Origin of the sequence: Glycomyces sp. TRM65418, from assembly GCF_019710475.1 — a bacterium.
GTDB lineage: Bacteria > Actinomycetota > Actinomycetes > Mycobacteriales > Micromonosporaceae > Glycomyces.
In genome coordinates, this window is the sequence record NZ_JAJFAX010000002.1 from 343,617 (window position 1) to 458,959 (window position 115,343).

Annotated in this window: 95 protein-coding genes and 1 pseudogene (1 of these 96 only partly in view); 63 read left to right on the plus strand and 33 right to left on the minus strand. The window is 71.1% G+C overall.

Annotation, left to right across the window (positions count from 1 at the left end; translation table 11 throughout):
- From K3N28_RS06625 to K3N28_RS06645, 5 genes are all read left to right on the plus strand, one after another.
- Positions 1-1,462, plus strand: the 3' portion of a protein-coding gene (locus K3N28_RS06625; protein WP_228091698.1) for a glycosyltransferase. It extends 1,016 nt beyond the left edge of the window; only the last 1,462 of its 2,478 coding nucleotides appear in the window; the start codon falls outside the window, past its left edge; its stop codon occupies positions 1,460-1,462.
- Complete coding sequence (locus K3N28_RS06630) at positions 1,462-1,794, plus strand: hypothetical protein (protein ID WP_228091699.1); 333 nt, start codon at positions 1,462-1,464, stop codon at positions 1,792-1,794. Before K3N28_RS06625 ends, K3N28_RS06630 begins: the two co-directional genes overlap by 1 nt.
- A 129-nt stretch (positions 1,795-1,923) precedes the next feature.
- Positions 1,924-2,778 (plus strand): ABC transporter ATP-binding protein, encoded by an 855-nt coding sequence (locus K3N28_RS06635; protein ID WP_228091700.1) that lies wholly within the window; start codon positions 1,924-1,926, stop codon positions 2,776-2,778.
- The gene (locus K3N28_RS06640) at positions 2,775-4,757 is read left to right on the plus strand and encodes a CDP-alcohol phosphatidyltransferase family protein (protein WP_228091701.1); all 1,983 of its coding nucleotides are present in this window, start codon (positions 2,775-2,777) and stop codon (positions 4,755-4,757) included. Before K3N28_RS06635 ends, K3N28_RS06640 begins: the two co-directional genes overlap by 4 nt.
- A gap of 117 nt (positions 4,758-4,874) precedes the next feature.
- Entirely contained in the window at positions 4,875-5,339 is a 465-nt protein-coding gene (locus K3N28_RS06645; RefSeq protein ID WP_228091702.1) for a hypothetical protein, read from the plus strand.
- Positions 5,340-5,353: 14 nt separating this feature from the next.
- On the opposite strand, the gene K3N28_RS06650 is transcribed toward K3N28_RS06645, so the two are convergent.
- On the minus strand, positions 5,354-6,238 hold the full coding sequence (locus tag K3N28_RS06650) for a polysaccharide deacetylase family protein (protein ID WP_228091703.1): 885 nt from the start codon (positions 6,236-6,238) through the stop codon (positions 5,354-5,356).
- 53 nt (positions 6,239-6,291) lie between these two features.
- Between K3N28_RS06650 and K3N28_RS06655 the strand changes: the two genes are divergently transcribed.
- Both K3N28_RS06655 and K3N28_RS06660 read left to right on the plus strand, forming a co-directional pair.
- Positions 6,292-6,918 (plus strand): non-oxidative hydroxyarylic acid decarboxylases subunit B, encoded by a 627-nt coding sequence (locus K3N28_RS06655; protein WP_228091704.1) that lies wholly within the window; start codon positions 6,292-6,294, stop codon positions 6,916-6,918.
- Between the two features lie 3 nt (positions 6,919-6,921).
- Positions 6,922-7,170, plus strand: a complete 249-nt coding sequence (locus tag K3N28_RS06660; protein ID WP_228091705.1) for a hypothetical protein — start codon at positions 6,922-6,924, stop codon at positions 7,168-7,170.
- A 275-nt stretch (positions 7,171-7,445) separates the two neighbouring features.
- On the opposite strand, the gene K3N28_RS06665 is transcribed toward K3N28_RS06660, so the two are convergent.
- On the minus strand, positions 7,446-8,840 hold the full coding sequence (locus K3N28_RS06665; RefSeq protein ID WP_228091706.1) for a UDP-glucose/GDP-mannose dehydrogenase family protein: 1,395 nt from the start codon (positions 8,838-8,840) through the stop codon (positions 7,446-7,448).
- A gap of 269 nt (positions 8,841-9,109) precedes the next feature.
- Between K3N28_RS06665 and K3N28_RS06670 the strand changes: the two genes are divergently transcribed.
- Both K3N28_RS06670 and K3N28_RS06675 read left to right on the plus strand, forming a co-directional pair.
- A complete protein-coding gene (locus tag K3N28_RS06670; protein WP_228091707.1) occupies positions 9,110-10,276 on the plus strand; it encodes an acyl-CoA dehydrogenase family protein in 1,167 nt (388 codons plus the stop codon).
- 104 nt (positions 10,277-10,380) lie between these two features.
- Positions 10,381-10,926 carry a hypothetical protein gene (locus K3N28_RS06675; RefSeq protein ID WP_228091708.1) on the plus strand — a complete coding sequence of 182 codons (546 nt, stop codon included), beginning with the start codon at positions 10,381-10,383 and terminating at the stop codon, positions 10,924-10,926.
- Positions 10,927-11,019: 93 nt separating this feature from the next.
- Here the strand turns inward: K3N28_RS06675 and K3N28_RS06680 are convergent, their stop codons facing one another.
- Positions 11,020-11,922, minus strand: a complete 903-nt coding sequence (locus K3N28_RS06680; protein ID WP_228091709.1) for a sulfite exporter TauE/SafE family protein — start codon at positions 11,920-11,922, stop codon at positions 11,020-11,022.
- Positions 11,923-12,330: 408 nt separating this feature from the next.
- On the opposite strand from K3N28_RS06680, the gene mdh reads away from it, so the two are divergent.
- From mdh to K3N28_RS06695, 3 genes are all read left to right on the plus strand, one after another.
- Positions 12,331-13,281, plus strand: a complete 951-nt coding sequence (mdh, locus tag K3N28_RS06685; RefSeq protein WP_228091710.1) for a malate dehydrogenase — start codon at positions 12,331-12,333, stop codon at positions 13,279-13,281.
- A gap of 128 nt (positions 13,282-13,409) precedes the next feature.
- Positions 13,410-14,156, plus strand: a complete 747-nt coding sequence (locus K3N28_RS06690) for a phosphatase PAP2 family protein (protein ID WP_228091711.1) — start codon at positions 13,410-13,412, stop codon at positions 14,154-14,156.
- A gap of 36 nt (positions 14,157-14,192) precedes the next feature.
- Positions 14,193-15,434 carry an APC family permease gene (locus K3N28_RS06695; RefSeq protein ID WP_228091712.1) on the plus strand — a complete coding sequence of 414 codons (1,242 nt, stop codon included), beginning with the start codon at positions 14,193-14,195 and terminating at the stop codon, positions 15,432-15,434.
- Between the two features lie 90 nt (positions 15,435-15,524).
- On the opposite strand, the gene K3N28_RS06700 is transcribed toward K3N28_RS06695, so the two are convergent.
- Together K3N28_RS06700 and K3N28_RS06705 are read right to left on the minus strand one after the other, a co-directional pair.
- The gene (locus K3N28_RS06700; RefSeq protein ID WP_228091713.1) at positions 15,525-15,854 is read right to left on the minus strand and encodes a DUF3263 domain-containing protein; all 330 of its coding nucleotides are present in this window, start codon (positions 15,852-15,854) and stop codon (positions 15,525-15,527) included.
- 75 nt (positions 15,855-15,929) lie between these two features.
- Complete coding sequence (locus K3N28_RS06705; RefSeq protein ID WP_228091714.1) at positions 15,930-16,715, minus strand: HAD-IIA family hydrolase; 786 nt, start codon at positions 16,713-16,715, stop codon at positions 15,930-15,932.
- Positions 16,716-16,866: 151 nt separating this feature from the next.
- On the opposite strand from K3N28_RS06705, the gene K3N28_RS06710 reads away from it, so the two are divergent.
- A complete protein-coding gene (locus tag K3N28_RS06710; protein ID WP_228091715.1) occupies positions 16,867-17,457 on the plus strand; it encodes an FABP family protein in 591 nt (196 codons plus the stop codon).
- A 427-nt stretch (positions 17,458-17,884) separates the two neighbouring features.
- Here the strand turns inward: K3N28_RS06710 and K3N28_RS06715 are convergent, their stop codons facing one another.
- Positions 17,885-20,233: a DEAD/DEAH box helicase gene (locus K3N28_RS06715; protein WP_228091716.1), complete on the minus strand. Its 2,349-nt coding sequence runs from the start codon at positions 20,231-20,233 to the stop codon at positions 17,885-17,887.
- A gap of 271 nt (positions 20,234-20,504) precedes the next feature.
- Here K3N28_RS06715 and K3N28_RS06720 point away from each other — a divergent pair, with 271 nt between their 5' ends.
- The 8 genes from K3N28_RS06720 (at position 20,505) to K3N28_RS06755 (ending at position 31,695) form a co-directional block, all read left to right on the plus strand.
- Complete coding sequence (locus tag K3N28_RS06720; protein ID WP_228091717.1) at positions 20,505-20,864, plus strand: STAS domain-containing protein; 360 nt, start codon at positions 20,505-20,507, stop codon at positions 20,862-20,864.
- Positions 20,861-21,379 (plus strand): ATP-binding protein, encoded by a 519-nt coding sequence (locus tag K3N28_RS06725; RefSeq protein ID WP_228091718.1) that lies wholly within the window; start codon positions 20,861-20,863, stop codon positions 21,377-21,379. The genes K3N28_RS06720 and K3N28_RS06725 overlap by 4 nt, the downstream gene beginning before the upstream one ends.
- Positions 21,380-21,572: 193 nt before the next feature.
- Positions 21,573-23,900 (plus strand): sodium-translocating pyrophosphatase, encoded by a 2,328-nt coding sequence (locus tag K3N28_RS06730; protein WP_228091719.1) that lies wholly within the window; start codon positions 21,573-21,575, stop codon positions 23,898-23,900.
- A 153-nt stretch (positions 23,901-24,053) separates the two neighbouring features.
- Positions 24,054-26,813 (plus strand): type I DNA topoisomerase, encoded by a 2,760-nt coding sequence (topA, locus tag K3N28_RS06735; protein WP_374209705.1) that lies wholly within the window; start codon positions 24,054-24,056, stop codon positions 26,811-26,813.
- Positions 26,814-27,072: 259 nt separating this feature from the next.
- Positions 27,073-28,242 carry a glycosyltransferase family 4 protein gene (locus K3N28_RS06740; protein ID WP_228091721.1) on the plus strand — a complete coding sequence of 390 codons (1,170 nt, stop codon included), beginning with the start codon at positions 27,073-27,075 and terminating at the stop codon, positions 28,240-28,242.
- 96 nt (positions 28,243-28,338) lie between these two features.
- Positions 28,339-29,046: a 2-C-methyl-D-erythritol 4-phosphate cytidylyltransferase gene (ispD, locus tag K3N28_RS06745; protein WP_228091722.1), complete on the plus strand. Its 708-nt coding sequence runs from the start codon at positions 28,339-28,341 to the stop codon at positions 29,044-29,046.
- Between the two features lie 156 nt (positions 29,047-29,202).
- Positions 29,203-29,898 carry an NTP transferase domain-containing protein gene (locus K3N28_RS06750; protein WP_228091723.1) on the plus strand — a complete coding sequence of 232 codons (696 nt, stop codon included), beginning with the start codon at positions 29,203-29,205 and terminating at the stop codon, positions 29,896-29,898.
- Positions 29,899-29,988: 90 nt separating this feature from the next.
- Complete coding sequence (locus K3N28_RS06755) at positions 29,989-31,695, plus strand: CDP-glycerol glycerophosphotransferase family protein (RefSeq protein ID WP_228091724.1); 1,707 nt, start codon at positions 29,989-29,991, stop codon at positions 31,693-31,695.
- Between the two features lie 3 nt (positions 31,696-31,698).
- On the opposite strand, the gene K3N28_RS06760 is transcribed toward K3N28_RS06755, so the two are convergent.
- Positions 31,699-32,529 (minus strand): hypothetical protein, encoded by an 831-nt coding sequence (locus K3N28_RS06760; protein WP_228091725.1) that lies wholly within the window; start codon positions 32,527-32,529, stop codon positions 31,699-31,701.
- 64 nt (positions 32,530-32,593) lie between these two features.
- Here K3N28_RS06760 and K3N28_RS06765 point away from each other — a divergent pair, with 64 nt between their 5' ends.
- The 6 genes from K3N28_RS06765 to galE all read left to right on the plus strand — a co-directional run bounded on the left by K3N28_RS06765 (position 32,594) and on the right by galE (position 39,522).
- A complete protein-coding gene (locus K3N28_RS06765; protein ID WP_228091726.1) occupies positions 32,594-33,391 on the plus strand; it encodes a sugar phosphate isomerase/epimerase in 798 nt (265 codons plus the stop codon).
- Between the two features lie 157 nt (positions 33,392-33,548).
- Complete coding sequence (locus tag K3N28_RS06770) at positions 33,549-34,646, plus strand: DegT/DnrJ/EryC1/StrS aminotransferase family protein (RefSeq protein ID WP_228091727.1); 1,098 nt, start codon at positions 33,549-33,551, stop codon at positions 34,644-34,646.
- 4 nt (positions 34,647-34,650) lie between these two features.
- Complete coding sequence (locus tag K3N28_RS06775; protein ID WP_228091728.1) at positions 34,651-35,673, plus strand: Gfo/Idh/MocA family protein; 1,023 nt, start codon at positions 34,651-34,653, stop codon at positions 35,671-35,673.
- Positions 35,670-37,247, plus strand: coding sequence for a glycosyltransferase family A protein (locus K3N28_RS06780; RefSeq protein ID WP_228091729.1), 1,578 nt, complete (start codon positions 35,670-35,672; stop codon positions 37,245-37,247). The genes K3N28_RS06775 and K3N28_RS06780 overlap by 4 nt, the downstream gene beginning before the upstream one ends.
- Positions 37,248-37,249: 2 nt before the next feature.
- Positions 37,250-38,542, plus strand: a complete 1,293-nt coding sequence (locus K3N28_RS06785) for a nucleotide sugar dehydrogenase (RefSeq protein ID WP_228091730.1) — start codon at positions 37,250-37,252, stop codon at positions 38,540-38,542.
- The gene (galE, locus tag K3N28_RS06790; protein WP_228091731.1) at positions 38,539-39,522 is read left to right on the plus strand and encodes a UDP-glucose 4-epimerase GalE; all 984 of its coding nucleotides are present in this window, start codon (positions 38,539-38,541) and stop codon (positions 39,520-39,522) included. Before K3N28_RS06785 ends, galE begins: the two co-directional genes overlap by 4 nt.
- Positions 39,523-39,593: 71 nt before the next feature.
- On the opposite strand, the gene K3N28_RS06795 is transcribed toward galE, so the two are convergent.
- The 4 genes from K3N28_RS06795 to K3N28_RS06810 form a co-directional block, all read right to left on the minus strand.
- Positions 39,594-41,705, minus strand: a complete 2,112-nt coding sequence (locus K3N28_RS06795; protein WP_228091732.1) for a hypothetical protein — start codon at positions 41,703-41,705, stop codon at positions 39,594-39,596.
- On the minus strand, positions 41,702-42,964 hold the full coding sequence (locus K3N28_RS06800; protein WP_374209712.1) for a glycosyltransferase: 1,263 nt from the start codon (positions 42,962-42,964) through the stop codon (positions 41,702-41,704). The genes K3N28_RS06795 and K3N28_RS06800 overlap by 4 nt, the downstream gene beginning before the upstream one ends.
- Positions 42,965-43,196: 232 nt before the next feature.
- The gene (locus K3N28_RS06805) at positions 43,197-43,802 is read right to left on the minus strand and encodes an acyltransferase (RefSeq protein ID WP_228091734.1); all 606 of its coding nucleotides are present in this window, start codon (positions 43,800-43,802) and stop codon (positions 43,197-43,199) included.
- A 59-nt stretch (positions 43,803-43,861) separates the two neighbouring features.
- A complete protein-coding gene (locus K3N28_RS06810) occupies positions 43,862-45,448 on the minus strand; it encodes a glycosyltransferase family 4 protein (RefSeq protein ID WP_228091735.1) in 1,587 nt (528 codons plus the stop codon).
- Positions 45,449-45,705: 257 nt separating this feature from the next.
- Here K3N28_RS06810 and K3N28_RS06815 point away from each other — a divergent pair, with 257 nt between their 5' ends.
- From K3N28_RS06815 to K3N28_RS06870, 12 genes are all read left to right on the plus strand, one after another.
- Positions 45,706-46,908 (plus strand): glycosyltransferase, encoded by a 1,203-nt coding sequence (locus K3N28_RS06815; protein ID WP_228091736.1) that lies wholly within the window; start codon positions 45,706-45,708, stop codon positions 46,906-46,908.
- On the plus strand, positions 46,905-47,534 hold the full coding sequence (locus tag K3N28_RS06820) for a hypothetical protein (protein WP_228091737.1): 630 nt from the start codon (positions 46,905-46,907) through the stop codon (positions 47,532-47,534). Before K3N28_RS06815 ends, K3N28_RS06820 begins: the two co-directional genes overlap by 4 nt.
- A gap of 73 nt (positions 47,535-47,607) precedes the next feature.
- Complete coding sequence (locus K3N28_RS06825) at positions 47,608-49,128, plus strand: glycosyltransferase (RefSeq protein ID WP_228091738.1); 1,521 nt, start codon at positions 47,608-47,610, stop codon at positions 49,126-49,128.
- Positions 49,125-50,333, plus strand: coding sequence for a glycosyltransferase (locus tag K3N28_RS06830; RefSeq protein WP_228091739.1), 1,209 nt, complete (start codon positions 49,125-49,127; stop codon positions 50,331-50,333). Before K3N28_RS06825 ends, K3N28_RS06830 begins: the two co-directional genes overlap by 4 nt.
- Positions 50,330-50,869 carry a hypothetical protein gene (locus K3N28_RS06835; RefSeq protein ID WP_228091740.1) on the plus strand — a complete coding sequence of 180 codons (540 nt, stop codon included), beginning with the start codon at positions 50,330-50,332 and terminating at the stop codon, positions 50,867-50,869. The genes K3N28_RS06830 and K3N28_RS06835 overlap by 4 nt, the downstream gene beginning before the upstream one ends.
- Positions 50,859-52,190: a glycosyltransferase gene (locus tag K3N28_RS06840; protein ID WP_228091741.1), complete on the plus strand. Its 1,332-nt coding sequence runs from the start codon at positions 50,859-50,861 to the stop codon at positions 52,188-52,190. Before K3N28_RS06835 ends, K3N28_RS06840 begins: the two co-directional genes overlap by 11 nt.
- Complete coding sequence (locus K3N28_RS06845; RefSeq protein ID WP_228091742.1) at positions 52,187-52,831, plus strand: hypothetical protein; 645 nt, start codon at positions 52,187-52,189, stop codon at positions 52,829-52,831. Before K3N28_RS06840 ends, K3N28_RS06845 begins: the two co-directional genes overlap by 4 nt.
- A 178-nt stretch (positions 52,832-53,009) precedes the next feature.
- Complete coding sequence (locus K3N28_RS06850) at positions 53,010-53,930, plus strand: proline dehydrogenase family protein (RefSeq protein ID WP_228091743.1); 921 nt, start codon at positions 53,010-53,012, stop codon at positions 53,928-53,930.
- A gap of 144 nt (positions 53,931-54,074) precedes the next feature.
- On the plus strand, positions 54,075-55,847 hold the full coding sequence (locus tag K3N28_RS06855; RefSeq protein WP_228091744.1) for a hypothetical protein: 1,773 nt from the start codon (positions 54,075-54,077) through the stop codon (positions 55,845-55,847).
- A gap of 197 nt (positions 55,848-56,044) precedes the next feature.
- Entirely contained in the window at positions 56,045-56,248 is a 204-nt protein-coding gene (locus K3N28_RS06860) for a helix-turn-helix domain-containing protein (protein WP_091031906.1), read from the plus strand.
- A gap of 144 nt (positions 56,249-56,392) precedes the next feature.
- Positions 56,393-56,494 (plus strand): 30S ribosomal protein bS22, encoded by a 102-nt coding sequence (locus K3N28_RS06865; RefSeq protein ID WP_081687713.1) that lies wholly within the window; start codon positions 56,393-56,395, stop codon positions 56,492-56,494.
- Between the two features lie 44 nt (positions 56,495-56,538).
- Positions 56,539-56,853, plus strand: a complete 315-nt coding sequence (locus K3N28_RS06870) for a DUF2516 family protein (protein ID WP_228091745.1) — start codon at positions 56,539-56,541, stop codon at positions 56,851-56,853.
- 514 nt (positions 56,854-57,367) lie between these two features.
- Here the strand turns inward: K3N28_RS06870 and htpX are convergent.
- The 6 genes from htpX to K3N28_RS06900 form a co-directional block, all read right to left on the minus strand.
- Positions 57,368-58,231: a zinc metalloprotease HtpX gene (htpX, locus tag K3N28_RS06875; RefSeq protein ID WP_228091746.1), complete on the minus strand. Its 864-nt coding sequence runs from the start codon at positions 58,229-58,231 to the stop codon at positions 57,368-57,370.
- 73 nt (positions 58,232-58,304) lie between these two features.
- Entirely contained in the window at positions 58,305-59,939 is a 1,635-nt protein-coding gene (locus tag K3N28_RS06880; RefSeq protein ID WP_228091747.1) for an NADH-quinone oxidoreductase subunit N, read from the minus strand.
- Between the two features lie 42 nt (positions 59,940-59,981).
- Entirely contained in the window at positions 59,982-61,550 is a 1,569-nt protein-coding gene (locus tag K3N28_RS06885; RefSeq protein ID WP_374209713.1) for a NuoM family protein, read from the minus strand.
- Positions 61,551-62,124: 574 nt separating this feature from the next.
- Complete coding sequence (locus K3N28_RS06890) at positions 62,125-64,047, minus strand: NADH-quinone oxidoreductase subunit L (RefSeq protein ID WP_228091749.1); 1,923 nt, start codon at positions 64,045-64,047, stop codon at positions 62,125-62,127.
- Positions 64,044-64,370, minus strand: a complete 327-nt coding sequence (gene nuoK / locus K3N28_RS06895) for an NADH-quinone oxidoreductase subunit NuoK (protein WP_228091750.1) — start codon at positions 64,368-64,370, stop codon at positions 64,044-64,046. The genes K3N28_RS06890 and nuoK overlap by 4 nt, the downstream gene beginning before the upstream one ends.
- A gap of 360 nt (positions 64,371-64,730) precedes the next feature.
- Positions 64,731-65,540, minus strand: a complete 810-nt coding sequence (locus K3N28_RS06900; protein WP_228091751.1) for an AraC family transcriptional regulator — start codon at positions 65,538-65,540, stop codon at positions 64,731-64,733.
- A gap of 116 nt (positions 65,541-65,656) precedes the next feature.
- On the opposite strand from K3N28_RS06900, the gene K3N28_RS06905 reads away from it, so the two are divergent.
- Complete coding sequence (locus K3N28_RS06905; RefSeq protein ID WP_228091752.1) at positions 65,657-66,013, plus strand: VOC family protein; 357 nt, start codon at positions 65,657-65,659, stop codon at positions 66,011-66,013.
- 150 nt (positions 66,014-66,163) lie between these two features.
- Here the strand turns inward: K3N28_RS06905 and K3N28_RS06910 are convergent, their stop codons facing one another.
- The 4 genes from K3N28_RS06910 to K3N28_RS06925 form a co-directional block, all read right to left on the minus strand.
- Entirely contained in the window at positions 66,164-66,571 is a 408-nt protein-coding gene (locus K3N28_RS06910; RefSeq protein ID WP_228091753.1) for a hypothetical protein, read from the minus strand.
- A 483-nt stretch (positions 66,572-67,054) separates the two neighbouring features.
- On the minus strand, positions 67,055-69,031 hold the full coding sequence (locus K3N28_RS06915) for an HNH endonuclease signature motif containing protein (RefSeq protein WP_228091754.1): 1,977 nt from the start codon (positions 69,029-69,031) through the stop codon (positions 67,055-67,057).
- 491 nt (positions 69,032-69,522) lie between these two features.
- The gene (gene mqnP / locus K3N28_RS06920) at positions 69,523-70,416 is read right to left on the minus strand and encodes a menaquinone biosynthesis prenyltransferase MqnP (protein ID WP_374209706.1); all 894 of its coding nucleotides are present in this window, start codon (positions 70,414-70,416) and stop codon (positions 69,523-69,525) included.
- A gap of 38 nt (positions 70,417-70,454) precedes the next feature.
- The gene (locus K3N28_RS06925) at positions 70,455-71,915 is read right to left on the minus strand and encodes a menaquinone biosynthesis decarboxylase (RefSeq protein WP_228091756.1); all 1,461 of its coding nucleotides are present in this window, start codon (positions 71,913-71,915) and stop codon (positions 70,455-70,457) included.
- Positions 71,916-72,286: 371 nt separating this feature from the next.
- Here K3N28_RS06925 and K3N28_RS06930 point away from each other — a divergent pair, with 371 nt between their 5' ends.
- Both K3N28_RS06930 and K3N28_RS06935 read left to right on the plus strand, forming a co-directional pair.
- Positions 72,287-73,891, plus strand: coding sequence for an MFS transporter (locus K3N28_RS06930; RefSeq protein ID WP_228091757.1), 1,605 nt, complete (start codon positions 72,287-72,289; stop codon positions 73,889-73,891).
- Positions 73,892-73,905: 14 nt separating this feature from the next.
- Complete coding sequence (locus tag K3N28_RS06935) at positions 73,906-74,547, plus strand: TetR/AcrR family transcriptional regulator (RefSeq protein WP_228091758.1); 642 nt, start codon at positions 73,906-73,908, stop codon at positions 74,545-74,547.
- Between the two features lie 173 nt (positions 74,548-74,720).
- On the opposite strand, the gene K3N28_RS06940 is transcribed toward K3N28_RS06935, so the two are convergent.
- From K3N28_RS06940 to K3N28_RS06950, 3 genes are all read right to left on the minus strand, one after another.
- Positions 74,721-76,487: a glycoside hydrolase family 6 protein gene (locus tag K3N28_RS06940; protein WP_304608695.1), complete on the minus strand. Its 1,767-nt coding sequence runs from the start codon at positions 76,485-76,487 to the stop codon at positions 74,721-74,723.
- 454 nt (positions 76,488-76,941) lie between these two features.
- On the minus strand, positions 76,942-78,366 hold the full coding sequence (locus tag K3N28_RS06945; RefSeq protein WP_304608696.1) for a glycoside hydrolase family 6 protein: 1,425 nt from the start codon (positions 78,364-78,366) through the stop codon (positions 76,942-76,944).
- Positions 78,367-78,890: 524 nt separating this feature from the next.
- Positions 78,891-79,106, minus strand: a complete 216-nt coding sequence (locus tag K3N28_RS06950; protein ID WP_228091759.1) for a BldC family transcriptional regulator — start codon at positions 79,104-79,106, stop codon at positions 78,891-78,893.
- Between the two features lie 226 nt (positions 79,107-79,332).
- On the opposite strand from K3N28_RS06950, the gene K3N28_RS06955 reads away from it, so the two are divergent.
- From K3N28_RS06955 to K3N28_RS06970, 4 genes and pseudogenes are all read left to right on the plus strand, one after another.
- Positions 79,333-79,791: an Lrp/AsnC family transcriptional regulator gene (locus K3N28_RS06955; RefSeq protein WP_228091760.1), complete on the plus strand. Its 459-nt coding sequence runs from the start codon at positions 79,333-79,335 to the stop codon at positions 79,789-79,791.
- A 32-nt stretch (positions 79,792-79,823) separates the two neighbouring features.
- A complete protein-coding gene (locus K3N28_RS06960) occupies positions 79,824-80,894 on the plus strand; it encodes a PLP-dependent cysteine synthase family protein (RefSeq protein ID WP_228091761.1) in 1,071 nt (356 codons plus the stop codon).
- Positions 80,895-81,062: 168 nt separating this feature from the next.
- A pseudogene (locus K3N28_RS06965) lies at positions 81,063-81,767 on the plus strand (GDSL-type esterase/lipase family protein); the annotation flags it as partial.
- Between the two features lie 134 nt (positions 81,768-81,901).
- Positions 81,902-85,633 (plus strand): cellulose binding domain-containing protein, encoded by a 3,732-nt coding sequence (locus K3N28_RS06970; protein ID WP_228091763.1) that lies wholly within the window; start codon positions 81,902-81,904, stop codon positions 85,631-85,633.
- Between the two features lie 57 nt (positions 85,634-85,690).
- Here the strand turns inward: K3N28_RS06970 and K3N28_RS06975 are convergent, their stop codons facing one another.
- From K3N28_RS06975 to K3N28_RS06985, 3 genes are all read right to left on the minus strand, one after another.
- Complete coding sequence (locus tag K3N28_RS06975; protein ID WP_228091764.1) at positions 85,691-86,611, minus strand: YihY/virulence factor BrkB family protein; 921 nt, start codon at positions 86,609-86,611, stop codon at positions 85,691-85,693.
- A 291-nt stretch (positions 86,612-86,902) separates the two neighbouring features.
- Positions 86,903-87,364: an Rrf2 family transcriptional regulator gene (locus tag K3N28_RS06980; protein WP_228091765.1), complete on the minus strand. Its 462-nt coding sequence runs from the start codon at positions 87,362-87,364 to the stop codon at positions 86,903-86,905.
- 127 nt (positions 87,365-87,491) lie between these two features.
- The gene (locus K3N28_RS06985) at positions 87,492-88,160 is read right to left on the minus strand and encodes a FadR/GntR family transcriptional regulator (protein WP_228091766.1); all 669 of its coding nucleotides are present in this window, start codon (positions 88,158-88,160) and stop codon (positions 87,492-87,494) included.
- Positions 88,161-88,415: 255 nt separating this feature from the next.
- On the opposite strand from K3N28_RS06985, the gene K3N28_RS06990 reads away from it, so the two are divergent.
- The 9 genes from K3N28_RS06990 (at position 88,416) to K3N28_RS07030 (ending at position 97,458) form a co-directional block, all read left to right on the plus strand.
- A complete protein-coding gene (locus K3N28_RS06990; protein WP_228091767.1) occupies positions 88,416-89,714 on the plus strand; it encodes an MFS transporter in 1,299 nt (432 codons plus the stop codon).
- A gap of 114 nt (positions 89,715-89,828) precedes the next feature.
- A complete protein-coding gene (locus K3N28_RS06995; protein ID WP_228091768.1) occupies positions 89,829-91,751 on the plus strand; it encodes an acetoacetate--CoA ligase in 1,923 nt (640 codons plus the stop codon).
- A gap of 346 nt (positions 91,752-92,097) precedes the next feature.
- Positions 92,098-92,763 (plus strand): RNA methyltransferase, encoded by a 666-nt coding sequence (locus K3N28_RS07000; protein ID WP_228091769.1) that lies wholly within the window; start codon positions 92,098-92,100, stop codon positions 92,761-92,763.
- A gap of 463 nt (positions 92,764-93,226) precedes the next feature.
- Positions 93,227-93,382 carry a hypothetical protein gene (locus K3N28_RS07005; RefSeq protein ID WP_228091770.1) on the plus strand — a complete coding sequence of 52 codons (156 nt, stop codon included), beginning with the start codon at positions 93,227-93,229 and terminating at the stop codon, positions 93,380-93,382.
- A 13-nt stretch (positions 93,383-93,395) separates the two neighbouring features.
- The gene (locus K3N28_RS07010) at positions 93,396-94,229 is read left to right on the plus strand and encodes a PH domain-containing protein (RefSeq protein WP_228091771.1); all 834 of its coding nucleotides are present in this window, start codon (positions 93,396-93,398) and stop codon (positions 94,227-94,229) included.
- Between the two features lie 247 nt (positions 94,230-94,476).
- Positions 94,477-95,022, plus strand: coding sequence for a SigE family RNA polymerase sigma factor (locus K3N28_RS07015; RefSeq protein WP_228091772.1), 546 nt, complete (start codon positions 94,477-94,479; stop codon positions 95,020-95,022).
- A complete protein-coding gene (locus K3N28_RS07020; RefSeq protein ID WP_228091773.1) occupies positions 95,019-96,200 on the plus strand; it encodes a hypothetical protein in 1,182 nt (393 codons plus the stop codon). Before K3N28_RS07015 ends, K3N28_RS07020 begins: the two co-directional genes overlap by 4 nt.
- Before the next feature lie 53 nt (positions 96,201-96,253).
- Entirely contained in the window at positions 96,254-96,895 is a 642-nt protein-coding gene (locus K3N28_RS07025; RefSeq protein ID WP_228091774.1) for a MarC family protein, read from the plus strand.
- A gap of 14 nt (positions 96,896-96,909) precedes the next feature.
- On the plus strand, positions 96,910-97,458 hold the full coding sequence (locus K3N28_RS07030; protein ID WP_228091775.1) for a hypothetical protein: 549 nt from the start codon (positions 96,910-96,912) through the stop codon (positions 97,456-97,458).
- 94 nt (positions 97,459-97,552) lie between these two features.
- Here the strand turns inward: K3N28_RS07030 and K3N28_RS07035 are convergent, their stop codons facing one another.
- Positions 97,553-97,789, minus strand: coding sequence for a hypothetical protein (locus K3N28_RS07035; RefSeq protein ID WP_228091776.1), 237 nt, complete (start codon positions 97,787-97,789; stop codon positions 97,553-97,555).
- Between the two features lie 346 nt (positions 97,790-98,135).
- Positions 98,136-99,773 carry a DEAD/DEAH box helicase gene (locus K3N28_RS07040; protein WP_228091777.1) on the minus strand — a complete coding sequence of 546 codons (1,638 nt, stop codon included), beginning with the start codon at positions 99,771-99,773 and terminating at the stop codon, positions 98,136-98,138.
- Positions 99,774-100,241: 468 nt separating this feature from the next.
- Between K3N28_RS07040 and K3N28_RS07045 the strand changes: the two genes are divergently transcribed.
- From K3N28_RS07045 to hpf, 5 genes are all read left to right on the plus strand, one after another.
- The gene (locus K3N28_RS07045) at positions 100,242-100,934 is read left to right on the plus strand and encodes a ferritin-like fold-containing protein (protein WP_228091778.1); all 693 of its coding nucleotides are present in this window, start codon (positions 100,242-100,244) and stop codon (positions 100,932-100,934) included.
- A gap of 96 nt (positions 100,935-101,030) precedes the next feature.
- A complete protein-coding gene (locus K3N28_RS07050; RefSeq protein WP_228091779.1) occupies positions 101,031-102,299 on the plus strand; it encodes a hypothetical protein in 1,269 nt (422 codons plus the stop codon).
- The gene (locus K3N28_RS07055; RefSeq protein WP_228091780.1) at positions 102,299-103,657 is read left to right on the plus strand and encodes an ABC transporter permease; all 1,359 of its coding nucleotides are present in this window, start codon (positions 102,299-102,301) and stop codon (positions 103,655-103,657) included. Before K3N28_RS07050 ends, K3N28_RS07055 begins: the two co-directional genes overlap by 1 nt.
- Positions 103,658-103,674: 17 nt before the next feature.
- The gene (locus K3N28_RS07060; protein ID WP_228091781.1) at positions 103,675-104,316 is read left to right on the plus strand and encodes a ComF family protein; all 642 of its coding nucleotides are present in this window, start codon (positions 103,675-103,677) and stop codon (positions 104,314-104,316) included.
- A gap of 410 nt (positions 104,317-104,726) precedes the next feature.
- On the plus strand, positions 104,727-105,398 hold the full coding sequence (gene hpf / locus K3N28_RS07065; protein WP_228091782.1) for a ribosome hibernation-promoting factor, HPF/YfiA family: 672 nt from the start codon (positions 104,727-104,729) through the stop codon (positions 105,396-105,398).
- A 131-nt stretch (positions 105,399-105,529) separates the two neighbouring features.
- Here hpf and K3N28_RS07070 read toward each other — a convergent pair whose 3' ends face one another.
- The 3 genes from K3N28_RS07070 to K3N28_RS07080 all read right to left on the minus strand — a co-directional run bounded on the left by K3N28_RS07070 (position 105,530) and on the right by K3N28_RS07080 (position 108,979).
- A complete protein-coding gene (locus K3N28_RS07070) occupies positions 105,530-106,675 on the minus strand; it encodes an Ig-like domain-containing protein (protein WP_228091951.1) in 1,146 nt (381 codons plus the stop codon).
- Positions 106,676-106,759: 84 nt separating this feature from the next.
- Entirely contained in the window at positions 106,760-107,749 is a 990-nt protein-coding gene (locus K3N28_RS07075) for a GNAT family N-acetyltransferase (RefSeq protein ID WP_228091783.1), read from the minus strand.
- Positions 107,750-107,860: 111 nt separating this feature from the next.
- The gene (locus tag K3N28_RS07080) at positions 107,861-108,979 is read right to left on the minus strand and encodes a GNAT family N-acetyltransferase (RefSeq protein WP_228091784.1); all 1,119 of its coding nucleotides are present in this window, start codon (positions 108,977-108,979) and stop codon (positions 107,861-107,863) included.
- A 118-nt stretch (positions 108,980-109,097) separates the two neighbouring features.
- Here K3N28_RS07080 and secA point away from each other — a divergent pair, with 118 nt between their 5' ends.
- Together secA and K3N28_RS07090 are read left to right on the plus strand one after the other, a co-directional pair.
- On the plus strand, positions 109,098-111,998 hold the full coding sequence (gene secA, locus K3N28_RS07085; protein WP_228091785.1) for a preprotein translocase subunit SecA: 2,901 nt from the start codon (positions 109,098-109,100) through the stop codon (positions 111,996-111,998).
- 4 nt (positions 111,999-112,002) lie between these two features.
- Positions 112,003-112,470: a hypothetical protein gene (locus K3N28_RS07090; protein WP_228091786.1), complete on the plus strand. Its 468-nt coding sequence runs from the start codon at positions 112,003-112,005 to the stop codon at positions 112,468-112,470.
- Here the strand turns inward: K3N28_RS07090 and K3N28_RS07095 are convergent.
- Positions 112,431-113,327 (minus strand): hypothetical protein, encoded by an 897-nt coding sequence (locus K3N28_RS07095; protein WP_228091787.1) that lies wholly within the window; start codon positions 113,325-113,327, stop codon positions 112,431-112,433. The two genes, K3N28_RS07090 and K3N28_RS07095, sit on opposite strands and share 40 nt — an antisense overlap.
- A gap of 178 nt (positions 113,328-113,505) precedes the next feature.
- Here K3N28_RS07095 and pruA point away from each other — a divergent pair, with 178 nt between their 5' ends.
- The gene (gene pruA, locus K3N28_RS07100) at positions 113,506-115,134 is read left to right on the plus strand and encodes an L-glutamate gamma-semialdehyde dehydrogenase (protein WP_228091788.1); all 1,629 of its coding nucleotides are present in this window, start codon (positions 113,506-113,508) and stop codon (positions 115,132-115,134) included.
- Positions 115,135-115,343 lie beyond the last annotated feature (209 nt).

Sequence of the window (115,343 nt, forward strand, 5' to 3'; positions counted from 1 at the left end):
CCCCGGCCGGGTCCTCACCACGACCTCGACGGCGTCGATGACGTTCCGCCGCAGCGCCCTCGACCGGATCGGCTACTACGACGAGGTCCGCAAGGGCGCCGACACCGAGTTCCTGCACCGCGTCGCGGCCGCCTTCGGCGACGACGCGGTCCTGCGGCTGCGGGGCGTGCGCGACACGCTCATGCGCCAGGCCCCCGGCTCGCTCTCGCGCGAGGAGTTCGGCCCCGGCTGGAAGCACCCCGCCCGCCGCGCCTACCAGTCCTCGTACCCCCTGTGGCACCGGCAGATCCGCGACGGCGCCGACCCGTACCTGCCGAAGGCCCCCCTGCGGCGCCCGTTCTGGGCCCCGCAGCACACCGCGCTCGCGCGCGCCGAGCAGCGGCAGCGCCGCTTCGACGTCGTGTTCTGCCTCGACTGGCGGCCCTTCGGCGGCCCCCAGAAGTCCACGATCGAGGAGATCAAGGCGCTCCGGGCCGAGGGCATGGCCGTCGCCGTCATGCACCTGGAGTCCTGGCGGCACATGACCGTCGAGGACCGGCCGATGTGCGAACCCGTCCAGCGGATGGTCAACGACGGCGTCGTGGAGCAGGTGCTCGTCACCGACGACGTCGTGTGCGACCTCCTGGTCCTGCGCTACCCGCCGATCCTCCAGTTCCGCTCCGGCGAGCGCTCCTCGGTGCGGCCCCGCCGCATGATCGTCCTCGCCAACCAGGCCCCGCACGAACGCGACGGCTCCGACAACCGCTACGTCCCCGACGCCTGCCACGCCAACGCGACCGACATGTTCGGGGTCGCCCCGCTGTGGGTCCCGCAGGGGCCGCAGGTCCGCGAGGCCCTCGCCGGCCTCACCGCGGGCCCCCTGGCCGACTTCGACATGCCCGGGATCCTCGACACCGCCGACATCGCCCCGGCCCGCACCGGCTTCCGGTCCGTGATGCCCGTGGTCGGGCGCCACTCCCGCGACGACTGGACCAAGTGGCCCACCCGCGAGGACCTGCCGCTGGTCTACCCCGGCGACGGCCGCTGGGACGTCCGGATCATGGGCGGCGCCAGGAGCGTGGCGCACATCACCGGCGAGGACCCGCCGGTGGCGTGGACCTGCTACGGCTTCAACGAGACCGACGTCGAGTCGTTCCTGTACCAGCTCGACTTCTGGATCTACTTCCCGCACCCGCAGCAGTACGAGGCGTTCGGCCGGGCGGTCCTGGAGGCGCTCGCGGCCGGGTGCGTGACGATCCTGCCGCCGCGCTTCGAGGCCACGTTCGGCGACGCCGCCCTGTACTGCGAACCCGCCGAAGTGGTCGACCTGGTGGAGGCGCACTACGCCGACCTCGACCGCTTCCTGGCCCGCAGCGCCCTCGCCCAGCAGCGGGTGCGCGAGCGGTTCAGCCACGACTCGTACCGCAAACTCGTGTCGGACCTGCTGGCCGACTCCCTCGCCGGAAAGGTCGCCCCCGACTGATGAAATCGAAGCTCAGAGCGGTCTACATCCGGCTCGGGCGGCCCTCGCCCCTGCGCGTGGCCCTCGTCGCCTGGGCCGTGGCGGGCCTCGCGCTGCTCGCCGTCGGCCTCTTCGGCGGCGAACGCCTCGTGTGGGTCGTCTCATCGCTGATGAGCCTGGTCACCCTGGGCGCGCTGGGCCTGGTGTGGCACGAGAGCCACCAGGCGCGGCTCGAGGCCCGCGCCTCGGCCGAGCGCGCCGAGGTCACCCTGCGGAGGATCCTGGCCGCGTTCGAGGTCGAGCGCCTGGCCGCGGAGCGCCGCCACGCCGCCGGAGGCGACCGGAACGCGTGAACGCGGGCCCCGCTCCCGCGGCCCGGAGGCGCCGCGGGGCGGCGGCCGATCGGCCGTCACCGGGCGGGCCCGGCCGAGCGGTACTATTGGCGCGCCGTGTCAACCACCTGTTCCGGGAGGGCCGCCCCCATGGAAGAGCCGATCATTCAGGCTCGTGACCTCGGGATCTGCTTCGCCAAAGGCAAGCAGAAGAAGGGCCGTGTCAAAGACCTGTTCGTGCGCCGCAGCGCCAACAAGCAGGGCGTGAACGCGAAGGACTTCTGGCCGCTGCGCCACGTCAACTTCGACATCTTCCCCGGTGACGCCGTCGGCATCATCGGCCGCAACGGCACCGGCAAGTCCACGCTGCTGCGCCTGATCACCGGGGTGCTCATCCCCGACGAGGGCTACGTGCGCCGCGAGGGCCGCGTGGCCCCGCTCATCGCGCTGTCCGCCGGGTTCTCCGGCGACCTCACCGGCCGCGAGAACGTCAACCTCGTCGGCGCGCTCCACGGCATGTCGAACAAGGAGATCAAGGCCAAGTACGACGAGATCGTCGAGTTCTCCGAGCTCGAGGACTTCATGGACACGCCCCTGAAGCACTACTCGTCCGGTATGAAGGTCCGCCTCGGCTTCGGGGTGATCACCCAGCTGCCGCACCCGATCCTCCTGGTCGACGAGGCCCTCGCGGTCGGCGACGCCGCGTTCAAGCGCAAATGCCAGGCGGTCATCGCCGGGCTCCTCGAAGAGGGCCGGACGCTCGTGTTCGTCTCCCACTCCGAGGGCGACCTGAAGAAGTACTGCAAGCGCGGCATCTTCCTCGACGCGGGCACGCTCGTCACCGACGGCACCGTCGAGGAGGCCCTCGACTCGTACAAGGCGGCCGAGAAGCGCGACGCCGACGCCAGGGCCGAGAAGAAGAAGGCCGCCGCGGAGGCCGCGAAGCGGGCCGCCGAGACCGCCGCGCCCGCTCTCGTCCCGGGAGCGGTCGAGGCGGCCAAGTGAGCCGAGCCGTCATCCTGCCGGCTCCGGGAGGCCACGCCGAGATCGACGACGACCGGACCGTCCTCGACCGGCTCGTCGCGCAGCTCCGCGAGGCCGGGTGCGACGACGTCACGGTGCTCACCCGGCCGGGGACGGACCGGCCCGTCAAGGCCGCCCAGATCGCGTCCGCCGACGCGCAGTCCGACCTGCGGCACCTCGGCGACCTCGCCTTCAGCGGCGGGGGCGCCCTCTTCGTCGCCTGCGCCGATCTCGTGGCCTCCCCGACCACCGTGGCCGCGGTCCTGTCCGACTCCTCGCGCCGTTCGGGCGTGCTCGTCGGCGCCGACGACCCGGCCGCCGCGCCCGTCACCGTCGAACGCGGCCTCGTCACCGGCCCCGGGCCCGGTCCGGCCCGCCTCGGCGGCCTCGCGAAGGTCTCCGCCGCGCACCTGGCCCGTCTCAAGCGGCACTGGCCGCGCCGCGCCGAAGGCGACGCCTTCGCGTCGCTCCTCGCGGCCCTCCACGCCCGCGCGATCCCCGTCAACGTCTACAAGACCCCCGGCCTGCCGCACCGCCAGGTCGGCACCGCCGAGGAGGCCCGCGAGGTCATCGCCGCGTTCGAGGCCGTCGACATGGACGCGTGGCGGCTCCGCAACGCCGTCAAGCACGACGACGACTTCTTCGCGACCTACGCCGTCTCCACCTGGTCCCCGAAGCTCGTCACACTCAGCGCGCGCCTGGGCTGGACCCCCACCCCCATCACCTGGGTCTCCATCGCCCTCGCCGTCGGCGCCGCCGCGGTCTTCGCCGCCGGCTGGTCCTGGTGGTACCTCGCCGCCGCGGCCCTCATGTACTTCAGCTTCGTGTTCGACTGCGTCGACGGGCAGCTCGCGCGCTACACCCAGCGCTTCTCCTCCTTCGGCGGCTGGCTCGACATGATGGCCGACCGCTCCAAGGAGTTCCTCATCTACGCCGGCCTCGCCGCCGGCGCCGTCGCCGACGGGACCCCCGCGCCCGCCGCCTGGGGCCTCGCCCTCGCCGCCATGGCCACCCAGACCGTCCGGCACACCGCCGACACCTGGTACGCGGTCCTCCTCGACACCGCCGTCGTCCGCCAGGCCCGCAAGCGCGAGTCCGCGCCGCCCGCCGGCCGCGCCGCCCACCTCGGCCAGCGCCTCGGCTCCGCCTCCGAACAGGTCATGGGCGCCCACCGCACCCCCCTGTACTGGATCAAGCGCACCATCGTCGCCCCCGTGGGCGAACGCTGGCTGCTCCTCGCCGTCGCCGCCGTCGCCTTCGGGCCCCGCACCGCGATCACCGCGCTGCTCGTCTGGCAGCTCCTCGCCCTCGGCTACACCACCGCCGGCCGGGCCCTCCGGTCCCTGGCCGCCCGCACCGCCGCGCTGCGCCGCCCCGACCGGTCCGCGCACCGCGACGACGGCCCCCTCGCCCGGCTCGTCCCGCGCAACCCCGTCGACGGCGACATGGCGCCGTTCGCCGCCACCGCGGCCGCCGTCCTCAGCGCCGGAGGGGCCGTGCTCGCCGCGGCCCTCGGCGCCGCCGTGTGGGTCCCGTTCGGGCTCGCCGCGCTCGCGATCGCGCTCGCCGCCTCCATGGCCCGCACCGACCACGAGGGCCTGTTCGACTGGTTCGTCCCCGCCGGGCTCCGCGCGGTCGAACTCGGCGCGATCGCCGCCGCCGGGATCGCCGCGGGCGTGTCCTGGCCGGTGCTGTACACGCTGCTCACCGTGATCAGCCTGTACTTCTACGACCTCGCCGCCGGACTCGACAAGGCCGCCTCCCCGGTGGCCCGCCGCGACCTCGGCCTCGGCTGGCCCGCACGGAGCCTCATCGCGATCGGCGCGGGCGCCGCCGCAGTGGCGACCGTTCCCGCAGTGGCCACTGTGGTCTACGGGGCGCTCGCCGTGTACGTCGCGTCGGTGTTCGTCGGCGCCGTCGTCGCCGGCACCGTCCGCGCCTCCCGCCCCGCCGCCGCCTGACCGAACGCCCCCGAATCCGTTCCCGGGCGCCGTCGTGCTTGACGCTCAAGCGAACTCGTTCGTGTCAGATGTCCCGACAGGCGCACGCCGCTGGTGCCTCGCGACTAAGGTGTACCTGTGCGCAAGTGTCGGCTCCGTCGTCTGGTGCTCGCCGCGACCGTGATCGGGGTGGCGGGGCTCCTCTCGCTGCCCGTGTTCCTCGAAAGGACCGCCGTCGAGAACACCGCCGACAACGACGCCGCGATTTCCCAAGTGGACTGGATCAACGCCGACGAGACCTACCCGATCCCGCCCGGATCGCCCACCCCCAGCCCCAGCTACGACGGTGACGGCACCTCCGACCCCGACGACCAGGACGGCGACGGCGGCGACGGCGGTGACGGCGACGGCGGCGACGGCCCGTCCGGTGACGGCGCCTCGCCCGGCTCCGGCCCGACGGACGGGGGCGGCAACGGCGGCAACGGATCCGGCGGCGTCCTCGGCCTGGGCCTCCCGGCCCAGATCGCCCTCAGCGTCGGGCTCCTCGCGCTCGCGTTCCTGGCGCTGCTGCCGGGCCGCACGATGCCCGCCGAACTGCGCTGACCCGGCCCCGTGCCTCAGAGCGCCGTGTACGCGTACCCGCGGCGCTCGAACTCCGCGAAGATCGACTCGAGCGCCCCGCACAGGTCCCGCTGGTTCGACGCGCCGTCGTGCAGCAGCACCACGGCGCCCGGCCCGGTGCGGTCGACCACCCGCTCCCGGATCTGCGCCTCCGTCGTCGCCTCGTCCCAGTCCGAGGGGTCCACCGCCCAGTGCAGCGACTCCATCCCCAGGTCCGCGGCGACCGCGATCGCCCGGTCGGTCCACTGCCCGCCGGGGTGCCGGAAGAACCCGATCTCCGCGCCCGGCACGGCCTTCGCGATCGCGTCGTTCGTCCGCTGCAGGTTCGCGCGGATCTCGCCCTCGCTGCGCGCGCCCAGGTCGAACTCGTGGAACCACGTGTGATTGCACAGCGTGTGCCCCTCGCGCGCGATGTCCGCGACCAGTTCCGGATGCGCCTCCGCGTACGCGCCGATCATGCAGAACGTGGCCTTGATCCCGCGTTCGCGCAGCATCGCGAGGATCGTCGGCGTCCACTCCGGCGAGGGCCCGTCGTCGAACGTCAACGCCACCGCGTCCGATCCGGTGCGGTTGCGCGTGCCCAGCGGCCCGCCGTACGCGCCGCCGGCCGGCTCGGACGCCGAGGCCGGGGGCGCCGCGGTCGTGGGCGCCGCCGAGGACGCGGGCGGCGACGCCGGCTCAGACGGCGCGCTCGAGGGCGCCGCAGGCGTGCCGGTGTCCTCGGCCTCGTCGCCGTCCTCGCTCGCGGGCGGGTCGGCCGCCGAGGCAGTAGGCTCGGTCGCGGTCGGGGTCCCCGCGGGCGGTCCGCCGCCGGGCCACAGCGAGGCGAGCGCCAGCAGCGCGGCGACTGCGGCGGCGATGCCCAGTTTGTGGCGTCCCATCCCGACATTGTAAGTGTCATAGGCCACAGAACACGGCAACCCAAGGAGGGGCCATGCGACTCGTCGTCGGCATGACCGGCGCGACCGGCGCGGTCTTCGGCGTCCGCCTGCTCGAGGCGCTGCGCGAGATCGACGGCGTCGAGACGCACCTGGTCATGAGCCGCTGGGCCCGGACCACGCTCCGGCTCGAGACGCCCTACACGCCCGCCGACGTGACCGCGCTGGCCGACCACAGCTGGGGGCCGGGGGAGCAGGCCGCGCCGATCTCCTCGGGGTCGTTCCGCACCGACGGGATGATCATCGCGCCGTGCTCGATGAAGACCGTCGCGGCGGTGCGCACCGGCTACACCGAGGGCCTCATCGGGCGGGCCGCCGACGTGACGCTGAAGGAGCGCCGCCGGCTGGTGCTGCTGGCGCGGGAGAGCCCGCTCTCGGAGATCCACCTGGAGAACCTGCTGGCGCTCTCGCGCATGGGCGCGGTCGTGCTGCCGCCGGTGCCGGCGTTCTACAACCGGCCCGAGACCATCGACGACATCGTCGACCACGTCGTCGCCCGGACGCTCGACCAGTTCGGCCTGGAGTCGGCGAAGGCGAAGCGCTGGAGCGGACTCGGCGGCGGGGCAGCCGAGACGGGCACAGTGGACTCTGGCACGCTGGAGCCCGGCACTGCGGAGGAGTAGCGGATGGACACGTTGATGTGGGAGGCCAAGGCCGCCGAAGGGCGCGGGGCCGAACTGCTGCGCTGGGTGCTCGACGAGGTGCGCCGCCTGGCGGACCCGCAGGTGCGGACCGAGGTCTTCATCGCGGGCGAGCGCGTGGTCGTGATCGCCGTGGGCGAGGCCGCCCCGAGGCGCCTCCCGGACCCGCCGGAGGCGCTCGTGGAACGCCCGCCGCACGCCTGGCCCTTCACCCGGGTCCACCTCCCGACCTGACCGCACCCGAGCGCGCCTCCGGACCGGAGCGGACCGCAGGTCGGCCGCACCCCCGTCTCCGAGTCGGCACCGGGGGCCGAGGGCCGGTCGGACCGCGGCCCGCCCTGGGCCCGTTCGCGTCCACGGTGCGAGCAGCGTCGGCCCCCCGTGGCGGGGCCGTCGCCGGAGGCCCTGCGAACGTCCGTTCCGCGGGCCGAGGCCGCGCCCTCCCGATACGGACGAACCGCCCGGCGCGCATCGCGCGCCGGGCGGTTCGGGGAATTCGCGGTTCGAGCTTAGCGCCCGATGCCCTGGTACGACCAGCCGTGCTTGCGCCACTGCTCCGGGTCGTACGCGTTCATGCCGTCGAGGAGGCGCCGCTCGGCGACCTGCTGGCCCAGCGCCTCGGGGTCGAGGGTCCGGAACTCCTCCCACGGCACCATCGCGCACACCACGTCGGCGCCCGCCACGGCCTCGGCGAGGGTCTTCACGAAGCTCAGCTCCGGCGCCTCGCCCTTGGCGTTCTCCAGGCCCTCGGGGTCGTACACGACCACGTCCGCGCGGGCGGCGCGCAGCTTCCGCGCGATCGCCAGGGCGGGGGAGTCGCGGATGTCGTCGGTGTCGGGCTTGAACGTCGCGCCGAGGTAGGCGATGCGCACGCCCGAGAGGTCCGGCCCGTTCGGGCCGGGGGTGCGCCCGGCGAGCTTCGCGACGGCCCGGACGGTGTGCGCGCGGCGGCGCGTGTTGACCGAGTCGACCTCGTCGAGGAACCGGAACGACTCGCCGACGCCGAGCTCGCCCGCGCGGGCCGAGAGCGCCCGGATGTCCTTGGGCAGGCACCCGCCGCCGAAGCCGATGCCGGCGCGCAGGAACTTGTTGCCGATGCGCTGGTCGTAGCCGATGGCCTTCGCCAGGTCGGTGACGTCGCCGCCGGTGACCTCGCACAGGTCGGCCATGGCGTTGATGAAGGAGATCTTGGTCGACAGGAACGCGTTCGCGGCGACTTTCACCAGCTCGGCGGTGGCGAGGTCGGTCTCGACCACGGGAACCTCGCGGTCTTCGACCGCGGCGAGTTCGAGGATGCCGCGGTGGACGTCCTTGAGCAGCTGGGAGGCCCATTCGCTCTGGGCGGCGTACACGATCCGGTTGGGGCGCAGGACATCGTGCATCGCGTTCGACTCCTGGAGGAACTCCGGGCTCCAGCCGACCTCGACGCCGAGGCCCTCGGGGGCGTGGCGGTCGACGAGCTCCTGGACCCAGGAGGCGGTGCCGACGGGCACGGTGGACTTGCCGACGATGAGGACCTTGCGGGTCAGGTGCCGGGCGAGGTCGACGACGGCGGCCTCGATGTAGGAGAGGTCCGCGCCGGGCTCGCCCTTGCGCTGGGGGGTACCGACGCAGATGAAGTGGACGTCGGCGAAGTCGGCGACGGTCTGGACGTCGGTGGTGAAGCGCAGGCGGCCCGATTCGAGGTTCTTCTTGAGCAGCTCGGGCAGGCCCGGCTCGTGGATCGGCAGCATCCCCGCGTTGAACGAGTCGATCTTGGCGGTGTCGACGTCGTAGCCGATCACCTCGTACCCCAGCTCCGCGAAGCAGATCGCATAGGTCGCTCCGAGGTAGCCGCATCCCAGGAAGGAGATGCGGGGCCGGGTCGTGGTGTTCGGCGAGGGGGTCTGGATCGCGTTGACCATGCTGGTGCTTGCCCTGTCTGTGCTCGATGCTGCGGGCGTGCCCGGTGGGGCGGCCCTGGCGTACGTCGGTCCGTTCGCGCGGCGACCTCGAATTGTACGTGAATGATGCCTATGGCCTGCGCCATCGTATATTCAGACCCACGCATGAACAGGCGCTGACGTTGCAGTGAAGCCGCGGATAACTCGCGGTGGCGTCCATCACCGGCCGCCTCCCGAGTGCGTTACACTCGGCCTATCTTACTGATGAGTAACAACCGCGGGAGCCACTGATGTCCACCGGGTTCAGCCCCTACCAGTTGCCAGAAGAATACGCCGACATCCGCGCGGCGACCCGGGAAGTCTGCGAAACGGGGGTCGCCCCGCACGCCGCCGAGGCCGACGCCGCCGCGACCTTCCCCGAGCAGTCCTACGAGGCGCTCAAATCCGCCGACCTCCACGCCCCCCACATCCCCGCCGAGTACGGCGGCGCGGGCATCGACGCCCTCGGCACCGCGATCGTCATCGAAGAGGTCGCCCGCGCCTGCGCCTCCTCCTCGCTCATCCCCGCGGTCAACAAGCTCGGCTCGCTGCCGCTGCTCCTGGACGCCTCCGAGGACCTCAAGCGCCGCTACCTGCCCCCCGTGGCCGCGGGCGAGGCGATGTTCTCCTACTGCCTCTCCGAACCCGAGGCCGGCTCCGACGCCGCGTCCATGACCACCCGCGCCGTCCGCGACGGCGACCACTGGGTCCTCGACGGCGTCAAACGCTGGATCACCAACGCCGGCGTCAGCGAGTTCTACACCGTCTTCGCCGTCACCGAACCGGGCGCGGGCGCCAAGGGCATCTCCGCGTTCGTCGTCGAGAAGGGCGACGCGGGCGTCTCCTTCGGCAAGCCCGAGAAGAAACTCGGCGTCAAGGGCTCCCCGACCGCCGAGGTCTACTTCGACTCGGTGCGCCTCCCCGCCGACCGCCTCATCGGCGAAGCCGGCCAAGGATTCTCACTCGCCATGCGCACCCTCGACCACACGCGCGTCACCATCGCCGCGCAGGCCCTCGGCATCGCCCAGGGCGCGCTCGACGCCGCCACCGGCTACGCCGCCGAACGCGAGCAGTTCGGCCGCCCGATCGCCGCGTTCCAAGGCGTCCAATTCCTCCTCGCCGACGCCGCCATGAAGATCAGCGCCGCCCGCGAGCTCACCTACGCCGCCGCCGCCAAGTCCGAACGCGTCGACCCCGACCTCACCTACTTCGGCGCCGCCGCGAAGTGCTTCGCCTCCGACGCCGCCATGCAGATCACCACCGACATGGTCCAAGTCCTCGGCGGCTACGGCTACACCCAGGACTTCCCCCTCGAACGCATGATGCGCGACGCCAAGATCACCCAGATCTACGAAGGCACCAACCAGATCCAGCGCATCGTCATCGCCCGCGAACTCCAACGCGGCAAGGCGTTCTAGCGTCCACCCGACCAACGGCGACGGCCCGGACCGATAGACGGTCCGGGCCCCTCGCCCACCCGGCGGACCACCGCTGTCGCCTTGCCGTCCAATAGGATTCGCTCATGAGCGAACCTCTGCACCACGCCCCCGCGACGTCCGGCCGCACGCGCTCGCTGACCGCGATCGCGCTGTCCCTGCTGACCGCGGTCGGCCTCCCGGCCCTCGCGCCGACCGCCGCGCAGGCCGCGACCACCGCCGACCACTGCGTCGTCAACCTCACCCGCGACGAGGTCACCTGCGCCGCCACCCAGAGCGCCGCCCTCGCCCTCGACGAGGCCGCCTCCGCCGAGGCGGGCGTCCAGTCGGTCACCCTGATCACCCTCTACGACCGCACGAACTACGACCCCGCCGGCGGCACCCGCTCCTTCGTCGGCGACGGCAGCCACACCTGCTCCGCCGCATACTCGCCCGTCGAGTTCAGCGTCGACCGCCTCGACGCCGCCGGGTGGAACAACCGCGCCAGCTCCGTGCGCACGTACCGCTCGTGCGACATCCGCCTCTGGGACTCCGTGAGCCTGTCCGGCGCCTCCTCCACCTGGATCGACGCCCTCGCCAACCTCGGCACCATCGGCTGGAACAACCGCGCCGGCTCCTACCAGATCAGCTGACACCCGCCGACACCGAACCGGCCCGGACCGACATCGGTCCGGGCCGTTCCGCACCGCTGCACGCCGCCGCTCCGACCGGCGTCCGCCGCCGCGCTACGCCTCGACCGGCGCGGGCTCCGCCGCAGCGGCACGCGCCTCCGCCGCCGCCCTCCGCCTCGGGCCGACCAGGACCAGCGCCCAGACCGCCGCGAGCGCCAGATACAAGCCCGCGACCACCGGCCACGGGACGCTGAAATTCCCCAGCAGCGTCCGCAGGTTCAACGCCACCACGAGCATCCCGATCGTCGAACCCAGCTTCGCCGTGGGAATCTTGCGCGTCAGCCACGCCGCCAGCGGCGCGGCCGCCATACCGCCCACCGCCATGCCGACGACCAGCGGCCACAGCACCGTCAACGTCTCCGGAATCGCCATCCAGAACCCGACCACCGCGGCCGTCGAGGCGAACACCTGCGCCGTCGACACCGACCCGACCACCCGATGCGGCTCCAGCCGCGAAGTCGTCAACGTGATCGGCATCGTCACCGGACCCCAGCCGCCCCCGCCGACCGCCGCGAGGAACCCGCCGACCAGACCCGTCGGCGCCGCGAACCCCGACCGGACCGGACCCTCCCCCGAACCCTTGCCCCGCACGAACCGCCACACGATCACCGCGCCCAGCGCGATGAGGACCGCACTCGTCACCGGCGTGGCCGCATCGAGCCGCGTCAGCGACGCCAGCGCCCAGGCCCCCGCGAAACCGCCGAGTGCACCCGGGATGCCGAGCCGCAACGTCGTGGGCCAGTGGACGTTCCGCAGCCGGTGGTGCGCGACCGCGCTCACCGTGCCCGTCGCGATCGTCGCCACGTTCACCGACGCCGAAGCCACCGCCGGCGCGATGCCCAAACCCAGCAGGAACGTCATCGTGATGGTGCCGAAGCCCATGCCGAGACTGCCGTCGACCAGCTGGGCGACGAAGCCCGCGGCGACGGCGGAGAGGACGGTGGTCGCGACCAGCACGCGCGGCTCCCTCGAATCCGGATGGCTCACAATAGTCCACTAAATCAATAGGACATGTCAACGATTGCCCACGGTTCGGGACGGCGCCGCCGACGGATACCCGACACCGCCGAAGCACGCCCGCCCGACCCCACACGATCCACCGCCCCGCTCGCATGTGGAGCCCCGCCCCCCGACCGCCCGCCCGGGGAGGCCTCCGCCACCCGGCCAGGGGCCGAATGCACCCTCCGAGACGAGCGTCATAGCGTGGACGTACAGACCTGGTCACGCTCGCGGAGCAACCGCACGGCTCGCAAGCCCCCGAGCGTGGCCCGCCATTCACCTGGCACACCACGGCGACGCACGCGCCGCCGCCCAACCCGAGGGCCTGCGCACCACACAGGCAGCCTTCATGCAGAGGAGCATTCGATGGGTAAGAAAGTCACGGTCGTCGGCGCCGGATTCTACGGCTCCACCACCGCCCAGCGCCTGGCCGAGTACGACATCTTCGAAGAAGTCGTCCTCACCGACATCGTCGAGGGCAAGCCCGAGGGCCTCGCCCTCGACATGAACCAGTCCCGCACCATCGAGGGCTTCGAGACCAAGGTCGTCGGCGCCACCACCGACAACGACGGCAACGGCTACGAGAAGACCGCCGGCTCCGACGTCATCGTCATCACCGCCGGCCTCCCCCGCAAGCCCGGCATGAGCCGCATGGACCTCCTCGAAGTCAACGCCAAGATCGTCCGCGGCGTCACCGAGAACCTCGTCAAGCACTCCCCGAACGCCGTCATCATCGTCGTCTCCAACCCCCTCGACGAGATGACCGCGCTCGCACAGCTCGCCTCCGGCTTCCCCAAGCACCGCGTCCTCGGCCAGGCCGGCATGCTCGACACCGCCCGCTTCACGAACTTCGTCGCCGAGGAACTCCAGGTCCCCGTCAAGTCCGTCACCACCCTCACCCTCGGCTCCCACGGCGACACCATGGTGCCCGTCCCCAGCCAGTCCTCCGTCGACGGCAAACCGCTCGCCGACCTCCTCCCCGCCGAGAAGATCGACGAACTCGTCACCAAGACCCGCAACGGCGGCGCCGAGATCGTCGCCCTCCTCAAGACCGGCTCCGCCTACTACGCCCCCTCCGCCGCCGCCGCCCGCATGGCCAAGGCCGTCGCCGAAGACTCCGGCGACGTCATGCCCGTGTGCGCCTGGGTCGACGGCGAATACGGCATCTCCGGCGTCTACCTCGGCGTCAACGCCCAGATCGGCGCCGAAGGCGTCAAGAAAGTCGTCGAGACCCCCCTCACCGACGCCGAACTCGCCAACCTCAAAGAAGCCGCCGAAGCCGTCCGCACCAAGCAGGCCGACGTCGCCGACCTGTAAGACCCGAGAAGCCGGGCGCCACCCGGCGATCCGCTCCGGGGCGTCCGTTCGCGGACGCCCCGGAACGCGCTCCGACCACGATGCGGTATCGGATTCGCGCCGTTCCACCCAGTCGCTAGGCTTACGCCGTGATCGTCGCAGACCAGCGCCGCACCGAGGCCCCCGCGGAGGCCTGGCGGCCCTTCGTCCCGAGGCGGCCGCGCTCATGGCTCCCCGAGATCGTCATGGCCGTCGCCTTCATCGCGCTGACGATCCCGCTCACCTGGCCCAGCCCCCTCGTCCACCTCGACATCCGGATCCGCGACCTCGCCGACGCCCACCGACCCCCCCTCGCCGAGGACATCGCCGTCATCACCAACATGCTCGGCCAAGGCGGCGTGCTCGGCACCGCCGCCCTCGGACTCGCCGCCTACCTCGGCTGGCGCGGCCGCAACGTCCGACCCCTCGTCGCCTTCCTCACCGCCTACGCCATGGCCGGCGCCGTCCTCGTCGTCAAAGACGCCCTGCCCCGCGTCTACCCGCACTGGCCCGAGATCACCGACCCCCCGTACGCCGACGCCGCCCAAGCCGTCCTCTTCACCACCCTCGAACCCGCCGGCGCCTACCCCTCAGGCCACGTGCTCAACACCATCGTCTGGTACGGGTTCATCATCTTCCTCGTCGGCGGCCACATGCGCGCCTGGCAGCGCGGGCTCCTGCGCTACGCGCCCCCCGTGATCGTCACCTTCTCGACCACCTACCTCGGATTCCACTGGTTCACCGACACCCCCGCCGGACTGTTCCTCGGCGTCATCATCCTCCGCGTCGTTCAACGCATCCCTTGGGACACAATAGAACTGCCACTCTGGCTCGAGCCCGAACGACGATATCGGTAACGCGAACCCGCAACCCGCACGCGGTATCTTCAACCCATGCCAACCCCGCCGCGAGCACGGCCACCGCTCCAACGCCGCCTCGGCCTCCCCTCCGCGATCGCGATCGGACTCGCGTCCATGCTCGGAGCCGGCGTCTTCGCCGTCTGGGGCCCCGCCGCACTCGCCGCCGGATCCGGACCCGGCCTCCTCGCCGCGCTCACCCTCGCCGGAGGCATCGCCTACTGCAACGCCCGCTCCACGGCCCGCCTCGCCGCCCGCTACCCGCAGGCGGGCGGCGCCTACGTGTACGGCACCCGCCGAATCAACCCCGCCGTCGGATTCACCGCCGGATGGGCCTTCCTCGTCGGCAAAACCGCCTCCGCCGCCGCCATGGCCCTGACCCTCGGCGCCTACCTGCTGCCCGACCACCCCCGGGCGATCGCCGCGGCCGCCGTGGTCGCCCTCTGCGCCATCAACCTGCTCGGCGTCAAGAAGACCGCGCTCGCCTCGGCCGTGTTCGCCGCGAGCACGCTCGCCGTGCTCGCCGCCGTCGTCGTCGCGGGGCTGACCGGGCCCGTGGCCGCGCAGCCCCTCGGCGACACCCACTTCTGGGGCATTCTGACCGCCGCGGGGTTCATCTTCTTCGCGTTCGCCGGGTACGCCCGCGTCGCCACGCTCGGGGAAGAGGTCACCGATCCCGAGCGGACCATCCCCAGGGCCATCCCGATCGCCCTCGGCATCACCTTCGCCGTGTACCTGCTCGTCGCGGTGACCGCCCTGATCGTGCTCGGCCCGGGCATGCTCGCCGCATCGACCGCGCCCCTGAGCGACCTCGCCGGGGCCGGGGCCCCCGCGCTCAAGCCGCTCGTGGCCGTCGGCGCGGGCGTCGCCGTCGCCGGGGTCCTGCTCAGCCTCCTCGCCGGCATCGGGCGGACCTCGCTCGCGATGGCACGCGACCGGCGGCTCCCGGGCGGCCTGGCGGCGGTCTCCGAACGCTTCGGGGTCCCCTGGGCCGCCGAGCTCGCCGCGAGCGCCCTCGTCCTCGTCCTGGTCTCCACACTGGACCTGCGAGGGGCGATCGGGTTCTCGAGCTTCTGCGTGCTGATCTACTACGCGGTCGCGAACGCCTCGGCCGTCACTCTCGACCGGCGCGCCCCGATCCCGTGGCTCGGGCTCGCCGGCTGCCTGCTGGTCGCCGTGAGCCTGCCGTGGGCCGCAGTGCTGGGCGGCCTGGCGGTCTTCGCGGTGGGCGCGGCCTGGTACGCCGTCACCGAACGCCGAGCCGCCGAATCCCACTGAAGCCGCAGCGGACCGGCCGCCGTGGACCGGTCAAAGCCGGCAAGCGCCTCGGGACGGACCGCCGGCCGGCCGCCATCGCGGCGATATCGGTCAGCGGGCGGCGCGGCGCTGGTCCCGGGCCGCGCGGAGCCGCCGGACGACCGCCGGCTGCTCCGCCGCCGCCTCCGGGTGGTCGATGAGCCGCGCCAGATGCTGGTAGTACCGCTCGGGAGTGAGCTCCAATTCGTCCGCGATCGCCTGCGTCTTCGCGCCCGACGCCCGCCACCACTTCGCCTCGAACGCGAGGATCCGCGACTCCAGCGAACTCAGCTTGGCCTCGGATTCGCGCCGGGGCCGCGCCTCCTGCCCCGACCGCTGCGGCGCCTCCCGTGCCGGACGGGAGGCCTCCTGCGGCCCGCGCGAAGAACGCGGCGCCGACACGGCATCCCCCTCACCCACCTGGCGCGCACGCGAAACTGGCTTGGCGGGGCGGTGAGCGGAAGGCATGGGAACTCCTTATTCGATCCAGTCGATCAGGTCCGCCACCGAATCCTTGACGTGGTTCGGACGGAAGGGGTAGCGCTCGACTTCTTCAATAGTGTCAGTGACCCCCGACAGAACGAGGACCGTCTCGAGCCCCGCTTCGAGGCCCGACAGCACGTCGGTGTCCATCCGGTCCCCGATCATCACCGTCGATTCCGAGTGGGCCCCGATGCGCCGCAACGCGTTGCGCATCATCAGCGGGTTCGGCTTGCCCACGAAGTACGGGTCCTGCCCGGTCGCGGCAGTGATCATCGCCGCAACCGCGCCGCACGCCGGCAGAATGCCCTCCAGCGACGGGCCGGTCGTGTCCGGGTTGGTGCAGATGAACCGCGACCCGGCCTTGATCAGCCGCGAAGCCGTCGTGAGCGCCCCGAAGTCGTACCGCCGGGTCTCACCGAGCACCACGTAATCCGGGCGGTAGTCGGTGAGCACGAAACCGATCTCGTGCAGGGCCGTCGTCAGGCCCGCCTCGCCGATGACGTACGCGGACCCCTTGGGGCGCTGCGAGTGCAGGAAGTCCGCCGTGGCCATGGCCGAGGTGTAGATGTTCTCCGCCGGCACCTCGAGCCCCGAGTTCTTCAGTCGCGCATGCAGGTCGCGCGGGGTGTAGATCGAGTTGTTCGTGAGGACGAGGAACCGCTTCCCCGCGGACTGCAGCTTCTCGATGAGCTTGTTGGCGCCCGGGACGGGAACCCCCTCGTGGACGAGCACGCCGTCCATGTCCGAGAGCCAGCTGTCGAAGGGTCCAGGTGTAGTCATGCTCAACATCTTGCCATCGGTCGGGGAAATCAGCGAGCAGCGGACGTAAAGTGGTGGCCGTGGAGACGGCATTGACGGCCGTGCTCGTCATCGCCGCAGGCGCCATGGCGGGCGCAATCGGCTACTGGACCATTCGAACCGCGAGGAACAAATGAGCGAGCGCGAAGTACCGACGGAATTCGCCTCGACCTTCCAGAAGGTCGAGCCCTACCCCTTCGAAGAAACCGACGACCTGCGTCAGGGCCCCAACCTGCACGACGACCTCCTCCCGCTCCTGCCCCTGGTCGGCCGCTGGCGCGGCCGGGGCCAAGGCGGCTACCCCGATTCGGAGGACTTCCTGTACGCCCAGGAGATCAGCTTCCTCCACGACGGACGACCGTTCCTGCGCTACCACGCCCGCTCGTGGATCATCGACGTCGACGGCAAGCCCGTGCGCCCCGCGGCACAGGAGACCGGGTGGTGGCGTGTGACCAAGGGCGAGGACCCGAAGCGGCCCGAGGTCGAAGTGCTGCTGGCTCACCCTACGGGCATCCTCGACCTGTACTACGGGCATGTGGACGGCACCCAGATCGAGATCGCCACCGACGCGGTGGTGCGCAGCCCGCAGGCCAAAGAGGTCACCGCAGGCAAGCGCCTCTACGGCATCGTCGAAGGCGCCCTCATGTACGCCCAGGAGATGGCCGCCGAAGGCAAGCCGCTGAGCCCGCACTTGAGCGCCAGCCTCACACGGGTGGCCGGCTGAGACGGGTCGGATTGATGGTTGCGGGCGGTCGGGCTGGTGTGCCCGACCGCCCGCGTGTTCCGCGGAAGGCATGGTCCTGCGGGGACCGCGCGCGGGCGGCTTCCCGCGCGCGGTCTCGGTATGGCGACGTTCGCGAATCCCCTTCTGTCGCCGCCATCCCGCAGGGCCAGATGGCTTTTTTGTTTCAACCCTGACACGCTCTGCGATTGACCGGCAACAGCGAGTTTCTTCCTGTGGATAACTTTCCGCCCAGGGGTTTCCATGCTGGTCTCGGCCTTGGGGGCAGTGGTGGTCAGGGCCTTGGCGGCGATGCTTCGGCGGTGCATCTTCCAACCGTGTCACGGGCTGTAGATGAGTGACAACCTTGGGCTCTCCGCCTGTGGATAACCCTGGGGATTCGCTTGTCGTTGCAGGTCAGCGGCTCGGCTTAGAAGTCGCCCGGCCACAGGTCGTCCTCTTCTTTCTCCTTGGCTGCCGACTTCGGGGCCAGGACCGTCGACTGCAGCGGGCCTTCTCCCGCTTTCAAGAGGAGGTCGAGGATCGCGACTGCGCCCTTCTTGTGCAGCGGCTCGTTGCCGTTGCCGCACTTGGGGCTCTGGATGCAGCTCGGGCAGCCGAGCTTGCAGTCGCAGTCGGCGATCGCGTCCTTCGTGGCGCTCAGCCAGTCCCGCCATTTGCGGAAGGCCTGCTCCGCGAAGCCAGCGCCCCCGGGGTGGCCGTCGTAGACGAAGACCGTCGGGAGTTCCGTGTCCATGTGCACGGCGGTCGAGAGGCCGCCGATGTCCCACCGGTCGCAGGTCGCAATGAGCGGGAGTAGCCCGATCGACGCGTGCTCGGCCGCGTGGAGCGAACCCGCGAGATCGGTGATGCCTTCCAGCGCTTCGGGTGCCACCGTCCACCAGACCGCCACGGTCCGGAGGGTCTGCGGCGGCAGGTCGAGCGCCTGCGTGTCGATGACCTCCCCGGAAGGGATCCGCCGGCGCTGATAGGAGATGACGTTCGAGGTGACCTCGACTTCCCCCAATACGAGCGCGACGTCGCCCATGTCCAGGCGTTCCCGCTCCGCCAGGACCTCCAGGTGCGTGATCTCCTGGGCACTGGTCGTCCACGGCGGCTTCGCCGCGTGGACCAGCGCCAAGCCGTCGTCCAAGTCCAGGTCGTCGACGATGTAGGACTCGCCCTGATGCAGGTACAGCGCGCCCCGGTGGACCAGGCGGTGCGAGGCCGCCGCGTCGATCGTGCCGATGAGCCTGCCGGTGCTCGTCTCGGCGATGTCCACGCCCATCGGGCCCGAGCCGCGGAGTGTGACCTCGGGGCGCTCCGAGCCGATCCAGTAGTACCGGCCTCCGGGCCGGCAGCGCAGCAGCTTCTGCTCGCAGAGCTGCTCGGCCACTGCCTTGCTGCCCGGGATCGCCGCCAGGTCGGATTCGCGCAGCGGGAGTTCTTCCGCCGCCAGGCACAGGTGCCCGGCCAGGACGTACGGGTTCGACGGGTCGCACACGCTGGCCTCCACCGGGCGGTCGAAGATCGCCTCCGGGTGGTGGACCAGGTACGTGTCGAGGGGGTCGTCCTTCGCCAGCATCACCGCCAGCGCCTCGGTGTCGCCCCGTCCCGCCCTGCCGATCTGCTGCCAGAACGAGGCGAGCCGGCCCGGGTAGCCGCACAGCAGGACGGCGTCCAGGCCCGTCACGTCGATGCCGAGTTCCAGCGCGTTGGTGGTGGCCACGCCCAGGAGCCTCCCTTCGCGCAGGTCCGCTTCGAGGTCGCGTCGGTGCTCGCGCAGGTAGCCCGCCCGGTATGCGGCGATCCTGTCCGCCGCCGGGTCGGCGCCGAGTCTCGCTTTGGCTTCTGCCGCAATGATTTCCGCGCCTCTGCGGGAAGGCACGAACGCGAGGGTCCGCACGCCTCGGCGTACGAGTTGCGCCAGCATCCGTGCCGTCTCGCTCAGTGTGGACGCCTGCTGGGGTTCGCCTTCGATCTCGTACGTGACCGGCTCCCACAGGGCGACCGTCGCCCCCGGTGACGGCGAGGCGTCCTCGGTCACCGCGACGGCGGGGCGTCCGGTGAGGACCGACAGGGACGCCGCCGGGTCGGCCGCGGTCGCGCTGGCCGCGATCACCGTGGGGTTCGCGCCGTAGTGCTCGGCGAGGCGGAGCAGGCGTCGGAGGGTGAGGGCCACGTGGGCGCCGAAGACGCCGCGGTAGACGTGGCATTCGTCGACCACGACGTATTTCAGGTGCTTCAGGAGTGAGCGCCACATGCGGTGGCGGGGGAGGAGCGAGTGGTGGAGCAGGTCGGGGTTCGAGAGGATCAGGTTCGCGAAGCGCTGGGCCCATTGGCGGTGTTCGAACGGGGTGTCGCCGTCGACGATCGCGGGGATGAGGCCGGGCACCTGGAATTCGCTCACGGCTCGGGCCTGGTCGGCCGCGAGGGCCTTCGTCGGGGCGAGGTAGAGGGTCCTGCCTTCGCCGGCCTGAGAGCCGGGGGTCGGTCCGGTGGCGGCTTCGGTGAGGAGCGGCAGGAGGTAGGCGAGGCTCTTGCCGGAGGCGGTGCCGGTGGCGACGACGACGTCGCGGCCTTCGAAGGCGTGGGTCGCGGCTTCGGCCTGGTGGGGCCAGGGCCGGGTGATCCCGGTGTCCGCCAAGGCGTCGCGGACTTCGGGGGGCACCCATTCGGGCCATGCGGTGCGCACCGACTCGCGGGGTGGGAGGCGGCGCAGATGGCGCAGGCCTCCGTCCTCGCTTTCGAGGGCGGCGATGAGCTGGTCGACGGGCACCGTCCAATGATGCCGCAGACCTCCGACAGGGCCGCCGCGAGCGCGTCCGCCGGTGGTGACGCGTCCGCGTTCCGGTCGCCCGCTCCCGGCTCCCGTCGGCTCGGAACGCAGTACGCTTATGGGCCAAGACACCGTGCACCCGGGCTCGGGGTCCCGGCCCGGCCGGGTCTCGGCCGTGGTCCGGTTCGTGCGCTTCGTGTGCGGCCCGCTGCCGGGGCCGGAGGCGTTGTCGTGACTCGCAGGCTTCGTCGAGACGAGACAAGGAGACGGCGTGAGGGGAACATCAGGCGACGGCGCCGCGGGGCCCGAGCTCGGGCTCGGTCTGTCCGAGGTCGGTGAGTACGCGGTCATCAGCGTCACCGGCGAGATCGACATGTACACCGCCCCGCAGTTGCGCGAGGCCGTCCGCCAGCTCGCCTCCGAGGGCCGTATGCGGGTCGCGATCGACTTGACGCCGACGGAGTTCTGCGATTCGACGGGTCTGGGCGTGCTCATCGGGGCGCGGCGGCGTCTCTCCGATTCCGGCGGGAGCCTGGTGGTCGTCTGCGCGAATCCGCGCATCAGGAAGCTCTTGGATCTCACCGGACTGGACAAGGTGCTCGATGTCCGGGAAGCGGTGCCCGGCGAGTGAACGGCTCCAAGCACGACCGCGCAGGGGGACGGGCGGAGCCGGCGACCGTCCGGTTCGCCTTCACTCCCGCCGCCGCCTACGTTCGGGCCGCCCGGCTCGTGGCCGCCGATGTGGCGGCGCACGCGGGGGTGGCCACGGGGTTGCTCGACGAGGTGCGTCAGGCCGTGGGCGAGGCGTGCACGCGCGCGGTGCTGCGGCATCGTGACCGGGGGATCGAGGATCTCGTGCGCGTGGAATTCGCGATCGGTGATCGTTTCGTTGCGAGAATCACGGATAATGCGCAGGAGCTGCGCGCGCGGCCGAGCGGCGGGTTCGGGGTGAACGCGGGGCGCGGCGATGCGCGAGCGAACGATCACGACACGCTCGAAGAGGACACGCTCTCGGAGGAGATCACGCTCATCGTCCTCGGCGGGCTGGTGGAAGACCTGGTCGTGACGGGTCCGGACGCGAACGGCGGCACCACCGTCAGCATGAGCTGGCCCCTGCCGGGGTCGGGTTCGGCCGCCGATCACTGAGGCGTTCCACACCACCCTCCACGGGCGTGACCGTCCCCACTCGCAAAGCCCTCACATCGTTACACTCCGCACGTTATGAGTGCCCGGCTGCGAAGCCGGCTCCGGCCGCGCCGTCCTACCCGTCCCGCGGCCCCACACGTGTCTGGTTACCGGCGGCGCGGTGCCCCGCGCCGCCACCATATGGAGGAACTACATGCATACGTTGCTCGCCAACGGCGACGAGGGCGTAGGCCAGCTCGCGGGCTCGAACCTGAGCCTCGTCGTGGTGGCCGCCGCGCTCGCGCTGGTCGCGCTCGGAGGGGCCGCCGCGCTCGTCAAGAGCATCCTCGCGGCAGGCACCGGCACCGACAAGATGCGCGAGATCGCCGGAGCCGTCCAGGAAGGCGCCTCCGCCTACCTGCGACGTCAGTTCCGGGCGCTCGGCGTCTTCGTCGTGATCGCGGTGGTCCTGCTCTTCCTGCTGCCGGTCGGAGAGGCCGGGAACGACGTCCGCATCGGACGGAGCCTGTTCTTCATCGTCGGGGCCGGGTTCAGCGCCTTCATCGGCTGGGCCGGCATGAGCCTCGCGACCCGCGCCAACGTGCGCGTGGCGTCCGCGGCCCGCGACGGCGAGCCGATCGGCGCGATGCACCTGGCCTTCCGCACCGGCGGCGTGGTCGGGTTCCTCACGATCGGCCTGGGTCTGCTCGGCGCCGCGATCGTGGTGTTCGTCTACCACGGCGACGCGCCGGTGGTCCTGGAGGGCTTCGGCTTCGGCGCCGCGCTCCTGGCCATGTTCATGCGCGTCGGCGGCGGCATCTTCACCAAGGCCGCCGACGTCGGCGCCGACCTGGTCGGCAAGGTCGAGCAGGGCATCCCCGAGGACGACCCGCGCAACCCGGCGACGATCGCCGACAACGTGGGCGACAACGTCGGCGACTGCGCCGGCATGGCCGCCGACCTGTTCGAGTCGTACGCGGTCGTCCTGGTCGCGAGCCTCATCCTGGGCCGCGCCGCGTTCGGCGAGACCGGCCTGGTCCTGCCGCTGCTGGTCGCCTCGGTCGGCATCGTCTGCGCCATCATCGGCGTGATCATCACGCGCATGCGCGCCTCGGACGCGTCGGGCCTGACCGCGATCAACCGGGCGTTCTACATCTCGGCGGTCATCGGCGCGCTGCTCACCGCGGTCGCCGTCGTCGCGTACGTGCCCTCCACGTGGGAAGCGCTCGGCAGCGGCATCGACGCCGCCGAGATCCCGGTGAACCCGCAGGTGCTCGCCATCGTCGCCGTCGTCATCGGCATCGCGCTCGCCGCGGCGATCATGAGCCTCACCGGCTACTACACCGACACCCGCTACAAGCCGACGCGGGCGGTCTCGGCCTCGACCCGCACCGGCGCGGCCACGAACATCCTGTCCGGTTTCTCGCTGGGCCTGGAGTCGGCCGTCTACACCGCGCTGCTCATCGCCGCCGCGGTCCTGGGCGCCTACCTCCTCGGCGGCGGCGTCATCCTGGTGAGCCTGTTCGCGGTGGCCCTCGCCGGCTGCGGCCTGCTGACCACCGTCGGCGTCATCGTCGCGATGGACACCTTCGGGCCGATCAGCGACAACGCGCAGGGCATCGCGGAGATGTCCGGCGACGTCGAAGGCGACGCCGCGCAGACGCTCACCGACCTGGACGCGGTGGGCAACACCACCAAGGCCATCACCAAGGGCATCGCGATCGCGACCGCGGTCCTGGCCGCCACGGCCCTGTTCGGGTCCTACACCGACGCGGTCCGGACCGAGGGCCTCATCGGCGAGGCGCTCCTGACGGCGCTGAGCATCGCCGACCCGGCCAACATCGTCGGCCTGATCATCGGCGCCAGCGTCGTGTTCCTGTTCTCCGGCCTCGCGATCAACGCCGTCGCCCGCTCCGCGGGCGCGGTCGTCAACGAGGTCCGCGACCAGTTCGCGCGCTTCCCGGGGATCATGGAGGGCACGCAGCGGCCCGAGTACGGCCGCGTGGTCGACATCTGCACCCGCGACGCGCAGCGCGAGCTCATGACGCCGGGCCTGCTGGCCATCACCGCGCCCATCGCCGTCGGCTTCGGCCTCGGCGTCGGGCCGCTGGCCGCGTACCTCGCCGGCGCGATCGCCTGCGGCGTGCTCATGGCGATCCTCCTGGCGAACTCGGGCGGCGCCTGGGACAACGCGAAGAAGGACGTCGAGGACGGCAACCACGGCGGCAAGGGCTCCGAAGCCCACGCCGCGGCCGTGATCGGCGACACCGTCGGCGACCCGTTCAAGGACACCGCCGGTCCCGCCATCAACCCGCTCCTCAAGGTCATGAACCTGGTGAGCCTCATCATCGCCCCGGCCGTGGTCGTCTACACGGTCGAGGATGTCGGCGCGGGCGCCGACGGGCCGGTCCGCTGGATCATCGCCGGGCTGGCCGTGGCGATCCTGGTGGCCGCGATCCTCATCTCCAAGCGCCGGTCCTCGGTGGTGGAGGCGGGGGAACCCCAGAGCCCGGAGCCGCGTGAGTCGGTCGAGGTCGGCTAGCTCCGGGAAGCGGACGACGGCGCGCGAACGCCGTTGAAAGCGGGACGTCTTCCGCGTGTGCCCCGTTCCATCGGAGCGGGGCACACTCATACTCAGGGGACGCACGGCGGAAGCGTGAGCTACCGTAACGAATCGAGCGCATTTTCCGAGTGAATGGTGGGAGCAGTGGCCGATCTCAGACGCCTGGTCATCGTGGAGTCCCCGGCGAAGGCCAAGACGATCGCCTCCTATCTCGGCCCCGGCTACATCGTCGACTCCTCCCTCGGGCACATCCGGGACCTGCCGCGGAACGCGAAGGAGATCCCGGCCAAGTACAAGGACAAGGCCTGGTCGCGCCTGGGCGTGGACGTCGACAACGACTTCACGCCGCTGTACATCGTCAACCCCGACCGCCAAGCGCACGTCAAGAAGCTCAAGGGCTACCTCGCCGAGGTCGACGAGCTCTTCCTCGCCACCGATGAGGACCGCGAGGGGGAGGCCATCGCCTGGCACCTGCTCGAGACCCTGAAACCGAAGGTCCCGGTCAAGCGGATGGTCTTCCACGAGATCACCCCGGCCGCGATCGCCGAGGCCGCCGCGAACCCGCGGGAGCTCAACCAGGACCTCGTGGACGCCCAGGAGGCGCGCCGCATCCTCGACCGCCTCTACGGCTACGAGGTCAGCCCGGTCCTGTGGAAGAAAGTGATGCCGCGGCTGTCGGCCGGGCGCGTCCAGTCCGTGGCGACCCGGATCGTCGTCGAACGCGAGCGGGCCCGCATGGCCTTCCGCGCCGCCGACTACTGGGACGTCACCGCGAACCTCACCACCGACGAGGACCAGCAGTTCAAGGCGACGCTCATCGCCGTCGACGGGGACCGGGTGGCGACCGGCAAGGACTTCGACGCCGCCACCGGCCGCGTCAAGGGCAACGTCGTCCACCTCGACGAGGCCGGCGCGCGCGGCCTGGCCCGCCGCCTCGAAGGCCGCGACTTCACCGTCGTCAAGGTCGAGAAGAAACCGTACCGGCGCAAGCCCTACCCGCCGTTCATCACCTCCACGCTGCAGCAGGAAGCCGGGCGCAAGCTCCGCCTCTCCAGCGCCCAGGTCATGCGGGTCGCCCAGCGGCTCTACGAGAACGGCCACATCACCTATATGCGGACCGACTCGACGAACCTGTCGAACACCGCGATCGACGCCGCCCGCAGCCAGGCCGCCGAGCTGTACGGCGCGCAGTACGTGCCCTCGGAGCCGCGCCGCTACGCCCGCAAGGTGAAGAACGCCCAGGAGGCGCACGAGGCGATCCGGCCCTCCGGCGACCGCTTCAAGACCCCGCAGCAGCTCAAGGGCCAGCTCTCGGCCGAGGAGCACCGGCTGTACGAACTCATCTGGCGGCGCACGCTCGCCTCCCAGATGGTCGACGCCACCGGGAACTCCACGTCGGTGCGCACCCGCGCGACCACCGCCGACGGCGAGCAGGCCGACTTCGGGGCCTCCGGCAAGACCATCACCAACCCGGGCTTCCTGCTCGCCTACGTCGAGTCCATCGAGGACGGCGACGCCGACGACGCCGAGAAGCGCCTCCCCGAGCTGGCCGAACGCCAGCACCTGGCCGAGCGCGGCCTGGAGCCCGCCGGGCACACCACGCAGCCGCCCGCCCGCTACACCGAGGCGAGCCTCGTCAAAGCGCTCGAGGAGCGCGGCATCGGCCGGCCCTCGACGTACGCGTCGATCATGCAGACCATCCAGGACCGCGGGTACGTGTTCAAGAAGGGCCAGGCCCTCGTGCCGTCCTTCCTCGCGTTCGCGGTGATCGGCCTCATGGAGCGGCACTTCCCCCGCCTGGTCGACTACGACTTCACCGCGGGCATGGAGAACGAGCTCGACGAGGTCGCCGCCGGCCAGGAGGGCCGCGCGGAGTTCCTGCGGCTGTTCTACTTCGGCGGCGCCGACAAGGAGGGCACCGTCGCCGCCTCCGGCGGACTGCGGCACCTCGTCGAGGAGGAACTGGGCAAGATCGACGCCCGCGGCGTCAACTCGATCCCGCTGTACACCGACGACCAGCAGCGCCGCGTCGTCGTCCGCGTCGGCCGCTACGGGCCCTACCTCGAACGCACCAGCCCGGCGCAGGCCGAGGCGGGCGAACCGGGCGAGCGCACCTCGATCCCCGAGTCCCTCGCCCCCGACGAGCTGACCCCCGCGAAGGTGGAAGAGCTCTACGAACTCGGCTCCGGCGAAGGCGAACTCGGCACCCACCCCGAGACCGGCGAGCCCGTGTACGGCAAGGTCGGCCGCTACGGCCCCTACGTCACCAGCGGCGAGAAGTCCTCGTCGCTGCTCACCGGCCAGAAGCTCGCCGAGCTGACCCTCGAGGACGCGGTGAAGCTGCTGACGCTGCCGCGCCTGGTCGGCGTGGACGCCGACGGCGAGGAGATCCGCACCGGCCTGGGCCCGCACGGCCCGTACGTGAAGAAGAAGCGCGAGTTCCGGTCGCTCGACAACGAGGAGCAGCTGTTCACGCTCACGTTGGAGGAGGCCGAGAAGCTGCTGGCCCAGCCGAAGTCGCGCGGGCGGCAGCAGCGGTCGCAGACGCTCCTCAAGGAGCTGGGCCCCGACCCGGTGACGGGCAAGGAGGTCTCGCTCAAGGACGGCCGCTTCGGCCCGTATGTGACCGACGGCGAGACCAACGCCTCGATCCGCAAGACCGACTCGATCGAGGACCTCACCATCGACCGCGCCGCCGAGCTCCTCGCCGAACGCCGCGAGAAGGTCGCCTCCGGCGCGGTCCCCGCCAAGAAGACCGCGAAGAAGGCGGCCAAGAAGGCTCCCGCGAAGAAGACCGCGGCGAAGAAGACTGCGGCCAAGAAGACCACCACCGCCAAGAAGGCCGCAGCCAAGAAGGCGGCGAAGAAGACCGGCCGGCCGAAGGGCGCCTAGCCCGCTGCGTCGCACCGCCCGCCACCGCCCCGCGGCGGTGTGCCCGGTCCGGTGGCGCCTCTGACAGCGTCGTCCCGCCCGCCGCGCCGCGACGCCGTATGTCACCCTGGAGTTCAGCCTTCGGTAAACTCCAGGCCGCACGGAGGCAACCCGAGACGCGGGTCGGCGCGTCAAGGCAGTGCGGACGAGGACTCGGCGCCGACGCCGACCGTCTGCTGTGTCTGAAGACGGCCATGCTGCGAAAGCGAGTTCCGAGTACATGCGCATCACTTTTCTGGTCCGTAACATCTGGGGTATCGGCGGCACCATCAAGACCACCTTGAACACCGCCGAAGCCCTGGTGGCGCTGGGCCACGACGTGACCATCGCGTCGTTCGTGCGGCACAAGAAGAAGTCCGACTTCGCCATCGACCCCAGGATCAAGGTCGAGAACCTCTGGGACGTGCGCAGGCCCGCCGACGGCGGGGAGCGGCTGTCCCTCCTGGACCGCGTGCGCGCCAAGCGGCCGTCGTTCCTCGACGCCGACAAGGTGAACAACCAAGGCGAATCCTCGAAGCTCCTCGACCTGCGGGTGCGCAGGTACCTGCGGGAGCTCGACACCGACGTCGCCGTGGGCACCCAGGTCTCCGTGAACCTGTACATGGCGAAGTACGGGCGCCCCGAGCGGTACGCGATGGTCGCCCAAGAGCACCTGTACCTCGACACCTACCGCGCGAACATCCGCAAGCACATCGACGCGCAGTACCGCAAGATGGACGCGATCGTCACCATCACCGAGGCCGACGCCGCCGCCTACCGCGCGGCCTTCCCCGACCTCGTCGAGAAGATCACCTGCATCCCCAACTCCATCCCCGCCAGCGCCGAGGCCCCCGCCGAGCTGACCGAGCCGCTCATCATGACCGCCGGGCGCCTCACCGGCATGAAGGGCTTCGACATCCTCGTCCAGGCCTTCGCGCTGCTCGCCGACGAGTTCCCCGAATGGAAGGTCCGCATCTTCGGGCGGGGCCCCGACAAGAAGAAGCTCCAGGGGCTCATCGCCGAGCACGGCCTCAAAGGCCGCGTCGAGCTGCCCGGCCCGGTCGCGCCGCTCGACGCCGAGTGGCGGAACGCCTCGATCGCCGCGATCCCCTCCCGCTTCGAGCCGTTCGGCCTCGTCATCGTCGAGGCCATGGCCGCAGGCCTCCCGGTGGTGTGCAGCGCCGTCAAGCACGGCCCGATCGAGATCATCGACACCGAGGTCAACGGCCTCCTCGTCGCGCCGAAGAAGCCGAAGGAACTCGCCGACGCGCTCCGCCGCCTCATGTCGGACCCGGCGCTGCGCCGCAAGCTCGCCGACAACGGCATGGTCACCGCCAAGCGCTTCGAGCCCTCCGTGGTCGTCGGCCTCCACGTGCAGCTGTTCGAGAAGCTGCTCAAGGCCCGCGCCTGACCGCTCCCGCGACGCGCGGGCCCGCCCGGCCCGGGCCGACGCCCGGGAACGTAGATTGGTCCGGCAGCCGATCGCCGACCAGCAGGAGACGTACCCGTGTCCCATCCACCGACCATCGCGGCGCTCCTCGCGGGCGGCCGCGGCACCCGCATGGGCGCCGGGCTGCCGAAGCAGCTCCTCGACGTCGCCGGGAAACCGATCCTGCAGCACACCCTCGAGGCCTTCGAGGCCGCCGAAGGCGTCGACCGGATCGTGCTCGTCATGGCCGAGGGTTTCCACGACGCCGCCTGGGCCATTGCGAAAGCCGCGAATATGACAAAACTCTCGGCAGTGATCGACGGCGGCGCGACCCGCGCCGACTCCTCCGTCGCGGCCATCCGCTGGGCGCAGGCGCAACCCGATGTCGGCGACGACGCGAAGCTGCTCCTCCACGATGCCGCCCGCATGCTCGTCACCGGCCGGATCATCGCCGATGTCATTGCCGCCCTCGACGAGTGCGAAGCCGTCACCGCGGCGATCCCCTCCTCCGACACGGTCGTCGAAGTGCGGGACGGACGCATCGTCGACGTCCCCGACCGCTCCCGGCTCGCCCGCGTGCAGACCCCCCAGGGCTTCCGCCTCGGCCTCATCGCCGCCGCCCACGCCGAGACCGCCGATCCCGGCGCCACCCCCACCGACGACTGCTCGGTGGTCCTGCGCCGCCGCCCCGACGTGCCCGTGCGCATCGTGGCCGGCGCCGAGCGCAACCTCAAGGTGACCGAACCGGCGGACCTGGCCCTCGCCGAAGCCCTGCTCCGCAGCTGACGGTCACTGCAGGTCGCTCTCGCGCGACAAGCCGTATCAGCAGCGGTTTCGCATGTGACGCCCGCGTGAACCGCGCGTTGGTCCATGCGTCACGGAACGTTCATCTAGGTAAACTTCACCAAACCATCATCCAAACCGAACGAGGTGGCACTCGACATGTCCACGAACATCGTGATCCTCGCGGCCGGCGTCGGCTCCCGGCTCGGCAAGCCGCACCCGAAGCCGCTGACGCCGCTGAACACCGGCGAGACCATCCTCGGCCGCTCCCTGCGCCTGCTCACCTCCCGGTTCAGCCGCCACTCGATCCACCTCGTGGTCGGCTTCAAGAAAGAGGTGATCATGGAGGAGGTGCCCGACGTCGGCTTCATCTACAACCAGGCCTACGGCGACACCAACACCTCCAAGAGCCTCCTCAAGGCCTTCAACATCCTCGGCCCCGGCGGCGTCCTCTGGCTCAACGGCGACGTCGTGTTCGACCCCCAGGTGCTCGACGTGATCCTGCCGCACATCGCCATGGACCGCTCCTTCGTCTCCGTCAACACCGCGAAGGTCTCCGACGAAGAGGTGAAGTACACCCTCGGCGCCGACGGCTACATCAACAAGCTCTCCAAGCAGGTCACCGAGGGCGCCCTCGGTGAGGCCGTCGGGATCAACTACGTGTCGGCCGACGACCGCGCGATCGTGGCCAAGCGCCTCGCCGAGGTCGACGACCAGGAGTACTTCGAAGGCGGCATCGAGCTGGCCATCGAGAAGGACGGCCTCAAGTTCGAGGCGGTCGACATCTCCCAGCACCAGGTCATCGAAGTCGACTTCGCCGAGGACCTCGACAACGTCAACCGGCACTTCAAATAGGCAGCATCCGCACCGGCGGAGCCGGCGGGTGAGAAGCACGGGCGACACCTCGCGGTACCGCCCAGAACGACTGAGCAGAGGCACGGCGAGTTGAAGCAGCTCCTGAAATCCTGGCCCCTCCGATTGAACCTCCTGTCCGTCCTGGCCGTCGCCGCCGCCGTGGCACTCCAGGACCGCCCCTGGCTGACGGTCGGACTCGCCCTCGCGGTCTTCGGCGTCGGCGCCTGGCGGTATCGCGACGACGTCGCGACCCTCCGCAGCGCCCGTGCGCTCACCGCGTTCGCCCTGCTGGTCACCGTCTGGTACGACGGCGGCCTCGACCGCTGGCCCCTGCTCCTGGCCGGGGCCGGGATGATGCTCTTCATCACCGCCGCCGACCTCGTCGCGCGGGCCCTGAACGTCGGCTACCTCCAGACCTACAACCTCAACATCGTCCGCGGCCGCCGCGAGCGGTGGACCTCCCCGCCGGCGATCGCGCGGATGATGAACGTCCTCTCCGTCCTCTACGCGCTCGCCGCGATGCCCGCCGGACGCTTCGGCTTCGCCACCGACCTGGCGTTCATGGTGATCGCCGGGGCCGCCTTCGGATGGACCAGCCTGGCCGTGCTGCGCAACTACCTGCACCGCCGCACCGTCTCCCACCCGGTCGACATCCAGGTCCTCAGCGCGGTCCGCCGTCTCCAGCCGAAGTTCGTGATTCACTTCGCCGGGACCCGCGAGTCGGAATACCAGCTCACGATGTGGCTCGACTACTTCACGGCCGTCGGCGACCCGTACCTCATCATCATCCGCGACCAGTACCTCGTCGACGGCATCGCCTCGCGCACCGACGCCCCGATCGTGGTCGTGCCCGCCCAGTCGGTCCTCGACACGCTCCTGCCCGAGAGCGTCCGCGCCTGCTACTACGTCAACCACGCCGTCAAGAACGCCCAACTCGTCAAACTCGACAAGTACCTCCACGTGCAGCTCATGCACGGCGACTCCGACAAGGCCATCAGCCGCAGCCCCGTCTCGCTCATGTACGACCGCGTCTTCGTGGCCGGCCAGGCCGGGATCGACCGCTACCACCGCCACGGCGTCGACATCCCGAACTACAAGTTCCGCAAGATCGGCCGCCCGCAATTGCACGACCTCCAGGTCGGCCCCCGCGACAAGCGCGAGGGGGACCGCCGGACCGTCCTCTACACCCCCACCTGGACCGGCCTCACCGCCGACGTCAACTACTCGTCCCTCAAACAGGGCAAGAAGATCGTGCGGGCCCTCCTCAAACGCGACGTCAACATCATCTTCCGCACCCACCCCTACACCCGCACCAACGCCGCGTACCACGCGCTGGCCGAGGACATCAAGGGCATCATCGCCGCCGACGCGGCCGCGAGCGGGCGGGCACACCGATGGGGCGAGCGGGCCGAGAGCGCCATGAGCCTCTCCGACTGCATCAATGCCGCCGACGTCGCGATCTCGGACATCAGCGGCACCGCCTCCGACTGGCTCTACTGCGGCCGCCCGTTCGCGATGACCGACCCCAAGGGCTTCAAAGAGCGCTACCTGGAGGAGTTCCCCTTGGCCAAGGCCGCGTACCTGCTCGATCCGGACGCGGGGAACATCGAACGGGTGCTGGACGAGCTGCTGGAGCGCGACTCCAAGGCCGACCTGCGTGCCGCCACCCGCGAGTACTACCTGGGTGACATCAAGCCGGGAGACCTGGTCGACCTGTTCAAAGCCGAGGTCAAGGCCACGTACGAGCAGCCCGTGCGCAAGATCGCGACCGGCGGGTCGGCGCTGCTCGCGGCCTGAGGCTCAGCGCCACCGCGTCGGCATCGCGAGGCGTTCGGCGGCCCGCGCGGTCGCCGGGTGCGGGGCCACCTGGCCGAGCTTCTCGCGGCGTTCGCAAAGCTCCGCGAGCCGTTCGTAGGCGGCCCGCCCGAGCAGTTCGACCAGCTCGGTCGCGTAGGACCGGTAGACCGGCTCGGCCGCGGTGTGCGCCAGCGGCGAGCCGGTGCACCACCAGTCGAAGTCGTGGCCGCCGGGGCCCCAGGACGGGCGGTCGAACTCGGTGATGAGCGTGACCGAGACTTCGCGGCCGTCGGCGCGGTGGTCGGTCCTGAAGTCCCGCTTCACCGGCAGCTGCCAGCACACCTCGGGCTTGTACGCCATCGGGTGGACGCCGTCGCGCATCGCCTGCTGGTGCAGGACGCATCCGGCGCCGGCGCCGAAGCCCTCGCGGTTGTGGAAGACGCACGCGCCGTCGACGACCGCGGTCTTCTTCGCGGGCTCCTCCTCGCCGTCCTCGTTCTCCAGCGTGTCGTCCACGATGGTCTCGCCCCAGGGCCGGTGCAGCTGCCAGGTCTCGGGGGTCAGCTTCTTGACGATCTTCCTGACCCGCTTGATGTCGTCGGCGTCGGTGTAGAACGCGCCGTGCAGGCAGCAGCCGTCGGCCGGGCGCTCCAGGTCGATGCCCGGGCAGCTCGGCCGCCCGCTCCGGTCGCCGTCCCCGGACCCCCCGGTGAAGATGCAGCCCCAGCGGGAGAGCAGCCAGGTCAGATCGGCCCGCACCATGGTGTCGGGATCGTCGGGATCGAAGAACTCCACCCACTCGCGGTCGAAGTCCAGGCCCACCTCGTCGGTCATCCTGCAACGGTACCCGCGCGCAAGGCCTCCAATCCGCACGCGCGACACGGCGTACCCTGGTGTCGTGACGCACGCGCCGGTTCTGTTGTCGACCACCTCCGTCTATCCCGAGCCGACCGCGGTGGGCTTCGAACTCGCCGCCGAACTCGGTTACGACGGAGTCGAGCTGATGGTCTTCACCGACCGCGTCTCACAGGACCCGGCGGCCGCGGCCAGTCTCGCCAAGCACTACGGCGTCAAGATCGGCGCGGTCCACGCCCCGTGCCTGCTGGTCACGCAGCGGGTGTGGAGCGCCGACCCGTGGACGCGGCTGCGTCGCTCGGTGCAGGCCGCCGAGTACCTGGACTCGCCCACGGTGGTGATCCACCCGCCCTTCTCCTGGCAGCGGGAGTACGCCTCGAAGTTCTCCACCGTCCTCGACGGACTCAAGGCCCGCTACCCGCATGTCACGATCGCGGTCGAGAACATGTTCCCGCTCAAAGTCGGCAAGCGGAACCTCGTGCCCTACCGCCCGCACTGGGACCCGACCCGGCACGGCTACGACTCCTACACCCTCGACCTGTCCCACTGCGCCGCCTCCGGGGCCGACGCGATCGCCATGGCACAGCGCATGGGCAAGGGACTCCGGCACATCCACCTCTGCGACGGCAACGAGCCCGGCTCCGACCAGCACCTCGTTCCCGGGCGCGGCAAGCAGCCGTGCGCCGAACTGCTCGCCTCCCTCGGCAGGACCGACTGGGACGGCTCGATCACCGTCGAGGTCTCTACCCGCAAGTCGGGCAACCGCACCCGCCGCGCGGTCGACCTCGCCGAGTCCCTCAAGTTCGCCCGCGACGGCCTCGCGGCGGGCCGCCGCCCCTGACCGCGCCGCCCGGCCCCATCGGCCGCCGGCGCGCCCCCGACCCGGTATGTGACACCTGCTCGCCGCGGGGAGTTCTCAGTGCGTTCACAAAGTCCCGTCTCTGTATGATCGACGGTGCATAGAGACCGACATCCGGCGAACGTTCGGGGAGAATCACGTGCCAGATCAAGACCGGGAGTTCATTCCTCCGGCGAAGCCCCACATCGGCGAGGCCGAGATCGAAGCGGCCGTCCGGGTGCTGCGCAGCGGCATGGTGGTGCAGGGACCGGAGGTGGCCGCCTTCGAGGACGAGTTCGCCAAGATCGCCGGGACCGGCGAATGCGTCGCGGTGAACTCGGGCACCTCGGCGCTCCAGCTCGCGCTCCTCGCCATGGGCGTGGGCCCCGGCGACGAGGTCATCGTCCCCTCGTTCTCCTTCGCGGCCAGCGCGAACGCGGTCCGCCTCGTGGGCGCCGACCCCGTGTTCGCCGACATCGAGCCCGGCAGCTTCTGCATCGACCCCGAGCACGCCGCCTCGCTGATCGGCCCCAAGACCGTCGCGATCATGCCGGTCCACCTGTACGGCCACCCCGCGGACATGACCCGTCTCACCGCGCTCGCCGAGCGGCACGACCTGCGGATCATCGAGGACGCCTGCCAGGCCCACGGCGCGCAGGTCGACGGCCGTCCCGTCGGCTCCTTCGGCACCGCGGGCACGTTCAGCTTCTATCCGACGAAGAACATGCACGCGCTCGAGGGCGGCATGGTCTCCACCGACGACCCCAAGCTGGCCCGGACCCTGCGGCTGCTGCGCAACCAGGGCATGGAGGCGCGGTACCAGAACGAGATCGTCGGCGCGAACATGCGCATGACGGACGTCTCGGCCGCGATCGGCCGCGTGCAGTTGACGCAGCTGCCCGAGTGGACGGAGCGGCGCATCCGCAACGCCGCCCGTCTGGACGCGGGGCTCGCCGGCGTCGAGGGCGTCGTCGTCCCGCCGGTGTCCCCGGGAGCGCGGCACATCTACCACCAGTACACGGTGCGCGTGCCGCGGGGCCGCGACGCCGCCTTGGAGCAGCTGAAGGCCGCCGGGATCGGCAGCGCCGTCTACTACCCGATCCCGATCCACCGGCTCGCCCCGTACGCTCACCTGGGCGCGGCGCTCCCGGAGACCGACCGGGCCGCGGCCGAGGTGCTCTCGCTCCCCGTCCACCCGTCGCTGAGCGACGACGACCTCGACCGCGTCATCGCAGCGGTCGCCGCTTTGGAGCTGTGATCGGATGACCTCCGCAAACCTGCGCGCCGGCCTGGTCGGCATGGGCGCGATGGGACGCAACCACGCCCGAGTCCTCCATTCCCTTCCCGGCGTCGACCTGGTCGGCGTCGCGGACCCGGTGGCCGATCCGGCCGCCGTCCCGGGCGGGGCCGCGCTGGTGCCGGACGTCGAGGCGCTGATCGCCCTCGGGCTCGACTACGCGGTGGTGGCCTGCCCCACGGCGTACCACGAGCAGGTGGGGCTGGCGCTCGCCGACGCCGGGGTGCACGTGCTCATCGAGAAGCCGCTGGCGCACACCACGAAGGCCGCGAAGGTGCTGGCCGAGGCGTTCGAGTCGCGCGGCCTGGTGGCCGCGGTGGGCCACATCGAGCGGTTCAACCCGGCGGTGATCGGCATGCGCGAGCGGCTGAAGGCCGGCGAGCTGGGGGACATCCTCCAGGTCGTGACGCGCCGACAGGGGCCGTTCCCGGGGCGCATCGCCGATGTCGGGGTGGTCAAGGACCTGGCGACGCACGACATCGACCTCACCGGGTTCGTGACGGGCCAGTCGTACCGGACGGTCACCGCGCACACGGTGTCGCGGTCGGGCCGCGAGCACGAGGACATGCTGGCGTCGGTCGGGCTGCTCTCGGGCGGGGCGATCGCGAACCACTCGGTGAACTGGCTGAGCCCGTTGAAGGAGCGCACGGCCGTGGTCACCGGGGATCGGGGCTGCTTCGTGGCGGACACGCTGACGGCCGATCTGACGTTCTACGCCAACGGGGTCGAGCACACCGAGTGGGAGGCGCTGCAGGCGTTCCGCGGAGTCTCCGAGGGCGACATGGTGCGTTACGCGATCCGCAAGCGCGAGCCGCTGCTGGTCGAGCACGAGCACTTCCGCGACGCGGTGCTGGGCGAGCCGAACGACATCGTGGACCTGCGCCAGGGCGCGACCACGGTGGAGGTGTCGGAGTCGATGCTGCGGTCGGCCGCCACGGGCGAGTCGGTCGTGATCGGCGAGGGCCGGGATTCGAGCGCCTCGGCATGAGCACGGTTCCGGATGTCAGCGTCGTCATCCCGGTCTACAACACCATGCCGTACTTGACGGCGTGCCTCGACTCGCTGGCGGCGCAGACGCTGCGCCCGGACCGGTTCGAGGTCGTGGCCGTCGACGACGGCTCGACCGACGGCAGCGGCGCCGAGCTGGACCGCTTCGCGGCCGAGCACGCGAACGTGACCGTGGTCCACCAGGCGAACTCGGGCGGTCCGGCCGGGCCGTGCAACGCGGCGCTGGAGCTGGTGCGGGGTCGTTACGTGCTCTTCCTCGGATCGGACGACTACCTCGGGACCGAGGCGCTGGAGCGGATGACCGCCGCGGCCGACGAGTGGGGCTCGGAGGTGCTGCTGTGCAAGATGGTCGGCGTGGGCGGCCGCAAGGCGCCCCCGGTGTTCGAGCGCACGATCCCCGACGTGGACTACCCCAACAACGACCTGGCGTGGGCGCTGTCGAACACGAAGCTGTTCTCGCGCGAGCTGATCGAGCGCGAGGGCCTGCGCTTCCCCGAGGGCATGCAAGTGCTCTCCGACGGCCCGTTCACCTTGCGGGCCATGGCGAAGGCCCGGAGGGTCTCGGTCGAGGCCGACTACGACCACTACTACGCGGTCAAGCGTGAGCAGGGCGAGAACCTGACCTACGCGACCGCGCCCTTCGGTTGGATCGACGCCGCCGAGCGGCTGATCGCCCTCACCGTGGAGCTGTTCCCGCCCGGCGAGGGCCGGGACGACCTGATCTACCGGGTGTTCTCGCGTGAGATCCACAAGTGCCTGCAGCCGCATTTCCTCGGTGTCGAGCCGGCCGATCGCCGCGAGTACTGGGAGGCGGTCGCGGACTTCTGCGACGAGCACCTGACCGAGCAGGTGCGCCGACGCCTCCCCACCGAGAAGCGCGTCCGCGTCTCGCTCGCGCACGCCCGCGACTGGGACCTGCTCGAGGAGTCCCTGCGCGCGGACTCGCCGACGTTCCTGGTCGAGGACGGCCGCGTGTTCGTGCGCTACCCCGGCTTCCGCGACGGACGACCCGACGAGTGGTACCTGGCCGACGCCGAGCGGGTGACGGGGCGCCTCGCGAAGGGGATCGTGCCGGTGGATCTGGCGTGGGCGGGGGACCGCAAGAGCGGTCACTTCCTCGAGTACTGGTTCCGCCTCCCGGTGGCCGGGCTGGAGCCCGACCAGGTGAGCGTCGGGGTGAAGCGGCTCGGCCAGGGCGAGCCGGCCGCTCCGCGCCACTCGCTCCCGGTCGAGGAGCGCACTCCTCTCGACGATGTGGCCGAGATCGAGCTGCGTCCTGACGGGGACACCGTGATCGTCGCGGCGCGGCTGTCGCTCGAGGCGCTCGCCGGTGGCCCGGGCCGCTGGTCGCTGCGCACGCAGCTGACGATGGGGGCGTTCGTCTACGATCTGCCTCTCAAGACCGTCCGCGGGCCGGTCCAGCGCCATGGCCGCCCGCTCGGGATGTCCGTCGACTGGGGGGCCCGGCGCAGCGTCGTGATGCACTCGGTCGGTCGGCCCTCCTTGAAACGCCGCGTGGCGAGCCTCGTCGGCCTGAATACGAGCAGGAAGTGAACATGAGAGTCTGTGTCGTCGCATTGGGCAAGATCGGACTGCCGCTGGCAGTCCAGTTCGCCGCCAAGGGCCACGAGGTCATCGGCGCCGACGTCAACCCGAAGGTCGTCCAGGCCGTCAACGACGGGATCGAGCCGTTCCCGGGCGAGCACCTGCTGGCCGAGAAGCTCAAGGAGACCGTCACCGCCGGGACGTTGCGGGCCACCACCGACACCGCGGCCGCCGTCGCGGCGTCCGAGGCCGTGGTCATCGTCGTGCCGCTGTTCGTGGACGCCGAGGGCGTGCCGGACTTCGGCTGGATGGACGCCGCCACCCAGGCCGTCGCGAAGGGCCTCAAGCCGGGCACGCTCGTCTCGTACGAGACGACGCTGCCGGTGGGCACGACGCGCGAGCGCTGGGCCCCCATGCTCGAGGCGGGCTCGGGCCTGAAGGCGGGCGAGGACTTCCACCTGGTGTTCAGCCCCGAGCGGGTGCTGACCGGGCGGGTGTTCGCGGACCTGCGCCGCTACCCGAAGCTCGTGGGCGGCATCGACGCGGGCTCGGCCGAGGCGGGCGTGCGCTTCTACGAGGCGGTGCTCGACTTCGACGAGCGCGACGACCTGCCGCGCCCCAACGGGGTGTGGGACCTGGGCTCCGCGGAGGCCTCGGAGATGGCCAAGCTCGCGGAGACGACCTACCGGGACGTCAACATCGGTCTGGCGAACCAGTTCGCGCGCTTCGCGGACAAGCGGGGCCTGGACGTCATGAAGGTCATCGAGGCCTGCAACTCGCAGCCGTACAGCCACATTCACCGGCCCGGCATCGCCGTCGGCGGCCACTGCATCCCGATCTACCCGCAGATGTACCTGTGGAACGACCCGGACGCCACGGTCGTGCGCGCCGCCCGCCAGGCGAACGCCGCGATGCCCTCCTATGCGGCCGACGTGCTCGCCGCCGCTTACGGCGACCTCGCGGGCGCCGCGGTGCTGGTGCTCGGCGCGGCCTACCGCGGCGGCGTCAAGGAGACCGCGTTCTCCGGTGTCTTCCCGCTGGTGGAGGACCTGAAGGCGAAGGGCGCCACGGTCTTCGTGAGCGACCCGATGTACACCGAGGCCGAACTGGAGGCCGAGGGCCTCGTCCCGCACCGGGGTGAGGCCGTCACCGCCGCCGTGGTGCAGGCCGACCACGCCGAATACCGTTCGCTGTCGGCCGCGGACCTCCCCGAGGTGCGGGTCCTCCTGGACGGGCGCCGCGTGACGGACCCGGCCGCGTGGGCGGGGCGCCGCCACATCGTCCTCGGCGGCGGGTCGGCATGAGCTGGCTGGTCACCGGGGGCGCCGGCTACATCGGCTCCCACGTGGTGCGGGCGATGACCGCCGCCGGTGAGCGGGTCGTCGTCTTCGACGACCTCAGTTCGGGCAGCAGCGCCCGCGTCCCGGCCGGCGTGCCGCTCGAGCAGGGCAGCGTCCTCGACCGGGAGCGCCTGGAGCAGGTGCTGCGCGAGCACGAGATCGCGGGCGTCGTCCACATCGCCGCCCGCAAACAGGTGGGCGAGTCGGTCGAGCGCCCGTTGGAGTACTACCGGGAGAACATCGAGGGCCTGCGCACGGTCTTGGAGGCCTCCGTGGCCGCCGGGGTCCGCGGCTTCCTGTTCTCGTCCTCGGCGGCGGTCTACGGGATGCCGGACGTCGACCTGGTCACCGAGGAGACGCCCTGCGCGCCGATGAGCCCGTACGGCGAGACCAAACTGGCCGGGGAGTGGCTGGTGCAGGCCGCGGGCCGGGCCCACGGCATGGCCACCGCCTGCCTGCGGTATTTCAACGTGGCCGGCGCGGCGGTGCCGGAGCTCGCCGACGAGGGCGTGTTCAACCTGATCCCGATGGTCTTCGACCGGATCACCAGGGGCGAGGCGCCGCTCGTCTTCGGCGACGACTACCCGACCGCCGACGGCACCTGCGAGCGCGATTACGTGCACGTCGAGGACGTCGCCTCCGCGCACCTGGCGGCGGCCCGCCGCCTCGCGGCCGACCCCGAGACCCGCCTGGTGCTCAACATCGGCCGCGGCGAGGGCGCCTCGGTGGCCCAGATGGCCGCGATGATCCTCGACATCACGGGCCGCGGTGACCTCCGGCCGGAGGTCACCGCGCGTCGCGCGGGCGACCCGGCGCGGGTCGTCGCCTCCGCGGACCTGGCTCGCAAGGAACTCGACTGGGCGGCGCGGTACGGCGTGCGCGAGATGGTCCGGTCCGCTTGGGAAGGCTGGCGCCTGCGGCACCCGGAGGCCGAGCGCCGGTAGCGGCACGCGTCAGCGGCGGTGAACGGCGGCGCCGCCCCGGCCGATCGGCCGGGGCGGCGCCTTGTTCGCGTCTACCGCTGCTCGCCGAGGAACAGCCGGTCGAAGTCCGCGCTGACCACCGACCAGTCCCACGTGGACTGCGCGTATTTGGCGGCGAGGCGGGAGTGGTCGAGCCAGCTCTCCTCGGAGACGTTCACCTGGAGCACGCGCTGCGCCGCCGCCTCGGGCGTGTCGAGGACCCAGCCTTCGGGGTAGAGCGTGCGGGCGCTGTGGGCCTTGCCCGCGTAGAACGGCCAGTCGCGCACCACCGGGACCGCGCCGCTCGCCGCGCCCTCCATCAGGCCCACGTGGCAGCCCTCGCGCACCGAGGTGCTGAGGATGAAGCCGATGTCGGTGAGCTTGCCGGCGACGTCGTCGGTCGGTCCGAGCCGCAGCACGGCCCCGGCCTCGACGAGCGGTTCCAGCTCCTCCTCGAACTGCTTGGAGTACTTCTTGGAGGCCCGGCTGGCGCGCGGGTTCATGTCGCCGCCCACCAGCAGGAGCCGGTAGCGGTCGTCCCGCTCGCGGAGCCGGCGCAGGACCTCGAGCGCCCACAGCGGGTCCTTGGCGACCTGGCCGATGCCGACGAGGCCGAGGTTGAAGCGGGCGTCCGGGGTCTTCTCGCGGGCGAAGCCGCCGAGGTCCATGGCGTTGTGCAGGACGTGCATGCGCGGCGCGTGCGGGCCGCGCAGCTGCGGCACCAGCGAGGTGGTGAGGTCCTGCACGTGGTCGGCGACGAAGACGAGGTCGTCGACGCGGGAGAAGTCGACCATGTGCGGGAAGCGGGTGAACGCCTCGTAGCTGTGGAGCCTGATGATGATGCGCGTGTCGCCGGGGTCGAGGTTCGTCAGCGCGGTGGCGGGGGCGGCGCACCAGTCGAGGAACACGGTGTCGGCCCAGTCCAGGTGCGGCCGCATGAGCTGCTCGAGCTGGGCGGCGTACGCGTCGTCGCCGCCCATCCGCTCCTGCATGACCCGCTGGTCCGACCGGGAGACCTTCTTGAGCACTTCCTCGGAGGCGACGTCCAGGTAGCGCACTTCGACGTCGGGGTGCGCGTCGTAGCGGTGGATGATGTGGCGCAGGAAGTTGGCGTTCTCGTTGGTGGTCAGCAGCAGCCGCAGCGGGCGGTCGGCCGGCGGCGGCGCGGCCGGGCGCAGCCGCCCGCGCGGCGTCATGACCGTCTGCATCGCGCGGGAGGAGTGGATCCGCTTGACGAAGCGGCCGGGGTCGGCGGTCAGCGGGGAGGTGAGCCCGTCGATGTGGGCGACGCGGTGGAAGGTCAGGAGCAGGGCATTCCGCAGGTTGCGAGCGGCCTCTTCGTACCGACCTTCGGACTGGCGCAGGTCGGCGAGGTCGAGGAGCGCCTGCACGGCCGTGTCGAGGTGCGGCGGGACGATGCCGCGCTGGTAGTCCTGGTTCACCGCCGTCTCGAGCAGTTCGGCCTTGAGTGCGGGGTCGCTGACCTTGGAGGCGGTCAGCACGAGCGTGTACGTCGCGCCGCCGCGTCGGCCCGCCCAGTTCAAGGCCTCGGCGACCCGGCGTCCGATGGGGACGCGCAGGCCGGTCGGCACGCCCGGGACTCGCAGCGGGAGGCGCCACAGGCGCTCGCCGAGGGACCGGCGCATGATGGGCCGGGCGGTGACGAGGCGCGCGGTGGCGTCGGGCAGCCGCCGCACGGCCCGGGCGCCGTCGCGCGCGACGAGGGACAGCGGCGGCCGGAAGGACCCGGACGGCGCGACCCCGGTCCGCTTGAGCTCGCGCACCGCGTTGACGGCGGGGGCGAAGCCGTAGACGGCCTTGGCGGTGCGGTTGCGCTGGGCGAGCTGCCAGACGGTGTACACGGCCTGCTCGTCGAGGGCGACGAGCACGCCGGCCTTGCGGGCGCGCTCGCGCAGCCAGGAGTCGGAGCGGACGCGCAGCCAGACCTGTTCGCCGCGCGGGAGCTGGACCGCCCGCCGCACCTTGGCCTGGACCAGGTCGTGGGTCTCGGCGAAGTCGAGCTCGTCCCGGTGCTCGCGGGCCGCGCGCGAGGGGATCAGCCCGCCGAAGACGACGCGGGCGCCTTCGGCGTTGAGCTTGTCCAGGGTGTCGGCGACCACGCTCATCGGCGGGGTCTTGCTGCAGACGAAGAGAACGTCGATCACCGGGTGCGGCCCTTCTCGAGTTGCAGGTCGGCGGCCAGGCGCTGCACGGCCGCCGCCATGATGGTCTCGCGCCGGAACCGCTCGGCGTGCGCCAGCGCCGCGGCGCGCTGGTCGTCGGTGGCCTCCACCGCCAGGTGGGCGGCCTGCACGAACGCTTCGGCGATCGCCTCCCGGTCGACGCCGCGCGAACCCGTCCACAGCGGGTGTCCTTTCAGGACGTTCACCGACTCGTGGTCGGCGGCGTGGGCCGACACGATCGGCAGCCCCGCGGCCATGTACTCGTAGACCTTCCCGGAGGTCATGTAGCGGCCGCCGATGAGGATGTACACGAGCGCGTCCCACCAGGCGTAGGTGTCGGCGACGTCCGCTTTGAGCACGGGCCCGCCGTAGCTGACGCCGTCCGCCTCAGCGGCCCACAGCAGTTCGACGTGGCCTCCGGTGCCGCGGCGGGCGCCGCTGCCGATGTGGCCGCGGAACTCGAAGCGGGCGTTCGCGAGCAGCGGTTCGCGCTGGCGGGCGTCGCGCCAGGCGTCGAGGACGGTCTGCAGCAGCCCCCCGGGGAAGGTGGCGGTGCCGAGGTACCCGAACACCAGGCCCGACTCGGGGTCGGGGGCGCGCCTGCTCTGGGGGGCGCTGTCGGCGTCGTAGCCGTTGCGCACCACGTGCACGCGGTGCGCGAACTCGGGGTAGCGGGCGCGGTAGTGCTCGGCGATCGGGTCGTTGACGACCCACAGGCTGATCGCGGAGCCGAGGATGCGCTCCTCCCAGCGGCCTTCCTCGGTGTCGCGGCCGAACGCCTCGGCGGCGCCGAGCACGTCGATCGACCAGCCGTCCCTGAAATCGACGGCGTAGGGGACCCGGGCCTCTTCCCAAAGCCTCCAGGCCGCGGCGAGGCTGGTGTACGGCACGCAGCTGGTCAGCAGCAGGTCGGCCGGCTTCGACTGGTGCACGCGCAGCACGGCCTCCTCGAGCGCGCCCCGCCAGCCGCCGAAGGTCGGCTCGGGGAAGGCCTCCAGGTTGCGTTCGCGCAGCGAGCGGATCCAGGCGGCCGGGTCGGCGGCGCGCCGCTCGCTGAAGCGTCGGATGTCCGTCTCCAGGTCCGCGCGCCGCAGTGGGAGCTTGACGACCTCGACGCGCGGATCGACCTGCTCGGACAGGGTGTGGTCCACCCCCGAGTCCAGTTCCCACGACTCGTCCTCGATCGTGACGACCGTGACGTCCCAGCCTTGGGCCGCGAACTGGTTGGCGGTCTCGCGCATCCGGTACGCGCAGCTCTTCGCGGCCGGGGGAAACCCGACGGCGACGTAGATGAGATGAGGGCGCTGCTGGCCTTCCCCCGTTTCGGGCGCTCGATCGGTTCGAGCGGCTCCGGAGGTTGAGAACGCTGACATGATTATGGACGTTATCACGGGCGGCAGCGGCTCTGAACTGCCTAGATCCGGGCTGTGAGCCGTTCGGCCCCCTGTCGGCGGCGCCCCGCGCGAGCGCCTGCTAGGCGGCGGTCGCCTCGGTCTCGTGCAGCGTTCCGTCGCGCTCCTCGAACAGGGCCTCGGTGTCCGGGCAGCGCCAGCGGCCGTTCGCTTCGGCTTCGAGCCGCCGCCCGGTGCGCCCGACCCAGCCGACGCGCTTCGCGGGCACGCCCATGACGAGGGCGTAGTCGGGCACGTCCTTGGTGACGACCGCGCCCGCCGCGACCATGGCCCACCGGCCGATGCGGACGGGCGCGACGCAGACGGCGCGCGCGCCGATCGAGGCGCCCTCGGCGACGTCGACGCCGACGGGCTCCCAGTCGGCGGCGCTCTTGAGCGATCCGTCGGCGGCGACCGCGCGCGGGTTGTGGTCGTTCGTGAACACCACCGCCGGTCCGACGAAGACGCCGTCGGCGAGCCGCGCGGGCTCGTACACGAGCGCATAGTTCTGGATCTTGACGTTGTCGCCGATCTGGACGCCGGTGCCGATGTAGGCGCCGCGGCCGACCACGCAGCGCTCGCCGAGCGCGGCGTGCTCGCGGATCTGGGCGAGCTCCCACACGGAGCTGCCGTCGCCGACCTGCGCCGTCTCGTGGACTTGAGCGGTTTCCTGGACTCGGTAAGCCATGTGCTGCCTTCAACTGGGTCGGGTTGCGATGCGGAGGGCCGGTCGGAGGGGCCGGTCCGTCAGCCGATGCCGGACACGCAGCGGTAGACGTCGGACAGGATCTCGGCCTGCCGCTCCCACGTCCACTCGTCGAGCCGGACCCGGCCGTCGCCGTACGCGCGGCGGTAGCGGTCGGGGTCGGCGAGCACCGCCTTGGCGGCGCGCACGAAGTCCTCGGTGTCCTCGGCGCGGAAGACCTCGCCCTGGCCGGTCGCGCGGACGGTCGCCGACATGGCCTTGACGTCGCTGACGAGGATCGGCAGCCGCGCGTGCGAGTACTCGAAGAACTTGGTGATGAGCGCGATCTCGTGGTTGGGCCAGTGGTGGATCGGAATGACGCCCAGGTCCGCGTCGGAGAGGTGCTCGACCACCCGGAAGTACTCCACATAGGGCGTGAAGTGCATCCGGTCGAGGACGCCGAGCTCCTCGCCGAGGGCCTGCAGCGCCTTCGCGTTCGGCCCGTTGGGCTTCGACACGACGAACGCCGCGTGGACCTCCGGCATCGAGGGCAGCGCCCTGACCATGATGTCGAGGCCCCGCTGGAGGCTGTCGCTGCCGCTGTAGACCATGAGCGGCACGTCGGGACCGAGCCCGCAGCGCTCGCGCAGGCTCGGGACGCCCGCGAGGGTCCCGTCCTCCTCGGCCAGGGGCGCCCACAGGCGGCGGCCGGACTTGCGGTCGTACAGCTCGAGTTCCTGGTCGGGGTCGAGCGCGGCGCCGTCGACGCCGGTGGGCGCGTTGAGGACGACGGCGGGCGGCTCGGCGAGGCCGAAGTCGCGCTGGAGCAGTTCGCCGAGCGCGGCCGAGACGGTGGTGACGGCGTCGGCGTAGGGCGCGAACTCGCGCTCGTGGGCGAGCTGCGACACGTACCAGCGCGGGTGGCTGCGCCAGGGCCGGATGCCGGGCAGGTACTCGTGCGCGTCCCACACGAGTTTCACGTCGCGCCCGCGGGCCCGGCCCCGGAGCTTGGCCCGCGCGGCGACGCCGAGCACGGGGAAGTCGTTGGCGTGGATGATGTCGGGGTCGATCTCGTCGATGGCCTTGCCGAAGGCGAGTTCGTAGCGCCACAGGTCGGGGTCGAGCCGGCGCCAGGCCCGGTCGCCCATCAGCTTGGCCCAGAACGCCGTGGTGAAGCGGTCGAGCGGGGCGTCCATCTCGGTGCGCTTGCGCGCCAGCGCTTCGCTGCGGCGCACCCGCATCCGGGTCCATTTGGTGCGGACCTTGAACCCGGTGCGCTTGGCCTGGAGCGCGGCCCACTTGGCGGTGCGCGGGACGAGCGGGCGCTCGCGGTCGACCACGGCGTACGCGGCCTTGGCCGCGATGACCTCGGCCCGCCGGGCGCGCAGGTCCTGGCGCTTCCACTCGGCCTTGGGGCCGGGCGGATAGGCGAGGGGGTCGCGCAGCCAGGCGGGGCGGAACTCGTGCGGCCGCTGCTGGATGCCCACGGGGAGAGGGATCAGCTGGACCCGCGCCTTGCCGAGGGTGCCCTCGTAGCGGCGGCGGTCGGGGGAGATGCCGATGAGGGTCACGTCCCAGCCCAGCTCGGCGATGGAGCGCGCCTCTTTCTGGACCCTGGAATCGACGCGGACCGTGTTCGGCACCAACATGACCACACGAGAGCGCGATTCGTTCAATTTCTGGTCTCCTCGGGACTGTTAGAATCCGGCATCATGGCGCTGACGGGATCGCTCGATTCGGGCCGAAGGAGCATCGGCTCCCGGAATCGCCGCGCCCTCCCGGCGGAGGGACGGGCGCTGCCCACGGTAGCGCACGGCCGGGTTCCGGAGGCGCACGCCCCTGCGGTGCGGTGCGATCCCCGGAGTCTCCGACCTGCGGAATCGGCTGCTGGGACGGGCGGTGACCTGTGACTTTCGGTCCCGACCGCCGCGTAGCCGTCGTCACCCCGTGGTACCCCACCGCCCGCACCCCGTACGGGGGCACGTTCGTGCAGGAGGTCGTCAAGGCGGTCGCCGGACGCTGCGAGCGGGTCGCGGTCTACCACACCGACCCGTGGACCCTGCCCCAGGATCCCGAGCAGGCCGCCCGCGTCGAGCGCGCTCAGCGCGAAATCGCGACCCGCGCGGCCGCGGGCTTCCCCGGTGTGGCGGGCTCCGTGGTGCGCCACCTCCCGGCGATGATGCCGCCCGGCGGCGACTGGGCCGCTCAGGCGCGCGCGCACGCCGAGTGGACGGCCCTGGCACTCGGGGGCGAACCGATCCCCGAGCCGGTGGTCCACGCCCATGCGGGCATCCGCGGCGGTTACGCCGCGCTCGAGAACGCCCGCCCGGACGCGCGCGTGTTCGTCACCGAGCACGCCTCCTTCCTCGCGGACGTCCTCGCCGAACCCGCGGCCCGCGACCTGTACGACGAGGTCGTCGACTGCGCCACGCGGTTCTTCGTGGTCGGCTCCGCCCTCGGCGCCCTGGTCGCCGAGGCCTACCCGCACCACGCCGGGAAGGTCGAGCTGATCGCCAACCCCGTCGACTTCGACGTACCGCCCAAGGCCCCGGTCGACCGGATCCGGCGCTGGCTCACCGTCGGGTCCCTCATCCCGCGCAAACGCGTCGACCACCTCATCGAATGCCTGGCGCTGTGCCGCAAGGAGGACCCGGAGCTCACCCTCACCGTCGTCGGCACGGGGCCCGAGCGCGCCCGGCTCGCCGAGTTGGCCCGGTCCCGCGGCGTCGCCGAGGCGGTCGACCTGCGCGGCGCGGTGGACCCGGCCGAGATCCCCGCGATCATGCGCGAGCACGACCTGTTCGTCCACGCCAGCCGCAGCGAGACCTTCGGGGTGGTCGTCGTCGAGGCGGTCGCGGCCGGCCTCCCGGTCATCGCCACCCGCTGCGGTGGCCCCGAGGAGCTGTTGGCCGGGGTCGAGGACGCCGCCGGGGCCGTGGTCGACGTGGACGACTCGCCCGAGCCGTTCGTCACGGCCTACCGCGACCTGGCCGCGCGGTTCCCCGCCCGGCTCGACCTGGAACGGGCCCGAGAGTCCTTGCGCGCCAAATACTCCCATCAAGCGGTCGCCGACCGCCACGAGCAGGTCTGGTTCGGTCCGACCGCATGAGCGAACCCAGGCGCGTCGCCGTCATCGCCCCCGGCGGGGACGCCCGCCTCGCCGCCGTCGCCGCCGCCAATCGGGCCGTCCTCGACGGCTGCGCGGTCCTTGCGCTGCTCGGACCGCCCCGTCCGAACGCCGACGGCCGCTTCGACGCGGCGGTCACCGTCCGCCACGCAGACGCGACCGTCGACGACGCCTGGAGCGCTTTCCGGAGGCGATGGCTCATCGACGTCCCCGGCCTCGCGCTGGGCCGACTGCGCCGCGGCCCGCTGCGCCGCCCCGCGGGCAGGGCCCGCCGCGCCTACGACGTCGCCGTGGCCGAGCCGCTGGAGCGGCGCCTGCTCGAGGACGCGCCGGCGCGGGCCGCCGCGGCCGACGTCCGCGGCTTCCGCCCCGACGTGGTGATCCTGGTGAGCAATGACGCCATCGTCTTCGCCGTGGCGCTCCTGCGGTGGACGGTGCGCCGCGGGGTCCAGGTCGCGTGCGTCTACCCGGGGCCGGTCGACACCGCACCGGTCGCCCCCGTCGGCGCGCCCCTGCGCGTGCGTCAGCGCGGTGCTTCGCACGATCGAGGTGAACATGCCGCCACGATTCCCCCCGAATTTGTCGAACGTTCGGAAAACGCCGGGTGAATCATTGGGTTTCGTACGATGTGACCCACCGGGAGGCCTCTCATGCGGTCCCGGTCGGAGTACGGAGGAGCGGATGGCAGTACACCCCCAGCGGATCGTCATGCTGGTGCAGAACGGCGTCACCGGGGACTCGCGCATCCAGAAGGAGGCCGAGTCCGCCGCGGCGGCCGGTTACGCGGTGACCCTCCTCGGCGTCTCCCCCGACCGCAGGCCTCAGGAGTGGACCCTCGGCGAGGCCGAGGTGCGCCTGGTGCCGGTCGACCGCGTCTTCGACCGCCGCCGCCACGAGATGCGCCGCGGCTGGCTGCGATCCCCGCTCGCCTACCCGCCCGGCCCGCTCGCCGCCTACCGCAACCGGCAGGCCCGCGCCTGGCGCACCGACCTCGACACCGAACGCGACCTCCGCGGCCCGGGCCTGGGCGCGACGCTCGCACTGGCCCCCCGCGAGGCCGCGTACCGGCTGTTCTGGGGCTGGACCGGGCTGCGCCGCCGAGCGACCCGCCGCCTCGAGCAGCGCCGGGCCGCCGCGGCGGCACCGATCGACCGCGCCGCCGCGTCCTTCTGGAAGGCGGTCGCCGGCGACCGGGCCTGGCGCCGCCTGGACCCCGCCCTCTGGGACCTGGAGCTCTCCTTCGCTCCGGTCATCGACGAGCTGCGGCCCGATCTGATCCACGCCAACGACTTCCAGATGCTCGGCGTCGGCGCCCGCGCGAAGCTCCGCGCCGCCCGCCGCGGCCGGGAGATCAAGCTCGTGTGGGACGCCCACGAGTACCTGCCGGGCATGAAGGCCTGGAAGAACCACCCGTGGTGGAAGGACGCGCAGCTCGGCCACGAGCGCGAGTTCGCCCCTCACGCGGACGCGGTCGTCACCGTCTCCGACACGCTCGCCTCGATGATGCGCGAGCGCCACCGCCTCCCCGAGACACCCGAAGTGGTCATGAACGTGCCCGACTTCGGCGACGCGGACGAGGCTCCCGACCCGAGCCTGCGCGAGCGCTGCGGGATCGGCCCCGGCACGCCGCTCATGGTCTACTCCGGGGCGCCCCTCGAACAGCGCGGCCTCCACATCCTCGTCGAGGCGCTGCCCTCGCTCCCGGGGATCCACGCGGCGTTCATCGTCTCCAAACCGCACTGGCGGTACGTCCTGCGACTGCAGTCCCGCGCCGCCGAACTCGGCGTGGCCGACCGCGTCCACGTGCTCGAATACGTGCCCCACCGTCAGGTCGTGCCCTTCCTCGCGGAGGCCGACCTCGGCGTGATCCCCATCCACCACTGGGGGAACCACGAGATCTCCCTCATCACCAAGTTCTTCGAGTACGCGCACGCGCGCCTCCCGATCGTCGTCAGCGACGTGAAGACCATGTCGGCGCTGGTGCGGCGCACCGGTCAGGGCGAGGTGTTCCGCGCCGAGGACACCGAGGACTTCATCCGCGCCGTCAAAGCCGTGCTCGAGGACCCCGAGACCTACCGCAAGGCGTACGCCGAGGCCGTGCCGCTCGAGGAGTGGACCTGGGCGAGTCAGTCGACGCGCCTGATCGGCGTGTACCGGCGCCTGCTGGGCGCCGCGACCGACGAGGAGAGGCGGGCGCAGTGAACGCCGACAGACACGTCGCGGTGGTCACGCCCTGGTACCCCGATCCGCAGGTGCCCTACGCGGGGGCCTTCGTCGAGGCGCAGGTCGAAGCCGTCTCGGGCGGGTGCGCGCGACTGGACGTGTACCACCTCAAGAGCTGGTCCGTCGGCGCCGTGGGCCGACCGCTGGAGGCGAACCCCGAACTCCTGGACCTCCACACGCGGCTCCTGGCGCGCTCGCGGGTGCCGCTCGCGACCGCCGGAGGGGCCGTGCTCCACCGAGTCCCCACGCTCACCCCGCGCGACACGGCCTGGGTCACCCACTCCGACGCCTCGGCCCGGTGGCTGCGCGAAGCCCTGGGCGGCGAGCCGCTGGCCGCGCCGATCGTCCACGCGCACGTGCCGATCACCGCGGGCTGGGCGGCACTCGAGAACGCCCGCCCCGACGCGAAGGTCTACATCACCGAGCACTCCTCCTTCCTCGACCGGGTCCTGGAGCAGCCGCGGGCCCGCGCCCGCTACGAGGAGGTGCTCGAACGGGCCGACGGGTTCTTCGTCGTCGGCGAGCCCCTGCACGACCGGATCGCCGCCGAGTTCCCGCACCTGGCCGGGAACATCGAGTACCTGTCCAATCCGATCGACTTCGGCGGCCCGCGCCGCGAGGCGCCCGCGGTGCTGCACCGCTGGCTCTCGGTCGCGGCCCTGAACGAACGCAAGCGGATCGACTACCTGCTGGAGGCGTTCCGGCGCTGCCGCGACCGCGTCCCCGACCTCACGCTCACCCTCGCCGGCGACGGCAAACTCCGCAAGGACCTCGGCGCGCTCGCCCGCGACCTCGGATTGGACGACGCGGTGACGTTCGTCGGCTCCGTCGCGCCCAGAGAGGTCCCCGGGCTCATGGCCTCCCACGACCTGTTCGTCCACACCAGCCGCCACGAGACCTTCGGCGTCGTCGTGGTCGAGGCCCTGGCCGCGGGCACGCCGGTCCTGGTGAGCCGCTGCGGCGGCTCGGACCAGGTGCTGCGCGGCATCGAATCCGAGGCCGGGCAGCTGTTCGACGTGGACGACGACCCGGACGTGCTCGTCGCCGCCTATCTCGAACTGCGCGAACGCCACCCCGACAAGACGGACGTGCCCGCCGCCCGCGAGCGCCTGCGCGCGCAGTACTCCTACGAGACCGTGGCCGAACGCCACTTCCAGATCTGGGACGGAGGCGCCGACCGATGATCGTGCTGTTCGTGGCGCCCAAGAGCGCCTGGCGGCAGGCGCTCGCCGCCGAGACCCGCGCCGCCGCCGACGCCGGGCACGAGGTCCGCGTCGTCGCGCAGGAGCACCGGGACTTCACGCTCGCTCCCCTCGACCCGCGCGTCGAGACCCACTGGATCGCGGTGATCGACCCGGGCGAGGCCGAACCGGCCCTCGTCGGGCTCGTCCTGCGCCGCCTCCCCCTCGGGCTGCTGCGGCTGCTCGGCCGCGGGCCCCTGCACGGCCTCGCCGACCGGGCCGCCAGGCGCTGGCGGCGCACCGTCCTCGGCCCGATCGAGCAGCGCCGACTGCCCGAGCTGGAGGCGCTGCGCGAGGCCCGCCGCACCGAGGCGGTCCGCGCGGCGGTCGCCCGGTGGCGGCCGGACTGGATCGTGCTCCACGAGCCGCACGCGGTCGAGCTGGCCGTGTCCTGGCTCCCTGAACTCCTCGACGCCCGGCCGGACCTGGTGACGACCTTCTCCTTCGAGACCCGAGCGGATGCCGACCATGCGATCTGACCGGCTGCGCCTGCTCTACCTGGCGTTCTTCTTCCCGCCTTCGCGCTCCAGCGGAGTCTTCCGCGCCCGCGCGACGGCGAACCACTTCGCCGAACAGGGCTGGGACGTCACCGTGTTCAAGGCCCCCGACGAGTTCTTCGAGCGGGTCACCGGTTCGGTCGACCCCGAGCTGACCGCCACCGTGGACCCGCGGATCGAGCTCGTCGCCCCTCCGGTCAGCCACTTCCAGTGGGAGACCGACCTGCGCCGCTTCGGACGTTTCCGAGGGAACTTCCCATTCCTCGCCAAGCGCCTGCACCGCTGGCAGCAGCGGCGGATCTTCCCCGACAAGTACGTCTCCTGGGGCGCCTCCTCGCTCCGCGAGGCCCTGCGCCGCCACCGCGAGCGCCCGTTCGACCTGGTCGTCGCCACCGGGAACCCGTTCGCGGCCTTCGGCGCGGCGTGGGCGTTCGGGAAGCTCACGGGCCGCCCCTACGTCGTCGACTACCGCGACTCCTGGACGCTGGACCAGTTCGCGAACGCGCCGTTCTTCCCGCCGGAGCACCCGGCGTGGAAGTGGGAGCGGCGCGTCCTCCGCTCGGCCGCGGCGTCACTGCACGTCAACGCGAACATGCTCGAGTGGCACGCCGAGCGCTATCCGGAGGCCGCCGACCGGATGCAGGTGGTCCGCAACGGATGGGACCCTGATGTGCTCCCCGAACCGGAGGCGACGCCCTCGGCGGACGAGGACCGGCCGCTCGCGTTCTCGTACATCGGCACCCTCACGCCGGTCATGCCGATCCAGGAGACCTTGGCGGGCTTCCGGCGGCTGCGCGAGACCGGCCGCCACCCCGGCGCACGACTGGACCTGTACGGCCATTTCGGATTCTTCGCGGGCAGCGAGGGCCGTCTGCGCACCGACCTGGGCCTGGACGAGCCGATCGAGGGCGTCCACTACCGAGGCGCGGTCCCCAAACCGCGGATCGGCTCCGCCTACGCCGCCAGTGACGTGCTCATGTTCGTCACCGGCGGCTCGAAGTACGTCACCACCGGAAAGGTCTTCGAGTACATGGCCTCGGGCAAGCCGATCGTGTCGGTCCACGAGCCCGGCTGCGCCGCCGAGGAGGTGCTCCGCGGCTATCCGCTGTGGTACGTCCCCGAGAGCCTCGCCCCGGACGACATCGCGGTGGCGATGGCCGAGGCGGGCGACGCGGCCCGCAAGAGCGATCCGGACGTGGCCGCGCGGGCGCGTGAGCACGCCGCCTCGTTCACCAGGGACAAGGCGCTCGAACGGTTCGAGCAGTGGTCCCGCGAGACTGTGGCGAAAGGGGGCGGCAGGTGACCGACACGCTCGAGACCGCCCCCGAGCGGGTGGTCGTGGTGCTCTTCCGCAGCGGCGCGGTCAAGCGCGTCAACGACTATGCGGCCGATCTGATCCGCCGCGGCGTCGCGGTGACCGCGCTCGTCGCCGACGGCCAGGGCTGGGGTCGCGCCCTGCCGCTCCACCCCGGCATCGAGGTGTACTCGCTGGGCCGCACCGAGAACCGCAACCCCCTGCTGTGGACGTACGTGGCGCTGGTGGAGCGCCTCCCCGGCGGGGTGCTCCGCCGCCTCCGCGAGCGGTTGCCCGGTCCGCTCGGACGGGCCGCCGGTTTCGCCGAGCGCGTCCACCGCAAGATCGCCGGGAAGCTCCGCAAGCACCTGTTCTGGCCGGTGTACCGCCCGCTGCGCTCCCAGGCGATGCGCCGTCTGGCGCTGCGCCGTCTCGACGCGCTCCGCCTCGACGGGGTCGCGCGGGTGATCTGCGCGGACGAGTCGACGATCCCGTTCGGCTGGGCCCTGGCGCGCCGCCGTCCCGACTTGGAGGTCACGCGGGCCCTGGACTCTTCAGTCTACGAGCACCGCCCCGTCGTCGCGTCCTCCGTCCCGTGGGACCCCGAGGAGCCCGGCGCGGCCGAGCGGCCGCCGTACATGCAGGTGTGACGAGACAGGTCTCAGAGGCCGAACCCGCTCCCGCGAACCCCGACAACGGGGGTCGAAGCGAAACTATGCCTTGGAAACCGATGGTCATTCTCCTTTCGAAGACCGGTTTCCAATGTTGCGGCGCACGTGTTATGCCACCGTGACCTGTCGCCCGCGGGCGTCCGGCTACGCTGCAGGCATGCTGCGTTCTGTCATTCTCGCCGCCGCCCGGTCATCGAAGATCGAGCGGCTCGTCGGCACCGCGCCCGTATCGCGGTCGCTCGTCCGCCGCTACGTGGCGGGCGAGACGACGGCCCACGCGGTCGCCACCGCCCGCGCCCTGGCGGCCGACGGACTGCTCGCCACGCTCGACTACCTCGGTGAGGACACGGTCGTCGTCGAGCAGGCCGACGCCACCCGCGACGAGTACCTCGCCCTGCTCGCCGCCCTCAAAGAAGGCGGCCTCGCCAAGTCCGCCGAGGTCAGCGTCAAGCTCTCCGCCGTCGGCCAGCGCATCGACCCCGAGATCGCGTACGACCGCGCCCGGGCGATCTGCGACGCCGCCGCCGACTCCGGCACGACCGTGACCATCGACATGGAGGACCACACGGTCACCGACTCCACGCTGGAGATCGTCCAGCGCCTGCGCGAGGAGTTCGAGTCCACCGGCGCGGTGCTCCAGGCCTACCTGCGCCGCACCGAGGACGACTGCAAGGCCCAGGCGGTCCCGGGTTCGCGCATCCGCCTGTGCAAGGGCGCCTACAAGGAGCCCGAGTCGGTCGCCTACCAGCGCAGCCTCGACGTCGACCGGTCCTACGTGCGCTGCATCAACGCGCTCATGGCCGGCCAGGGCTACCCGATGCTCGCGACCCACGACCCGCGCCTGATCGAGATCGGCATCGACCGGGCTCGCTGGTACGACCGCGACAAGGACTCCTTCGAGTTCCAGATGCTCTACGGCATCCGCCCCGCCGAGCAGCTGCGGCTGGCCGCCGAGGGCTACCGGATGCGCATCTACGTGCCCTACGGGGACCAGTGGTACGGCTACCTCATGCGCCGCATGGCCGAGCGCCCCGCGAACCTGGCGGTGTTCGCCAGGTCACTGTGGACGAAGTCCTGACGAGACCGTGAACACGGGCCGATCCGGAGGCGACTCCGGCCCGGCCCGCTTTCCGTGCCAGGGGCTTCGCCCGGACTGGACGCCCAGGCCACAAGCGCTGCTCGTGTCTCGCGCGGTTGGCGACCGGCGACTACAGTTGCGAACGTGACTCAAGCCCCCGAGGACCTCACCCCGGAACCCCCCGAGCGCGGCCACTCCGGCGAATCCCGTCCCGGTCCGGCCGGCTCGGCTCCGCGCGTCCCCGGTCAGCGTTCCGCGTCGGAGGCGTCGCGCAGTGGCGCTCCCGAGCCGATGCTGCCGCAGGCGGACACGGGCGACGCGGTGATCCCGCGGGTCGACCCGATGCCGCCGCTGCCCGAGCCCACCGCGCCGCCCTCCGCCCTGCCGGTGGAGATGCTGCCGCCGGGAGCGGTCCCGGCCGGCGCGGCCCACCATGGGCCCATGCCTCCCGCACCGATGCCGCCGGGCGCCCCGTACGGCCGGCAGCACTACCAGGGGCCCCCCGCCGGGCCGGTCCCGCCCGGCCCCGTCCCGGTGAGCGCGATGCCGCCGTGGCCCGGCGGGCGCGTCTACTTCCCGCCCCGGCCCGAGCGGCGGCGCTCGCGCCTGGCCACGGTCCTCACCGTGGTGCTGCTCGTCTCCGCCTCCGTCTTCGGCGGCGCCCTGGTCAACGGCTGGCGTCCCGCCATGCCTGCAGCCGAGACCGGCACCATCGAGGGCCTCGCGGTCCAGCCCGGCGAGGGCACCGTCCCCAGCCCCGGCCCGAACGCGAGCGAGGCGGAGATCCTCGCCTACCTCAAGGAGCAGGCCCAGCTCGTCCTCGACGCCCAGTCGGCGTCGCTCCTCAACGGCAGCCTCGAAGGCTGGCTCGCCGCCTACGACCCGACGCTGCACCAGCAGATGACCGGCCGATTCGAGTCGCTCACGTCGATGCAGGTCTCCCGCTTCGACTACCAGATCGCCTCGGGCCCGCTCGAGGACGCCTCCGGCGCGATCCCGCTGTACGACGTCTCCGTCGCGCTCTCCTACTGCTTCGTCGAGCCCGCCGAGACCTGCAAGGCCGCCGACATCGTCTTCGACACCCGCTGGCGCGCCGCCGACGACGGACTCGTCATGATCGAGGTCTCCGACTCCGAGTACGGGGAGGGCCCGCACCCGTGGGAGGTCACCGACCTCGTCGCCGCCGTCGGCGAGCGCACCGTCACGGCCGTCCCGGCCTCCCTGGCGGACCGCCTCGACGAGGCCCTGGAGATCTCCGAGGCCGCCGCGGTGAACGCCGACGAGTGGGCCCACTGGGAGCGGCCCGACCGGTACGTCATCTACATCGCCAGCGACGAGGAGTTCGAGACCTGGTTCGGGGGCCTGTGGGACTCCGAGGACGTCCTCGGCTTCGCGCTGCCGCTGTCGGGCACTGTGGACGGTCAGCGCCAGCCCTCCACGTACGCCACGGTGATGGGCGTCGACCGCACCGGCTGGGGCTACGGCCTCACGAGCGTCATCCGCCACGAGTTGGGCCACGCCGTCACACTGTGGGCCGCGCCGTCGGAGCGCTACGCCGACGACACGTGGTGGATGGTCGAGGGCATCGCCGAGTACATCGACCACGGCGACAAGTCCTTGGACGACTACGACCGGACGCTCGACGTGAGCGAGTACGTCGACCAGGGCGGCTGCGCCACCGACATCCTGCCGCCCGATGAGGACGACGACACGCTCGCGGGCTCGGGCAAGTACGGCTGCGGTTTCCTCGGCGTGCACTATCTCATCGAGGAGTACGGGGCCGAAGCGTTCACCGAGTTCTTCGGTACCACTGCGCGAGAAGGGACTCCGGCGGTCGACGCGGCGCAGGAGGTCTACGGGAAAAGCTATGCGGATCTCATGCAGGAGATTACGGCCTTCATTGCCCAGACCGTGTGAGATCGGGTGTTGCCGGGTGGCGCGGACTGCCGTAACATGAGCAACATCCCAATCGAAAGACATCAACGTCACAATCCGTGACACCGACTCGTTTCGGTTCATATGGGCATTCGCGTCCACCGCACCTCCAACACATCACACAACCCCACGTCCTTGCATAAGTGCTCGCAACAGCCCTCGACAGAACGGTGAGACACATGAGCGAACCCGGGGACCTCCTTGACGAGGTCAAGTTCTTGACGGTGACGGAAGTGGCCGAGTTGATGCGCGTCTCGAAGATGACGGTGTACCGGCTCGTCCACAACGGTGAGATCGCGGCGGTGCGGGTGGGGCGCTCCTTCCGCGTCCCCGAGAGCGCCGTGAAGACGTACCTCTCAGAGGCACTCCAGACCGACGAGTGACCCCGCTCGGCCCGGCAGGTCCCGCCACGCGCGAGCTGTGACGGGGCCTGCGGTTCTGCTCGCCCGGCGCGGGGGCTCCGGAAGAGTCGAGCTAGGCTTGTCGGGCTCAAAGTATCGTCTAGTGAACATCTGTGAGGAAGCTCTATGGGCTCGGTCATCAAGAAGCGGCGCAAGCGCATGGCGAAGAAGAAGCACCGCAAGCTGCTCCGCAAGACCCGCGTGCAGCGTCGCAAGCTCGGCAAGTAGCCGAGACGACCGGCTTTCGAGTACCTGCGGGTAGGCTGGTCCGCATGCCAGAGTTCGACGCCGCGTTCGCGTTCGAGATCCGCGACTGGGTCTCCACGATCATCAGGTACGGAGCCGCGCTCCTGTCCCTGATCGCCTGCATCCACTGCGCGATGCAGAAGCCGGACGCGTTCAACGCCCTCGGCACCCTCTCGAAAGGCGCCTGGATCGGCGTGCTGGCCCTGAGCCTGGTCTTCGCGCTGCTCTTCGGCGCGTTCGGCAGGCCGAGCCTGTTCACGCTCATCGCCATCGCGGCGGCCCTGGTGTACCTCCTGGATGTCCGCAGCGGCATCAAAGACATCGGCGGCAGCGTCTACTAGCGCACCTCGCCCGGTCGGTCCGATCGGTGCGACCGCTTGACTCGCGCGAAAGCCGCGCCGGCGATGCCGGCGCGGCTTTCGGAGTGCCCGGGGGCCGCCGAGGACGATGGAGGACTGCGACGCCGAAGCCGTCGGCGGGGCCGTCGACTCCGTCGAGGCCGCGTTCGGCGGCCTCGACGGTTGCGTTACGCCGCCGCGCGGCCGTATCGGACGCCGCCGTCCCGTCGCCCGTCAGCGCCGCACATGCGCAGGGTGCCGGGTCCCGGCGTGTGTGGTTCCTCCAGCGGTGACGCCGGTGCCGCACATGGGCGGGCCGCCGGGTCCCGGCGTGTGGTGGCTCCACCTCAGCAGTGATGCCGGCGCCGCATGCGTTCGGCGCGCCGGACACCGGCGTGTGGGGGTTCTCCCCAGCAGTGACGCCGACGCCGCGCACACGGCGCGTCCGACCGCGTACGCCTGGCTCGGCGCCATGGCCTTCAGCGCCGCACACCTGCGGCGGGTCGCCGCGGCGTCCTCAGCGGACGACGCCGCGGGCCATCTCCCGCAGGCGCCTCACGCGTTCGGCGGTCGGCGGGTGGGTCGAGAACAGGCTCGACAGGCCCCCGCCGCGCAGCGGCGACTCGATCATCAGGTGCGCCTCGCCCGCGATCGGGCTGTCCGAACGCGCCGGCATCCGGTCGACTCCGGCCGAGATCTTCTGCAGCGCGCTGGCGAGCGCCAGCGGGTCGCCGGTGAGCCGCGCGCCCGAGGCGTCCGCCTCGAACTCGCGCGACCGCGAGACGGCCATCTGGATCATGCCCGCGGCGAGCGGTCCGAGGATCATCGTCAGCAGCAGCACGAGCGGGTTCGGCCGGTCGTCGTCGGCGGAACCGAAGAACGGCAGGAACATCGCGAGGTTCGCGAGCATCGTGATGATGCTCGCGAGCGCCCCGGCGACCGAGGAGATGAGGATGTCGCGGTTGTAGACGTGCGACAGCTCGTGCCCGATCACCGCCCGCAGTTCCGCCGGGCTCAGCAGGCGCAGGATCCCGTCCGTGACGGCGACCGCCGCGTTCTCCGGGTTGCGGCCCGTGGCGAACGCATTCGGCTGCGGCGTCGGCGCGACGTACAGGCGCGGCATCGGCTGGTTCGCGCGCTGCGAGAGCTCGCGGACCATCGCGTACAGCTGCGGGGCCTGCGCCTCCGAGACCGGCCGCGCCCGCATCGAGCGCAGCGCGATCTTGTCGGAGTTGAAGTAGGCGTAGGCGTTCATGCCCACCGCGATGACGGTGGCGATGAGGATACCGGTGGAGCCGCCGATGGCGTATCCGATGGCGATCACGAGGGCCGACATCGCGCCGAGCAGCACCGCCGTTTTGAGGCCGTTGTGATGCTTCATGATGCTGGGTTTCCCTTCTCGCGGGAAATGCAACGTGTTCGTTACCCCCAGTATTTCGCCACGAGCTGGGAAATCACCGAGAAAGCGACGTGAACTCCAGCACGACCTGCGGCGCGAGACTCACGACGGCCAGCGCCAGTCCGATCAGTGCGACCGCGACGGCGAAACGCCCCTTCGAGGGCAGCGGGCCGCGCCCGACCAGGAGCGTCCGCACCAGCGGCAGATAGTAGGCGAGCCCGAGCACCGCCCCCGCGGCGACGACCACGGCGAGCCACACCGCGGAGGACGCGAGCACTTCGAGGATCGCGACCTTCGCGAACGTCCCGGCGAGTGCCGGAGGCAGCCCGGCCAGCCCGATGACCGAGAAGAGGAGGACCGCGGCGGGCAGCGGCGCGGTCCGCCAGAGTCCGGTCAGGTCCGCGATCGCGCCGCCCTCGCCGATGTCCTGCGTCCGATCCGCCGCGACCGCGGCGTCGGCTCGCGAATCGGACGCCGCCGGTTCGCGATCGGGCACGCCGGTCCGGCCAGCGCCGCCGAACGTCGAAGGCGTCGACGGCCGGACCGCCGTCAGGGCCGCGAAGGCGCCCGCTTCCAGGAGCACGAAGAACACCGCGTACGCCAGCGCCGCCGAGGCGGCCGTGCCCGCGTCCATGCGGCCCGCCGCCGTCGCGATGACCGCCAGCGGCGCCAGCACGTACCCGGCGTGGGCGATCCCCGACCACGCCAGCAGCGGCACGGTGCGCCGCTGCGCGAGCGCGCCGAGGTTGCCGATCACGATCGAGGCGACGCTCAGCGCCGCCAGCACGATCCCCGCGCTCAGACCCGCGCTCGCCGCGAGACCGAAGTGGACGACCCACACGATCGCGACCGCGCCGCCGAGTTTGGACGCGCTCGCCAGGTAGGTCGCCACCGGCAGGGGCGCGCGTTCGAGCACCAGCGGCGCCCAGGCGTGCAGCGGCGCCGCGGCGAGCTTGAACGCGATGCCGCCCAGCAGCAGGGCGACCCCGGCCGCGACCAGGCCCGCATGTGCCCCTTCCAGGCCGGTGGTGAGGCCTTCCAGGTGCACGGTGCCGCTCGCGGCGTACAGCAGCGCCGCGCCCATGAGCGCCGTCGCCGACGAGGTGATCGAGGCGATCAGGAACGTCACCCCGGCCTCGGAGCCGTCCCGGCCGGCCCTCGTCGGCGACGCCTGCGCGCCGTCGGTGGAGGCGTGGGAAGTGGGTGGGCCGTTGGCAGGGGTGCGCGGAGTACGCGAGCCCTCGGTAGGGGCCTGCGGAGCGGGTGAGTCGTGCATCGGCCCGGTCACCAGCACGTACAGCGGCAGCGTCAACGTCTCGAGCGCCACGATGAGCGTGATGAGATCCCGCGCCCCCGCGAGCGCGATGCCGCCCGACGCCGAGACCGCCAGCAGGAACCAGTACTCGCCCGCCCGCCGTCCGCTCAGGGCCGCGACGAGGACGGTGAGTCCGGCGAACAGCGCCGCCGCGCCCATCGCGGCGTCATCGGCCGCATAGGAGTGCCAGTCGCCGACGCCGAACGTCGCCCGGTCCGCCCCGGCCGCGACCCACACCGCCGCGACTCCCGATGCGGTGAGGCCGATCATCATGCCGGCCTTGGCGAAGCGGCCCCCGAACAGCGCCACGACGGCCGCCGCTGCGGCGAGGTACAGCGGCAGCATCGCCGCGTGGTCGATCGCCTGCACCCGCATCTACCGCACCCCCGACCGGGTCGGCCGCACGCTCGTGTCCATCTACAGCAGCCCTTCCGCGAACAGGTCGAGCAGCGGCCCCGGCACCAGGCCGAGCAGCAGCGTCCCCGCCACGAGCGGCGCCCACACCGCGGCCTCCACGGCCGAGACGTCGCCGATCCCCGACACCGCGGGCGCGACCGGGCCGTGGCTCACCCGCTTCAGCATCCGCAGCAGGTACGCCGCCGCCAGGAACGCCCCGAACGCCGCGGCCGCGGCGAGCGCCGGCCAGGCCCCGCCGCGTTCGGCCGCCGCGTAGACGGTGAACGCCTCGCCCCAGAACCCCGCCAGGCCGGGCAGGCCCAGCGACGCGAGCGCCGCGAACCCGAACAGCCCGGCGAGTTGCGGTGCGGCCAGCCGCAGGCCGCCGAGCGCGTCGAGGCTGCCGGTGCGCGCGCGGTCCTTCAGGGCCCCGGCGAGGAAGAACAGGAGCGGCGTGATGAGGCCGTGCGCGAGATTCCCGAACAGCGCGGCCCGGATCCCGGCCTCGGTCCCGGCCGCGAAGGCGAGGACCACGAAGCCCATGTGGCCCACGGACGAGTACGCGATGAGCCGCTTGATCTCGGGCAGGCTCAGGCACACCAGGCCCGCCACGAGAATGCCCGCCGCGGCCAGCACGCCGAGCACGGGTGCCGCGTCGGCCGCGCCGTGCGGCGCGAGGCCCCCGGCGACGCGGACGAGGCCGTACGTGCCGAGCTTGAGCAGCACGCCCGCGAGGAGGACCGACCCCACGGTGGGCGCGGCGGTGTGCGCGTCGGGCAGCCACGAGTGCAGGGGCCAGAGCGGCGCTTTGACCGCGAATCCGATCGCGAGGAGGGTGAACACGAGCAGTGAGACGTCTCGGCCGACGCCCCCGGAGACGATGATCGCCCCGAGGTCGGCGGTCCCGGTGTCGGCGACCGCGACGAACAGGCCGGTGGCCATGAGCAGCGACCCGGCGACGGTGAACAGCGCGAACTTCGCCGCCGCATGCCGACGCGCGGCCGGATCGCCGTAACGGTGGATGATCGCCCACATCGGCAGCAGGACGGCCTCGAAGGCGATGAAGAAGAGGACCAGGTTGTCCGACAGGAACACGAGCGTCGAGGCGGCTTGGACGGCGAGCAGGAGCGCGGTGAGGGTGGGAGCGGCCGCGCGGTCAGCGGCCCGGATCGCCGAGGAGGGAGCGCTGGCGCCCGCGCCGGCCGCAGCCGTATCGCCGGCGGTCCCGCCCGCCGTGGAGGAGTCGGCGGGAACGCCGCCGGCGAGGCTCACCGTTGAGGCAGGGCCTCGCGTCGCAGCGGCCGCGGGAGCACCCTGAAGCGCAGTGTCGGTATTCGCGGACCGAGCCACCGCGTCACCCGAGCTCGCGGGATCCTCGGGCACGCCGCCTGCGACGCGGCCCCCGCCGCGCTCCGCGCCCAAGGCGTTGTGGACGCAGCACAGGAGCCCGAGGAGCGCCGTGAGGAGCGCGAGCGGCCATGAGACGCCGTCGATCGCGAGCGAGAAGTCCAGGTACAGCGAAGGGGCCCAGGCGACGTCGATCTGATGCCACCAGCCGCCGGTGAGTCGCCCGCCCATGCTCGACCACATGCCGTCGCCGCGCCCGATGGGCAGCACGGCGATGGCGACGAACGCGAGGGCCGCTGCGATCACGCCGATCCAATGCGCGAACGCCCGGTCCCGCCAAGCCCAGACCAGCACCGCCCCGATCAGGGGCAGTGCCACGGCGGCGAGCAACATCAGCTCCATCGGAGCCTCCCGCCGATCGACGACGATCGCCCATGAGATTCATCGGTCAGCCGGAGCCGGAGCCGGAGCCGGAGCCGGAGCCGGAGCCGGAGCCGTGCCCGCATCCCGCTTGCCGAGGGCCGCCTCGTCCGAAACGCGCGCGCCGGCCGTCGCGCTGCGATACCGGCCGCGGAGACCGCGGCAGCACCGGGATCACCGGCTCGCCTCTCGCTCCAGCCCGGGACCCCTCGGCCGTCGGTGACCGGCAGCCGAGGCGGGCGTTCGGCCATGTCGAGCGGCGCCCTTCCAACGGCCTCCGCTCGCCTCCGGCTCGCGACGCGCCCGCGAGCGGGGTGTTCGTCCTCCCCGCGCGGCGCCGTTGCAGCGGCAGCGCCGCGCCCGTATGCGCGACCGCTTCGATGCGCCTCCACACGGATCATCCGTTCCACACGCTCACCCCGATCGCCACGACCGCGATCAGCAGTGTCCCCGCCGCGCTCAACCGCAGGTATCGCACCAGACCGCCCCGGTGGCCCACCGCCGTGTCCCGTGCCGCCGCGAGCGTCGCGCGGGCCGAGCCCTCCACCGCCGTCCGGTCCACCAGCCGCTCGTCCAGCGCCCTGGCCGCCACACTGGCGGCCCTCGCCATCGAACGGGTCGCCTTGCCCGCCAAGCGCTCCGCGTACACGCCTTCGGCGAACAGCGGCCGGGCCCGGCCGAGGACGCTCGCCGGGTCGCGGTCGCCGGCCCGTCTGCCCGTGCGGTTCTTCGCGCGCGACCGGCCCCGCCACCACGAGTCCGCGATCACGGCGAAGCCGCCGAGCGTCACGAGCAGCAGCAGCGCCATCAGGTCGAGGTGCAGCGGCGGCACGTCGAACGGTCCGGTGTAGTACAAGGCCCCGACGCCGACCGTCGCGATCATCAGCGCCCACAACGCGATCGCTTCCGCGTTGGGGATCGCGCCGCGGCCCGCGGGCGAGTGGCCGCCGTCGTGCGCGCCCGGATGCCCCCGCCCGTCTCCTGCCTGGCCCGTCGCCGTGTGTTCGCTACGCGCCCCGGCCTCGGCCGCCGCGCTCGTCTTCGCCTCCCCGCGCCAGAACAGCAGCAGCCACAGCCTCGCCGCGTACGCCGCGGTCAGGATGCTCGCGCCGACTCCGGCCCAGAACACGACCACGCCCGCCGGGGTCCCGGCCTCGTAGGCCGCGCCCAGAACGGCCTCCTTGCTGTAGAACCCGTCCAGCGGCGGCAGGCCCGCCATCGCGGCGAGGCCGATCGTCATGGCCCAGAACGCCAGGGGCGAGTCCTTCGGCCGCAGCCGGGTCGCCCGCAGGGAGCCGTCCGTGCCCGCCAGCGCGATCACGACCCCCGCCGTCAGGAACAGCAGGCCCTTGAACGCCGCGTGGGAGACCAGGTGGAACAGCGCCGCGTCCGCGGCCGCGACGGCGACCGCCGCGAACATGAACCCGACCTGGCTCACCGTGGACCACGCCAGGACGCCCTTGAGATCGCGGGCCGCGAGCGCGCACAGGCCCGCGCCGACCATGGTCACCGCGGCCACGACGGCCACCACGAGCAGCAGCTCGGCCGGCCACACCGGCAGCAGCCGCGTCAGCACGTACGCCCCGGCCGCGACCATCGTGGCCGCGTGGATGAGCGCGCTCACCGGTGTCGGGCCGGCCATCGCCGGGGGCAGCCAGATCTGGAGCGGGAACTGCGCCGACTTCCCGATGCAGCCGAACAGGATCAGCAGCATCGCCGCGGTGGCGACGCCTTCGGCGACCTCGCCGCGGTTCAGCTCGCTCACCCGGAACGTCCCGGCCGACGCCCCGAGGACCATCACGCCGAGCACGAACGCGACGTCTCCGAACCGCGTCACCAGGAACGCCTTCGCCGCAGCCCCGGGAGCCTCCGGCAGTTTCGCGTAGTGGGCGATGAGCAGGTACGAGCACGCGCCCATGACCTCCCACCCGATGAGCATGAACACGAGGTCGTCGGCGGTCACGACGAGGAGCATCGCCGCGCAGAACAGGTTCACCTGCGCGGCGAACGGCGCATAGCGCGGGTCGTCGCGCAGGTACGCGGCCGAGTAGAGCTGCACGAGCAGCGTCACGAACGCGGTCGCGATCGCCACGGCCGCGGTGGTGGGGGAGAGGTCCATCGCGAGGTCGACCCGGATCGAGCCGAAGTCGGCGAGGGTCAGCGCGAACCGCGGGTTCACGATCGCGCACAGGACGGCGAGGCACAGCGCGACCGCAGGGGCGATGAGCGCGGCCCACCGCGCCGGGCCCCGGTGCCGGAAGAGCAGCCCGGCGAGCCCGGCCGCCGCGGGGAGGCCGACGAGCAGCAGCGCGAACGTCATCGGCCGCTCCGGGCGTCGGTCTCGGCGGGCGGTTCCTGCGGCAGGTCGTCGGTGTCGACGGTGGATCGCTCGCGCCACAGGTTGAGGATGAGCGCGAGCCCCACGCCGACCTCGGCCGCGGCGATGACCACGATGAACAGCGCGAAACTCTGCCCGGTGTAGGCGTTCCGGACCAGGTCGGTGGTGACGAACACGAGGTGCACGCCGCCGAGCATGAGCTCGGCGGCGGCGAGCTGGAGGACCGCATTGCGCCGCGTCAGGACCCCGTAGAGGCCGATCGCGAACAGGCCCACGGCGATCAGATACCCGATCAGCGGATGCACGGGTTCCTCCACGCGGGGAGTACATCGGTCGATCGGGGCCACATGGCCTCATCTTGGACTACCGGGAGGGCTGAAGTCCAGCGTCGAGACCGTGTTGATACCGGTCGATCCGATTCACCGCGGACCGGACGAGCGGTTGCGGCGCCGACGAAGTGGCGGCCCGCATGCCGGCCGTCGCTGTCGTCCGGTCGGATCCGGCGGCCGCAGACCGCGCCCGGCAGGCGACCGAACCGCTTCGCAGGGCACCGGAGGGGCGACCAGGAAACAGTGGCTCCGCTCCGAGCGCCACCGCCTCGCCCGCTTTTCCGCCTCGCCGCTTCCGAGCAGTGAGGATCCATCGCCGCTAAGGCCGGGGCCGCTTCAGCCGTCGGACTGCGCGAGGAGCCGTTTCAGCGCCGTGGGGGTATGGCCGTAATGCTGTTTCACCGTGCGCCCCAGATGGGCTTGATCGGCGAAACCGAGCTGCGCCGCCACCGCCGCCAATCCGGTCGCCCCCTCTTCGATCAGGTCGAGCGCTCGGCCGACCCGCACCCGGTTGCGGTAGTGCGTCAGTGAAACGCCGAGGCGGCGGCTGAAAGCCCGGCTGAGCCGATACGGCGACACGCCGAGCAGCGCCGCCAACGACAGCAGGTCCCCTGAAGCGGGATGCCCGGCGCCGATGGCCTCGCAGGCCGTCGCGACCAGTCGAAGCTCGCCGCTCTCGCGCTCCGGCGAGGGCATCGTTCCGCTCACCACCTGCCGCAGCGCGCCGCTCAGCAGGCCCAGCAGCTGCTCCGCCATCGCGAAATCGATGTCGAGGCCGCAGGCCAGCACGCGACGATGCGCCAGGTCCAGGCCGGCGTCCACGTATATCGCGCTCCGACCGAGCACCGCGTCATCCCCGGCCATCACCGTCCACAGCGCGGCGCCGACCTGAATCGAGGTGCAGCTGTCGCCGCCGCTGGGATGCGCGAACTCCTCGCCCTCGCCGGGCACGCCGACATATCCCATCGACGGGTCCACGTAGGCCGCCACCCCATTGGCGCGGCGACGGAACCGTCCCCGGCGCACCAGCACGATGCGGTAGTCCTCGCGCGCGGACTCCGCCGCCCAGCCGCGATGGTCGTCGCGGCAGGTCACCGCCGAGATGGTGAAATCGTCCCGTCGGGCCACCGTGGTCGAGGACAGCATGCGAGGCAGGCTACGGGCCGGGTACGACAAGACCGCAAGAATGTTCAAGACGCAGCCGCGGCCCGAAAGCAGAATCGGTGACGTCCCAGACCACCGACATCCAGGAGTGTCACGCCATGCCCGCGATCGCGGCCCTGTCCACCGTCATCATCGACTGCGCCGATCCCGCAGCCCTGGCCGAGTTCTACGGAAAGGTCACCGGCTGGCCGGTGACCTACCGCGACGACGATGCCGTTCACCTCAGCGACGGCTCGGTGAGCCTGGGCTTCCAACGCATCGACGGATACCAGGGCCCCGGCTGGCCCGATGCCGCCAAACACGCCCATCTCGACTTCGCGGTGACCGATGTCGACGACGCCGTCAAGGAACTGCTGTCGGCGGGAGCCACCTTGCCGGAATTCCAACCCGGCGAAGGCGAATGGACGGTGATGGCCGACCCGGAGGGCCACTTGTTCTGCATCGCCGCCGCTTAGCGAACCGGCGAGTTCGGCTCATTGCAGCAACGGACGCCGGTCGGGCGCCTGCTCCCGGCGTCCGAGAGCAGACGCACTTTCGCCGCCGTGTCAGGGGATCCGTTTCAGGTCCCGTGGCACGGCGGCGTGGTGGTGCGGCCCAGTGATGGATCAGGCGGCGTTGAGGGCCTCCGTGATCTTGCGGGTCATCTCGGCCATGGTGGGGCTGGGCTCGCCCTTGTGGGCGCGGTTGGCGGCCTCGATGGCCACGGTGATCGTGGAGCGGAAGTTCTCGGCCTCGGCCCCGTCCTGGGCCTTGAGCAGCGCCACCGACTCGGTGAGGGCGGGCAGCACCTGGTCGGCGAGCGCGGCGCTGGACTTGGCGTCGAGCTTGAAGTCCTTGGTCTTGGCGGCGAGCACATGCCCCACGGTCCCGGTGGCGGAAGCGAGGGCGAGCGTGCCGTCGGTCGCGACCTTGTGCGCCGAGCCGGCGATCCCGGCGTACGACATGAGCGTGACGGCCCCGTAGGCGGCGGTGCGGATGGTGGCCTGGTCCTGAGCGGTGAGGTTGACGGACATGGTGTGCTCCTTCGTGTTCGCGGTAGTGCGTTTCTCGCTGATGAAGCAACTATGTGGGCCCGTGCTGACACGGTCCTGTCATGACGCTGACGCCGTCCCTGACACCGTGTTCGGCCTGGGCTGACCTGCTCTGAACAGGGGCCTTCTTTTCTGTGCCGGCGAGGTGCGGAAGCGCCCGCCGTTCTGAGGACGACGGCATCAGGGTGAGCGCGGAGTCGCCGAAGGCGTACGGCTGGCGGGTCCGGTGATGGGTGGGGTTCAGGCGGGCGGCGACAGCGAGATAGGGGATTTGGGGCGAGGGCTTTCGGCTTGCCGGGCTGTGGAGGGCCACTGTTCAGGCGGGCAGTGACAACGGGGTGAGTGGTCGGGCGGCGAGCGGTTCGGCTTGCCGGATCGTGGAGGGCCACCGTTGGAGCGGGCAGCGATCACAAGGGGGATTTCGGGGGCGGGCTCTCGGCTTGCCGGGTCGTAGTGGGCCACTGTTCAGGCGGGCGGCAACAATGAGGTGGGCGCTTCCCGGGGCGGGCTCTCGGCTTGCCGGGTCGTAGTGGGCCACTGTTCAGGCGGGCGGCAACAATGAGGTGGGCGCTTCCCGGGGCGGGCTCTCGGCTCGCCGGGTCGTAGTGGGTCGCGGTTCGAGCAGGCGGCGACAACGGGGTGAGTGGTGGAGCGGCCGGGGCGGTTCGGCTTTCGGGTTCGGTGATGGCCGTTGCTCGGGCGGGCGGCGACAACGAGGTCTGTGGTTGCCTCGGTGGCGCTTCGGCCGGCGGGTTCCCACTGGATTCGGTTGCCGGGCATGGGGAAGTGCCCGGACCCGTGCAGGGTCTCGGGCTGGGAGGCATGGGTGGCCATCGAGTGGGCCTGGTAATGCGCTTCCCTTCCCCGCCCTGGCCGCCGCCAGGACGGGCGTCCTAAGAAGGGCGGTGCTCCGTGATCGGGCGCAGCCATTGCGGCCTTCGCCCGTTCGGGTTCGGACTCGGCCTTCGGTTCAGGCTTGGCGAACTTCTCTCGGCATTTAGCTTTGGCCTGCTTGATGGCGGCCATGCACCGGGTCTGCTCCAGGTGTGCAGCCCGTTCGTTGAGCAGGTCTCGGGTCTTGGGCCCTCGCTCCTGAGGGAACAGGCCGGTCGGGAAGACATTCGCAATGTCGGTCTTGAAGTCGGCATCCAGGTCCGCGTCGGTGCGCCAGTCGGAGCACCCGCACCCGGTCTCGGCCATGTCGGCGGGGGTGGCCTCGTGGTCTTCGTGGTGGGTGATGATCGCCTGGCCGGGGCCGGTCTTCTCCACGCTCCATCCGGTGGTGTGGATGCGGCCGTGGTGGAACCGGCACAGCAGGATCAGGTTCTCGGCGACCGTCTTCCCGCCATCGGCCCAGTGCCGGAGGTGGTGGGCTTCGGTCCAGGCCACGGGCCGGTCGCAGCCGTGCCAAGCGCAACCCTCAGGCTGTTCGAGTTCGAGTTTCCTACGGAGGGCCGTGTTGGGCAGCCGCATTGCCCGGCCCAGTTCGATGGCTTCGCCGGTGGCGTAGTTGAAGACGCTCGGGATGATCCCGGCCTCACAGGCGAGGAGGCGGGCTTTGGCCACTGAGATCGGTTTGCCTTCCAGGAGGGGCAGGCGGCCGGTGTCCTTGCCTTGCAACGTCTCGATGTCGACGGTGAGGTCGAGGGTGGCGGTGTGGCCGTGGCGTTTCACTGCTTCGGGGGAGGTGCCGTAGCCGGCGAGGAGTTGGTGGAGGGCTTCGGCGTGCCGGTTGGGGGCGGCCGGGAGGGTGCCGTCGGTGTCGGTCTCCTCCTGCCTCGGGGGCGGGCAGGCGGTCTTGAGGTACTTGTCCAGCAGGCGGCCGGTGGCCTCGGAGAGTTCCCCTGAGAGGGCCCACATGCCGTTGCCCTGCGGGGTGACCTCCAGCCATTGCAGGGATTCTTCACCGAGGCCGTCAAGGACTTCCGCTTCGTCGGCGAGGTTCGCCTCCAGCTCCCACAGGTGCCGCTGGAGTTCCTTGAACGTGGCCTGGGCGCAGTACTGGGCGATCAAGGCTTCGGGCGTGCCGCATTCGACGGCGGCGTCGAAGGGGGAGGCGACCGGGGCTCTGAAGGGAACCCTGGCGAACAGGCGCATGGCCGGGGTCTTGTCCAGTTGGCGGACGGCGTAGGCGACCTGGTCGATCCGGGCCTTCCCAGTCGCTGCCGCCTGAGCCAGGAGGGTGAACTTCCCGGACAGCCGGGCGATGGCGGCGATGTCGGCGGTGACTGCGGTGTGGAAGTCGAACTTGGAGACCAGCCAGTCCCGCAGTGCGGAGAAGCCCTCCACATCGCGGTGGAGGTTGCCTTCCTTCGCTTCGATGACTGCGGACAGGACGGCGGCGTGCTGGGCGTTGATCAGTGCGGCGGCGTCGTCAAGGGCGGATCGGATGGCTTGCGCCTGGGAGTGCTTGTCAGTCCCGGTGAGTGCTGCGGTGGCCATGGGATCACCTCCCTTGATACTCGAATATGCTGCTGATTTTCGCTCGTTTGTGCTGTAATTCAATGGTGACATATGGTGGTGGTGCTGTCATCGCTCGAACGGGTGAAGATTACATTGAGGAGTGTCAATATTGCTTCTTAAGGCGCTGCGCACCAATGGAATCGGGAGAATATGCGGGCCGGACTGGGACCTGAGGCCGCCATGGGTCCGGGATGGAAGTGGACCTCTGCGTCGCCGCCTCAGGGCCTTGACCCGATCGGCGCAGGCGGCCGAAAACGAGCCCTCCGCCCAAGCGACCTCGTCATCGCCGCCGAAGGCCCGCGCCTCGACGGCGCGGGCAGCCGCAGCCCCGCGACAACCGAACACCGCCTCGTTGTCGCCGCCTCGCGACCTTCACTCGATCGATCCGGGCAGCCGAAATCGGGCCGTCCGCTCAATGGACTCCGTTGCAATGGCTCACGCCCCACGACCCAGACGGCCGCGACCCCGGGTCAGCGCAACAGGAGATCTGCCAGCGCGAACCCGAACAACGCCACCGCCACGAACCCGTTCGCGGTGAAGAAGGCCCTGTTCACCTTCGACAGGTCGTTCGGCTTCACGACCGCGTGCTCGTACGCCAGCGCCACCGCCACGACCGCCAGGCCGACCCAGTAGAGCCAGCCGTAGCCGGTCAGCACGCCGAACCAGGCGAAGGCCAGCCACGCCACCGCGTGCGTCACCGTCGAGGCGTGCAGCGCGGCCTTCACCCCCCAGCGCGCCGGGGTGGAGTGGACGCCGATCTGGCGGTCGACCTCGATGTCCTGGCACGCGTAGATGAGGTCGAACCCGCCGATCCACAGGCCGACCGCCAGGCCGAGCACGATCGCCGGGCCCGAGCCGTCGAAGCTGCTGGTCACGGCGATCCAGGCACCCACCGGCGCGACCATCTGGGCCAGGCCGAGGATCGCGTGCGGGTAGTTCGTGAAGCGCTTCGCGTACGGGTAGACGATGAGCGGCGCGACGGCCAGGGGGCTCAGGGCCAGGCACAGCCAGTTGAGGAGGCCTGCCGAGACCAGCAGGGCCGCGAGGCTCACCGCGCAGCCGATGTAGGCGGTCTTCAGGCTGACCTTGCCGGTCACCAGTTCGCGCTCGGCGGTGCGGGGGTTGAGGGCGTCGATCTTGCGGTCGATGATCCGGTTGGCGGCCATCGCGAGGGTGCGGGCGCTGACCATCGCCACGGTCACCAGGACGAGGACCCGCCAGCTGAAGGCGTCCTCCAGGACCATCACGGTGAGGGTGGAGAGGTACGCGAAGGGCAGGGCGAACACGGAGTGCTCGAAGGCCACCAGTTTCAGGAAGTCCTTGACGTGGTTGGGCTTCGGAGCGTCAATCAGCACGGCGTTCACTCCAGTTCGGGGCGGGTGAGCGCATCGGGGGGACGGGCTCAGTCAATTCCGTATTCTTTCCAGCGGTGGTCCACGGTGGCCTTGATCGAGGAGCTCATGCGCATCGCCTCGGGCCAGCCGCGGGTGTAGCCCTCCTCGGGCCATTTGGTGGTCGCGTCGATCCCGGCCTTGCCGCCCCAGAACTGGTGGTAGGAGGCGTGGTCGAGGTGGTCGACGGGGCCTTCGGTGAGCAGGAGGTCCCGCGAGTAGTCGACGTTGCCCAGCGCCCGCCAGGCGACTTCGCGGTAGTCGTGGACGTCGCAGTCGGCGTCCACGACGACGATGAGCTTCGTCAGGCTCATCATCTGGAGCCCCCAGATGGCGCTCATGACCTTCTGCGCCTGCTTGGGGTACTTCTTGTCGATCGAGACGATGACGCAGTTGTGGAAGACGCCGGCGGCGGGCATGTCGTAGTCGACGATCTCGGGGATCATGATCTTGACGAGCGGCAGGAAGATCCGCTCGGTGGCCTTGCCGAGGCCGTGGTCCTCCTGGGGCGGGGCCGAGGTGATGATGGTGTGATAGATCGGCTGCTGGCGCATGGTCATCGCCTCGACGTGCATGACCGGGAACGGCTCGACGGGCGTGTAGAAGCCGGTGTGGTCGCCGAAGGGCCCTTCGGGGAGGCGTTCGCCGGGTTCGGCCCAGCCTTCGAGGACGATCTGCGAGTTGGCCGGGACCTGGAGCGGGACGGTCAGGCAGTCGACCATCTCGACGCGTTCGCCGCGCAGGAACCCCGCGAAGAGGTATTCGTCGATGTCGGGCGGGAGCGGGGCGGTCGCGGCGTAGGCCATGACGGGGTCGGGTCCGATGGCGATGGCGACGGGGAGGCGCTCGCCGCGCCGTTCGGCCTCGGCGTAGTGCGAGGTCGAGTTCTTGTGGATCTGCCAGTGGAGCCCGAGGGTGCGCTCGTCGTGCTGCTGGAGGCGGTAGAGGCCGACGTTGCGCTTGCCGGTCTCGGGGTGCTTGGTATGAGTGAGCCCGAAGTTGTGGAAGACGCCGCCGTCGCCGGGCCACACCTGGAGGCCGGGGAGGATGTTGAGGTCGACGTCCTCGCCCTTGAAGACCACTTCCTGGCACGGGGCCTTGCGGATCTTCTTGGGCGGGACGGATTTGAGCTGGAGGAGCTTGCCCAGGCCGTCGCGGATGCCGGCCCAGCCGATGGGGAGTTCGGGTTTGGCGAGTTCGCCGATGCGCTTGCCGATCTCGTCGAGGTCGTCGACGCCGAGGGCCTTGGCCATGCGGTCGGTGGTCCCGAAGAGGTTGATCGCGAGGGGGATGGCGCTGCCGGCCGGGTGCTCGAACAGCAGGGCGGGACCGTCCGCGCGGACGACGCGCTGGGTGATCTCGGAGATCTCCAGGTGCGGGTCGGCCTCGGCCGTGATCCGCTTGAGGTCGCCGTCGGCTTCGAGGGCGGCCAGGAACGACTGCAGGTCGTCGTACGGGAACTTGGGTGCCACGAAGCCATTCAACCACCCTGGGCGCCGCGGGGGCGGCGCACCCGATGCGGAGTGAACACGGTCTTCCGCGGTCCGTTCACGGGGGAGGCGGCTGTCGGGCCCCGGCGTTACGATTCGAGTGTGACATGCATTACGATACGGTACCGTATCGTATCGGAACGGCGTAGCGTCATTCGCGACACCACAACACGCGAGGAGCCCCGGCGCCGCCGCGTTCGCACATCCGGCGCGCCCCGGGCCCGTGTCACGAACCCCGCCCGCCGCGCGTCCTCATTGCAGCAGATCCCGCCGCGGTCGGCTCCGCGGCGAACCGACACCACCGCGCCCGTGCGCCCGCACGCCCCGCGCGATCGCAGAGAAACGGAAACCCTGTGAGCGAAACCCGTTCCGTCCCAGACCCGGAGGCGGCCTCCGAGGACGCAGGTCACCCCCGCCGGTGGGCGATCCTCGGCGTCCTCGTCGTCAGCCTCATCGTCGTCGTCCTCGACAACACCGTCCTCAACGTCGCCATGAAGACCCTGGCCGCGCCCGACCCCGTCGGCGTCGGCGCCAGCCAGAGCGACCTCGCCTGGATGATCAACTCCTACACCCTCGTCTTCGCCGGCCTGCTCTTCGCGGCGGGCGTCATCGGCGACCGCGTCGGCCGCAAGCGCATGCTCCTCATCGGCCTCGTCGTCTTCGGCATCGCCTCGCTGCTGTCGGCCTACTCCAGCACGCCCGACCAGCTCATCTGGTACCGCGCCCTCATGGGCGCCGGCGCGGCCATCATGATGCCGTCCACACTCTCGCTCCTGCGCAACGTCTTCTCCGCCAAGGAGTTCCCCAAGGCCCTGGGCATCTGGACCGGCGCGGTCGGCATCGGCGGCGCCATCGGCCCGATCGTCGGCGGCGCGCTCCTCGAGCGCTTCTGGTGGGGCTCGGTCTTCCTCATCAACGTCCCGATCGTCGTCTTCGGCATCGTCGCGATCGTGATCCTCGCCCCCGAGTCCCAGGGCGGCAAGCCGCGGCCCGACTTCGTCGGCATGGCCCTGTCCATGCTCGGCCTGGTCAGCCTCACCTACGGCATCATCGAAGCCGGCGACGCCGGCTCCTGGACCGGCGTCGGAGTCTGGGGCACCATCGCCTTCGGCGTCCTCGTCCTCACCGGCTTCGTCCTGTGGGAGCGGCGCATCTCCTACGCCTCGCTCGACATGAAGCTGTTCAAGAACGTCCGCTTCTCGGCCTCGTCGGCGATCATCACGCTCACCTTCTTCGGGATGATGGGCCTGATGTTCTTCATGACCTTCTACCTCCAGCTGCTCAAGGGCTACTCGCCGCTGGAGACGGGTCTGCTCTTCCTGCCGTTCGGCGCGTCCATGCTCATCTTCGCGCCCCTGTCGAACGGCATGGTCCAGCGCTTCGGCGCCAAGACCGTCGGCATCGTCGCGATGCTCCTGGTGATCACCAACTTCGCCGTCACCGGCACCGTCTTCGACGCCGACACCCCCGTCTGGGTCGTCATCGTGCTGTTCTTCATCACCGGCGCCGGCATGGCCAACCTCATGCCGCCCGCGATGAACACGCTCATGTCCTCCGTGCCCCGCGAACAGGCCGGCGTCGGGTCCGCGCTGGCCAACACCCTGCGCCAGACCGGCGGCGCCCTCGGCGTGGCCGTGCTCGGCACCGTCATGGCCCAGTCCTACCGCGGCGAGATCTCCGACACCGCCCCGCAGCTGCCCGAAACGGCCCGCGAGTCCTACGCGGCCACCTACGGCGCCCTCGAATCCGGCGCGGTCCCGCCGGAGGCGGCCGGATCGGTGCTGCAGGCGGCGAACGACTCGTTCGTCAACGCCCTCCACGTCACCGCCCTCTCCGCGGTCGGCGTGGGCGTGCTCGGTCTGATCATCATCGCCGCGTTCTTCCCGGGCCGGCAGGCCCGCGAGCCCGAGGCCCCGCAGGCGCGGCAGTCCTCCGAACCGGCCTACGTCGAGGCCTGAGAGACAATCGACCCATGCCACCCGAACTCAGCGAAGCACTGACCGCGCACGACGACGCCGCGGCGTCGGCCCCCGCCAAGGGCCGGCCCCGCAGCGAGGCGGTCAGCCAGTCGATCCTCGAAGCCGCCTTGGATCTCATCGCTGAGCACGGGAACATCGGCGACGTGAGCGTCGAGGGGATCGCGGAGCGGTCCGGGGTCTCCAAGGCCTCGATCTACCGGCGCTGGTCCTCCAAGGAGGAGCTCATCGCCGCGGCCATCGACAGCGTGAAGGCCCCGCTCCCGACGACGATGCCGCGCATCTCGCTGCGCGACGACCTCGTCTACATCGGCAACGCCATGCGCCGGAACCTGGGCCCCCGGGACCAGAAGGTCGTCAAGTGCGTGATGCTCGAGATCAAGGAACCCGACTTCCAGCGCCAGCACGACCGCCTCGTGAAGCAGCGGCGCCAGTTCGTGAAGGACACCTTCGCGTACTGGGTCGAGCACGGCGAGATGGACCCGGGGCTCGACCTCGACCTGGCGGTGGCGATGTTCGTCAGCCCGCTGCTGACGATCTTCGTGTACGGGCACTACGCGGAGATCCGTGCGGACGACACCGTCGAACGCCTCGTCGACAGCCTGATCCGCGGACTCGGCACGGCGCTCGCCGAATGAGCGCACGACGCGGCCCGGACGATCATCGATCGTCCGGGCCGCGCCCTTGTCCATGAACGGTTACGACCGGGCCCCGCCGTCCCGCGGGGCCCGGTCACCGGAAGGAACCGAGGATCTGGTCTGGAAGGGCCCGGCTCACCGCCTCCCCGGCGAACCGGGCCCCGAACTCGCCCCTAGTTGATGGGCGGGTAGGCGTTCTGCAGCAGCTCCTGGAACTGCTCCGAGGACCAGTGGCCGGAGATCGGCATGTTGTCGCGAGCACCCGAGGGGTTGTTGCCGTTGCGGATGTTGCCCTGGTAGTCCGGGTCGCACATCTCGTCGAAGCCCTTGCCCTCGTCGTTGGGGATGTACTCCGAGGAGCCGTCCGACTCACCCGGGGGCTTGATCCACACGTAGGCGTCGATCCAGGGCTCGGGGTTGGCCTGCGGCCGCTCGCCGAGACCGGCACCGGCCTGGTTGCACCAGTTGCCCTTCTGGTAGCGCTGGTCGATCCGCGACTCGTCCACGAAGGTGGACGGGTCGGACGAGCTCGAGGGACCGGTGGGCCGGTCGGCGCCGCCCCAGCCGTTGCGGCTGGTGTCGATCAGCATGCCGATGTCCTCGTTGTACCCGTTGTCGATCAGCGCCTCGCGGAAGGCCTCCGTGAAGTCCTTCTCGCCGTTGAAGTCGTTCCAGTCGACCCACTTGACGTCCGGGTTCTGGTTGATCGCCTGGCCGCCGACGACCTGGTCGACCTCCCAGTAGGGCTCTTCCAGCGCCGAGTAGTTGGCGGTGTTGGAGATGAAGCCGTGGACGTCGTCCGCGGTCATGCCGTTCTCGCCGATGAGGGAGCCGAACAGCTCAGCCGAGGCGTTGAAGTTGTCGTACTGCGGGTTCACGTCCCCCCAACCGATCCAGCCGTGGTGGCCGGCGTCGATGTAGTTGTACGTGTTCGGCAGCGCGCCCAGCTCGGCGACCGCGTACGAGACGCCGTCGACGTAGTTGCCGTTGGCCTTCATCGTGTCGCAGTTGGCGGTCGCGGTCTCGCGGGGCGAGACGTTGGTCACCAGGTTCGGCAGCGAGTCGATCTCGATGACGTTGACGATCTTCAGGTCCGCGTACTTGGACTGGCCCTGGATCTCGACGATCGGGTCGATGTAGTCGTTCTTGTACTTGTCGATCTCGCCCGCGGCCAGCTCGCCGTTGGAGGCGAGCGCGGCGCAGTCGCGGCCGGGCAGGTTGTAGATGACGATCTGGATGACGTCGGCGCCCTGCTCGACGGCCTCGTCGAGGTGGTCCTCCAGGCCCATCGAGCCCGTGGTCGGCGAGTCGTTGCCGTAGATCGCGCTGGTGCGGTCGAGCCACACGCCGGTGGGCTCATCGGCGACCGCGTCGCCCCCCGGCTCCGCCGCGGCCCTGGCGGACCACTGCGGGTTCACGTAGACCTGTGCGCCCGTGTAGGGGTTGTCGACCTTGTCCCCGGGCGGGTCCGTCGGGTCGTCGGTCGGGTCATCGGTCGGGTCGTCCGACGTGGGCGGATCGCTCGGTCCGTTGCAGACGTCGCCGTTCACGGTGAACTGGGTCGGCGCCGTGGCGGAGCCGTTGCCGATGAACCCGAAGACCTCGCGGCTCTGGCCGGAGGCGATCGACGCGTTCCAGCCGACGTCCTTGCCGGTGAAGGCGGTGCCGCTCTGGCTCCACCCCACGTTCCACGCGCTGGAGACGGTGGTGCCGGCCGGGAAGTTCCACTTGACCTCCCATCCGTTGATGGCTTCGTCGGCGGTGATGACGACGTTGGCCTGGAAGCCGCCGCCCCAGGTGCTGACGATGTTGTAGTCGACTTCGCAACCCTCTTCGGCGAGTGCCTGGTTCGCCGAAGCGAAGGTCAGCCCACCTGCAGCCAGCGCGCCAACGGCGACACTGGTGAGGGCGAGCCTCCTTCTCCTTCGATTTACTTGCATGTGTCGATGTCCTTCGGGTCGAGTTCGCCGCACGAGGCGGCCCGGAACGGGTGGCCATCAAGGGAAGCGCTCCCAAGAGGTGCATTGATAATCTCCGATATATTGACGGACTGTCAAGAGGCTCGCCAGGATATTTCGCGCATCCTGCCGCGTTGGCTAGCGGTTTCGAAGGATCCTGGCCGGTCGGCAAGCGCTTGAATCAGTGAAAACGCTCCCGCGGCCTCCTCGAACGCGCTTGGAAAAATTTCTGGTCAGCGTGGCGGGGGCCGCGCGGATCGCGCGGCCCCCTGGAGTGAGCGACGTGCCGGTTCGCCCGAGGCCCGGTTCTCACGGCCGGGCCGCCTACGGCGGCGACGGCCGGAGCCGAACCCCTCGGCCGGTCAGTTCACCGGCGGGTAGGCGTTCGCCAGCGGCTCCTGGCGGTGCTGCCGGGTTCCAGGAGCGTTCCTGCCCGTCAGTTCACCGGCGGGTAGGCGTTCTGCAGCAGCTCCTGGAACTGCTCCGAGGACCAGTGGCCGGAGATCGGCATGTCCCCGCGAGCGCCGGAAGGGTTGTTGCCGTTGCGGATGTTGCCCTGGTAGTCCGGGTCGCACATCTCGTCGAAGCCCTTGCCTTCGGGGTTGGGGATGTACTCCGAGGAGCCGTCCGACTCGCCCGGGGGCTTGATCCACACGTAGGCGTCGATGCCGGACTCCGGAGCGGCCTGCGGCCGCTCGCCGAGGCCCGCGCCGGCCTGGTTGCACCAGTTGCCCTTCTGGTAGCGGCGGTCGATCCGCGACTCGTCGACGAACGTCGCCGGGTCGGACGAGCTCGAGGGACCGGTGGGCCGGTCGGCGCCGCCCCAGCCGTTGCGGCTGGTGTCGATCAGCATCCCGATGTTCGAGTTGAACCCGTTGGACACGAGCTCTTCGCGGAACGCCTGGGCGAAGTCGAGTTCGCCGTTGAAGTCGTTCCAGTCGACCCACTTGACGTCAGGGTTCTGGTTGATCGGCTGGCCGCCGACGACCTGGTCCACCTCCCAGTAGGGCTCCTCCAGCACCGAGTAGTTCGCGGTGTTGGTGATGAAGCCGTGCACGTCGCTCGCCGTGGCGCCGTTCATGCCGATGAGGGAGCCGAACAGCTCGGCCGAGGCGTGGAAGTTGTCGTACTGGGGATTGGTGTCGCCCCAGCCGATCCAGCCGTGGTGGCCGGCGTCGATGTAGTTGTAGGTGTTCGGCAGCGCGCCCAGCTCGGCGAGGGCGTAGGAGATGCCGTCCTGGTAGTTGCCGTTGGCCTTCATGGTGTTGCAGTTGTCGGTCGCGGTCTCGCGGGGAGCGACGTTGGTGATGAGGTTCGGGAGCGAGTCGATCTCGATGACGTTGACGATCCGGAGGCCGGCGTAAGCCGGGTCGTCCATGATGTCCACGATCGGGTCGATGTACTCGCCCTTGTACCGGTCGATGGCGTCCGCCGGGAGCTCGCCGTTGGAGGCGAGCGCGGCGCAGTCGCGGCCGGGCAGGTTGTAGATGACGATCTGGATGACGTCCGCCCCCTGCGAGACGGCCTCGTCCAGGTGGTCCTTCAGGCCCATCGAACCGGTGGTGGGGGAGTCGTTGCCTTCGATGGCGCCGATCCGGTCGAGCCACACGCCGGTGGGCTGGTCGGCGATGGCCTCGCCGCCCGGCTCGGCCGCGGCCTTCTCGGACCAGACGGGGTTGACGTAGACCTGCGCGCCCGCATACGGGTTGTCGACCTTCGCCTGCGCGATCTCGGCCGGGTCCTGGGAGGGGTGCTCCTCGGCGCCGGCGGCGTTGACCGCGACGGCGCTGACCGTCGTCGCGGCGAGGGCCGCGGCGGCGAGCAGCCCCACGCGGCGGTGCTTCCTTCGACTGAGTGACATGTGCATTCGTGCCCTTCTCGATGCGTCCCGTCGGGCTGACGGACTCGGGGCGCCTCCGCGGGTACCGGGTGGTCACGGAAGCGCTCCCAATCTATAGATCGAAGTTTGCCGATGTCTCACTGTGATGTCAACAGTCTCGCGACCGGAAAATGCGGAAAATTCCCATTGGCGGCATGTATGGCGACTCACGGTATTGATCCGGCTTCAGAAAGTGAACAATTGCCCTAAAAAGGTGCAAACAATCTCCACTTTAGAAAATCATCGGACGCGGGCAGCGAGAACGCCCGTGCCCCCGCCCGAACTTCGGGCGGGGGCACGGGCGTCGGTCGAACCGCCCGGCGGCGCCTGTTCAAGGGCTGAGGCCCCGAACACGCGAAAAGCCGGTACCGGGCGCGTCCTGCCTCGGCTCTGGCCGTGGGGCGCTGCGCGGGACCGGCTTGTGCCGGACGGTCTTTCGGTTGCGGGCTTCACCTGAGGAGGCCCGATCGCGGATCGCTTCGCGGTCGCCGAGGCGACGGCTCGGTCTACGGCTGGGCGTTCCCGGTCTCGAATGTGGTCTGCGCGCCGGCGTCGCCCTCGAGCAGTGCCCTGACCTCGGATTCGCGGAACCGGCGATGGCCGCCGGGCGTGCGAATGCTGCCGATCCTGCCGGCCGCGGCCCAGCGTGTGACAGTCTTCGGATCGACGCGGAACAGCGAGGCGACTTCGCCGGGTGTCAGTAGGCGGTCCTCGGTCTCCATGATTTCTTCCTCCCCGTGATGAAGACTCACTTCGTGCGTTAAACCCATTACACCACTATTCAGTCAAACCTGCCATGAGTTCTTGGACATACTTTCGGCTGGTAGGTATTGCCTGAAAGTACCACGCGTATGGCAACGCCGCTCTGAGCTGAATCTGACGCTCTAGGAGTTCCCGGGTATGAGGTAGGCACAGGGCGCAAGTGGCAACTCTGGTTATCCTCGACGAGTGGACGAGATCGACCAGACCATCGTGAACCTCTTGCGCACCGACGGACGTACTTCGTACGCCGAGTTGGCGCGGCGGGTCGGTCTCACCGCGCCCTCCGTGCAGGACCGCGTGACCAAACTCGAGAAGAACGGCGTCATCACCGGTTACAAGGCCGTGATCGACACCGAGGCCATCGGCCTCGGCATCACCGCGCTCATCGGCATCATCCCCGACAACTCCGCCGACCACACCGACATCTGCGAACGGCTCCGCGCCATCCCGCAGATCGAATCGTGCTACTTCCTCGCGGGCCTCGAGTGCTACCAGCTCAAGGTCCGAGTGCCGAAGATGGGCGACCTCGAGCGGCTCATCCACCGCCTCGGGGCGATTCCCGGGGTGGCCCAGACCCGAACGACGATCACGCTGTCGACCAAATGGGAGGACCGGCCCCAGCCCGTCCCCTATCAGACGGACTGACGGCCCGCGCGCCGCCGAGGAGGACACCGACCATGGAGTCGATCGACCGCACCCGCGACCGGCTCTGGGTGAACTGGGCCATCACCACTGTGGAGGCCGACGCGAACCGCTCGGCCGACACCCACCTGCTGCCGTTCCCGCTCCCGCCCGCCTGGGGCGTGGACCTCTACCTCAAGGACGAGTCCACGCACCCCACCGGCTCGCTCAAGCACCGCCTCGCCCGCTCGCTGTTCCTCTACGCGATCTGCAACGGCTGGATCGACGAGGGCACGCCCGTCATCGAGGCCTCCAGCGGCTCGACCGCCGTGAGCGAGGCGTACTTCGCGCGGATGCTCGGGCTGCCGTTCACCGCCGTCATGCCCGAGTCGACCAGCCGCGAGAAGATCGCGCTCATCGAGTCCTACGGCGGCAAGGCCCACCTGGTGCGGGACGCGGGCGAGGTCTGCCCGACCGCCGAGCGCCTCGCCGCCGAGACCGGCGGGCACTTCATGGACCAGTTCACGTACGCCGAGCGGGCCACCGACTGGCGGGGGAACAACAACATCGCCGAGAGCGTGTTCGAGCAGATGCGGCTCGAACGGCACCCCGTGCCGGCCTGGATCGTGGTCGGCGCGGGTACCGGCGGCACCTCGGCGACCATCGGCCGGTACGTGCGGTTCCGCAAGCACGCCACGCGGCTGTGCGTGGTCGACCCCGAGCATTCGGCGTTCTTCACCGGATGGCGCGACCGCGACGGCGGCGCGACCGCCGATCGCGGTTCGCTCATCGAGGGCATCGGCCGGCTGCGCGTCGAGCCCTCCTTCATTCCCGACCTGGTGGACCGGATGGTGAAAGTGGACGACGCCGAGTCCGTGTACTGCCTGCGCTGGGCCTCCGAGCGGCTGGGGCGCCGCCTGGGCGGGTCGACGGGCACGAACCTCGTCGCGGCGCTGGGGATCATCGCCGAGATGCGCGACCGCGGCGAGGGCGGCAGCATCGTGACGCTGCTGTGCGACTCGGGGCAGCGCTACGGCGGCACCTACTTCGACGACGACTGGGTGGCCGCCCAGGGCCTCGACCTGGAGGCGGCGGCCGAACGCCTCGCGCCGCTCCTGCCGGCCTGAGTCCGCTCGGCGCGGCCGCGGCGCCGCTCCTGCCGATCGGCGGCGATCACCGACACCCGTCTCCGGCTCCTGAGCCCGACCCGCGCGCCTGCAGCGGCGGTGCCGCCGGGTCGGGGCCACACGATCGGGTGACAGCGGGGCCGCGGGGCCGTCAACTCCTCGGCCCAACCGATGACCGGCTGGGGCCAGAAGCTCGGCGGCCACTTCGACGCGAACACGAGCGTGGCCAACCACGCGATCGGCGGGCGCTCCTCGCGCTCCTTCGTCGAGCGGGGCCGCCTCGACGCGATCCCGGACGCCATCCGACCGGACGACTACCTGTGCGTCCGGTTCGGACACAACGACGCGAGCACCGGCGACCCCGAGCGCTACACCTCGCCCGAGGACTGCAAGCGGTGCCCGCGGGACCGCCACATGAAGGGGGCGACCGACCGCGGGGCGATCCCGGTGCTGCTCATCCCCGTCAACCGCCTGGACCACCACTCGTCCACCGGGCGGTTCAACGAGTCCTTCGCGACCTATGCGGCCAAGGTGCGCGAACTCGTCCGGGAGACCGGCGTGGCCCTGATCGACCTCGGCGCGCGTTCGCGGCCCTACCTCGACGGCATCGGGCCGGAGGCCGCGAAGGGCGTCTGCATGCACCTCGCCGCGGGGCAGTACCCGACCTGCCCGAACGGCCTGGCCGACTCCACGCATTTCCAGGAGTACGGCGCGGACCAGACGGCCCGCCTGGTCGCCGAGGGCGCCAAGGCCCTCGCGCTGCCGATCGCCGACCACGTCCGATGGCGCCGAACCGGGCGGCGGCTTCGCATCCGCGCCGGCGGCAGGCCCCGCCGAGGGGATCCGCCGCCCGAAGACATCGACATGTATTGACTTTTCAAGATCTCCTCGGTACGGTCCCCTAGGTAGAAACCGCTTGCCCGGCAATCGTCCCCGGAATTGAAACGATTCATATCCGTATGTCGGGCAAGTGCCCTCCTCTCACTACGGAAGTGACCATGAGGCCCATGACTCCTCCACCTCGAACTCCTCGATGGCGGCGCGCCCTCGCGGTCGCCGCCGCCGGGGCCACCGCGCTCGCGGGCGTGCTCACCGCGGGCGCCCCCGCCCAGGCCCAGGACGACGGCATCACCGTCTACCTCGCCTCCGACTCCACCGTCCAGACCTACGACCCCTACTGGGAGCCGCAGGCCGGATGGGGCCAGGTGATCGACCGCTACTTCGACGAGAACGTCACCGTCGCGAACCACGCGATCGGCGGGCGCTCCTCGCGCTCCTTCGTCGAACAGGGCCGCCTCGACGCGATCCTGAACGAGATCCAGCCGGGCGACTACCTGTTCGTCCAGTTCGGGCACAACGACGCCACCGCCTCGGTCCCCGAGCGGTACACCCCGCCCGACGACTACAAGACGTACCTGCGGGACCACTACATCGCGGGCGCGGTCGAGAAGGGCGCGATCCCCGTCCTCGTCACGCCGGTCTCCCGCCGCAGCTTCAACGCCGAGACCGGCGAGTTCAACACCTCCTTCCCCGAGTACGTCCAGAAGGTCTACGAGCTCCACGAGGAGACCGGTGTCGCGATGGTCGACCTCTCGGCCTCCTCGCGCGCTTACCTGAACGAGATCGGCCCCGAAGAGGCCAAGTCGGTGTTCCTGCACGTCCCGGCCGGGGTCTACCCGAACCGGCCGAACGGCACCACCGACGACACGCACTTCCAGGAGTACGGCGCCATCCAGATGGCCCGCCTGGTCGCCGAGGAGACCGCCACGCTCGACCTCCCGCTCGCCGAGCACGTGGTCGACGTCGCACCGCCGGCCGACGTGCCCGCCGCGCCGACCGGCCTCACCGCCGCCACCGTCGCGAACGCGAGCGTCACCCTCAACTGGACCGCCGGTGAGGACGCGGACATCTATCGCGTCTACGTCCGTGAACCCGGCGGCGACTGGCGCCTCGGCACCACCGCCACCGTCGGCGTCGGCCGCGTCTCGGGCCTCGCCGAGGACACGGCCTACGAGTTCGCCGTCGCCGGCGTCAACGCCAAGGGCGAGTCCGCCAAGTCGGCGACCCTGACGGTGACCACCGCGACCGCGGGCTTCAAGTTCGACTTCGGCCCGGCGTCGCAGACCGTCGCCCCCGGATACGCCGAGGTCAACCGCGGCACCGCCTACACCGCCGAGCGCGGCTACGGCTTCACCACCGACATGACCGGCGCGATCGACCGCGACCGCGGCGGCGACGCCGACCCGGTGGGCCGCGACTTCGTGGCCTGGTTCGGCGGCTCCTACGACTTCGCGGTGGACGTGGCAGACGGCCTGTACTCCGCGCGGGTCATCGTGGGCGACTACGTCGGTTCGGCGCGGCAGAACTTCAAGTTCGAGGGCGTCGACTACGGCGCGGCCAACGCCGGATCCCGGTCGATCCTCACCAAGGACTTCGAAGGCATCGTGGTCGAGGACGGCCAGCTCACCGTCACCGTCTCCGGCCAGACCGGCCACTTCAACGGCCTGGAGCTCACCCGCATCGGGGACGCGCCCGGATCGGGCGACGACGGCCCCGACGAGCCGTGCGCGGACTGCGCCGAGCAGGTCGAGAACCTCGACCGCGCGCCGGTCGCCGTGAGCGTGGACGGCGGGAACTTCGTCAGCTGGCGCAGCCTCCCCCTCGACCCCGAGGGCACGGCGTTCAACGTCTACCGCGACGGCCGGCTCATCACGCCGGAGCCGACGCAGCTGACGAACCTCACCGACCAGGGCGGCACCCCGAACGCGACGTACTGGATCAGCACGGTGACCGAGGGCGTCGAGACCGGGTTCACGAAGGCCTTCGAGGTCTGGGACGAGCAGTACATCGACATCGACATGGACCGCCCCGAAGGCGGCACCACCCCCGACGGGGTCGAGTACACGTACTCGCCGAACGACGCCACGGTGGCGGACCTGAACGGCGACGGCGTCTACGAGATCGTCCAGAAGTGGGACCCGTCGAACGCGAAGGACAACTCCCGCAGCGGCTACACCGGGAACGTCTACGTGGACGCGTACACGCTCAGCGGTGAGCGGCTGTGGCGCATCGACCTGGGCGTCAACATCCGGGCCGGGGCGCACTACACGCAGCTGGTCGCCTACGACCTCGACTCCGACGGCAAGGCCGAGGTGGCGCTCAAGACCGCCGACGGCACCGTCGACGGCGAGGGCACGGTGATCGGCGACGCCGACGCGGACTGGCGCGGCACCGACGGCCGCATCCTCCAGGGCCCCGAGTTCCTCACGATCTTCAACGGCCAGACCGGCGCCGCCATGGAGACCGCGGACTTCGCGCCCGCGCGCGGCGATATGTGCTCATGGGGCGACTGCTACGGCAACCGCGGCGACCGGCTCATGGCCGCCGTGGCCTATCTCGACGGCAAGACCCCCTCGCTCATCACCAACCGCGGCATCTACGCCAAGTCCGAGATCACCGCGTGGAACTGGGACGGCGACAACCTGCCGCAGGTGTGGAACTTCAGCTCCGACCGCTGGGGCGGTGCGTACGCCGGCCAGGGCAACCACCAGATGTCCATCGCCGACGTGGACGCCGACGGGCGCGACGAGATCGTGTTCGGCGCGATGACGGTCAACGACGACGGGACCCCGTTGTACTCGACGGGCCTCGGCCACGGCGACGCGCTGCACGTCTCGGACTTCGACCCGTCCAACGACGGCCTGGAGATCTTCAGCCCGTTCGAGTGCATGAGCTGCTCGGGCGACAAGGCCGCGGCGATGCGCGACGCCGACACCGCCGAAGTGCTCTGGTCGGTCCCGGGCACGCGCGACACCGGTCGCGGCACGTGCGGCGACATCGACCCGAACCACGCCGGCGCCGAATGCTGGGCCGTGAGCACCACGGGCGCGTGGGACTCGCGCGAAGGCGCGCTGCACGCGGCCGACGGCACGCTCATCGGGAACACGATCCCGTCGGCGAACTCGATGGTGTGGTGGGACGGCGACCTCGGTCGCGAGATCTTCGACCACGAGTTCAACGAGCCCGACTACGTGCCGGTCCACCCGTTCATCGCCGAATGGGACCCGGAGACGGGCCAGCAGGAGGAGATCTTCACTCCCGAAGGCGTGCACACGAACAACGGCACCAAGGGCAACGCGGTGATCACCGGCGACCTGCTCGGGGACTGGCGCGAGGAGGTGGTCCTGCGCAAGGAGTCGAACGACGGCGTGCGCCTGTTCACCACCACGCACGCCAGCGACCACGCGCTGCCGACGCTGATGAACGACCCGCAGTACCGCCTGGCGGTGTCCTGGCAGAACGTCTCGTACAACCAGCCGCCGTGGCCGAGCTTCTTCCTCGGCTACGACATGGAGGCCCCGCAGTGGGAGGCGATCACCACGACCGGCCCGGCCAGGGACGCCGAGGCGCCGCCGTACGCCGGCGCGTCCTGCGAGGTCGCCTACCGAGTGGTCTCGGACCACGGCCGCGGTTTCGTGGTCCAGATCAAGGTGACCAACACCGGTGACGCGCCGATCGGGGAATGGGACCTGGTGTGGAAGTCCGGCGGGGTCGAGACGGTCGCGCACGCCTGGGGCGGGGACATCGCGATCGACGGCGACGCCATGCGGGCGGACCCGGCGTTCTGGAACTCCCCGTTGAAGTCCGGCCACACGAAGCAGATCGGCTTCCAGGGCACGGGCGACCCGGGCGACCCGGGCATGTTCCTCATGAACGGCCAGGTCTGCGCCAGGGCCTGACCCGGATGAACGCATAGTGGAGCGGCCCGGACTCGCACGAGTCCGGGCCGCTCGCGTTCACGGCGACCCGGACCCGAAGAGCCGCTTGGACTCGTTGGGGATCGCGGCCCGCTGGTAGAGGTCGATCGCGCGCCCCCGCAGGGAGGTGGCCGTCCACGCGGCGGCCAGCAGCAGCATCACGTTGAACAGGTAGAGGAACACGAGCAGGCCGACCGCGGTGGTGACCGCCTGGTAGGCGGGCCGGTCCGAGACGTGCAGGACGTAGATGCGGCCGGCGGTCTTGAGCAGCTCCACGCCGATCGAGACGGCCACGGACGCCCACGCGACCCGCCGCAGCGGCATGACGACGCGGGGGAGCGCCTGGAGCAGGACCATTGCGAGCAGCGCGTTGGCGATGAGGCCGACCAGGACCGAGACGGCGCGGACGAGGAGCGCGAGGTTGCCGGTGGCCTCGTCGAGGTCGAACCAGGCGAGCACCCATTCGGCGCCGGCGGTCGCGCCGATGGTGGTGAGCAGCAGCACCGAGACGCCGATGAGGATCAGGAAGTCGATGGCCCACCGCAGGAACGGGTTGCCCGGCTGCGCGTCGAGGCCCCACACGAGCCTGATGGCGGCGCGCACCGACTGGACCCAGGCGACCCCGGCGACGACGAGGGCCACGGCCGCGAAGATCGTCACGGACTGGCGCGAGTTCTCGAGGACGCCGATGTCGATGACCGGCAGGTTGGTCTCCAGCCAGGTCTCGACGGTCGTGTAGATGTTGGGGCTGTTCAGGAGGTAGCCGAAGATCGCCAGGCCGAGCAGCGACATGGAGAACGCCGCGAAGAAGGCGTAGTAGGAGATCGCGGCGGCGAGCTGGCCGCCGTGGACCTCGAAGTAGCGCTCTTGGGCGCGCCAGGAGTGGTCGATCAGGTTCGACCGCTTGCGGGACGCCAGGAGCACGCGGTCCCACCACGCCCCCAGGTCAGGGAACTTCACCCCCACGATTCTGTCAAAGGCCCCGGGCGGAAGTTCGTCGGAGCGCAAGTCGGCCATAGTCGATGCCGTACAAACTATGAAACAAGCGTCGACCTAGCTGACCGCCGAAGAGCTGGCGCAGCTCGACCGGCAGGCCCGTGTACGTGGCATCTCACGTGCGGCATTGCTCCACGAGCTCGTGACCGAGTTCCTGCAGAAGCGGGGGACGAAGCCGCCGCTCAGGCCGCTCTCCGGGGACGGAGCCGGTTTCGACCACTTCCGGATCCCGCCGACCGACCGGCAACGGCCCCCTCAGGCGCCGCGGATGACCCAGGCGTCAGGGTCCTCGAGGAGCTTGGTGACCGAGGTCGGGAGGTCGTCGTTCGCGACGGCCGCGAGGGACACCGATTCGAGGATGTGGCGTTCGGAGACGCGCAGCGCGATCCACACGTTCGTCAGCGCGGTCGCGGTGCCGCTGTAGGGGACCTGCTCGGGGCGTTCGCCGCGGACGCCGACGAGGGGGCCGTCGACGGCGCGGATGACGTCGGCGAGGCTGATCTGGTCCCCGGGCCGGGCCAGCTGGTGGCCGCCTTCGGAGCCGCGCTTGGAGGTCGCGATGCCGCCGCGCCGCAACTGCAGCAGGATCGACTCGAGGAACTTGCGGGGGATCCCCTGGTCTTCGGCGATCTGCTCGGCCGACACCCACCGCTCGCCGTAACCGGCGAGGGCCACGGCGGCTCGCAGCGCGTAGTCGACGCGGGCGGACAGGCGCATGGGGACTCCTTCCGCTGTGGCGGTGCACAGCTCGCAGGCTCGTCGTGCCCGTTCGGGCGGCAGTACCGACTCTAGCCCCCGAAAGCGGCCTCCCGGGAGGCTCGCGGAGGGCGGTGGGTCGGCGGGATCAGTCGTCGATGAGCAGGCGCAGGTAGGCGGCGGTCTCGGCGGCGGCCAGGTCGGCGTCCCCGGCGATGATCGCCTCGATGGCGGTGCTGTGGTCGATGTGCGGCTCCTCGGCGAGGTTCGGGCCGAGCCCGGCCCAGAGGGTCTCGCGCAGCGAGTCGGCGAGTTCGGTGTACAGCTCGGCGAGGAGCTTGTTGTGGCTGGCCTCGGCGACGGCCTGGTGGAGGGCGATGTCGGCCGCCACGAACGCCTCGATGTCGCCGACCTCGTGCGTCGCCTCGCGCTCGGCGAGGAGGATCCGCAGGCGGGTGATGTCGGCGTCGTCGCGGCGGTGGGCGGCCAGGCGCGCAGCCTCGACTTCGAGGCCCCGGCGGACCTCCATGGCGTCCGAGGCGGGGCTGGCGGCGATGCGCCGCCGCACGGCCGCGGTGACCTCGCTGCGGCCGACGACGAACGTCCCCGCGCCTTGGCGGATCTCCAGGAGCCCGGCGTGGGCGAGGGCCCGGACGCCTTCGCGGATGGTGTTGCGGCCGACGCCGAGCAGCTCCGCCAGTTCGCTCTCCGTCGGGATGCGCGAACCCAGCCCCCACTCGCCGTCGCTGATCTGCTGGCGCAGCTGCTCGATCACCTGATCGACGAGGGCGGACTTGCGTGTCGACTGCAGTGCCACTGACGGACCTGACCTCTCCGGAGCGCTTCCACGGCGTGCAGGGGCCTGCCGCGGGGTGCGTGTTTCCCAACACTCGAAGGATTAAAGCAGACAGCCGCCGCGATACCGTTGACAGGCCGTCAATTCATCCCATGAATTGACTCGATTCTATCCGGGCTGTTCGGAGCGCACCAGCGGTCGCCCAACAGCTGGACAACGGTGACACGGGAGGCCTCGCCGGCCTCGCCGACACGGCCCTCGGAAGGAGTCCTTCGCGTGACGACCGACGCGACCGCCGCCGTCGAGTCCGAACACGACGGTCCCCGCACGGACGCGTCGCCCGAGCCTTCCGAACCGCCGCCGCGCGCCGAGGTCCCCCCGGCGCCGGCGACCTCGAGCGTACACCTGGCCTGGCTGCTCGTCATCGGCGTCGTCCTCGCCGCCTTCAACTTCCGCACCGCCGTCACCAGCGTCGGCGCGATCCTGGCCGAACTGCGCACCGGCCTGGGCATGCCCGAGGCCGTCGCCGGGCTCCTCACGAGCCTCCCGGTCCTCGCCTTCGCGGGCCTGGGCGCCTTCGCCCCGCGACTGGCCCGCCGCTTCGGCCCCCGCGCGCTGCTCACCGGTGCGCTGCTGTGCATGAGCGTCGGCCTCGTCGCCCGCGCCTGGGCCCCGAACGCCGCGCTGTTCCTGTGCTTCAGCCTCCTGGCGCTCGCCGCCGGGGCGGTCGGGAACGTCGCGGTGCCCGTGATCGTCAAGCGCTACTTCCCCGACCGCATCGGCGTCATGACCACCGCGTACTCGACCATGCTCGCGGTCGGCGCGGCCGTCGCCGCCGCGACCACGGCCCCCATCGACCGGCTCACCGGCGACTGGCGCCTCGCGATGGCCGTCTGGGCCGTCCCGGCGCTCCTCGCGACCGTCCCGTGGCTGCTGTGGCGACCGGCCGCCGCGGCGGGCGGGCCCGAGCCGGTCGGCCGCCTCCACGGCGTCCGGCGCTCGCGCCTGGCGTGGATGATGCTGGTGGTCTTCGGCTGCCAGTCGGCCATCGCCTACATCCTCATGGGCTGGTCGACGACGATCCTCGTGTCGGACGGCATGGGCGCGGCCGCCGCCGGGACCATGCTCGGCCTGCTCACGATCGTGCAGATCCCGCTCTCGGTGGCCGTCCCGATCCTCACCGTCCGCTGGGGGCCGCGCCCGGTGTTCCTCATCCTCATGGCCTGCTACCCGCCCGCGATCGCGGGCCTCTGGCTCGACGGCGGCGGCCCGCTCACGTGGGCATGGATGGCGCTGTTCGGCATCGGCACCTCGGTGTTCCCGCTGGTGCTCACCCTGTTCGGACTGCGGGCGCGCACGCCGGCCGGGACCAGCGCGCTGTCCTCCTTCGCCCAGTCCGGCGGGTACCTCATCGCCGGGGCCGGGCCGCTCGCCGTCGGCTGGGTCTACGGCCTCACCGGCTCGTGGTCCCTGCCGTTCGGGTTCGTCGCCGCCCTCACCGCGGTGCTGTTCGCCGCGGGCCTGTACGTCATCCGCGAGCGCTACATCGAAGACGAGCTCCCGAGCGCCGCATGACGATCCGATGCTCTGGACAAACAGGGCAAACGATCCCCCGCGGGCGCGACCGAACCTGAGGCGTGCCACGATAGTGCTGTAGACCACACTGTTGTGGAATCCCGGGAGGCGAACGTGACCAACGAGGTGCTGTGGCTGCCGCGACCGGACGCGGTGGAGACGACGAACATCGGGCGATTCGGCCAGTGGCTGTCCCGCAGAGAGGAACGCGACCTCACCGCATACCCGGCGCTCTGGCAGTACTCCGTCGATCACCTGCGGCCGTTCTGGGGCGCGGTGTGGGAGTACTTCGGCCTCGGGAAGACCGTGCCCGAGCACCGGGTCCTCGCCGACGAGACCATGCCCGACACCGTCTGGTTCCCCGACGAGACCTTCAACTACGCGCGGGCCGTCCTCACCGCCCCCGGCGTCGACGAGGACGACGTGCTCGTGCGCGCCTACTCCGACACGCGCGACCCCGTCGAATGGACCCTCGCCGACCTCCGCGAAGCGGTCGCGCGCGCCCGCGCGGGGCTGCTCGCGCACGGCGTGCACCGCGGCGACCGCGTCGCCGCGTGGATGCCGAACATCCCCGAGACCTTCGCGCTCATGCTCGCCTCCGCGAGCCTCGGCGCGGTCTTCTCCAGCTGCGCGCCCGAGTTCGGGGCCAAGGCCGTCCTCGACCGCTTCGCGCAGATCGAGCCGAAGGTCCTCGTCGCCGTCGACGGCTACCGGTACGGCTCGAAGACGATCGACCGCACCGCCGACCTCAAGCGCGTGGTGCGGGGCCTCGAAGGCCTGGGCGCGGTCGTCACGCTGCCCTACATCGGCTCCGAGGACGTCGAGGGCGAGACCTGGGACCGCTTCTGCGCCTACGACGAGGGCGTCGCGTTCGAGCCGCTCACGTTCGACCACCCGCTGTACATCCTGTACTCCTCGGGCACCACGGGCCTGCCGAAGGCGATCGTCCACTCCCACGGCGGCATGGCGATCGAGCACGCCAAGATGCACGCCCTCCACCACGACCTCGGCGTCGGCGACCGGTTCTTCTGGTACTCCACCACGGGCTGGATGATGTGGAACTACCTCGTGTCCGCGCCGATCGTCGGCGCGGGCGTGGTCCTGTTCGACGGGGCCCCGGACCCGGCCGGCATGTGGCGCCTCGCGGAGGAGTCGGGCACGACGTTCTTCGGGACGAGCGCGCCCTTCCTCATGGCCTGCCGCTCGCGGGGGATCAAGCCCAAAGAGGAGGCGGACCTGTCGAAGGTCCGCGGCATCGGCTCGACCGGCGCGCCGCTGCCGGCGGTCGGCTTCGACTACGTGTACGAACAGATCAGCCCGACCGCGCAGCTCCAGTCGCTCTCGGGCGGCACCGACCTGTGCACCGGGTTCATCGGCGGGGCGCCGACGGTGCCGGTGTGGCGCGGCGAGCTGTCGTGCCGCTGCCTCGGCGCGGACGTCCAGTCCTTCGATCCCGAGGGGCGGCCGGGGATCGGCCGCGAAGGCGAACTGGTGATCGCCTCGCCGATGCCGTCGATGCCCGTGGGCCTGTGGGGCGATCCGCTCAAGCACCGCTACCGCGACACCTATCTCACCGACTTCCCCGGGATCTGGCGGCACGGCGACTGGATCACCATCTCCGAGCGCGGCTCGGCGGTCATCTCCGGGCGCAGCGACGCGACCCTGAACCGCGGCGGCGTGCGCATGGGCACCGCCGAGTTCTATGCGGTGGTCGAGGCCGTCGAAGGCGTCGCGGACTCGCTCGTGGTGCACCTGGACGAGGGCCAGGACCGCCTGCTGCTGTACGTCGTCTGCTCGGAGGGCGTGGAGCTCGACGAGGACCTGCGGCGGCGGATCACGGCGGGGCTGCGCGAGCAGCTGTCGCCGCGGCACGTGCCCGACGAGGTGCGGCAGGTGCCGTCGATTCCCAGGACGTTGAGCGGGAAGAAGGTCGAGGTCCCGGTGAAGAAGATCCTCAAGGGCGTCCGGCCCGAGGAGGCGATCGCCCGCGACGCCCTCGCGAACCCGGACGCCCTGAAGGCCTTCATGCGGCCTTAGGCGGGATGCCGGTACGCGGGTGCCGCACGTGGTTCGGGGTCAGGCGCGAGGCGTGTGCGGCGCGTGCGGTGCCTGAGTGACGAGGGGCGCTCAATAACCCGATTTCCTTCTGCGGCAAGGGAATTCAGTTAGGTGTGTGCCCGATCGCAGCCACCCGGTAGTTAGTATGTTTCGTGTCGCCCCGGTCGGTTTCCCCCGTAGCCGCCGGGGCGGCCCTGTGTCCGCGGACCGCTGCCCGCGCCGGCGAGGGCAGCGCTCGCCGCACGCCGCGATCGCGCTTGCCGGACCCGGGAGCGGCGGGTCGCGACCGCCGGTGCGCCCTCGCCGCTGTGCTCCAATAGTCGGCGTGACTGACGAGGAGACCGCGCCCGGCGCGGCCGACGACGCGATCGCCCCCGAATCGGTGGGCGTCGGCCCCTGGGAGGGCCCGTGGCCGGCCGACGAGCGCTACGACCCGGACCTGCTGCGGCTCGGCGACCGCCGCAACGTCGTGGACGAATACCGGTACTGGCGCCGCGAGGCGATCGTGGCCGACCTCGACGCGCGCCGCCACGACTTCCACGTCGCCATCGAGAACTGGCAGCACGACTTCAACATCGGCACCGTCGTGCGCAACGCGAACGCGTTCCTCGCCCGCACCGTCCACATCGTCGGCAAGCGGCGCTGGAACCGGCGCGGCGCGATGGTCACCGACCGCTACCAGCACGTCGAGCACCACGCCACGGTCGAGGACTTCGTCGCCTGGGCCGAGGCCGAGGGCCTCGCCGTCGTCGGCGTCGACAACCTGCCCGGCTCGGTCCCGATCGAGACGACCCCGCTGCCGCGCAACGCGGTCCTGGTCTTCGGCCAAGAGGGCCCCGGCCTGTCCGCGCCCGTGCGCGAGGTCTGCACGATGGTCTGCTCGATCAGCCAGTTCGGATCGACCCGCTCGATCAACGCCGGCGTCGCCAGCGGGATCGCCATGCACGCGTGGGTGAGAGAACACGTGTTCGGACAGCGCCCCGCGGGATAGCGCGCAAACGTCATGAATCCGACGCCTTCAGGGGCTGACGATCGCCGCCGCCGGGTGGCATCCTTGAATGAGGACACATCGAGGGCCGCACCGGAGCGGCCCCCTCCGAATGCGACGTCGCGCGGCCCGGCCGCGCGTTCGCGTCGATCCCGAACGGCCGGTGTCGGATACCTGACGCTTCCCTAGGGTTCAGAGGACCGATGCGCCTACATTGAGCCAATGGAAGACTACTTGCGGTAAGGTTCCGTTGGTACAAGCGAATAGGTAGTTCCGCTGGTAGATAGGCGGAGTCGGGTGAACGTGGAGCCGTCGCGCTCCGCCGGAGGCCGGCGTCGGCCGCTCGGTTCGCACCGTTGGGGCCCGAATGAAAATTTCAAGCCGAGTCCTGCTCGTACGGTAGACTCGTGCCAGCCTGCGCCAGACGAACGATCGGCCAGGACCCTTGACGGGAGGGGTGAGGAAGTTGAAGAAGATTTTGACCTGGGGCGGTCTCGCGTTCCTGGTGTTCTTTGTTGCCTTCAGGCCGGACGAAGCCAGCGGTGTCGTCAGCTCGCTCGCCGGCGGGATCCTGGATGCCGCCAACGGGTTCGCGGCGTTCTTCACGAACCTCGTGACCTGACGACGGCGGCACCATGACCGGAACCGGTGCAGGCGGCTCGGGGGACGACAAGGACACCGAGCCGCTGGAACCCCCCCATCCCCGCGCCCCCTCGGACAGTCCCGCCCCGGGCGCCGAATCCCCCACGCGCGAGTTCACCTTCCCGCCCGGGCAGGCGGGCTCGGCTCCGGCGAGCGCCGCGAGCGACATCGACGGCGTCCGCTTCGACGACAGCATCGGCGGCGGGCTCCTCGCGGGCGTGCGCGCCCCCACCGTCCCCGACGTCCCCTCGCCGATCTCCGCGCGCTACCTGTTCCCGACCGAGAAGTACCGCGGCGAGTGGCGCCGCCACTGGGTCCACCTCATGCCGTGGTACGTCATCGGGACGCTCGCGACCTTCATCATGGGCCTCGCCTCCGGCATGCTCACGAAGTGGGAGTCCGAGAGCCGCGACACCGCGCTGACGGTGACCGTGGTGGCCTGGCTGCTCATCCTCGGCTTCGTCGGCTGGAAGATCCTCGACTGGTACATGGACCGCTTCATCCTGACCAACAAGCGGATCATGCTCATCCAAGGGGTCATCACCCGCTCGGTCGCCATGATGCCGCTCGGCCGCGTCACCGACATGAAGTACTCGCAGACTCCGATGGGCCGCATGCTCAACTACGGCGAGTTCATCATCGAGTCCGCCGGTCAGGACCAGGCGCTGCGGAACGTCCCGCACCTGCCGAACCCGAACGAGCTCTACCTCCAGATGTGCGAGGAGATGTACGAGCCCGAAGCGGTGGACGAGCGCATGGCCGAACCGGAGGAGGACCTCATCCCCGAGGGGGCCGAAGCGCCCGTGCCGAAGAGCGCCGACGCCTAGCGGGCGACTCCCTCCCGTCACCGCACCGACACCCGCCGACACCGGTCGGCGGGTGTTCCGCATTCCGGCCATGACGTCCGTCGCGGTACCGGATGCCGGGACCCACGGGGTGGCACCTACTTCGTATACTCGTCTTCTACCGACCCTCGGTTGCCGATGACACCCATCTTTTGGCAGAATTCCGCCCTGCGGGGCAACCGTCCACCGAGGGTATGTCGTCTGTTGTTCGACCCCCCCAGGGAGACGCGTGAGCGAGATCAAATCGTCCCAGGACGAGGAGTTCCGCGAGTACGTGGCGGCACGCTCTGCCGCGCTGCATCGAGCGGCGTATCTCCTGACGGGGAACTGGGCGACAGCGGAGGACCTGGTGCAGACGACCTTGACGAAGACCTACCTGGCGTGGAGCCGGATCAGGACGACTGATTCGGTCGACGCCTATGCCCGTCGCATCCTCTACAACACCAACGCCTCCTGGTGGCGCAAGCGGTCGAACCGCGAGAAGCCCACCGAAGTCTTCGAAGACCGCCCCGACTTCTCCCGCGATTTCACCGAGCATTCGGCGGTGCGCGACGCCATGTGGCGCCACATCGCCGCGCTCCCCAAGCGCCAGCGCGCGGTGCTCGTCCTCCGCTACTACGAGAACCGCTCCGACCAGCAGATCGCCGATATTCTCGGCATCTCGGTCGGCACCGTGAAGAGCCAGGCCTCCCGCGCGCTCGCGGGAATGCGCAAGCGCCTGGGGACTCCGTCGGCGGCGCTCGGGCTGGCGATGGAACCGCGGGAGGCGGCGTGAGCGACGACATCGAGGCCCTCCTGCGCAGCGGAATGGCCGAGCGAGTCGACGCAGCGCCCGTCTTCGACGACCCCGGTCTGGCCGACGCGGCCATCGCGGGAGCCGTGCGGATCCGGAAGCGCCGACGCGTCGGCGCGGCCGCGAGCGGCGCGGGCCTGCTCGTGCTCGGCGCCGCGGCCTTCGTGTGGCATCCGTGGCTGACGCCCGACAAGGAGGGCGACGGCACGCTCGCGGCGGACACGAGCCCCGCGGAGGCGCAGAACGAGCTCGGCATGGAGTTCGTGGTCGAGGACGAGGGCGGCGCCTTCGAGGTGATCAACCCGGACGGCGCGGTCGTCCCCTTGGGGGACGAGCAGCCGCAGAGCGTCTTCCGGCTCGCCGACGCCTACGTCGCCGAGAACGAGGGCGCGGTGTGGACCACCGCTCTCGACGGCGGCGAGGGGTGGCGCTTCGAGAAGGCCGATCCGGGGATGACCTACCTCAAGGTCAATGCGGCCGGCGACGCGTTCGCGATGGCCACGCCCAACGCGGCCTACACCATGGAGGAGTACACCCTCCTCAACGCGAGCGAGGCCGCGGCCGACGACGCGGAACTCCAATCGACCACGTTCGTGACCAGCGTCGAGGCCACGCTCGTCACCTGGGACGCGTCCACCGCGGTGTTCACCACGGACCTGTACCGGGCCTCGGGCGGCGAGGCCGGCTCCACGTGGTACTTCAACGAGGAGTACGACCTCGGCTTGGAGTCGGTGGCCGCCGCGGGCTTCGACGCCGCGGTCCTCGTCGACCGCACCGACCCGAACTACGTCTGCGTGGCCGACATGGATCCGGGCGGCGGCATGGCCAGTGCCACCGAGGAGTGCGGCCCGGCCGAGAGCGCCCCGGTGGAGGAGTACCTCGCCGTGGCCTCCGGCGGCCAGAGCGATCCGATCGAGGCCAGCATGAGCGTCCAGTCCTTGATCTACGAGGAGGCCGTTCCGCTGGCCGACGCCGAGCTGGGGGAGTACGAGCCCGCGTTCGTCGACGCCGTGGAGTACTGGACCGATCCGCTGAGCCGCTGGCAGATCGCCAATACCGGTCGGACCTGGCTGCTGCTGGAGAACCTCGACGGCGAACCGGTGCTGTCGGAACTGGAGCCTCCCCCGGGGACCCTGATGCCGGTGCTGAGCTACACCTAACACGAGTGCTCGAATCCTGGGATGTGACCTGACGGGCTTGACATACTCGCTGCGTGGGTGGACTCGAATACTTGCTGACCGTGATGGTGACGCTCTTCGTCATCATGGACCCGCCGGGGATCGTGCCGATCTATCTGGCGCTCACCGGGACGATGGACCGGCGGGAGCGCAACCGCGCCGCGCTGCAGGCGACCCTGCTGTCCCTGGGCGTGATCTCGCTGTTCGCGCTGCTCGGTCAGCAGATCATCAACTACCTCCACATCGACCTGGAGGCGCTGCAGGGCGCGGGCGGGCTGCTGCTGCTCCTGGTCAGCCTCCAGCTGCTGACGGGCAAGGCGGACGAGCCGTCCGACGCGGCGACCTCGAACATTGCGCTCGTGCCGCTGGGCACGCCGCTGCTGGCCGGGCCGGGCGCGATCGTGGCGGTGATCCTGTTCGTCCAGCAGGCGCCGTCGAGTATGGACTACATGTGGATCGCGATCGCGATCGTCGTCATCCACCTCGCGATCTACCTGGTGATGCGCTTCTCGGGATTCTTGGTGAAGGTATTGCGGCGCGGGGGGATCGAGGTCCTCACGCGGATCGCGGGCGTCCTGCTGGCCGCGATCGCGGTGCAGTTGATCGCGGACGCCGTCATGGGCTACGTGCTACTCTTCGAAAGCTCTGCTGGGGCTATCGCCTGGGGATCACTTTAGGGTTCAATTAACTTATGACGACGATTCTCGATCTCCCCCTGCATCCCCTGGCGGTGCACCTGCCCATCGTCCTGGTCGGCCTCCTGGTGCTGGGCGGGCTCGCCTATCTCCTGGTGCCGCCGCTGCGCCGGTTCCTCGGCTGGGCCGTCGCGGCCCTGGTCCTGGTCGCGCCCCTGGCCGCCTGGGGGACGGTGTGGAGCGGCGAGCAGCTGGCGAACCACCTCTACCCGGACGGCTGGTCCGAGGGGGTCCAGCGGCACTACGACAACGGCCGGGCGCTCCTGTGGACGCTCGTCGCACTGGTCCCGGTGTGGATGTTCTTCGCCGGGCTCGACCGCGGCCGCCGGGCCGCGCTGCGGCGGGGCGAGGGCGCCCCGGCGCCCGCCGCCGGCGAGGACGGCGAGGCGGCCCCGGCCGCGGATCCGGCGGCGACCGGACGCAAGATCCTCATGTTCATCGTCGGCCTGGTGGCGCTGGCGCTGCTGGGGCTGGCGGGCTGGTTCCTGTTCCAGGCCGGCCACACGGGCGCCGAGATGGTCTGGGGAGGGACCGTCCAGCAGTAGGCGCGCAAGCGAAGACGGCCCCCGCCGGGCGGAAGCCCGGCGGGGGCCGTTCGTGCATGCGGGAGGCGGCCGAAGGCCGTCGGCGGGGGCCGGTTCAGCCCTGGAGGAGCCCGACGATGAGGACGGTGAACATGAGCGCCACCGCGACGAGGGTGGTCCAGTGCGTGAAGAGGCGCGCGCGCTGCTCGGCCGCGTCGATGGCGGCGTGGTCCTGAAGCGGCAGCCGACGCGGCTCGACGGGCAGCGCCACCGCCTCGACCCGCCAGCCCGGAGGCGGCGGCACGTTGACGGGCGGCCCCTCGTACCCCACGCGGTCGCTCCCCTCGCTCATGCGAAAAGCCTAACGCCGCGAAGCGGCGGCCGGAAGGCGGCGCCCGAGGCCGTGGGCGGTGGTCCACGGCGCTGTTCGAGGCCGCGTCGCACCGGCCGTTCACGCACGCGCCGTGGCGGCGTTCGCACCCGCTGGGGGCGCTGGAGATCCGCATCGGAGGGCGGGGCGATACGCGGACCGGGGAGCGGGCCTCGCCTCGTGCGCGGACCCCCGAATCGACCGCGCCCCGTGGGCCCGACGACGACGCCGTGGCCGGTGGTCCCTCGATCGAGGGACCACCGGCCACGGCGTTCGAACGGTTCGCGGGCGGCGCTCGCCGCCCGCGGGGCGGCGGTGCCGGCGCTGCTTATTCCTGGCCGGACTGGCGGTCGTTGCCGCCGGTGGGGCGGCGGCGACGGCGGCGTCGGCGGGCCGGGGCGTCGCCTTCGGCGCCGCCCTCGGCGCGCGGGGCGCTCTCCGCAGCGGCCTTCGGGGCCTTCGCCCCGGTGCCTTCGGCGCCGTCGCCTTCGGTGCGGATGCGCCGGCGCTGGCGGGTGCGCGTGGGAGCGGGCTCGCCGCTCTCGCCTTCGGACGCCGTGCGCTCACCGCGAGCGGACTCGCCGCGACCGCCGGAGCGGCCCTGACGGTCGCCCGCGCCGCGGCCTCGACCGCGATCGCTGCGGCCCCGGCCCTTGCCGCGGCCGTGACCGCGGCTGTCGCCCTCGACGTTCTCCTCGCGCTCCGCGCTCAGACCGTCCCGCTTGCGCTGGTCGCTCGGCAGCGCCGACGGCGCGCCTTCGGGGATGTCCAGGTCGGTGTAGAGGTGGTCGGAGGTGTGGTAGGTCTCCACCGGGTCGCCCAGGTCCAGGTTGTTGGCCTTGACGATGATCTTCCAGCGCGGCAGGTCCTCCCAGGTCAGGAAGGTCACCGCGATGCCGGTCGCGCCCGCGCGGCCGGTGCGGCCGATGCGGTGCACGTACGAGTCGGCGTCTTCGGGCGCGTCGTAGTTGATGACGTGCGTGATGTCCGGGACGTCGATGCCGCGGGCGGCCACGTCGGTCGCCACCAGGACGTCGATCTTCCCGGAGCGGAAGGCACGGAGGGCCCGCTCGCGGGCGTTCTGGCCCAGGTCGCCGTGGACCGAGCCGACCGCGAAGCCGCGGAAGTCCAGTTCGTCGGCGAGTTTCTGCGCGGCGCGCTTGGTGCGGCAGAACATGATCGTCAGACCGCGGCCGCGGGCCTGGAGGATCCGGGCGGTGACCTCGACCTTGTTGAGCGCGTGGGTCATGTAGACCAGCTGCCGGGTGTTGTTCGCGGCCTCCTGGTCGGGGCCGGTCACGTCGGCGGCGACGGTCACGGGCCGGTGCATGTGCCGGCGCGACAGCGACATGATGGTGTCGGGCATCGTCGCCGAGAACAGCATGGTCTGGCGCTCCGTGGGAAGGAGCTTGAGGATCTTCTCGACGTCCTCGGAGAACCCGAGGTCGAGCATCCGGTCGGCCTCGTCGAGCACGCAGTGCGCGATCTGGTCGAGCTTGATGTGCTTGGACTTGTACAGGTCGAGCAGCCGCCCGGGGGTGCCGACGATGATGTCGACCCCGGACTTGAGCGCGTCGACCTGGGGCTCGTAGGCGCGGCCGCCGTAGATCGGCAGGACCCGGATGCCGCGGGTCTTGCCCGCGTCCTCGAGGTCGCGCGCCACCTGCAGGCCCAGCTCGCGGGTCGGGACCAGGATCAGCGCCTGCGGCTTGCCGTCGGCGCCCTCCTCCGCGGAGGTGATCTGGTCGATGATCGGCAGGCCGAACCCGAAGGTCTTGCCGGTGCCGGTGGGGGCGCGGCCGATGATGTCGGAACCGCGGAGGGCGATGGGGATCGCGTACTCCTGGATGGCGAAGGCCCGTTCGATGCCAAGCGCTGCAAGCGCTTCGACGGTCTCTTCGCGGACACCCAGCTGGGCGAAGGTCGGCCCGTCGTTGACGGCCCGCTCGTTGTTCACTTCGTTCACTCTGTTCACCTCGTGGCGGAGGACGTCACCAGATCCGGGGAACTCGGCGCCACATTTAGTCTCGTCATACAGCGGCGACGACCGCCGGATTCGGGAAGTCGCCGCTTCGCAGGAGCGGCCCGACGCATGGCGTCGGTACCGCATGAGGACCGCTCTCGCACCGCCGAACGCTCGTCCGGCGAGTGCTTCGCCGTCTGGCGAGCGGTTCGCCTGAGCCGTTCGTCGAGGGGACTGCCACCTGGTGGCCGCGGTCGCTCTTCGTCCATCGTACGCTCCCGGGACCCGATCGTCTCGGCACGCCGTCCCGGACCTGGGACACGGCACCTGAGCACCGCCTGGGAGCAGGCCCCGAAGTGGCCGGTATCACCCGTTCGAGGGGCGTCCACCTGGGAAGACGTGCCGCCCGGCGGGCCGGGGGGCGGGCCCGCGAAGGCGAGGGGCGCTCCGGGCCAGTGGTAACCTGCCCCCGTGTCCGAGACAACTGACCCCGCCGCCGGCAACGACGGCCCGGCGTCCGCCGCCGCGGCCCCCAGCCGCGAAGCCGTCATCGATCTCCTTGGGCTGCTTGCCCTCGGCGAGCTGCTCGCGTTCGAACGGATGGTCTTCGACGCGCGGCTGGCCCCCGATCTCGGCCGCAGGGCCGCCCTCTCCGAGGCGGCCGTGGGTGAGATTCGCAACTACCGCCTCCTGGCCGACCGGCTCACCGCGCTCGGCGCCGACCCCGCCGAGGCGATGGCCCCCTTCAAAGAGGCCTTCCGCTCCTTCGACGCCTCCACCTCGCCGCGCGACTGGCTCGAAGCGCTCGTGAAGGTGTACCTCGGCGACGCGGTCGCCGACGACTTCTTCCGCGCCGTCTCGGTCGGGCTCGAGCCGGAGGACCGGCTCCTCATCGAGACCGTCCTCGCCGAGACCGGCGCCTCCGACCTCGCCGCCGAGGAGATCCGCGCCGCCGTCGAGGCCGACCCGCCCGTCACCGGGCGGCTGTCGCTGTGGGCGCGGCGGCTCGTCGGCGAGGGCATCAACCGGGCCCAGGGCGTGGCCGCCGCGAACGAGCGGCTCACCGGGATCATCCTCGGCGACGGCGGCTCCCTCGACTCCCTGCTGCGCCGCCTCACCCGCGCGCATCAGGACCGCATGAAATCCGTGGGCCTGAACAACTGAGGGCCCTCGCCGCAAGCGGTGTTACCGAATCGAGATGAATCGACCGCAACTGGACCCTTCGCTCCACGCGTCTTGGGGGCGGAGGAGGACACAAACATGCGGCTCACGAAAAGCCATGTCGTCAGCGGGGTGCTCGCTCTCGCGCTGCTAGGTGCGACGGGTACCGCCTGGTACTTCGCGGCGCAGGCGCGCACCCCGGCGCAGCGCGCCGAGGCGACGGCCGAACCCGACGACAGTGTGATCACCGTCCGGGTGGACCAGGACCAGCTGATCGACACGCTCGAATTCGACGCGGTGCTCGACCGCACCGGTGACTTCCCCGTGCAGGCCCCGGCCGCGCCCGAAGGGGTCGCGACCGCGCTCGCCTCGAAGATCCCGGTGAAGACCGGCGACGAGGTGCGGGCCGGGACGGTCCTGCTGGAGGTGTCCGGACGCCCGATGATCGCCCTGGAAGGGGCCGTGCCCGCGTACCGGGACCTCCAGGAGGGCGACACCGGACCCGACGTGGAGCAGCTCCAGCTGGCGCTCCAGCAGATCTACGGGACCCCCGAGACGGGGACCTTCGACTCGCGCACCGCCTCGGACCTGAAGAAGCTCTACGACCACGCCGGATACGACCACCCCGTGAAGAGCGAGGAGGTCGCCGGCGAGAACACCGGCGGCGACGAGACCGGGGGCGGGGAGGAAGGCGGGGACGAGCCGCCCGCCGGCGGCGCCCAGACCACCACGGTCGAGCGCGTCGCGCTCCCCGCTTCGGAGGTCGTGTTCCTGCCGGACCTGCCGATGCAGGTCGGCAAGATCGAGGCCAAGCAGTCCGCGCCCGTCGAGGGCACCGTCATGACCCTCGCCTCCGGGGACTGGAAGCTGGAGGCCAAGCTCGACGAGACGACCGCCTCGGAGCTGAACAAGCTCGGCGAGGACGCCGAACTCGAATTCGGCGACGGCCCCATGGAAGGCCAGGAGGTCGGCGCCTTCGAGCTGGAGACGCGCGAAGAGCAGGGCGAGTCCAACGAGTGGGAGGGCGAGGAGGCGCCGACGGTCGAGGTCACCTACGCCGTCTTCGCGTTCGACGCCGACAGCATCGAGGGCATCGACGACCTCGCCCCCGGCGAGGAGCAGGAGCTCACCCTCGTGCGCGCCCGCTCGGCCGAGGACGCGCTCATCGTCCCGCTCTCGGCGCTGTGGACCGACGGCGAGGGCCGGACCATGCTCACCGTCCTCGAAGGCGACGCCCGCGTCGAACGGCACGTCGAGGTCACCGTGAGCCTGCGCCATCAAGGGCGCGGCGTCGTGGAGGCCGTCGACGGCGAGCTCGCCGAGGGCGACGAGGTCGTGATCGCCTGGCGCGACCGGGGCAACGGCTGATGGCCCGCAAACGCCGGCCCGAGACCGACACCGAGATGCTCGACTACGTCGCGGCGCCCGGTGAGCCGGTCGAGGCCGAACCGGTCGGACGCCGGGCCCGCCGAGCCGCCGAGAAGGCCGCGAAGGCCGAGCGCAAGGCCGCCCAGGCCCCGCTCGCGAGCTCGAAACGCCAGGGTCGCTTCGGCATCCGCAGCATGGGCATCGCCTACGAGGCGTTCCAGTCCCTGCGCGGACGCTCCATGCGCACCTGGATGACCGCGATCGGCATCGCCCTCGGCATCGCCGCCACCGTCGCCACCGTGGGCCTCTCGTCCACTTCCGCCGCCGCGATCGCCGAACGCTTCGACGCCACCGAGGCCACCCAGGTCACCGTCTCCTTCTCCAACAACATGCGCGACGCCGGATTCGCGCCCACATTGGAGTCCTCGGAGCGGGTGCGGGGCATCAACGGCGTCGTCGACGCCGGGGTCTTCTGCGCCTCAGGGGAAGAGCGCGCCGCCTCCCGCACCGAGTCCCAGGACTACGTGCGCGACGTCCCGGTCTTCGGCATGGAGCCGGGCGCGATGGACGCGTTCGGCTTCGAGTTCACCCAGGGCGCGGCCTTCGACGCCGGCCACGTCGCCCGCGACGACCGCGTCGCCGTGGTCGACGAGTCCGCCGCCCGCGACCTCGGGTTCTCCTCGCTCGACGGCGGCCCGATGATCTACCTCGACGGCCTGGAGTACGCCCTGGTCGGCATCTACCGCGCCCCCGAAGGGGAGGCGAAGCTCACCGGCGCCGTCGTCATCCCGCCGACACCGTGCATGGACGCCGACGCGACGTACGGCGCGGCCGAGGTGTTCATCCGCACCGACCTCGGCGCGGCCGACAAGGTCGCCGACACCGCCCCGACCGCGGTCTTCCCCGAAAGCCCCGAGAACCTCTCGGTGTCCAAGCCCTCGGACCTGCGCAGCTTCCGCAAAGGCGTCGAGAACGAGATGCAGGCCCTCCTGCTCGGCCTCGCGGCCGTCTCGCTCGTGATCGGCGCGGTCTCGGTCTCCAACACCGCGCTCGTCTCGGTCATGGAGCGCCGCAGCGAGATCGGCCTGCGCCGGGCCGTGGGCGCCGCCCGCCGGGCCGTCGCCATGCAGTTCGTGTGGGAGTCCACGCTCATCGGGCTCATCGGCGGCCTCTTCGGCACCGTGCTGGGCGTGAACGTCACCGCGCTCGTCTCGCTCTACCGCGACTGGCAGATCGTGTTCGAACCCGGCCTGTTCGCGGCCGGGCCGATCATCGGCGCCGTCGTCGGCGTCGTCGCCGGGGTCTACCCCGCGTGGCGCGCCAGCCGCATCCCGCCGGCGGTCACCCTCCGGGCCTGACGTTCGTTAGTCCTCGCGTGAACCTCGCCGAGGACGCCAGGGACCTGTTCCTGCCCGCCGCCTGCGCCTCCTGCCGGAGCGCGCCGGCGGCGGGCGGCGGTCTGTGCGCCGAGTGCGCCGCCGACCTGCTCACGCTGCGCCCGGTCCTCGCGACCCCGCTGCACGCGGCGCCGCCCGTCGTCGCGGGCGGCCGCTACGCCGGGGCGCTCGCCGAGGCTCTCAACGAGTACAAGGAACGCGCCCGCCGCGAACTCGCCCCCGTGCTCGGAACGGTCCTGGGGCGGGCGCTGGCGGTCGTCGCCGCCGAGTTCCCGGACGCCGTGCTCGTCCCGATCCCGCCCACGCGCGCCGCCCGCCGCGCCCGCGGCTTCGACCACGTCGCGGCCGCCTGCGCGGGACTGGGGGCGCTGCGCCCGTGCCTGCGCGCCGCGCCCCGGCCCGACTCGGTGGGCCTGACGCCCGCGCAGCGCGCCGCCGCGGCCGAGCGGAGCCTGCGCCCACGCGCGCGACGCACGGCGGCCCTCGCGGCCGCCGGACGACCGGCGATCCTCGTGGACGACATCGTGACGACCGGCGCGACGCTCGCCGCCGCGGCCGCCCTCCTGCGCGACGCGGGCGTCCCGGTCCCCGCGGCCGTGGTCGTCGCCGCCGCCGCATGAGCGGGACGCCAGAGGTTCATGTGGCGGAGGCGGCGGGTATCCCTGCGAATGTCGCCAATGCGACAGGACGAAACCGTTGGGGGCGGACGAATCCGAAACGTCATCTCGATTCCCGTGAATGTCGCGCACACGCGCCCTGAAGCGTTGGAGAATTCCCCGTAGCCGAAGGGTCGACTTTCGGTGACCGAAGGGATAGTCTCGAAATCTCAGATCGGTAACGAGACGACAGAGGCCAGATGGCCCAAAGGTGAACGCCCCCAGTTCCAGCGGTGCGCGAACCCGAGTCGTCCCATCCGTGAGAGGAGGTCGCTCCATCCGCCGTACCGGATCGCCGGCTCCGGAAACCCAGCACGCAGAACTACGTCAGCATCACCGCCGTATCCCGCGGGATGCACCTGGGAGGTTCAGAGGTGGACATCGTCGTCAAGGGCCGCAACGTGGAAGTTCCCGACCACTACCGCGAGCTCGTCGAGGAGAAGATCGAATCCAAGATCGCGAAATACCTCGCCCGTTACGACGGGGAAGCGATCGATATCGACGTCGAGCTCTATCACGAGCCCAACCCCCGCCAGAACGACCACGCCCAGCGCGTTGAGATCACGTGCCGCCCGAAGGGGGCGGTGATGCGCGCCGAGGCGTGCGCGGGGGACTTCCGGTCCGCGTTCGAGCTGGCGGTGACCAAGCTCGGACACCAGCTCCGCAAGAACTCCGACCGCAAGCGGGTCCACCGCGGCGGCACGAAGGCGCCGATGTCGGTCGCCGAGGCCACCGCGAACGGCCGGGGCGCCGCCAAGGGGGCGCTGCTGCTCGAAGAGCGCGGCGCGAACGGCTCGACCGCCGAGGCCCGCTTCATCTCCGAGGACGTCGACCACTTCGACGGACTCGTCGAGGATCACCTGCCGGGCCGGATCGTGCGCGAGAAGATCCACCCGGGCGAGCCGATGACCGTCGACGACGCGCTGCAGAACATGGAGCTGGTCGGCCACGACTTCTACCTGTTCCACGACAAGGAGAGCGGGCGCCCGTCCGTCGTGTACCGCCGCCGGGCCTTCGACTACGGCCTGCTGCGGCTGGACCTCTGACCCTGGACCGCGGTGCCCGCGGGCGCCCGCGAACGAAGGGACTTTCCTCTTCGGTCCGGATGCTTTGAGGGGTGGCATTCGGACCGGCCGAGGCCCCGGGCTCGCGCCCGGGGCCTCGGTTCGTCTCCGCTCTAGAGGGCCGAGCCCTCTTTCCACTCGTCGAAGGACATGACCCAGTAGCCCCAGCCGTTGTCCCACGGCATCTCGCGCGGGGAGCCGACGACGTCGACGGGGTCGCCGCGCTGGGCGATCTCGTAGAACCACTTGGCGTCCTCGTTGCTGGCGTTGACGCAGCCGTGCGAGAGGTTCGCCGAGCCCAGGCTGCCGTTCCAGGGCGCCCCGTGGACGAACTCGCCGGTGGCGTTGATGCGGGTGGCCCACTGGACGTCGGTCGAGTAGTAGCCCTCGTCGCCCTCCTCGCGGCCGGGGGAGACCATGGTCTTGTCGGCGAACTTCTCCATCACCAGGTGCACGCCGGTGGCGGTGTAGTACTCCCACTCGGCGCCCGAGCCGCCGCTGATCGGCAGCTCCTTGGCGACCTCGCCGTCGATCTCGACGGTCATGGTGTGCGTCTCCAGGTCGACGAACGACAGGTTCGCCTCGCCGATGACCATCTCGGCGGTGTGGTCCTCGCCGCCCCACGTGTCGTCGCCGAGGAACTCGCCCTCGAAGTCCGCGGTGAACGTCACGGTCTGGTGCGGCTCCCAGTACTCCTTGGTCCGGTAGATGACCTGGGAGTCGCTGATCCACCGCCAGGCGCCCTCGTGGCCCTTCTCGGACTCGACCAGCAGCCGCTGCTCGACGGCGGTGCGGTCGGGGGCGTCCTCGGTGAACGTGACGATGATCGGGGCGCCCACGCCGACCTCCTCGCCCTCCAGGACGGGCGTGACGTCGGCGACGGCGAAGCCCGAGCTCTCACGGGCCTCGGTGGTGAACTGCTGCTCGAACTCGGTGACGGTGCCGTCGGTGCTGACGGCCTTGGCGCTCACCGTGTGCGTGGCCCCGGCGTCGAGGACGCCCTCGGAGGTCCAGCTGGTCAGGTCCTCCGAGAACGACCCCTCGATCGTCTCGGAGCGGTCGGAGGTCACGTTGACCTCTTCGAGGATGCCGTCCACCACGGTCAGGGTGAACGGTGCGGTCGGGTCGTGGGCTTCGGCGGCGGCGTCCATCGCCACCTCGGGGACGATCGGCGCCGGCGTGAACGTCCCCGTCTGGGGCGCGCCACAGGCCGCCACGGCGAGCAGCAGGGACAGCACCGCCAAGGCACGCACGGGCATGAGCTTCAAAGGGGGTTCCTCCACAGGGCGAAGTGACGGGATCACTATATCCTCGACGCCCGGTACCCCCCTTGAGGTTGCACGTCAGCCGCCATTTAGCGAAGCCCACAGCAGCGTGTCCCGGCGGCGGCCCGCGAGGGTGGGCAGACCGCCCCGTTCGACCCCTTCGAGGCGAAACCCGGCACGACGCAGCACCGCCTGCGACGCGGTGTTGTGGACGTCGGTCCCGGCCCAGACGCGGCCCAGGCCGACCTCGTCGAACGCCCAGCGCCGGACCAGCGTCACCGCGCGGGTCGCGTACCCGCGCCCGCGGGCCCCGGGCCGCAGGTCGTACCCGATCATGCCGGTCCCGACGATCGGCGCGACGTCGTAGAGCCCGATCGTGCCCTGGTAGCCGGCGCCGTCGTCGATGACCATGAGGGCGCTGCGCCCGCGCAGCCAGTCGACCGCGGCGCGCCACTCGCAGACCTCGCGGGCCTCCTCCCGGCTCGGCGGCAGCGGCAGGGCCGCCCCGGCGTACACCTCCGGGTCGGACCGATGGCGCAGATGCGCCTCGAAGTCCTCGGGAGCCAAGGGCCGCAACGCGATCGTGCCGTCGTCGAGCGTCCCGCCCGGCAGGTCGGGCAGGGTCCGGGGCGCGGGTCCCGGCCCGTCGCCGGGCAGGAGGCCGAGCATGAGCGCCTCGGTGCCGTCCCAGGCGCCGGCGCGCGCGACGCCGCCGTCGGGACGGAAGCCGGCCTGCATCGCCGCGCGGATCGCGGCCTGCGCGCGCACCGGCGGACGGGCTTCGATGCGCCTGGCGCCGGAAGCGAAGACGCTCGGGGCCGCGGCCCGGAGCATCGCCGCCGCCAGGCGCTTGCCGCGCCGCTCGGGGGCGACCCAGAACCGGACGCCCACGACGCCGGGCCCGGCGGCGCTCCCGCCGACGTCGTCGAAGGCGAGCGCGCCCCAGACGGTCTCGTCCTCGGGTCCGACCGCGACCGCGTGGGGTTCGAACCCGCAGTCGACCTTCGTCTCGGCAGCGGCGGTGCGCAGCGTGAACGTCGTCGTCTCGACGGGCCCGTGAAAGTGCACGCACTCAGACAAGCAGGGCCGACACCGCCGCGTCAACCGTTCGCGATACCCGATTTGCCGGGAGGTGTCACGTGATGCGGCGTTTCGGACGGCGAATCGGTTCCGCCGGCCCTAGCCCAGCTCCTCCGGGAAGAGGCTCCCGAACCAGGAGTCCACGCGGCCGTCCGCGCCGTGCCGGATCCTCCGGCGCACGCCCTCGACGGTGAAGCCGGTCTTCTCCGCGACGCGACGCGAGGCCTCGTTGCCGACGACCGCGCGCCACTCGATCCGCTCCAGGCCCAGCTCCTCGAAGCCCAGGCGGCACAGCCGCCGCGCCGCGGCGGTGGCCCAGCCACGGCCGCGCGCCCAGGGCGCGCAGTAATAGCCCAGCTCGGCCTCGCCCGGGGCCCGCAGCAGGAGCTCGACCGAGCCGCAGTACCGGTCCGACTCGTCGGCGAGCACGAAGAGCACGGTCTCGCCGCGGTCCCAGCGTCGGCGGCTCGCGCCGAACCACCAGTCGGCGTCCGCGCGCGTGTAGCCGCGCGGCAGGTCCACCCATCGCTGCGTCAGCGCGTCGGCGCAGGTCGCGGTCAGGTCGTCGAGGTCCTGCTCCCGCAGCTCCCGCAGCCGCAGGCCCGCCGCGCCGGTCTCCAGCTCCCGCCGCTCGGCCATGAAGAACCCGGCCTGGCGCTTGAGGATCCCGTAGTGCTCGGGCGGGTCGTCGGGGCCGCGGAGCTCGCCGGGGAGGATGCCGCCGACCCAGCAGTCGCGGGAGACGCCGCGCTGGTGGACGCCGTGGCGGGCGACGCCCTCGACGGTGAAGCCGGTGCGGATCGCCGCGAGGCGCGAGGCGTGGTTGCCGACGATGGCGTCCCACGCGATGCGCTGGGCGCCCAGCTCCGCGAACCCGAAGTCCACGGCCGAGCGGATCGCCCGCTGGGCGACGCCGCGGCCCCGCGCCCACGGCGCGGTCACGTAGGTGATGGTCATCTCCGAGGGGAAGGACTTCGTGAGCGCCATCGAGCCGACCAGGACGCCGTCCTCCTCCACCGCCCAGCGCGGGTTGCCGCCGTTCCAGTGCCGCACCTGGAGCGACACGAACCGGTCACGGGCCGGACCGCTCCACGGCAGCGGCATCACCAGGTAGCGCTCGATGAGCGGATCGGCGTAGATGCGGGCCAGATCGGCCATGTGCCGCTGCTCCCACTCCACGAGTCGCAGGCCGTCGGCTTCGAGGGTGACGGGTTCCATAGGCAACGATTGTGCCCCACCGGCGGCGCTCGGGGCCAGCTGCCGACTACGCGTACTATTGACCGGGAAATCCACCCTGATTATCAGGCCGAGACGTTGCTGTGGGAGCTGATCTTCCGTGTCGTTGTTCGAGAAGGTACTGCGAGCCGGCGAGGGCCGTGCACTCAAGCGGCTCAACGCGATCGCCGACGCGATCGACTCCCTGGAAGACGAGTTCAAGACGCTGACCGACGCGGAGCTCCGCGCGCTCACCGACGAGTTCCGGGAGCGCCTGAAGGACGGCGAGACCACCGACGACCTGCTGCCGGAGGCATTCGCCACGGTGCGCGAGGCTGCGGACCGGGTCCGCGGGATGCGGCACTATCACGTGCAGCTCATGGGCGGCGCCGCCCTGCACCAGGGCAACATCGCCGAGATGAAGACCGGTGAGGGCAAGACCCTGGTCTCCACGCTCCCGGTGTACCTGAACGGGCTCACCGGCAAAGGCGTCCACCAGGTCACCGTCAACGACTACCTGGTGCGACGCGACGCGGAGTGGATGGGCGAGATCCACCGCTTCCTCGGCCTCACCGTCGGCGTCGTGCTCCCGGGCGAGGGCTCGGAGAAGCACCGCGAGGCCTACGCCTGCGACGTCACGTACTCCACGAACAACGAGCTCGCGTTCGACTACCTGCGCGACAACATGACCAGTTCGGCCGACAACCTGGTGCAGCGCGGCCACCACTTCGCGCTCGTCGACGAGGTCGACTCGATCCTGGTGGACGAGGCCCGGACGCCGATCATCATCTCCGGCCCGGCCGACCACACCCCGCGCTGGTACAAGGAGTTCGCGGACATCGTGCGCTCGATGAAGCGCGACGAGCACTACGAGGTCGACGAGGGCAAGCGCACCATCGCGATCACCGAGGCCGGCGTCGCCCGCGTCGAGGACCGTCTGGGCATCGAGAACCTCTACGACTCGGTGAACACGCCGCTGGTCGGCTACCTCAACAACGCGATCAAGGCGCAGGAGCTGTTCGAGAAGAACCGCGAGTACATCGTCTCCGAGGACAAGGAAGTCCTCATCGTCGACGAGTTCACCGGCCGCGTGCTGCCGGGCCGACGCTTCAACGAGGGCATCCACCAGGCCATCGAGGCGAAGGAAAAGGTGGACATCAAGCAGGAGAACCAGACCTTCGCGACGACCACCCTGCAGAACTACTTCCGCATGTACGACAAGATCGCGGGCATCACCGGTACGGCCCAGACCGAGGCCGCCGAGTTCCACCGCGTCTACGGCATGGGCGTGATCCCGATCCCGACGAACCGGCCGATGGTCCGCAAGGACCAGTCGGACGTCATCTACAAGACCGAGGAAGCGAAGTTCCAGGCGGTCGTGGACGACATCGCCGAGCGCCACGAGATCGGCCAGCCGGTCCTCGTCGGCACCGTCTCGGTCGAGAAGTCGGAGATGCTCTCGCGCCTGCTGAAGAAGCGCGGCATCCCGCACAACGTGCTCAACGCGAAGAACCACGCGCGCGAGGCCGACATCATCGCCCAGGCGGGCAAGCGCGGCGCGGTCACCGTGGCCACCAACATGGCCGGCCGAGGCACCGACATCATGCTCGGCGGCAACCCCGAGTACCTGGCCGCCGCCGACCTGCGGGCCCGCGGGGTCGACGAGGCCGACGAGGAGACCTACGCGGCCGCCTGGGAAGAGGCCCTCACGAAGTTCGAGGAGACCTGCAAGGCCGAGGCCGAGGAGGTCAAGGACGCGGGCGGCCTGTACGTGCTCGGCACCGAGCGGCACGAGTCGCGCCGCATCGACAACCAGCTGCGCGGTCGCGCCGGCCGCCAGGGCGACCCGGGCGAGTCGCGGTTCTACCTGTCGCTCTCGGACGACCTGATGAAGCGGTTCAACGCGGACGCGGTGCGCGCCATGATGAACCGGCTGCGGGTGCCCGACGACGTCCCGATCGTCTCGAAGCTCGTGACCCGCCAGATCGAGTCGGCGCAGTCGCAGATCGAGGGCCACAACGCGGAGATCCGCAAGAACGTCCTCAAGTACGACGAGGTCATGAACCGCCAGCGCACGGTCATCTACGACGAGCGGCGCAAGGTGCTGGGCGGCGAGGACGTCTCCGAGCAGATCGGGCACTTCATCGACGACACGCTCGAGGCCTACGTCGCGGGCGCGACGGCCGACCGCTACGCCGACGACTGGGACCTGGACGAGCTGTGGAGCGCGTTCAAGCAGCTCTACCCGATCCAGATCGACCACAAGGAGCTCGTCGAGGAGGCCGGCGGCATCGAGGAGCTCGACGCCGAGACGCTCCTGAACGCGGTGAAGGAGGACGCGCACGCGGTCTACGCCGAGCGCGAGAAGGAGTTCGGCGAGGAGATCCTCCGCAAGCTGGAGCGGCGCGTGCTGCTGCAGACGATCGACCGGAAGTGGCGCGAGCACCTGTACGAGGTGGACTACCTCAAGCAGGGCATCAGCCTGCGGGCGTACGCGCAGCGCGACCCGGTGATCGAGTACCAGCGCGAGGCCTTCGACATGTTCCAGACGATGCTCGACGGCATCAAGGAGGAGTCGGTCCGGTTCCTCATGAACGCCGAGCTGCGGCAGAAGACCGAGGGCGCGTCGGGGGAGCCGGAGGCGGAGATCCGCGGCCTGGAGCCGCTGCGCAAGCCGGAGATGCTGCTGCAGTCGGCACCGTCGGTCGACGGCGAGGGCGGCGTCAAGCAGGAGCTGACGACCGAGGACGGCTCGGTGTTCAAGCGCCCGCCGAAGCCGGTCCCCGGCCAGAAGCGCGCCGTCAAGCGCACGCCGGGCGCGGGTTCGAAGGGCGCCGCGAAGGTGGCCCCGAAGTCGGCGCGGGCGAGTGGTCCGCGCAAGGCCGCGACGGCGCCGCCGGCGAAGCAGGCGAACCCGCAGCAGCGCACCTCGGAGAAGGTGGGCCCGAACGAGCCGTGCCCGTGCGGTTCGGGCAAGAAGTACAAGCGCTGCCACGGCGCTCCCGGCGCGGCGGCGAACTAGCGGCATGACGCGCATCTACGTACCCGCGAACGCGGCGATGCTGCGGACGCTGGCCGACACCGGCGAAGTGAAGCCGGTGTCGGCCGCCCACACCGTGACGGCCTGGCTGCGCCGCGAAGCGCCGGGCGCCGACGTCGAGGACCTGGAGTACACGGCGTTCGCCGACGCCGCGGCGGCGTCGGTCGCGCTGCTGCCCGGTCAGGAACCGCGGCGCGTGGTGATCTCCGCCGACGTCCCCGACGAGCGCGTGAGCGAGCACGGCGAGGGCACGGGCGCGGACTTCGACGGCAGCGTGAAGCTGAAGAAGGTCGCGGCGATCCACATGGACGACGCCGCGGCGGCCCGGGAGATCGCCGCCGAGCTCGAGGCGGAGACCCCGGACCCGGAGGCGATCGAGGCGAACGTCCTCGACTGGTACGCCCCTTCGGAGCTTCAGGACCTCTTGGCGGCCTTGGGCATCAGCAGCCCGTAGGCGAGGACGGCGCAGAACGCGCCCGCGAACATCGCGGTCATCGAGCCGTTGTACTGCCACTGGAAGCTCAGGGCCAGGAACGCCGAGTCGAGCGGCGCGAGCTCGTCCAGGCCGACGCCGAGGAGCGCTCCGACGCCGATCTGCGCGATGATCGTGGCGACGAGCCAGATCGCGCCGGGGATCGCCCCGGCGAGCAGGTGCCCGAGGAGCTTCACGCCCGACTGCTTGCTGCGCAGGTACAGGAACGCGCACAGGCCGCAGGCGAGCCCGGCCACGAACGGGAGGGCGGTGCCGAGGGCGCCGTACTGGTCGAGCGGGTCGGAGAACAGGCTCACCGACGAGGCCGCCTCGAACAGGCCGCGCGCGAACATGAAGACCAGGAGCAGCAGGGCGGCGTTGAGCCCGGCGACGACGATGACGCTGCGCCGCGGCAGCGAGAAGAGCCCGCCCACGATCGCGGAGCCGAGCAGCACGAGCGCCAGCACGAGCGCGATCGCGGCGTCGACGCTGAAGCTCGCGTAGGCGATCGCGGCGGCGGCGAGACCGATGACGGTGAAGCCGAGCGCGGCGAGGGCCTTCTGCGGGCCTCGGAGGACCCGCGCGGCGAGGACGCCCGCGACCGCGCCCGCGAACGCGGCGACGATGATGGGGCTGAACAGGCTGTTCGCCAGGAGCACGACGCCGGTGTCGTCGAGCCCGTCGGCCATGCCGGTGAGGCGGTAGAGGGAGTAGACGACCCCGCCCAGGGAGAGGACGGCGGCGACGCCGAGCACCGCGAGCGCGATGCGGCCCGGTTGCGGCGTCGCGTCGAGCGGGGCGTCGGTCTCCTGCGCCGGTGCTTCGTGCGTTTCAGTCACCAGCCCAGAGTACGGACCGCGCTGGGAACGGCTACATCACACCGAGCCGTTCTTTGTTGCCGTCGCACCAGTTCGCGAGGCCTGAACTGTGCGAGGATGGCGGCAGAGCAGCGGATCTTGTAGCCTGGCTATCAAAGCTACTTAATCGAAGCAACCATCGAATCAATGGGAGGGCGCGATGGACGCCTTGTTTACGGTCCCCACGCCGGAGAACGAACCGGTCAATTCGTACGCGCCCGGCACGCCTGAGCGGGAGAGCCTCCAGAAGAAGCTCGCCGAGCTCGCGGGCACGCGGCACGACCTCGACATGAACATCGGCGGCAAGTGGCGCCGCGGCACGGGCGCCGAGATCAAGGTCGTCCAGCCGCACAACCGCGCCCACGTCCTCGGCGTCACCCGCGAGGCCGGCGAGTCCGAGGTCGCCGACGCCGTGAACGCCGCCAAGGCCGCCCGCGCCGACTGGATGCGCACCAGCTTCGCCGACCGCGCCGCGATCTTCCTGCGCGCCGCCGAACTCATCGCCGGACCCTACCGCGACGTGCTCAACGGCGCGACCATGCTCGGCCAGTCCAAGACCGCCGCCCAGGCCGAGATCGACTCGGCGTGCGAGCTCATCGACTTCCTGCGTTTCAACGTCAGCTTCGCCGAGGGGATCTACCGGCAGCAGCCGAACTCCTCCAAGGGGATCTGGAACCGCACCGACCACCGGCCGCTCGACGGGTTCGTCCTGGCGATCACGCCGTTCAACTTCACGGCCATCGCGGGGAACCTCCCCACCGCCCCGGCGATCATGGGCAACACCGTGGTGTGGAAGCCCTCGCCGACGCAGCAGTTCGCGGCGCACTTCATCATGAAGGTGCTGCTGGAGGCCGGCCTGCCGCCGGGGGTCATCAACATGGTGACCGGCTACGGCGAGGCCGTCAGCAAGGTCGCGCTGGTGGACCCCGAACTGGGCGGCATCCACTTCACCGGCTCCACCAAGACCTTCCAGCACCTGTGGAAGACGGTGGGGGAGCACATCGCGGGCTACCGCTCGTACCCGCGGCTGGTCGGCGAGACCGGCGGCAAGGACTTCATCATCGCCCACCCCAGCGCCGACCCCGACTCGCTCGCGGTGGCGATGGTGCGCGGCGCGTACGAGTACCAGGGCCAGAAGTGCTCGGCGCTGTCGCGCACGTACGTGCCCGCGTCCCTGTGGAAGAACGGCGTCCGCGACGCGGTGGTCGGGATGACCGAGGACATCACCTACGGCGACGTCACCGACTTCGACCACTTCGGCGGCGCGGTCATCGACGAGCGGGCGTACGCCAAGCACACCGCGCTGTTCGACCGCCTCAAGGACGACCCGAAGGCCACGGTGGTGGCCGGCGGGACCGCCGACGACTCGCAGGGCTACTTCGTGCAGCCCACGCTGATCGAGGCGACCGACCCGACCCATGAGCTGTTCGTCCAGGAGTACTTCGGGCCGATCAACACGGTCTACGTCTACGACGACGGCGACTTCGACGAGGTGGTCCGCCAGGCGGCCGACATCGCGCCGTACGCGCTGACCGGCGCGCTGTTCGCGACCGACCGGGCCGCGATCGCCCGCACGAGCGAGGCCGTGCGCTTCGCGGCGGGCAACTACTACATCAACGACAAGCCCACCGGCGCGGTGGTCGGCCAGCAGCCGTTCGGCGGCTCGCTCGGCTCGGGCACGAACGACAAGGCGGGTTCCTGGCAGAACCTCGTCCGCTGGGTGAGCCCGCGCTCCATCAAGGAGAACTTCGCCCCGCCGACCGACTACCGGTACCCGCACCAGGGCTGACCGAGGACGCGACGCCAGCGCGGCGGACGGCGACCCGTGCGTTCGCGGTGGCCGATCGCGTACCGCTCCAGGGCGTTCGCTGCGGCCGGGTGCGGTGAGGCTCGGCGGGTGTTCGCGGTGGTCGGCCGGCGGGCGACACCGCGGCCGACCGGTCGACCGCTTGCGCGCGGTGGCCGAGGGGGCTCGAACCGCGAGGTTCGGGCCCTTTT

Excerpts from the sequence above, each read along its gene's own strand:
- K3N28_RS06630 (WP_228091699.1), top strand. The coding sequence starts at position 1,462 with ATGAAATCGAAGCTCAGAGCGGTCTACATCCGGCTCGGGCGGCCCTCG.
- K3N28_RS06635 (WP_228091700.1), top strand. The coding sequence starts at position 1,924 with ATGGAAGAGCCGATCATTCAGGCTCGTGACCTCGGGATCTGCTTCGCC.
- K3N28_RS06650 (WP_228091703.1), bottom strand. The coding sequence starts at position 6,238 with ATGGGACGCCACAAACTGGGCATCGCCGCCGCAGTCGCCGCGCTGCTG.
- K3N28_RS06655 (WP_228091704.1), top strand. The coding sequence starts at position 6,292 with ATGCGACTCGTCGTCGGCATGACCGGCGCGACCGGCGCGGTCTTCGGC.
- K3N28_RS06660 (WP_228091705.1), top strand. The coding sequence starts at position 6,922 with ATGGACACGTTGATGTGGGAGGCCAAGGCCGCCGAAGGGCGCGGGGCC.
- K3N28_RS06665 (WP_228091706.1), bottom strand. The coding sequence starts at position 8,840 with ATGGTCAACGCGATCCAGACCCCCTCGCCGAACACCACGACCCGGCCC.
- K3N28_RS06670 (WP_228091707.1), top strand. The coding sequence starts at position 9,110 with ATGTCCACCGGGTTCAGCCCCTACCAGTTGCCAGAAGAATACGCCGAC.
- K3N28_RS06675 (WP_228091708.1), top strand. The coding sequence starts at position 10,381 with ATGAGCGAACCTCTGCACCACGCCCCCGCGACGTCCGGCCGCACGCGC.
- mdh (WP_228091710.1), top strand. The coding sequence starts at position 12,331 with ATGGGTAAGAAAGTCACGGTCGTCGGCGCCGGATTCTACGGCTCCACC.
- K3N28_RS06695 (WP_228091712.1), top strand. The coding sequence starts at position 14,193 with ATGCCAACCCCGCCGCGAGCACGGCCACCGCTCCAACGCCGCCTCGGC.
- K3N28_RS06705 (WP_228091714.1), bottom strand. The coding sequence starts at position 16,715 with ATGACTACACCTGGACCCTTCGACAGCTGGCTCTCGGACATGGACGGC.
- K3N28_RS06710 (WP_228091715.1), top strand. The coding sequence starts at position 16,867 with ATGAGCGAGCGCGAAGTACCGACGGAATTCGCCTCGACCTTCCAGAAG.
- K3N28_RS06730 (WP_228091719.1), top strand. The coding sequence starts at position 21,573 with ATGCATACGTTGCTCGCCAACGGCGACGAGGGCGTAGGCCAGCTCGCG.
- topA (WP_374209705.1), top strand. The coding sequence starts at position 24,054 with ATGGTGGGAGCAGTGGCCGATCTCAGACGCCTGGTCATCGTGGAGTCC.
- K3N28_RS06740 (WP_228091721.1), top strand. The coding sequence starts at position 27,073 with ATGCGCATCACTTTTCTGGTCCGTAACATCTGGGGTATCGGCGGCACC.
- K3N28_RS06750 (WP_228091723.1), top strand. The coding sequence starts at position 29,203 with ATGTCCACGAACATCGTGATCCTCGCGGCCGGCGTCGGCTCCCGGCTC.
- K3N28_RS06760 (WP_228091725.1), bottom strand. The coding sequence starts at position 32,529 with ATGACCGACGAGGTGGGCCTGGACTTCGACCGCGAGTGGGTGGAGTTC.
- K3N28_RS06775 (WP_228091728.1), top strand. The coding sequence starts at position 34,651 with ATGACCTCCGCAAACCTGCGCGCCGGCCTGGTCGGCATGGGCGCGATG.
- K3N28_RS06780 (WP_228091729.1), top strand. The coding sequence starts at position 35,670 with ATGAGCACGGTTCCGGATGTCAGCGTCGTCATCCCGGTCTACAACACC.
- K3N28_RS06785 (WP_228091730.1), top strand. The coding sequence starts at position 37,250 with ATGAGAGTCTGTGTCGTCGCATTGGGCAAGATCGGACTGCCGCTGGCA.
- galE (WP_228091731.1), top strand. The coding sequence starts at position 38,539 with ATGAGCTGGCTGGTCACCGGGGGCGCCGGCTACATCGGCTCCCACGTG.
- K3N28_RS06800 (WP_374209712.1), bottom strand. The coding sequence starts at position 42,964 with ATGCGCGAGACCGCCAACCAGTTCGCGGCCCAAGGCTGGGACGTCACG.
- K3N28_RS06805 (WP_228091734.1), bottom strand. The coding sequence starts at position 43,802 with ATGGCTTACCGAGTCCAGGAAACCGCTCAAGTCCACGAGACGGCGCAG.
- K3N28_RS06810 (WP_228091735.1), bottom strand. The coding sequence starts at position 45,448 with ATGTTGGTGCCGAACACGGTCCGCGTCGATTCCAGGGTCCAGAAAGAG.
- K3N28_RS06820 (WP_228091737.1), top strand. The coding sequence starts at position 46,905 with ATGAGCGAACCCAGGCGCGTCGCCGTCATCGCCCCCGGCGGGGACGCC.
- K3N28_RS06825 (WP_228091738.1), top strand. The coding sequence starts at position 47,608 with ATGGCAGTACACCCCCAGCGGATCGTCATGCTGGTGCAGAACGGCGTC.
- K3N28_RS06835 (WP_228091740.1), top strand. The coding sequence starts at position 50,330 with ATGATCGTGCTGTTCGTGGCGCCCAAGAGCGCCTGGCGGCAGGCGCTC.
- K3N28_RS06840 (WP_228091741.1), top strand. The coding sequence starts at position 50,859 with ATGCGATCTGACCGGCTGCGCCTGCTCTACCTGGCGTTCTTCTTCCCG.
- K3N28_RS06850 (WP_228091743.1), top strand. The coding sequence starts at position 53,010 with ATGCTGCGTTCTGTCATTCTCGCCGCCGCCCGGTCATCGAAGATCGAG.
- K3N28_RS06860 (WP_091031906.1), top strand. The coding sequence starts at position 56,045 with ATGAGCGAACCCGGGGACCTCCTTGACGAGGTCAAGTTCTTGACGGTG.
- K3N28_RS06865 (WP_081687713.1), top strand. The coding sequence starts at position 56,393 with ATGGGCTCGGTCATCAAGAAGCGGCGCAAGCGCATGGCGAAGAAGAAG.
- K3N28_RS06870 (WP_228091745.1), top strand. The coding sequence starts at position 56,539 with ATGCCAGAGTTCGACGCCGCGTTCGCGTTCGAGATCCGCGACTGGGTC.
- htpX (WP_228091746.1), bottom strand. The coding sequence starts at position 58,231 with ATGAAGCATCACAACGGCCTCAAAACGGCGGTGCTGCTCGGCGCGATG.
- K3N28_RS06880 (WP_228091747.1), bottom strand. The coding sequence starts at position 59,939 with ATGCGGGTGCAGGCGATCGACCACGCGGCGATGCTGCCGCTGTACCTC.
- K3N28_RS06885 (WP_374209713.1), bottom strand. The coding sequence starts at position 61,550 with ATGTGGTCGAGCATGGGCGGGCGACTCACCGGCGGCTGGTGGCATCAG.
- K3N28_RS06890 (WP_228091749.1), bottom strand. The coding sequence starts at position 64,047 with ATGACGTTCGCGCTGCTGCTCGTCGGCCTCCCCGCGGCGGCCGGGCTC.
- K3N28_RS06900 (WP_228091751.1), bottom strand. The coding sequence starts at position 65,540 with ATGCTGTCCTCGACCACGGTGGCCCGACGGGACGATTTCACCATCTCG.
- K3N28_RS06905 (WP_228091752.1), top strand. The coding sequence starts at position 65,657 with ATGCCCGCGATCGCGGCCCTGTCCACCGTCATCATCGACTGCGCCGAT.
- K3N28_RS06910 (WP_228091753.1), bottom strand. The coding sequence starts at position 66,571 with ATGTCCGTCAACCTCACCGCTCAGGACCAGGCCACCATCCGCACCGCC.
- K3N28_RS06915 (WP_228091754.1), bottom strand. The coding sequence starts at position 69,031 with ATGGCCACCGCAGCACTCACCGGGACTGACAAGCACTCCCAGGCGCAA.
- K3N28_RS06935 (WP_228091758.1), top strand. The coding sequence starts at position 73,906 with ATGCCACCCGAACTCAGCGAAGCACTGACCGCGCACGACGACGCCGCG.
- K3N28_RS06940 (WP_304608695.1), bottom strand. The coding sequence starts at position 76,487 with ATGCAAGTAAATCGAAGGAGAAGGAGGCTCGCCCTCACCAGTGTCGCC.
- K3N28_RS06945 (WP_304608696.1), bottom strand. The coding sequence starts at position 78,366 with ATGTCACTCAGTCGAAGGAAGCACCGCCGCGTGGGGCTGCTCGCCGCC.
- K3N28_RS06950 (WP_228091759.1), bottom strand. The coding sequence starts at position 79,106 with ATGGAGACCGAGGACCGCCTACTGACACCCGGCGAAGTCGCCTCGCTG.
- K3N28_RS06960 (WP_228091761.1), top strand. The coding sequence starts at position 79,824 with ATGGAGTCGATCGACCGCACCCGCGACCGGCTCTGGGTGAACTGGGCC.
- K3N28_RS06970 (WP_228091763.1), top strand. The coding sequence starts at position 81,902 with ATGACTCCTCCACCTCGAACTCCTCGATGGCGGCGCGCCCTCGCGGTC.
- K3N28_RS06980 (WP_228091765.1), bottom strand. The coding sequence starts at position 87,364 with ATGCGCCTGTCCGCCCGCGTCGACTACGCGCTGCGAGCCGCCGTGGCC.
- K3N28_RS07010 (WP_228091771.1), top strand. The coding sequence starts at position 93,396 with ATGACCGGAACCGGTGCAGGCGGCTCGGGGGACGACAAGGACACCGAG.
- K3N28_RS07030 (WP_228091775.1), top strand. The coding sequence starts at position 96,910 with ATGACGACGATTCTCGATCTCCCCCTGCATCCCCTGGCGGTGCACCTG.
- K3N28_RS07035 (WP_228091776.1), bottom strand. The coding sequence starts at position 97,789 with ATGAGCGAGGGGAGCGACCGCGTGGGGTACGAGGGGCCGCCCGTCAAC.
- K3N28_RS07050 (WP_228091779.1), top strand. The coding sequence starts at position 101,031 with ATGCGGCTCACGAAAAGCCATGTCGTCAGCGGGGTGCTCGCTCTCGCG.
- K3N28_RS07055 (WP_228091780.1), top strand. The coding sequence starts at position 102,299 with ATGGCCCGCAAACGCCGGCCCGAGACCGACACCGAGATGCTCGACTAC.
- K3N28_RS07070 (WP_228091951.1), bottom strand. The coding sequence starts at position 106,675 with ATGCCCGTGCGTGCCTTGGCGGTGCTGTCCCTGCTGCTCGCCGTGGCG.
- K3N28_RS07080 (WP_228091784.1), bottom strand. The coding sequence starts at position 108,979 with ATGGAACCCGTCACCCTCGAAGCCGACGGCCTGCGACTCGTGGAGTGG.
- K3N28_RS07090 (WP_228091786.1), top strand. The coding sequence starts at position 112,003 with ATGACGCGCATCTACGTACCCGCGAACGCGGCGATGCTGCGGACGCTG.
- pruA (WP_228091788.1), top strand. The coding sequence starts at position 113,506 with ATGGACGCCTTGTTTACGGTCCCCACGCCGGAGAACGAACCGGTCAAT.